Origin of the sequence: Streptomyces sp. NPDC019443 (assembly GCF_044389785.1) — a bacterium.
GTDB lineage: Bacteria > Actinomycetota > Actinomycetes > Streptomycetales > Streptomycetaceae > Streptomyces.
Genome location: NZ_JBIRYJ010000002.1, coordinates 281,078 through 394,496 on the forward strand (window position 1 = coordinate 281,078; position 113,419 = coordinate 394,496).

At 70.0% G+C, this 113,419-nt stretch carries 104 protein-coding genes, 2 tRNA genes, 3 pseudogenes and 1 riboswitch (2 of these 110 cut by a window edge); of the genes and pseudogenes, 64 read left to right on the forward strand and 45 right to left on the reverse strand.

Annotation, left to right across the window (positions count from 1 at the left end; translation table 11 throughout):
* From ACH492_RS07500 to ACH492_RS07510, 3 genes are all read right to left on the reverse strand, one after another.
* Positions 1-307 carry the 5' portion of an alpha/beta hydrolase gene (locus ACH492_RS07500; RefSeq protein ID WP_398983823.1) on the reverse strand. Its footprint begins 1,388 nt before the window's first position, so the window shows 307 of its 1,695 coding nt (coding positions 1-307); its start codon is at positions 305-307; its stop codon lies off the left edge, out of view.
* A gap of 48 nt (positions 308-355) precedes the next feature.
* A complete protein-coding gene (locus tag ACH492_RS07505; RefSeq protein WP_398984790.1) occupies positions 356-1,921 on the reverse strand; it encodes an alpha/beta hydrolase in 1,566 nt (521 codons plus the stop codon).
* A 250-nt stretch (positions 1,922-2,171) separates the two neighbouring features.
* On the reverse strand, positions 2,172-5,057 hold the full coding sequence (locus tag ACH492_RS07510; RefSeq protein ID WP_398983825.1) for a lysylphosphatidylglycerol synthase domain-containing protein: 2,886 nt from the start codon (positions 5,055-5,057) through the stop codon (positions 2,172-2,174).
* Between the two features lie 197 nt (positions 5,058-5,254).
* Here ACH492_RS07510 and ACH492_RS07515 point away from each other — a divergent pair, with 197 nt between their 5' ends.
* From ACH492_RS07515 to nudC, 6 genes are all read left to right on the forward strand, one after another.
* Positions 5,255-5,608 carry an MGMT family protein gene (locus tag ACH492_RS07515; RefSeq protein ID WP_398983827.1) on the forward strand — a complete coding sequence of 118 codons (354 nt, stop codon included), beginning with the start codon at positions 5,255-5,257 and terminating at the stop codon, positions 5,606-5,608.
* A gap of 158 nt (positions 5,609-5,766) precedes the next feature.
* Positions 5,767-9,315: a UvrD-helicase domain-containing protein gene (locus ACH492_RS07520; protein ID WP_398983830.1), complete on the forward strand. Its 3,549-nt coding sequence runs from the start codon at positions 5,767-5,769 to the stop codon at positions 9,313-9,315.
* An 84-nt stretch (positions 9,316-9,399) separates the two neighbouring features.
* Positions 9,400-10,362 (forward strand): hypothetical protein, encoded by a 963-nt coding sequence (locus tag ACH492_RS07525; protein WP_398983832.1) that lies wholly within the window; start codon positions 9,400-9,402, stop codon positions 10,360-10,362.
* Positions 10,363-10,471: 109 nt separating this feature from the next.
* Positions 10,472-13,897 (forward strand): UvrD-helicase domain-containing protein, encoded by a 3,426-nt coding sequence (locus tag ACH492_RS07530; protein WP_398983834.1) that lies wholly within the window; start codon positions 10,472-10,474, stop codon positions 13,895-13,897.
* Positions 13,898-13,907: 10 nt separating this feature from the next.
* The gene (locus ACH492_RS07535; protein ID WP_398983836.1) at positions 13,908-15,305 is read left to right on the forward strand and encodes a dipeptidase; all 1,398 of its coding nucleotides are present in this window, start codon (positions 13,908-13,910) and stop codon (positions 15,303-15,305) included.
* A gap of 38 nt (positions 15,306-15,343) precedes the next feature.
* Positions 15,344-16,327, forward strand: a complete 984-nt coding sequence (gene nudC / locus ACH492_RS07540) for an NAD(+) diphosphatase (protein ID WP_398983838.1) — start codon at positions 15,344-15,346, stop codon at positions 16,325-16,327.
* Positions 16,328-16,339: 12 nt separating this feature from the next.
* Here nudC and ACH492_RS07545 read toward each other — a convergent pair whose 3' ends face one another.
* Positions 16,340-16,582 carry a mycoredoxin gene (locus ACH492_RS07545; RefSeq protein ID WP_307661262.1) on the reverse strand — a complete coding sequence of 81 codons (243 nt, stop codon included), beginning with the start codon at positions 16,580-16,582 and terminating at the stop codon, positions 16,340-16,342.
* Positions 16,583-16,796: 214 nt separating this feature from the next.
* Between ACH492_RS07545 and ACH492_RS07550 the strand changes: the two genes are divergently transcribed.
* From ACH492_RS07550 to ACH492_RS07570, 5 genes are all read left to right on the forward strand, one after another.
* Positions 16,797-18,971 (forward strand): ATP-dependent DNA helicase UvrD2, encoded by a 2,175-nt coding sequence (locus ACH492_RS07550; RefSeq protein WP_398983840.1) that lies wholly within the window; start codon positions 16,797-16,799, stop codon positions 18,969-18,971.
* A 164-nt stretch (positions 18,972-19,135) separates the two neighbouring features.
* Positions 19,136-19,462, forward strand: a complete 327-nt coding sequence (locus tag ACH492_RS07555) for a hypothetical protein (protein WP_398983843.1) — start codon at positions 19,136-19,138, stop codon at positions 19,460-19,462.
* Between the two features lie 173 nt (positions 19,463-19,635).
* Positions 19,636-20,004 carry a WhiB family transcriptional regulator gene (locus tag ACH492_RS07560; RefSeq protein ID WP_356221594.1) on the forward strand — a complete coding sequence of 123 codons (369 nt, stop codon included), beginning with the start codon at positions 19,636-19,638 and terminating at the stop codon, positions 20,002-20,004.
* Entirely contained in the window at positions 20,001-20,324 is a 324-nt protein-coding gene (locus ACH492_RS07565; RefSeq protein WP_398983845.1) for a hypothetical protein, read from the forward strand. The genes ACH492_RS07560 and ACH492_RS07565 overlap by 4 nt, the downstream gene beginning before the upstream one ends.
* Before the next feature lie 111 nt (positions 20,325-20,435).
* Positions 20,436-20,636 (forward strand): hypothetical protein, encoded by a 201-nt coding sequence (locus ACH492_RS07570; RefSeq protein ID WP_307661257.1) that lies wholly within the window; start codon positions 20,436-20,438, stop codon positions 20,634-20,636.
* A 57-nt stretch (positions 20,637-20,693) separates the two neighbouring features.
* Here the strand turns inward: ACH492_RS07570 and ACH492_RS07575 are convergent, their stop codons facing one another.
* Positions 20,694-22,058 (reverse strand): ABC1 kinase family protein, encoded by a 1,365-nt coding sequence (locus tag ACH492_RS07575; protein WP_398983847.1) that lies wholly within the window; start codon positions 22,056-22,058, stop codon positions 20,694-20,696.
* 65 nt (positions 22,059-22,123) lie between these two features.
* Positions 22,124-23,269: a ThiF family adenylyltransferase gene (locus tag ACH492_RS07580; protein ID WP_398983849.1), complete on the reverse strand. Its 1,146-nt coding sequence runs from the start codon at positions 23,267-23,269 to the stop codon at positions 22,124-22,126.
* 211 nt (positions 23,270-23,480) lie between these two features.
* Between ACH492_RS07580 and ACH492_RS07585 the strand changes: the two genes are divergently transcribed.
* The 4 genes from ACH492_RS07585 (at position 23,481) to ACH492_RS07600 (ending at position 27,314) form a co-directional block, all read left to right on the forward strand.
* Positions 23,481-24,131 (forward strand): M48 family metallopeptidase, encoded by a 651-nt coding sequence (locus ACH492_RS07585; protein WP_398983851.1) that lies wholly within the window; start codon positions 23,481-23,483, stop codon positions 24,129-24,131.
* Positions 24,132-24,239: 108 nt separating this feature from the next.
* A complete protein-coding gene (locus ACH492_RS07590; protein WP_398983853.1) occupies positions 24,240-25,844 on the forward strand; it encodes a TerD family protein in 1,605 nt (534 codons plus the stop codon).
* Between the two features lie 14 nt (positions 25,845-25,858).
* Positions 25,859-26,539 carry an AIM24 family protein gene (locus ACH492_RS07595; RefSeq protein ID WP_398983855.1) on the forward strand — a complete coding sequence of 227 codons (681 nt, stop codon included), beginning with the start codon at positions 25,859-25,861 and terminating at the stop codon, positions 26,537-26,539.
* Between the two features lie 19 nt (positions 26,540-26,558).
* Positions 26,559-27,314, forward strand: coding sequence for an AIM24 family protein (locus tag ACH492_RS07600; protein WP_398983858.1), 756 nt, complete (start codon positions 26,559-26,561; stop codon positions 27,312-27,314).
* A gap of 71 nt (positions 27,315-27,385) precedes the next feature.
* On the opposite strand, the gene ACH492_RS07605 is transcribed toward ACH492_RS07600, so the two are convergent.
* Both ACH492_RS07605 and ACH492_RS07610 read right to left on the reverse strand, forming a co-directional pair.
* Entirely contained in the window at positions 27,386-27,907 is a 522-nt protein-coding gene (locus ACH492_RS07605) for an NUDIX hydrolase (RefSeq protein ID WP_398983859.1), read from the reverse strand.
* Positions 27,904-29,340, reverse strand: coding sequence for a zinc-dependent metalloprotease (locus ACH492_RS07610; protein WP_398983861.1), 1,437 nt, complete (start codon positions 29,338-29,340; stop codon positions 27,904-27,906). Before ACH492_RS07610 ends, ACH492_RS07605 begins: the two co-directional genes overlap by 4 nt.
* A 192-nt stretch (positions 29,341-29,532) precedes the next feature.
* On the opposite strand from ACH492_RS07610, the gene ACH492_RS07615 reads away from it, so the two are divergent.
* The 4 genes from ACH492_RS07615 (at position 29,533) to ACH492_RS07630 (ending at position 32,712) form a co-directional block, all read left to right on the forward strand.
* Complete coding sequence (locus ACH492_RS07615; protein WP_398983863.1) at positions 29,533-30,660, forward strand: SDR family oxidoreductase; 1,128 nt, start codon at positions 29,533-29,535, stop codon at positions 30,658-30,660.
* A 79-nt stretch (positions 30,661-30,739) separates the two neighbouring features.
* Entirely contained in the window at positions 30,740-31,201 is a 462-nt protein-coding gene (locus tag ACH492_RS07620) for a molybdenum cofactor biosynthesis protein MoaE (RefSeq protein ID WP_398983865.1), read from the forward strand.
* Between the two features lie 150 nt (positions 31,202-31,351).
* Positions 31,352-31,522, forward strand: a complete 171-nt coding sequence (locus ACH492_RS07625; protein WP_398983867.1) for a hypothetical protein — start codon at positions 31,352-31,354, stop codon at positions 31,520-31,522.
* A gap of 101 nt (positions 31,523-31,623) precedes the next feature.
* Positions 31,624-32,712: a PDZ domain-containing protein gene (locus tag ACH492_RS07630; protein ID WP_398983869.1), complete on the forward strand. Its 1,089-nt coding sequence runs from the start codon at positions 31,624-31,626 to the stop codon at positions 32,710-32,712.
* A gap of 246 nt (positions 32,713-32,958) precedes the next feature.
* Here the strand turns inward: ACH492_RS07630 and ACH492_RS07635 are convergent, their stop codons facing one another.
* Complete coding sequence (locus ACH492_RS07635) at positions 32,959-33,543, reverse strand: PPA1309 family protein (protein WP_398983871.1); 585 nt, start codon at positions 33,541-33,543, stop codon at positions 32,959-32,961.
* A 136-nt stretch (positions 33,544-33,679) separates the two neighbouring features.
* On the opposite strand from ACH492_RS07635, the gene ACH492_RS07640 reads away from it, so the two are divergent.
* From ACH492_RS07640 to ACH492_RS07655, 4 genes are all read left to right on the forward strand, one after another.
* The gene (locus ACH492_RS07640; protein WP_398984792.1) at positions 33,680-36,583 is read left to right on the forward strand and encodes a UPF0182 family protein; all 2,904 of its coding nucleotides are present in this window, start codon (positions 33,680-33,682) and stop codon (positions 36,581-36,583) included.
* 51 nt (positions 36,584-36,634) lie between these two features.
* Positions 36,635-36,708 (forward strand) — tRNA-Met (locus tag ACH492_RS07645).
* 203 nt (positions 36,709-36,911) lie between these two features.
* Positions 36,912-38,915: a tetratricopeptide repeat protein gene (locus ACH492_RS07650; RefSeq protein ID WP_398983873.1), complete on the forward strand. Its 2,004-nt coding sequence runs from the start codon at positions 36,912-36,914 to the stop codon at positions 38,913-38,915.
* Positions 38,916-38,970: 55 nt separating this feature from the next.
* Positions 38,971-39,044: transfer RNA gene (locus ACH492_RS07655), tRNA-Met, on the forward strand.
* 170 nt (positions 39,045-39,214) lie between these two features.
* On the opposite strand, the gene ACH492_RS07660 is transcribed toward ACH492_RS07655, so the two are convergent.
* Complete coding sequence (locus ACH492_RS07660; RefSeq protein ID WP_398983876.1) at positions 39,215-39,631, reverse strand: Fur family transcriptional regulator; 417 nt, start codon at positions 39,629-39,631, stop codon at positions 39,215-39,217.
* Between the two features lie 144 nt (positions 39,632-39,775).
* Here ACH492_RS07660 and ACH492_RS07665 point away from each other — a divergent pair, with 144 nt between their 5' ends.
* Positions 39,776-41,227 (forward strand): catalase, encoded by a 1,452-nt coding sequence (locus ACH492_RS07665; protein WP_398983878.1) that lies wholly within the window; start codon positions 39,776-39,778, stop codon positions 41,225-41,227.
* A 143-nt stretch (positions 41,228-41,370) separates the two neighbouring features.
* Here ACH492_RS07665 and ACH492_RS07670 read toward each other — a convergent pair whose 3' ends face one another.
* Positions 41,371-41,772 (reverse strand): cyclic nucleotide-binding/CBS domain-containing protein, encoded by a 402-nt coding sequence (locus tag ACH492_RS07670; RefSeq protein ID WP_398983880.1) that lies wholly within the window; start codon positions 41,770-41,772, stop codon positions 41,371-41,373.
* 171 nt (positions 41,773-41,943) lie between these two features.
* The gene (hisN, locus tag ACH492_RS07675) at positions 41,944-42,744 is read right to left on the reverse strand and encodes a histidinol-phosphatase (RefSeq protein ID WP_398983882.1); all 801 of its coding nucleotides are present in this window, start codon (positions 42,742-42,744) and stop codon (positions 41,944-41,946) included.
* 151 nt (positions 42,745-42,895) lie between these two features.
* On the opposite strand from hisN, the gene ACH492_RS07680 reads away from it, so the two are divergent.
* Positions 42,896-43,537 (forward strand): TetR/AcrR family transcriptional regulator, encoded by a 642-nt coding sequence (locus ACH492_RS07680; RefSeq protein ID WP_398983884.1) that lies wholly within the window; start codon positions 42,896-42,898, stop codon positions 43,535-43,537.
* Here the strand turns inward: ACH492_RS07680 and ACH492_RS07685 are convergent.
* The 4 genes from ACH492_RS07685 to ACH492_RS07700 all read right to left on the reverse strand — a co-directional run bounded on the left by ACH492_RS07685 (position 43,503) and on the right by ACH492_RS07700 (position 47,076).
* A complete protein-coding gene (locus ACH492_RS07685; RefSeq protein WP_307665830.1) occupies positions 43,503-43,826 on the reverse strand; it encodes a multidrug efflux SMR transporter in 324 nt (107 codons plus the stop codon). The genes ACH492_RS07680 and ACH492_RS07685 overlap by 35 nt on opposite strands.
* A 93-nt stretch (positions 43,827-43,919) precedes the next feature.
* Positions 43,920-44,933, reverse strand: coding sequence for a ribosome small subunit-dependent GTPase A (gene rsgA, locus ACH492_RS07690; protein WP_398983886.1), 1,014 nt, complete (start codon positions 44,931-44,933; stop codon positions 43,920-43,922).
* 4 nt (positions 44,934-44,937) lie between these two features.
* Positions 44,938-46,254 (reverse strand): 3-phosphoshikimate 1-carboxyvinyltransferase, encoded by a 1,317-nt coding sequence (aroA, locus tag ACH492_RS07695; protein WP_398983888.1) that lies wholly within the window; start codon positions 46,252-46,254, stop codon positions 44,938-44,940.
* A gap of 105 nt (positions 46,255-46,359) precedes the next feature.
* Positions 46,360-47,076 carry a M50 family metallopeptidase gene (locus tag ACH492_RS07700; RefSeq protein ID WP_398983890.1) on the reverse strand — a complete coding sequence of 239 codons (717 nt, stop codon included), beginning with the start codon at positions 47,074-47,076 and terminating at the stop codon, positions 46,360-46,362.
* Between the two features lie 49 nt (positions 47,077-47,125).
* Between ACH492_RS07700 and ACH492_RS07705 the strand changes: the two genes are divergently transcribed.
* From ACH492_RS07705 to def, 8 genes are all read left to right on the forward strand, one after another.
* The gene (locus tag ACH492_RS07705; protein WP_398983892.1) at positions 47,126-47,941 is read left to right on the forward strand and encodes an SOS response-associated peptidase; all 816 of its coding nucleotides are present in this window, start codon (positions 47,126-47,128) and stop codon (positions 47,939-47,941) included.
* A 78-nt stretch (positions 47,942-48,019) separates the two neighbouring features.
* On the forward strand, positions 48,020-48,655 hold the full coding sequence (locus ACH492_RS07710) for an alpha/beta family hydrolase (protein ID WP_398983894.1): 636 nt from the start codon (positions 48,020-48,022) through the stop codon (positions 48,653-48,655).
* A gap of 237 nt (positions 48,656-48,892) precedes the next feature.
* Positions 48,893-49,558: a sigma-70 family RNA polymerase sigma factor gene (locus tag ACH492_RS07715; RefSeq protein ID WP_307665828.1), complete on the forward strand. Its 666-nt coding sequence runs from the start codon at positions 48,893-48,895 to the stop codon at positions 49,556-49,558.
* A complete protein-coding gene (gene rsrA / locus ACH492_RS07720) occupies positions 49,555-49,878 on the forward strand; it encodes a mycothiol system anti-sigma-R factor (RefSeq protein WP_307661233.1) in 324 nt (107 codons plus the stop codon). The genes ACH492_RS07715 and rsrA overlap by 4 nt, the downstream gene beginning before the upstream one ends.
* A gap of 214 nt (positions 49,879-50,092) precedes the next feature.
* Positions 50,093-51,514 carry an HD-GYP domain-containing protein gene (locus ACH492_RS07725; protein WP_398983896.1) on the forward strand — a complete coding sequence of 474 codons (1,422 nt, stop codon included), beginning with the start codon at positions 50,093-50,095 and terminating at the stop codon, positions 51,512-51,514.
* Positions 51,511-52,770 carry an HD-GYP domain-containing protein gene (locus ACH492_RS07730; protein ID WP_398983898.1) on the forward strand — a complete coding sequence of 420 codons (1,260 nt, stop codon included), beginning with the start codon at positions 51,511-51,513 and terminating at the stop codon, positions 52,768-52,770. Before ACH492_RS07725 ends, ACH492_RS07730 begins: the two co-directional genes overlap by 4 nt.
* Positions 52,771-52,876: 106 nt before the next feature.
* Positions 52,877-53,857, forward strand: a complete 981-nt coding sequence (locus ACH492_RS07735) for a tetratricopeptide repeat protein (RefSeq protein WP_398984794.1) — start codon at positions 52,877-52,879, stop codon at positions 53,855-53,857.
* Between the two features lie 60 nt (positions 53,858-53,917).
* The gene (gene def, locus ACH492_RS07740) at positions 53,918-54,547 is read left to right on the forward strand and encodes a peptide deformylase (RefSeq protein ID WP_398983900.1); all 630 of its coding nucleotides are present in this window, start codon (positions 53,918-53,920) and stop codon (positions 54,545-54,547) included.
* A gap of 162 nt (positions 54,548-54,709) precedes the next feature.
* Here the strand turns inward: def and ACH492_RS07745 are convergent, their stop codons facing one another.
* The 4 genes from ACH492_RS07745 to ACH492_RS07760 form a co-directional block, all read right to left on the reverse strand.
* On the reverse strand, positions 54,710-55,684 hold the full coding sequence (locus ACH492_RS07745; RefSeq protein ID WP_398983902.1) for a helix-turn-helix domain-containing protein: 975 nt from the start codon (positions 55,682-55,684) through the stop codon (positions 54,710-54,712).
* A gap of 204 nt (positions 55,685-55,888) precedes the next feature.
* Positions 55,889-56,086 (reverse strand): hypothetical protein, encoded by a 198-nt coding sequence (locus ACH492_RS07750; RefSeq protein WP_398983904.1) that lies wholly within the window; start codon positions 56,084-56,086, stop codon positions 55,889-55,891.
* A gap of 210 nt (positions 56,087-56,296) precedes the next feature.
* The gene (locus ACH492_RS07755; RefSeq protein WP_398984796.1) at positions 56,297-57,253 is read right to left on the reverse strand and encodes a ribonucleotide-diphosphate reductase subunit beta; all 957 of its coding nucleotides are present in this window, start codon (positions 57,251-57,253) and stop codon (positions 56,297-56,299) included.
* 122 nt (positions 57,254-57,375) lie between these two features.
* The gene (locus ACH492_RS07760; RefSeq protein WP_398983906.1) at positions 57,376-59,766 is read right to left on the reverse strand and encodes a ribonucleoside-diphosphate reductase subunit alpha; all 2,391 of its coding nucleotides are present in this window, start codon (positions 59,764-59,766) and stop codon (positions 57,376-57,378) included.
* A 127-nt stretch (positions 59,767-59,893) separates the two neighbouring features.
* A riboswitch (cobalamin riboswitch) is annotated at positions 59,894-60,027 on the reverse strand.
* 269 nt (positions 60,028-60,296) lie between these two features.
* Between ACH492_RS07760 and ACH492_RS07765 the strand changes: the two genes are divergently transcribed.
* From ACH492_RS07765 to ACH492_RS07780, 4 genes are all read left to right on the forward strand, one after another.
* Entirely contained in the window at positions 60,297-61,565 is a 1,269-nt protein-coding gene (locus tag ACH492_RS07765; protein ID WP_398983908.1) for a sensor histidine kinase, read from the forward strand.
* 78 nt (positions 61,566-61,643) lie between these two features.
* Positions 61,644-62,519 (forward strand): LytR/AlgR family response regulator transcription factor, encoded by an 876-nt coding sequence (locus ACH492_RS07770; protein ID WP_398983909.1) that lies wholly within the window; start codon positions 61,644-61,646, stop codon positions 62,517-62,519.
* A complete protein-coding gene (locus ACH492_RS07775; RefSeq protein WP_398983911.1) occupies positions 62,516-62,950 on the forward strand; it encodes a hypothetical protein in 435 nt (144 codons plus the stop codon). The genes ACH492_RS07770 and ACH492_RS07775 overlap by 4 nt, the downstream gene beginning before the upstream one ends.
* A 40-nt stretch (positions 62,951-62,990) precedes the next feature.
* Positions 62,991-64,796 (forward strand): cation acetate symporter, encoded by a 1,806-nt coding sequence (locus ACH492_RS07780; RefSeq protein ID WP_398983914.1) that lies wholly within the window; start codon positions 62,991-62,993, stop codon positions 64,794-64,796.
* Positions 64,797-64,856: 60 nt separating this feature from the next.
* Here the strand turns inward: ACH492_RS07780 and ACH492_RS07785 are convergent, their stop codons facing one another.
* From ACH492_RS07785 to ACH492_RS07815, 7 genes and pseudogenes are all read right to left on the reverse strand, one after another.
* On the reverse strand, positions 64,857-65,411 hold the full coding sequence (locus ACH492_RS07785) for an ATP-binding protein (protein ID WP_398983916.1): 555 nt from the start codon (positions 65,409-65,411) through the stop codon (positions 64,857-64,859).
* Between the two features lie 393 nt (positions 65,412-65,804).
* A pseudogene (locus ACH492_RS07790) lies at positions 65,805-66,045 on the reverse strand (pilus assembly protein CpaF); the annotation flags it as partial.
* 182 nt (positions 66,046-66,227) lie between these two features.
* Positions 66,228-67,853, reverse strand: a complete 1,626-nt coding sequence (gene mctP / locus ACH492_RS07795) for a monocarboxylate uptake permease MctP (protein WP_398983918.1) — start codon at positions 67,851-67,853, stop codon at positions 66,228-66,230.
* Entirely contained in the window at positions 67,850-68,122 is a 273-nt protein-coding gene (locus ACH492_RS07800) for a DUF3311 domain-containing protein (RefSeq protein WP_398983920.1), read from the reverse strand. Before ACH492_RS07800 ends, mctP begins: the two co-directional genes overlap by 4 nt.
* 133 nt (positions 68,123-68,255) lie before the next feature.
* A complete protein-coding gene (locus ACH492_RS07805) occupies positions 68,256-68,459 on the reverse strand; it encodes a YbdD/YjiX family protein (RefSeq protein WP_398983922.1) in 204 nt (67 codons plus the stop codon).
* Positions 68,428-70,572, reverse strand: coding sequence for a carbon starvation CstA family protein (locus ACH492_RS07810; RefSeq protein ID WP_398984798.1), 2,145 nt, complete (start codon positions 70,570-70,572; stop codon positions 68,428-68,430). The genes ACH492_RS07805 and ACH492_RS07810 overlap by 32 nt, the downstream gene beginning before the upstream one ends.
* 130 nt (positions 70,573-70,702) lie before the next feature.
* On the reverse strand, positions 70,703-71,467 hold the full coding sequence (locus tag ACH492_RS07815) for a GntR family transcriptional regulator (RefSeq protein ID WP_356221643.1): 765 nt from the start codon (positions 71,465-71,467) through the stop codon (positions 70,703-70,705).
* A gap of 308 nt (positions 71,468-71,775) precedes the next feature.
* Between ACH492_RS07815 and ACH492_RS07820 the strand changes: the two genes are divergently transcribed.
* The 6 genes from ACH492_RS07820 (at position 71,776) to ACH492_RS07845 (ending at position 79,718) form a co-directional block, all read left to right on the forward strand.
* The gene (locus ACH492_RS07820) at positions 71,776-73,074 is read left to right on the forward strand and encodes a sugar ABC transporter substrate-binding protein (RefSeq protein WP_398983924.1); all 1,299 of its coding nucleotides are present in this window, start codon (positions 71,776-71,778) and stop codon (positions 73,072-73,074) included.
* 97 nt (positions 73,075-73,171) lie between these two features.
* Entirely contained in the window at positions 73,172-74,164 is a 993-nt protein-coding gene (locus ACH492_RS07825) for a carbohydrate ABC transporter permease (RefSeq protein ID WP_398983926.1), read from the forward strand.
* Positions 74,161-75,051, forward strand: coding sequence for a carbohydrate ABC transporter permease (locus tag ACH492_RS07830; RefSeq protein ID WP_398983928.1), 891 nt, complete (start codon positions 74,161-74,163; stop codon positions 75,049-75,051). Before ACH492_RS07825 ends, ACH492_RS07830 begins: the two co-directional genes overlap by 4 nt.
* Positions 75,052-75,060: 9 nt before the next feature.
* Positions 75,061-76,629, forward strand: coding sequence for a glycoside hydrolase family 3 protein (locus ACH492_RS07835; RefSeq protein WP_398983930.1), 1,569 nt, complete (start codon positions 75,061-75,063; stop codon positions 76,627-76,629).
* Positions 76,630-76,674: 45 nt separating this feature from the next.
* Entirely contained in the window at positions 76,675-77,721 is a 1,047-nt protein-coding gene (locus tag ACH492_RS07840; protein WP_398983932.1) for an SIS domain-containing protein, read from the forward strand.
* Positions 77,722-78,239: 518 nt separating this feature from the next.
* Positions 78,240-79,718 (forward strand): sensor histidine kinase, encoded by a 1,479-nt coding sequence (locus ACH492_RS07845; protein WP_398983934.1) that lies wholly within the window; start codon positions 78,240-78,242, stop codon positions 79,716-79,718.
* Positions 79,719-79,880: 162 nt separating this feature from the next.
* Here ACH492_RS07845 and ACH492_RS07850 read toward each other — a convergent pair whose 3' ends face one another.
* On the reverse strand, positions 79,881-80,138 hold the full coding sequence (locus ACH492_RS07850) for a WhiB family transcriptional regulator (RefSeq protein ID WP_003953983.1): 258 nt from the start codon (positions 80,136-80,138) through the stop codon (positions 79,881-79,883).
* A 318-nt stretch (positions 80,139-80,456) separates the two neighbouring features.
* Complete coding sequence (locus ACH492_RS07855) at positions 80,457-81,425, reverse strand: diacylglycerol/lipid kinase family protein (protein WP_398983936.1); 969 nt, start codon at positions 81,423-81,425, stop codon at positions 80,457-80,459.
* A 70-nt stretch (positions 81,426-81,495) separates the two neighbouring features.
* Here ACH492_RS07855 and ACH492_RS07860 point away from each other — a divergent pair, with 70 nt between their 5' ends.
* Positions 81,496-81,909, forward strand: coding sequence for a hypothetical protein (locus ACH492_RS07860; protein WP_398983938.1), 414 nt, complete (start codon positions 81,496-81,498; stop codon positions 81,907-81,909).
* Positions 81,910-81,984: 75 nt separating this feature from the next.
* Here the strand turns inward: ACH492_RS07860 and ACH492_RS07865 are convergent.
* The 3 genes and pseudogenes from ACH492_RS07865 to ACH492_RS07875 all read right to left on the reverse strand — a co-directional run.
* Positions 81,985-82,971 (reverse strand): annotated as a pseudogene (locus ACH492_RS07865) (RNA polymerase sigma factor SigF); the annotation flags it as partial.
* Positions 82,920-83,333: an anti-sigma regulatory factor gene (locus ACH492_RS07870; RefSeq protein ID WP_018845530.1), complete on the reverse strand. Its 414-nt coding sequence runs from the start codon at positions 83,331-83,333 to the stop codon at positions 82,920-82,922. The gene ACH492_RS07870 and the pseudogene ACH492_RS07865, both read right to left, overlap by 52 nt.
* 251 nt (positions 83,334-83,584) lie before the next feature.
* A complete protein-coding gene (locus ACH492_RS07875; RefSeq protein ID WP_398983940.1) occupies positions 83,585-83,845 on the reverse strand; it encodes a UBP-type zinc finger domain-containing protein in 261 nt (86 codons plus the stop codon).
* A gap of 57 nt (positions 83,846-83,902) precedes the next feature.
* Here ACH492_RS07875 and ACH492_RS07880 point away from each other — a divergent pair, with 57 nt between their 5' ends.
* Positions 83,903-85,498: a Na+/H+ antiporter gene (locus ACH492_RS07880; RefSeq protein WP_398983942.1), complete on the forward strand. Its 1,596-nt coding sequence runs from the start codon at positions 83,903-83,905 to the stop codon at positions 85,496-85,498.
* Here ACH492_RS07880 and ACH492_RS07885 read toward each other — a convergent pair.
* Positions 85,480-86,388, reverse strand: a complete 909-nt coding sequence (locus ACH492_RS07885; protein WP_398983944.1) for a 1-aminocyclopropane-1-carboxylate deaminase/D-cysteine desulfhydrase — start codon at positions 86,386-86,388, stop codon at positions 85,480-85,482. The genes ACH492_RS07880 and ACH492_RS07885 overlap by 19 nt on opposite strands.
* A gap of 41 nt (positions 86,389-86,429) precedes the next feature.
* Positions 86,430-87,020, reverse strand: coding sequence for an N-acetylmuramoyl-L-alanine amidase (locus tag ACH492_RS07890; RefSeq protein WP_398983946.1), 591 nt, complete (start codon positions 87,018-87,020; stop codon positions 86,430-86,432).
* 268 nt (positions 87,021-87,288) lie between these two features.
* On the opposite strand from ACH492_RS07890, the gene ACH492_RS07895 reads away from it, so the two are divergent.
* The 5 genes from ACH492_RS07895 to ACH492_RS07915 all read left to right on the forward strand — a co-directional run bounded on the left by ACH492_RS07895 (position 87,289) and on the right by ACH492_RS07915 (position 91,430).
* Positions 87,289-88,713 (forward strand): family 2B encapsulin nanocompartment shell protein, encoded by a 1,425-nt coding sequence (locus ACH492_RS07895; RefSeq protein ID WP_398983948.1) that lies wholly within the window; start codon positions 87,289-87,291, stop codon positions 88,711-88,713.
* 105 nt (positions 88,714-88,818) lie between these two features.
* Complete coding sequence (locus ACH492_RS07900; protein WP_398983950.1) at positions 88,819-89,856, forward strand: family 2 encapsulin nanocompartment cargo protein polyprenyl transferase; 1,038 nt, start codon at positions 88,819-88,821, stop codon at positions 89,854-89,856.
* Positions 89,857-90,005: 149 nt separating this feature from the next.
* Positions 90,006-90,587, forward strand: coding sequence for a dihydrofolate reductase family protein (locus ACH492_RS07905; RefSeq protein WP_398983952.1), 582 nt, complete (start codon positions 90,006-90,008; stop codon positions 90,585-90,587).
* A gap of 44 nt (positions 90,588-90,631) precedes the next feature.
* On the forward strand, positions 90,632-90,940 hold the full coding sequence (locus ACH492_RS07910; RefSeq protein ID WP_398983954.1) for a hypothetical protein: 309 nt from the start codon (positions 90,632-90,634) through the stop codon (positions 90,938-90,940).
* Positions 90,941-90,989: 49 nt separating this feature from the next.
* On the forward strand, positions 90,990-91,430 hold the full coding sequence (locus ACH492_RS07915; RefSeq protein WP_398983956.1) for a DUF6304 family protein: 441 nt from the start codon (positions 90,990-90,992) through the stop codon (positions 91,428-91,430).
* Between the two features lie 26 nt (positions 91,431-91,456).
* Here ACH492_RS07915 and ACH492_RS07920 read toward each other — a convergent pair whose 3' ends face one another.
* Entirely contained in the window at positions 91,457-91,921 is a 465-nt protein-coding gene (locus tag ACH492_RS07920) for a group II truncated hemoglobin (protein WP_398983958.1), read from the reverse strand.
* Between the two features lie 87 nt (positions 91,922-92,008).
* Complete coding sequence (gene snpA, locus ACH492_RS07925) at positions 92,009-92,662, reverse strand: snapalysin (protein ID WP_398984800.1); 654 nt, start codon at positions 92,660-92,662, stop codon at positions 92,009-92,011.
* Positions 92,663-92,864: 202 nt separating this feature from the next.
* Between snpA and ACH492_RS07930 the strand changes: the two genes are divergently transcribed.
* The 3 genes from ACH492_RS07930 (at position 92,865) to ACH492_RS07940 (ending at position 95,724) form a co-directional block, all read left to right on the forward strand.
* Entirely contained in the window at positions 92,865-93,848 is a 984-nt protein-coding gene (locus ACH492_RS07930; RefSeq protein WP_398983960.1) for a LysR substrate-binding domain-containing protein, read from the forward strand.
* A gap of 124 nt (positions 93,849-93,972) precedes the next feature.
* Complete coding sequence (locus ACH492_RS07935) at positions 93,973-95,157, forward strand: low temperature requirement protein A (RefSeq protein ID WP_398983962.1); 1,185 nt, start codon at positions 93,973-93,975, stop codon at positions 95,155-95,157.
* Between the two features lie 78 nt (positions 95,158-95,235).
* A complete protein-coding gene (locus ACH492_RS07940) occupies positions 95,236-95,724 on the forward strand; it encodes a hypothetical protein (RefSeq protein WP_398983964.1) in 489 nt (162 codons plus the stop codon).
* A gap of 187 nt (positions 95,725-95,911) precedes the next feature.
* On the opposite strand, the gene sodN is transcribed toward ACH492_RS07940, so the two are convergent.
* Entirely contained in the window at positions 95,912-96,307 is a 396-nt protein-coding gene (gene sodN, locus ACH492_RS07945) for a superoxide dismutase, Ni (protein ID WP_215095254.1), read from the reverse strand.
* Positions 96,308-96,456: 149 nt separating this feature from the next.
* Between sodN and sodX the strand changes: the two genes are divergently transcribed.
* Positions 96,457-96,876: a nickel-type superoxide dismutase maturation protease gene (gene sodX, locus ACH492_RS07950; RefSeq protein WP_398983966.1), complete on the forward strand. Its 420-nt coding sequence runs from the start codon at positions 96,457-96,459 to the stop codon at positions 96,874-96,876.
* Here sodX and ACH492_RS07955 read toward each other — a convergent pair.
* Positions 96,780-97,409 (reverse strand): CGNR zinc finger domain-containing protein, encoded by a 630-nt coding sequence (locus ACH492_RS07955; protein ID WP_398983968.1) that lies wholly within the window; start codon positions 97,407-97,409, stop codon positions 96,780-96,782. The two genes, sodX and ACH492_RS07955, sit on opposite strands and share 97 nt — an antisense overlap.
* A 182-nt stretch (positions 97,410-97,591) precedes the next feature.
* On the opposite strand from ACH492_RS07955, the gene ACH492_RS07960 reads away from it, so the two are divergent.
* Positions 97,592-98,281, forward strand: coding sequence for a class I SAM-dependent methyltransferase (locus ACH492_RS07960; RefSeq protein WP_398984802.1), 690 nt, complete (start codon positions 97,592-97,594; stop codon positions 98,279-98,281).
* 71 nt (positions 98,282-98,352) lie between these two features.
* Here ACH492_RS07960 and ACH492_RS07965 read toward each other — a convergent pair whose 3' ends face one another.
* From ACH492_RS07965 to ACH492_RS07975, 3 genes are read right to left on the reverse strand one after another with little or no spacing between them, the layout of a single operon-like run.
* Positions 98,353-99,114, reverse strand: a complete 762-nt coding sequence (locus ACH492_RS07965; protein ID WP_307661197.1) for an amino acid ABC transporter ATP-binding protein — start codon at positions 99,112-99,114, stop codon at positions 98,353-98,355.
* Positions 99,111-100,067, reverse strand: a complete 957-nt coding sequence (locus tag ACH492_RS07970) for an amino acid ABC transporter permease (protein WP_398983971.1) — start codon at positions 100,065-100,067, stop codon at positions 99,111-99,113. Before ACH492_RS07970 ends, ACH492_RS07965 begins: the two co-directional genes overlap by 4 nt.
* A 42-nt stretch (positions 100,068-100,109) precedes the next feature.
* On the reverse strand, positions 100,110-101,075 hold the full coding sequence (locus ACH492_RS07975; protein WP_398983973.1) for an ABC transporter substrate-binding protein: 966 nt from the start codon (positions 101,073-101,075) through the stop codon (positions 100,110-100,112).
* Positions 101,076-101,596: 521 nt separating this feature from the next.
* Here ACH492_RS07975 and ACH492_RS07980 point away from each other — a divergent pair.
* The 3 genes from ACH492_RS07980 to ACH492_RS07990 all read left to right on the forward strand — a co-directional run bounded on the left by ACH492_RS07980 (position 101,597) and on the right by ACH492_RS07990 (position 105,549).
* Complete coding sequence (locus ACH492_RS07980) at positions 101,597-102,814, forward strand: NADP-dependent malic enzyme (RefSeq protein ID WP_398983974.1); 1,218 nt, start codon at positions 101,597-101,599, stop codon at positions 102,812-102,814.
* Positions 102,815-103,086: 272 nt separating this feature from the next.
* Complete coding sequence (locus ACH492_RS07985) at positions 103,087-104,052, forward strand: zinc-binding dehydrogenase (protein WP_398983975.1); 966 nt, start codon at positions 103,087-103,089, stop codon at positions 104,050-104,052.
* Between the two features lie 33 nt (positions 104,053-104,085).
* Positions 104,086-105,549: a glycoside hydrolase family 5 protein gene (locus tag ACH492_RS07990; RefSeq protein ID WP_398983976.1), complete on the forward strand. Its 1,464-nt coding sequence runs from the start codon at positions 104,086-104,088 to the stop codon at positions 105,547-105,549.
* Here the strand turns inward: ACH492_RS07990 and ACH492_RS07995 are convergent.
* Entirely contained in the window at positions 105,527-106,372 is an 846-nt protein-coding gene (locus ACH492_RS07995; protein WP_398983979.1) for an MBL fold metallo-hydrolase, read from the reverse strand. The two genes, ACH492_RS07990 and ACH492_RS07995, sit on opposite strands and share 23 nt — an antisense overlap.
* 71 nt (positions 106,373-106,443) lie before the next feature.
* On the opposite strand from ACH492_RS07995, the gene ACH492_RS08000 reads away from it, so the two are divergent.
* Positions 106,444-106,653, forward strand: a complete 210-nt coding sequence (locus ACH492_RS08000) for a helix-turn-helix domain-containing protein (RefSeq protein ID WP_018571396.1) — start codon at positions 106,444-106,446, stop codon at positions 106,651-106,653.
* Positions 106,653-107,216 carry a Clp protease N-terminal domain-containing protein gene (locus ACH492_RS08005; protein WP_398983981.1) on the forward strand — a complete coding sequence of 188 codons (564 nt, stop codon included), beginning with the start codon at positions 106,653-106,655 and terminating at the stop codon, positions 107,214-107,216. The genes ACH492_RS08000 and ACH492_RS08005 overlap by 1 nt, the downstream gene beginning before the upstream one ends.
* 431 nt (positions 107,217-107,647) lie before the next feature.
* On the opposite strand, the gene ACH492_RS08010 is transcribed toward ACH492_RS08005, so the two are convergent.
* Together ACH492_RS08010 and ACH492_RS08015 are read right to left on the reverse strand one after the other, a co-directional pair.
* Positions 107,648-108,574, reverse strand: coding sequence for a helix-turn-helix transcriptional regulator (locus ACH492_RS08010; RefSeq protein WP_398983983.1), 927 nt, complete (start codon positions 108,572-108,574; stop codon positions 107,648-107,650).
* A 1-nt stretch (position 108,575) separates the two neighbouring features.
* The gene (locus ACH492_RS08015) at positions 108,576-109,433 is read right to left on the reverse strand and encodes a DUF4097 family beta strand repeat-containing protein (RefSeq protein ID WP_398983985.1); all 858 of its coding nucleotides are present in this window, start codon (positions 109,431-109,433) and stop codon (positions 108,576-108,578) included.
* 150 nt (positions 109,434-109,583) lie between these two features.
* Here ACH492_RS08015 and ACH492_RS08020 point away from each other — a divergent pair.
* Positions 109,584-110,066, forward strand: a pseudogene (locus ACH492_RS08020) (hypothetical protein).
* A gap of 74 nt (positions 110,067-110,140) precedes the next feature.
* On the opposite strand, the gene ACH492_RS08025 reads toward ACH492_RS08020, so the two are convergent.
* Positions 110,141-110,323, reverse strand: a complete 183-nt coding sequence (locus tag ACH492_RS08025; protein WP_307661186.1) for a DUF6104 family protein — start codon at positions 110,321-110,323, stop codon at positions 110,141-110,143.
* Positions 110,324-110,478: 155 nt separating this feature from the next.
* On the opposite strand from ACH492_RS08025, the gene ACH492_RS08030 reads away from it, so the two are divergent.
* The 3 genes from ACH492_RS08030 to ACH492_RS08040 all read left to right on the forward strand — a co-directional run.
* Entirely contained in the window at positions 110,479-110,835 is a 357-nt protein-coding gene (locus tag ACH492_RS08030) for a CU044_2847 family protein (protein WP_398983987.1), read from the forward strand.
* Complete coding sequence (locus ACH492_RS08035) at positions 110,832-112,850, forward strand: trypsin-like peptidase domain-containing protein (RefSeq protein ID WP_398983989.1); 2,019 nt, start codon at positions 110,832-110,834, stop codon at positions 112,848-112,850. Before ACH492_RS08030 ends, ACH492_RS08035 begins: the two co-directional genes overlap by 4 nt.
* 97 nt (positions 112,851-112,947) lie before the next feature.
* Positions 112,948-113,419, forward strand: the 5' portion of a protein-coding gene (locus tag ACH492_RS08040; protein ID WP_398983991.1) for an AAA family ATPase. 542 nt of this gene lie beyond the right edge of the window; the window shows 472 of its 1,014 coding nt (coding positions 1-472); its start codon is at positions 112,948-112,950; the stop codon falls past the right edge of the window.

The window sequence follows — 113,419 nt, forward strand, 5'->3', positions numbered from 1 at the left end:
CGAGCGGGGCCCTGAGCAGGGCGCACTGCCATTCCTTGCCCGGCGTCTGTGCGTAGCTGCCCCGGGCCTTCACGGGGGCCTTGCAGCGCTTCCAGTCCAGCTGCTGGCCGGTGAGCGCGGCGGGCAGCGCCGGCTCGCCGGGCTTGCTCGGCGCGGCCTTGCCGGGGGCGGCCTCGGACGCCGAGGGCCTGGCGGTGTTCTTGCCGTCGGTACCCGCCCTGTCCGTACCGCTGTCACAGCCGACGGCCGCCCCTGCCAGCAGCAGCGCGGCCGCGGCCAGGACCCCCGCCCGTACCCGCATGGTCATCCCGTGCCCCCCACGGCTTCGAAGATTCTTTCGGCATCCTATGCGGGCCTACTGACAGACCGTCCCGGCGGCAGGCGTCTTGCCCTGAAGGAGGTAGGCGTCCACGGCCCGCTGCACGCACTTGTTGCCGCCGTTGTACGCGCCATGGCCCTCGCCCCGGTACGTGAGCTCCACGCCGACGCCCTTGCCGAGGGCGTTGACCATCGCCCTCGCGCCTTCGTACGGGGTCGCCGGATCGCCGGTGGTGCCGACGACGAGGATGGGCGGCGCGCCGGGCGCGGACACGTCGGGTGTGTTCCAGGCGCCGGGCACCGGCCATTCGCTGCAGCCCATCAGGCCCCAGCCGAGGTAGTCACCGAAGACCGGCGACACCTTGCGGAACTCCGGCAGCTTCGCCTTCGTCTGCGCCAGGGACCAGCGCTCCTTGGAGTCGACGCAGTTGATGGCTGCGTTGGCCGCCGAGATGTTGCTGTAGTGGCCGTTCTCGCTGCGCCCGTTCATCGCGTCGGAGAGCGCGAGCAGCAGTGCGCCGTTGCCGCCGTCGGCCTCGTCGAGACCCTGTTCCAGCAACTCCCAGTACTCCTTGGAATACAGAGCCTGCGCGATCCCGTTGGTGGCCTGGCTCTGGGTCAGCTTCCGGTCGCCGACGCCGGCGATCGGCTCCTTGTCGAGCTTCGCGAGCAGCGCGATGATCCAGTCCTGGATCTCCTGCGCTGTGGTGCCGGGCAGCAGGCACTGATCGCCCCGGTCCACGCAGTCCTGCGCGAAGTTGGTGAGAGCCAGCTGGAAGCCCTTCGCCTGGCCGAGCGAGCTCTGTTCGTAGTCCTTGGTCGGGTCGACGACGGCGTCGAAGACGGCCCGGCCGACCTTGGTCGGGAACAAGTGGGCGTAGACGCCGCCCAGTTCGGTGCCGTACGAAATGCCGAAGTAGTAGAGCTTGTCGTCGCCGAGTACCTGGCGCATCAGGTCCATGTCGCGGGCGGCGTTGGTGGTGCCGACGTACGGCAGATGCTCGCCGGAGTTCTTCTCGCAGGCATCGGCGAAGTTCTTCAGGTCGTCCGTGTACGTCTCTTCCTCGGCGGTGTCGTCGGGTGTGAAGTCCTGGGCGAAGTACGCGTCGAGCTGCTTGTCGTCCTCGCACTCCACCGCCGCACTGCGGCCGACCCCGCGTGGGTCGAAGCTGACCAGGTCGTAGCGGGTGTGCAGCGTGGCGTAGTCCGCGGCGGCGGCGGGCAGGTTGGCGACCCCGGAGCCGCCGGGGCCGCCGAAGTTGAAGATCAGGGAGCCGATCCGCCGGCTCGTGTCACGGGCCTTCGCCCGGATGAGGGCCAGCTCGATGGTCTCGCCGTCCGGCTTGGCGTAGTCGAGCGGGGCGTCCATGAAGGCGCACTCCCAGGGGATGCCGTCGGGCAGCGGCGAGGGAGCGGTCCCACCGCCCTCCGCCTCTGAGGGCGCCGGGCACTTCTGCCAGTCGAGCGTCTGCGAGGCGAGATCCTTCGCCCGCTCCTCGTCCGCGCCTTCGCCCTTGTCGCCGCTGTCGGAACAGCCGGCGGCCGTGAGCAGCACGGCGACGGAGACAGCGAGTACGGCGGTGCGCGGGGCGGTGGTGCGCAGGGCGGTGGTGCGCACGGCCGCGGAAGAGGTCGGCATGCCGCCATGGTGCGCCGCGGGAGCGCGCGGCGCGCGGGCGGCGGTCCATGCGGGTGGCGCGGGGCGCGGGACGAGGCGGGCGGCCGGGGCGAGCGCGCCCTCCGGGCGCGCTGTCCTCAAGCACCGCCAGACTTCGTCCGGGGGGACCCCCACGCGCTTGAATCCAAGCCCGTCCGGCACCTGAGGACAAAGCGGTCGCCGGACGACCCCGGCGCTACAGCGCGCCCTTGCGCGTGAGGTGGTTGAAGGCGAACCACCCCGGCAGCACCGGCAGCCACAGCGTCATCATGCGGTACAGCAGCACCGCCGGCGCCGCGACCTCCTTCGGCACCCCGGCCACGATCAGACCGAAGGTCAGCGCACCCTCGACCGCGCCCACACCGCCCGGCGTCGGCGCCGCCGAGCCCAGCGCGTTGCCCGCCAGGAAGACCACGGCGATGCTCGCGTAGCTCAGCGGTTGGTTGCCGTTGTCGAAGGCCCGGACCGAGGCGTCCAGGCACATCACGAACACACCGGTCAGCAGCAGCATCCCGCCGATGCCGGTGAGCAGCTTCATCGGCCGCTGCAGTACGTCGAGCATGCGCGGCACCACCCCGGCGAACAGCGAGCGCAACCGCGTCGAGACGAACTTCCGCAGGAACGGGATCGCGGTCACGACCAGCACCAGCACGGCGACCGTCAGCAGACCCGCGATCACCGTCCTGGACGGGGTGAACGACGTCGTCCGCTCCGTACCGGTCAGATAGCCGAAGGCGAGCAGCAGCAGGATGTGCGCGCCGAGCCCGAAGAGCTGGGACGCGCCGACACTGGCCACCGCGAGGCCGGGACGTACTCCCGAACGCTGCAGGAAGCGGGTGTTCAGCGCGACGCCGCCGACCGCCGCCGGGGCGACGATCTTGACGAAGGACCCGGCGACCTGCGCGACGACGGTCCGCAGGAACGACACCCGCTCGGGCACGAAGCCCAGCAGGCTCATCGCCGCCGCGAAGTAGCTGAGCACGGAGAAGGCGACCGCGGCTGCCACCCAGCCCCAGTGGGCCCGGGCGAAGACCGTGCCGAAGTCGATGCCGGCGAGCTGCGAGAGCAGGAAGTACGCGGCGACGGCGCCGGCGATGAAGCTGACGAGCGTACGCGGCCTGATCCGCTCCAGGCGGACCGGCTCGACCGGCGCCTGCGGCCTGATCAGGAGCATCTGCCGGCGGATCTGGGAGAGCAGATCCTCCTCGCGCACCTCGTCCATGGCCTCGTCCATGGCCTTCTTGTCGGCCTGCTTCTCCGCCCGTTCGGACTTGCGGACGGCCTTGCGGTCGTCGATCGTCGTCTCTGCCGTCTCTGCCGTACGGGCCCGCTTGGCGGCCGCGGACGCCTCCAGCACCGCCTCCCGCTCGCGGTGCGACCGCTCGCGGGCGAGTTTGCGCAGCGTCGCCCGGGTCGAGCGGCTCAGGGCGATCGGCTGGAGCAGCGGCAGACAGTCGGCGACCTTGTCGGGGCCGAGTATCTCGACGGCGGTGGCCACCGCACGCTCGGCGCCGACCCGCAGGCCGGTCGTGGTGAGCAGCTGCGCGATGTCCATGCGCAGCACCACATCGCCCGCCGCGATCTCGCCACCGCGCAGATCGGTCAGGATCACCTTGCCGGAACGATCCACCAGAATCGCGTCGCCGGTCAGCCGCCGGTGCGCGATACGCCTCGACTGGAGCGCCTTCACCTGCCGCCAGGCCCCGCGCAACACGTCGTCGGTGATCTCGTCGTCCGGCATGGAGTCGAGGGACCGGCCGCCCAGGTGCTCGTACACCAGCATCACGGCGTCCGGGCCGAGCTCCGACGTCGCGATGAGCTTGGGCGCGTTGGCACCCGCGGCGATCGCCGCGTACGCGAGCAGCGCCTCCTGCTCCAGGGCCTGGCGCAGCGACGGGATGGAGCGGCGGGTGGTGATGGAGCGCAGCGTCAGCCGGCGCCACACCCGGTAGAAGAAGCCCTGTGCCTGCTGTTCACGGTCGACGACGGTGACATCGAGCGGTGCGCCCTCCTCCAGCGTGACCTGGTAGCGGCGGCCGCGGTCGCCCGGCTCGGCGGAGTCGGGGACTTCCTCGGCGCGCATGGCGGTGACCGGGCGGAAGCCGACGTGGCGCAGACCGGCCAGCAGTGTCTGGCCGGTGGGCCGTACGTTCGGCGAGCCGACGGCGTACAGCGTGCCGTAGGCGACGGTCCAGCCGAGCAGCACGGTGAGGATGATCGAGAACGGGGTGGTGTAGCCGGCGACCAGCATCGCGAAGGCGTCGAGCAGCAGGACCACCCACAGGACCACGCGCCAGCGGGGTCTGCGGGACATGCCGACGGCCGTCATGTACGCGATGACGGGCGCGAGATAGCCGTGGACGGGGTCGGTCAGCCCGCCGCCGCTCTGCGCCTGGGTCAGCGCCTCCTGGAGGGGGCCGGGCGCGGCCCTGGCGACCCAGAGGTCGGTGGCGAGGGTGGCGCCGTGCGCGAGCACGGCGGCGAGGACGCCGTCCGCGATCCGCAGTCCGTCCCGCTTGATCAGCCGCTCGATCGCGAAGGCGACCGGGACGAGCAGCACGGCGATGCTGGAGACCAGACCGGCGATCTTGACGAAGAGGTCGGGTGCCTGTCCGGTGCCCTTGTTGATGTCCTGCTCGAGGCCGGATGTGGTGCCGTGGGCGAAGGCGGCGATGGCGAGTACGACGGCGATCGCGAGGATGCCGATGAGCAGGCGCAGCAGGTCGGAGGGGCGGTGGACGCGCGCGGCGAGCAGCGGCTCGTCTCCCGAGACCCGGTCGACGCCGGGGGCGCCGGGGGCGTCTGCCGCTTTGTCCGCAGCTTCGGCGGTCTTGCCGGCGGCTTTGCCTGCGGTTGTGTCCGCGCTTTTGTCCGCGCTTTTGTCCGCGCTTTTGTCGGTGGTCTTGTCGGCGGCTTTGGCCGCGGTGTCTGCTGCTAGGTCCGCGGATGTGTCCACGGCCTGGTCAGTGGCTTCGTCCGCCGCCTCCTTTTTTCCCTTGGGGCCGTCGGCACCCTCACGCGGAACGGGTGCGTCCGGGTACGACTCGGGCCCAGGGGTGCTCGCCGCCTGAGGAGGCTGCACGCCCTGCTCCTTCGCCGTCTCGGTCTCTTCTTGATCTCGTATCACCAGTCACCGCCCGCATGATGGTGGCACGGCCCGCCGACAGAGGGGGGCATCAGGGTGCATTGCGGGGGCGCGAGGCGGGAAGGATACGCTCCTTTGCCCCTCGGGTCCTGCTGTCCGGGTCGTTGTCGGTGGCGTACGGCAGGATGGACCGGATGGAAGAGCTGCCGGAGTTCGCGGAGCGGGTGCTCGAAGTCGCCGAGCTGATTCCGCCGGGACGGGTGATGACGTACGGCGATGTCGCAGAGTGGCTCGGGGACGGCGGGCCGCGCCAGGTCGGCCGTGCGATGTCCCTCTACGGCGGCGGCGTGCCCTGGTGGCGTGTCGTGCGCGCGGACGGCGCGCTGCTGCCCGGCCATGAACTGCGTGCCCTGGAGCACTACCGCACGGAGGGGACGCCCCTGCGCGAGGCCGCGCGCAGCGCCGAGGGCCACGTGCCGCGCCTCGACATGAAGCGCGCGCGGTGGGACGGCGGCGGCGGTGGTGCCGGCGACAGCGCTCACATATGACAGCTTCCGCCATTCGGCGGTCGCGCGGGCGCTCTGCGGACCGTACGGAGTACGCGCCGGACTCACTGCGTCGCGGTAGCGCGCTGGCGTAGCGTCGTCAGCGCGCGGCACGAACCGCTCCATCATCACCAGCACACCCACCAGGACCGGCGATCCACGTGAGCTCCTCCTCCACCACAGGGCGTACGACGTACCAGCAACAGGTACGCCAGGGGGTCCCCCCACGCCCGCAGGGGCGTAGGGGGAGGACCCCGGGCGCGTACCGACTGGTGCGTACCCCGCCGAGCCCCGTGGATCCCCTTCTGCTGGACGCAAGTCAGCGCGCGGTGGTTGACCACGATCACGGTCCGCTGCTCGTTCTGGCAGGTCCGGGCACCGGCAAGACCACCACGCTGGTGGAGGCGGTCGCCGCGCGGGTGGCCAAGGGGACGGATCCGGAGCGGATCCTGGTGCTCACCTTCAGTCGCAGGGCGGCGGTGGAACTGCGTGACCGGATGGCGCTGCGGCTCGGCGGCGCGCAGGGGCCGCAGGCGACGACCTTCCACTCCTTCTGCTACGCGCTGGTCCGCGCGCACCAGGACGCAGAACTGTTCTCCGAGCCGCTGAGGCTGCTGTCGGGTCCCGAGCAGGACGTCGCCGTACGCGAGCTGCTGACGGGCCAGCTCGACCTGGAGGCGGAGGGGCTGGCGCGCAACCACTGGCCGGACGAACTGCGGGCGTGCCTGACGACGCGTGGCTTCGCCGACGAGGTACGCGCGGTGCTCGCCCGGAGCCGTGAGCTTGGTCTGGGCCCAGACTCCCTTGCCCGTTTCGCGGCCCGTACCGGCCGCCCCGACTGGGGGGCGGCCGCGTCGTTCCTCGCGGAGTATCTGGACGTCCTGGACCTGCAGGGGGTGCTCGACTATGCGGAACTGGTGCACCGGGCGGTGCTGCTTGCCCAGCGGGTCGCCTCGCCTTACGACTTCCCCTACGACGCGGTGTTCGTGGACGAGTACCAGGACACCGACCCGGCCCAGGTACAGCTGCTCCAGGCGCTGGCCGGGCAGGGCCGCACGCTGGTCGCGTTCGGCGATCCGGACCAGTCGATCTACGCCTTCCGCGGCGCGGACGTGAACGGCATCCTCGACTTCCCCGATGCCTTCCGGCACGCGAACGGCAGCCCGGCGGACGTGGCGGTCCTGACGACGTCCCGGCGCAGTGGCGAGCACCTGCTGGCGGCGACCCGGCTGCTGACCCGCCGGATGCCGCTGCCCCGCCTCCCGTCCGAGAAGGTACGGGCGCACCGGGAGCTGGGCGCGGTCCGGGAGGGCGGCCGGGTCGAGACGTACACCTACCCGACGGCCTCGACGGAACTGGACAACATCGCGGACATCCTGCGCCGGGCCCATCTGGAGGACGGCGTCCCCTGGCACGACATGGCAGTCCTGGTCCGCGCGGGCGGCCGCACAATCCCCTCGGTGCGCCGCGCCCTGGCGTCGGCGGGCGTCCCCCTGGAAATCGACGGCGACGACGTCCCTCTGCGCCACGAACCGGCGGTGTCCCCGCTGCTGACGGCACTGCGAGCGGTGGCTACGGCGGCGACGCAGCCGCAGAGGGCGCAATCAGCCGACACTGCGGAACGGGGCGGCGACACTACGGGGGCGGCGCCGGACACCGCGGGGGAGGCGGCGGACATTGCGGGGGAGGCGGCGGACATTGCGGGGGAGGCGGCGGACATTGCGGGGGAGGCGGCGGACACTGCGGGGGAGGCGCCGGACACTGCGGGGGAGGCGGCGGACACTGCGGGGGAGGCGCCGGACACTGCGGGGGAGGCGGCGGACGACCCCACCACCCCCTGGCTCAGCACCGAGACCGCCCTCACCCTCCTCACCTCCCCCCTCGGCGGCATGGACGCCGCCGAGGTCCGGCGCCTCGGCCGTGCCCTCCGTGACGAGGAGCGCGCCGGCGGCAATCGGGTACCCCCACCGTCCGACCAGCTCCTCGCCCGCGCCCTCGCGGAGCCCGAGCGCCTCGTCGCACACGACCCCGCGTACGCCCGCGGCGCGCAGCGGCTTGGCGCGCTCCTGCGTAAGGCGCGCGAGCTCCTCGAAGGCGGCGGCACCGCCGAAGAGGCGCTATGGGAGCTGTGGGCCGGCACCCCGTGGCCGCAGCGCCTCGAACGCGCCGCCCTCCGCGGCGGCGCGGCCGGCCGCAATGCCGACCGCGACCTCGATGCCGTCTGCGCCCTCTTCGAGACCGCCGCCCGTGCCGAAGAGCGCACCGGCGGCCGCGGCGCCCTCAACTTCCTCGAGGAGATCGAGGCCCAGGACATCGCCGCCGACACCCTGGCCAGGAGAGCCACCCGCCCCGACGCCGTACGCCTGATGACCGCCCACCGCTCCAAGGGCCTCGAATGGAGCCTCGTCGTCGTCGCCGGTGTACAGGAAGGCCTATGGCCCGATCTGCGACGGCGGGGCTCGCTCCTGGAGGCGGACAGGATCGGGCGCGACGGGCTCGCCGAGCCCCTCACCCCCGGTGCCCTCCTCGCGGAGGAACGCCGGCTCTTCTACGTCGCCGCCACCCGCGCCCGCGACCGCCTCGTCGTCACCGCCGTCAAGGCACCGGCCGACGACGGCGACCAGCCCTCCCGCTTCCTCACCGAACTCGGCGTCGAACCCAAGGACATCACCGGCCGCCCCCGCCGCCCCCTCGCTGTTGCCGCGCTCGTCGCCGAGCTGCGCGCCACCACCGTGGACCCGCAGGCGACACCCGCGCTGCGCGACGCCGCCGCCCGCCGCCTCGCGCGCCTCGCCGCGCTCGCCGACGACGAGGGCCAGCCGCTCGTGCCCGCCGCACACCCCTACCGCTGGTGGGGCCTGTACGAGCCGACCCACAGCCGGCTCCCCCTGCGGGACCGGAACCAGCCCGTCACCCTCTCCGGCAGCGCACTGGACCAGCTGGCCAACACCTGTGCGCTCCAGTGGTTCCTGGGGCGCGAGGTGAAGGCGGACGCCCCCGCAACGGCCGCCCAGGGGTTCGGCAACGTCGTTCACGTACTCGCGGACGAGGTCGCCTCCGGACAGACCCCCGCCGATCTGGCCGTTCTGATGGAGCGCCTCGACTCCGTCTGGAGCGCGCTCGTTTTCGACGCGCCATGGAAGTCGCAGCAGGAGAAGGAGCACGCGCGCGTGGCGCTCGAACGCTTCCTGCGCTGGCACGTCATGGACCGCGGCGGCCGAGCCCCCGCCGCGACCGAGCACGACTTCGACGTGACCCTGGAGGCCGGCGAGTACGAGGTACGCATCCGAGGCTCCATGGACCGCGTAGAGCAGGACACCGAAGGACGCGCGTACGTCGTGGACTTCAAGACCGGCAAGCAGACGCCGACCCGGGACGAGGTCGCCCGGCACCCTCAACTCGCCGTCTACCAGCTTGCCGTGCGCGAAGGCGCCGTGGACGGGGCCTTCGACGGCCGCCGCCCCGAACCCGGCGGCGCCGAGCTCGTACAACTGCGCCAGGCCGCCGCCAGGAAGGAGGGCGGTGACGCCCTCCCGAGGATCCAGGCGCAGGAGCCGCTCGCGGGGGAGTGGGTCGGCGAGCTGCTGGCCACCGCCGCCGGCCGCGTACTCGATGAGCGCTTCACCCCGAGCGCGGGGCAGCACTGCACCCACTGCACTTTCCGCTCGTCGTGCAGCGCCCAGCCGGAAGGCCGCCAAATAGTGGAATGAGCCGTGTTTTGTCGCGCATTGCCGCATTTGCTTGCATCCAATGAATGACGACAAGGCGACACGCGGACCTGCAAGGGGAGACACATGGCGGCCAAACGGAAGTCCTTGGTTACGGCGGTGGTCTTCTCGACCGCGACCGCGACCGCTGCGCTGGCGGGCTGCTCCAACGATGGCGACATCAAGGTCAAGAGCGCCTCCGAGGAGAAGAAGGAGCAGCAGAGGCAGGAGAAGAAGCCGGAGGGGGAGCAGGAACCGGCGGCCGTCACCAGCACTGCACCCGCCGACCTCACCGGCCTGACCGCCGATCAGATCGCGGCCAGGGCCGTCGCGGCCACACAGGCGGCCCGGTCCATGAGGATGGCGGGCCAGGTCACCAGCGAGGGCGAGCAGGCGTCCGTCGACCTTGCGGTGGACAACAAGGGCGCATGTACGGGCAAGCTGGGCTTCGGCGGCGGCAGCGCCGAGCTGCGCCAGGTCAGCAAGGTCCTGTACATGAAGGGCAACGAGAAATTCTGGCGCGCGTCGCTCAGCGAGAGCAGCACGCCCGGCACAGACGGCGAAGGCGTCGTCGAGCTGGTGAAGGACCGCTGGATCAAGATGCCGGCGGGCAGCGCGAAGGCCATGGGCGGCGTCTGCGACCTCAAGGCCATGCTCGCCGAGAGGGACAAGGACACGTCGGAGCGTCAGGGCATGACCAAGGGACCCGACGCCAAGGTCAACTCTGTGCCCACAACGACCCTCGTGAAGAAGAAGCCCGACGGCGAAACGATCACCATGTACGTGGCCAAGAAGGGTGAGCCGTACCTCATCAGGGTCGTCAGGGTCGGCGGTGACGGGCCCGGCACGATGACCTTCTCCGACTACAACAAGCCGGTCAAGACCGTGGCCCCGCCGACCGACCAGGTCGTCGACCTGGAGAAGCTGGGCACGGGCTTGAGCGCGGGCCCTGGGTCTGGCGCCGGCACCGGCTCCCGCTTCGGCCTCGGTTTCGGTTTCGGCTTCGGGGCAGGGTACGGGGCCGGGTCCGGGTCCGGCAACGGAGCCTGACCCCCTCACGAGGCCAAGGCCGAGGCCGAGGCCGCGCCCGACGCCCGCCCGAGGCGGCTGAGACCGACGGGGACCATCGCTGTCAGTGGTCCCCATTAGCCTCTCTGAGGTGACCGCACGCATCACCGACCCCGAGCAGCTCAAAGAGCTCCTCGGCATCCCCTTCACCCCGGAGCAGACGGCCTGCATCACCGCGCCGCCCGCCCCGCAGGTGATCGTGGCCGGAGCCGGCTCGGGGAAGACGACGGTGATGGCCGCGCGGGTGGTGTGGCTCGTGGGGACCGGCCAGGTCGCCCCCGAGCAGGTCCTCGGCCTCACCTTCACCAACAAGGCGGCGGGCGAGCTCGCCGAGCGCGTCCGCAAAGCGCTCGTGCGCGCGGGGGTGACGGACCCCGACGTCATCGACCCGGACAACCCTCCTGGCGAGCCGCGCATCTCCACGTACCACGCCTTCGCCGGGCAGCTCCTCACCGACCACGGGCTGCGGCTAGGCCTGGAGCCGACCGCGCGCCTGCTCGCGGACGCCACCCGCTACCAGCTCGCCGCGCGTGTGCTGCGCGAGGCGCCGGGCCCGTATCCCTCGCTGACCAGGTCCTTTCCGTCCTTGGTCAGCGATCTGCTGGCGCTCGACGCGGAGCTCGCGGAGCATCTCGTACGTCCCGAGCAGCTTGGCGCGTACGACTCCCTGCTGTTGCGCACCCTGGAGAGCTCCCGGCTGAGCAACGCCGAACTGCGCAAGGTGCCCGAGGCGGCCGCGGCCCGCCGTGAGCTGCTCGATCTGACCGTCCGTTACCGCGAGGCCAAGCGCGCCCGCGACCTCCTCGACTTCGGCGACCAGATCGCGCTCTCCGCCGAACTCGCGCGCACCAGGCCCGAGGTCGGATCCATCCTGCGGGACGAGTTCCGGGTTGTGCTGCTCGACGAGTACCAGGACACGTCGGTGGCCCAACGGCTGCTGCTGTCCGGTTTGTTCGGCCAGGGCACCGGCCATGCCGTGACCGCGGTTGGCGACCCCTGCCAGGCCATCTACGGCTGGCGCGGGGCCTCCGTCGCCAACCTCGACGACTTCCCGGCGCACTTCGCGTACCCCGACGGCCGACCCGCGACCCGCTTCTCCCTCAGCGAGAACCGCCGCAGCGGCGGTCGCCTGCTACACCTCGCCAACGGCCTGGCGGCCCCGCTGCGCGCCATGCACGAGGGCGTCGAGGCGCTGCGGCCCGCCCCGGGCGCCGAGCGCGACGGGTCCGTCCGCATCGCTCTCCTCCCCACCCACGCGGAGGAGATCGAGTGGCTCGCCGACTCGATCGCCCACCTGGTGCGTACGGGCAAGGAGCCGGGCGAGATCGCGGTCCTGTGCCGCACGGCGGGCGACTTCCCCGAGATCCAGGGCGCGCTCGTCGCCAGGGACGTCCCGGTCGAGGTCGTCGGCCTGTCCGGGCTGCTCCACCTGCCGGAGGTCGCCGACCTGGTCGCGATGTGCGAGGTCCTGCAGGACCCGGGGGCCAACGCCTCTCTCGTACGTCTGCTCACCGGGCCGCGCTGGCGGATCGGCCCGCGCGACCTGGCCCTGCTGGGCCGCCGGGCCCGGCTGCTGGTCCACCGCGCCTCGTCCGACGGGAGGGATCCCGACGAGCGGCTGGCCGCGGCCGTCGAAGGCACCGACCCGGCCGAGGTCATCTCGCTCGCCGACGCGCTGGACACGTTCCTGGAGTCGGCGGACGGGGAGGACGTCGACCTCCCCTTCTCCGCGGAGGCCCGGGTCCGCTTCGCCCGCCTCGCCGCCGAACTGCGCGACCTGCGCCGCTCCCTGGCCGACCCGCTGATGGACGTCCTGCACCGCGTCCTGTCCACCACCGGCCTCGAGGTCGAACTCTCCGCGTCCCCAAGCGCCCTGGCCGCCCGCCGCCGCGAGACCCTCGCCAACTTCCTTGACAGGGCGGCCGGTTTCGCGGCACTGGACGGGGAGGCCACCCTGCTGGCCTTCCTCGCCTTCCTGCGCACGGCCGCGCAGTACGAGAAGGGCCTGGACAACGCCCTTCCGGGCGGCGAGAACACCGTCAAGGTCCTGACGGCCCACAAGTCCAAGGGCCTGGAATGGGACGTGGTCGCGGTCCCGGGCCTGGTCGCCAAGCACTTCCCGAACGATCAGGCGCGCGAGGCGTGGACCTCCCAGTCCAAGGTCCTGCCGCACGCCCTGCGAGGCGACGCAGCCACCCTTCCCTCCGTCGAGTCCTGGGACGCCAAGGGCCTCAAGTCCTTCAAGGACGCGATGAAGGACCACCAGCACACGGAGGAACTGCGCCTCGGCTACGTCACCTTCACCCGCCCCCGCTCCCTGCTCCTGGGCTCGGCCCACTGGTGGGGCCCGACCCAGAAGCGCCGCCGCGGCCCCTCGCTGTTCCTGCAGGCGCTGTACGACCACTGCGCGGACGGCTTCGGCGAGATCGAGATCTGGGCGGACGAACCGGAGGAGGACGCGGAGAACCCGACCCTGCACGAAACGACGGCGGACCAGGCCTGGCCCCTGCCGCTGGACGCTACTTCTCTGATGCGCCGCCGCGCCGCGGCGGACACGGTGCTGGCGTATCTGGACGAGCCGGAGGAGCTCCTGTCCGAGCCGGACCAACCCCAGTCGGAGCCGGACGAGTTCCTGTCCGAGCCGGACGAGCCCCTGTCCGAGCCGGACGAGCCGGACTGGCACGACCCCTGGGACGAGCCGGATCTCCCGGACGTCGCTGCGGCCGAGCTGCCACACCCGCGCCGCGAAGCCGACGCTCTTGAGGCGGCGGCCCCCACCCCGGAAGACGCCCGCACCATCGCCTCCTGGGACCGCGACCTCGACGCCCTCGCCGGTGAGCTCCGCCGTAGCCGCGCGACCGTCCGCGACGTTGCCCTGCCCCCCTCCCTCTCCGCCTCCCAGCTCATGCGCCTCGCCGCCGACCCCGACGGCTTCGCCCAGGAGCTGGCCCGCCCCATGCCGCACCCCCCGCACCCCGCGGCCCGCAGAGGCACGCGGTTCCACGCCTGGGTGGAGTCGCGGTTCGAGGAGCTCCCGCTTCCGATGCTCGGCCCGGACGAACTCCCCGGCGGTGACGCCGACGACCCCGAGATCGCGGACGAGCGCGACCTGGCCGCGCTCAAGGAGGCGTTCGAGCGCACTCCGTACGCCCGCCGCACGCCCTACCGCGTGGAGTCCCCGTTCCAGCTCACCCTCGCGGGCCGCGTGATCCGCGGCCGTATCGACGCCGTCTATCGCCACGAGCCGGCAGAGGGGACGGCAGACGAGGCGACGGGGACGTACGAAATCGTCGACTGGAAGACCAGCCGCACAAACACCGCCGATCCCCTCCAGCTAGCCATCTACCGGCTCGCCTGGGCCGAGCAGCACGACCTCCCCCTCGAAGCCGTCGACGCCGCGTTCGTTTACGTACGCACCGGAGAGATCGTCCGCCCCGACCCTCTCCCCGCCCGCGCCGAGCTGGAGCGCATCCTGCTGGGCGAGACGGCCGGCGAGACAGTCACCCCCGCCCGTTAGGCTCAGGTGCATGAGCGACACCCCGGACAGCGCCGTCCGTACGTACATCGAGCAACACCGCGCCGCCTTCCTGGACGACCTCGCCGACTGGCTGCGCATCCCGTCCGTGTCGGCCCAGCCCGACCACGCCGCGGACGTCCGGCGCAGTGCCGACTGGCTCGCGGCCAAGCTCAAGGAGACCGGCTTCCCGGTCACCGAGGTCTGGCCCACTCCCGGTGCCCCCGCGGTCTTCGCCGAGTGGCCTTCCGGCGACCCGGATGCGCCCACCGTCCTGGTCTACGGCCACCATGACGTCCAGCCCGCCACCCGTGAGGACGGCTGGCACACGGACCCCTTCGAGCCGCAGATCGTCGACGGCCGGATGTACGGGCGCGGCGCGGCTGACGACAAGGGGCAGGTCTTCTTCCACACCCTGGGCGTACGGGCCCACCTCGCCGCCACCGGACGCACCGCCCCCGCGGTCAATCTCAAGCTGCTGATCGAGGGCGAGGAGGAGTCGGGATCGCCGAACTTCCGAGCCCTGGTCGAGGCCAACTCCACCCGCCTCGCCGCCGACGCCGTGATCGTGTCCGACACCGGCATGTGGTCCGAGACGACCCCCACCGTCTGCACCGGCATGCGCGGCCTTGCCGACTGCGGGATCGAGCTGTACGGCCCCGACCAGGACATCCACTCCGGTTCGTTCGGCGGCGCGGTACCCAACCCGGCCACCGTCGCCGCCCGTCTCGTCGCGGCGCTGCACGACTGCGACGAGCACGTCACCATCCCCGGCTTCTACGACGGCGTCGAGCCGCTCACGGACGCCGAGCGCGAGCTGTTCGCCGAGCTCCCCTTCGACGAGGCGTCCTGGCTGAACACCGCCAAGTCGCACGCCACGCTCGGCGAGGCCGGCTACTCCACGCTGGAGCGCATCTGGGCCCGCCCGACGGCCGAGCTCAACGGCATCGGCGGCGGCTACCAGGGCCCCGGCGGCAAGACGATCATCCCGTCGTCCGCCCAGCTGAAGCTCACGTTCCGTCTTGTCGCGGGCCAGGACCCGGAGAAGATCGAGCAGGCGGTCGGCGACTGGGTCGCGGCCCAGGTGCCGGCCGGTATCCGCCACGAGATCACCTTCGGTGCCTCGACCCGCCCCTGTCTGACGCCGCTGGACCACCCGGCCCTGCAGTCGGTCGTACGGGCGATGAGCCGCGCCTTCGACGGGCGGAAGATCCGCTTCACCCGCGAGGGCGGATCCGGCCCCGCCGCGGATCTTCAGGACGTGCTCGCGGCCCCCGTGCTTTTCCTGGGCATCTCCGTACCGTCCGACGGCTGGCACGCGCCCAACGAGAAGGTCGAACTGGACCTGCTCATCAAGGGTGTGGAGACGACTGCCCACCTGTGGGGCGACCTCGCCGCCGCCCTCCGCTGAACTGCCATCCAATCCACCCGGGGGAGTTGGAAGTACCTGTGAGCACCACCAGCAACGGCACCACACACCGCCCGATCGATCTCACCGCGCCGATCGATCTCACCGCGCCGATCGGTCTCACCGCGCCGAGCGGTATCGACCGCGAGGCGCACCACCGCCTCGACGAGGCCTGGCTGTCGGCGGCGTGGAGCCACCCGACGACCCGGGTCTTCGTGGTCTCGGGCGGCCAGGTGCTGGTCGACGACACCCCCGACGGGCGCACCGAACTGGTCATGACCCCGGCCTTCGAGGCCCCCCTCACCGAGACCCACCGCTACTTCCTCGGCACCGACGAGGACGGCGTGCGCTACTTCGCGCTGCAGAAGGACGCCCTGCCCGGCCGCATGGACCAGTCGGCCCGCCCCGCAGGCCTGCGCGAGGCCGGACTGCTGCTCTCCCCGCGCGACGCGGGACTCCTGGTGCACGCCGTCGCACTGGAGAACTGGCAGCGGCTGCACCGCTTCTGCTCACGCTGCGGCGAGCGCACGGTCATCGCGGCCGCGGGCCACATCCGCCGCTGCCAGGCATGTGGGGCCGAGCACTACCCCCGTACCGACCCCGCCGTGATCATGCTGGTCACCGACGAGGAGGACCGCGCGCTGCTGGGCCGCCAGGTGCACTGGCCGGAAGGGCGCTTCTCCACGCTGGCGGGCTTCGTCGAGCCGGGGGAGTCGATCGAGCAGTCGGTGCGTCGCGAGGTCTTCGAGGAGGCGGGCGTCACGGTCGGCGAGGTCGAGTACATCGCCAGCCAGCCCTGGCCCTTCCCGTCCAGCCTGATGCTCGGCTTCATGGCGCGGGCGACATCCTCCGAGATCGACGTCGACGGTGAAGAGATCCACGAGGCACGCTGGTTCTCCCGGGAAGACCTGCGGGCCGCATTCGAGTCCGGGGAGGTGCTGCCTCCCTTCGGGATCTCGATTGCGGCCCGCCTGATCGAGCTCTGGTACGGCAAGCCGTTGCCGAAGCCCGGAGCTGTGGCCTGAGCGGTCCCCCGCTCAGACGCCGATCTTCTGCTTGACCTGGGCCAGCGAGGGGTTGGTCAGCGTCGAACCGTCCGCGAAGAGCACGGTCGGGACGGTCTGATTGCCCCCGTTGGCCTTCTCGACGAAGGCCGCGGAATGCGGGTCCTGCTCGATGTTGATCTCGTTGTACGTGATGCCTTCGCGGTCCATCTGGCTCTTCAGCCGACGGCAGTAGCCGCACCACGTGGTGCTGTACATCGTCACAGTCCCCTGCATGGTTTCTCGCGCTCCTCTGTCTCGTCCGTCTCGTTCGTCTCGGTCCTGCGAGTTCGCTCCTGCGCGCTCGATGCGTGGTCGATGCGTGCTCCTGCGTGTTCGCACGGCGTAGAACGTACGTGATCTGGCGGCCATTCCCGCATTAGTACGACCGCCACCGGCCCCCTGTGGACAACGGCCGCACCCACCTCCGCCGACCTGGCAGCATGGCGGTGTGACAGCAGCAACGCACTCCTCTCTTTTCCCGCAGGTCCCCGAGTCGGCGGACGCGGTGCTCGACGGGCTCGACCCCGAGCAACGCGAAGTGGCGACGGCCCTGCACGGTCCGGTGTGCGTGCTGGCAGGCGCCGGCACGGGCAAGACGCGCGCGATCACCCACCGCATCGCCTACGGAGTGCGCGCGGGCATACTCCAGCCCGCCAGTGTGCTGGCCGTCACCTTCACCAACCGCGCCGCGGGCGAGATGCGCGGCCGGCTGCGCCAGCTCGGCGCGGGCGGCGTCCAGGCGCGTACGTTCCACTCAGCCGCGCTGCGCCAGCTCCAGTTCTTCTGGCCGAAGGCGGTCGGCGGCGATATGCCCCGCCTCCTCGAGCGCAAGATCCAGCTGGTCGCCGAGGCATCGGCCCGCTGCCGCATCCGGCTCGACCGCAATGAGCTGCGGGACGTCACGAGCGAGATCGAGTGGGCCAAGGTCACCCAGACCGTGCCCGCCGACTACCCGGCCGCGGTCGCCAAATCGCACCGCGACGCCCCGCGCGACCCGGCCGAGATCAGCCAGATCTACGGGATGTACGAGCAGCTCAAGCGCGACCGCTCGGTGATCGACTTCGAGGATGTCCTGCTCCTCACGGTCGGCATCCTCCAGGACCGCCACGACATCGCCGACCAGATCCGCCGCCAGTACCAGCACTTCGTGGTGGACGAGTACCAGGACGTCAGCCCGCTCCAGCAGCGGATGCTCGACCTGTGGCTCGGCGACCGCGACAGCCTCTGCGTCGTCGGCGACGCCAGCCAGACGATCTACTCCTTCACCGGCGCCACCCCCGACCACCTGCTGAACTTCCGCACCCGCCACCCCAGTGCGACCGTCGTCAAGCTGGTCCGTGACTACCGCTCCACCCCTCAGGTGGTCCATCTCGCCAACGGCCTGCTGAGCCAGGCCCACGGCCGCGCCGCCGAGCACCGCCTCGAACTGATCTCACAGCGCGCAGCCGGCCCCGACCCCGCCTACACCGAGTACGCGGACGAACCGGCCGAGGCCGAGGGCACCGCCCGTCGTATCCGCGACCTGATCGCCGCGGGCGTCCCGGCCGGCGAGATCGCCGTGCTCTACCGGATCAACGCCCAGTCGGAGGTCTACGAGCAGGCGCTCGCCGATGCCGGAGTCCCGTACCAACTGCGCGGCGCCGAGCGCTTCTTCGAACGCCAGGAAGTACGGGAGGCGGGCGTCGCCCTGCGCGGCGCGGCCCGCGCAGGTGGCAACGACTCCCTGCTCGACGACGCCGGGGACCTCCCGTCCCAGGTCCGCGCTGTGCTCTCCACCAAGGGCTGGACCACCGAGCCGCCCGCCGGATCGGGAGCGGTGCGCGACCGCTGGGAGTCCCTGGCCGCGCTGGTCCGCCTCGCCGAGGACTATGTACGGGTCAAGCCGGACGCGAGCCTCGGCGATCTGGTGGCCGAGCTGGACGAGCGCGCCGCGGCCCAGCACGCCCCCACCGTTCAGGGCGTCACCCTCGCCTCGCTCCACTCGGCGAAGGGCCTGGAGTGGGACGCCGTGTTCCTGGTCGGCCTCACCGAGGGCATGATGCCGATCACCTACGCCAAGACCGACGAGCAGGTCGAGGAGGAGCGTCGGCTGCTCTATGTCGGCGTCACCCGCGCCCGGCTCCATCTCTGCCTCTCCTGGGCGCTGTCCCGCTCACCCGGCGGCCGCGCCTCCCGCCGGCCCACCCGCTTCCTGAACGGGATGCGGCCGGGCTCCGTGGCACCCGGCGCACGCGGCGCGGGCGGTGCCGGTGGCATCGAGCGCGGCAGCGGCGGCCGCCGCAAGCGGCGAGGTCCTGTGTTGTGCCGGGTCTGCGGCAAGACGCTCACCGACGCTGGTGAGATGAAACTGATGCGCTGTGAGGACTGCCCCTCCGACATGGACGAGGCGCTGTACGAACGCCTGCGCGACTGGCGCGCGGACCAGGCGAAGGAGCTGGGCCAGCCCGCGTACTGCGTCTTCACCGACAAGACACTGATGGCGATCGCCGAGGCCGTGCCGGGCAGCGAGGGGGAGTTGGCTCAGATCGCCGGTGTCGGTGGACGCAAGCTCGAGCGTTTCGGAGCCGATGTGCTGACCATCTGTGCAGGTCAGGAGGTTGTGGGGGACGGCGAAGACGACTGATACAAACTCGTCGAAAAAATAGTTTGCGCCCGCCCCAGCAAGCCCCATAGGTTCTTAACCACGGGAACAGCGACTTCTCTGAAGCCCTGTCCTCGTGCTGTACTTATCCGAATACGCGTGACTGGCCCAGGCCGGTCCTTAGACGCCGAGAGGAGGCGATTCCAGTGATCAGCATCAACACCAGCTTCATCAGCACCGCCAAAATGACCGATCGCTCGGTCGTCTCCGCCTGCTCGCTCGGCTTCTCCGCGGCGTTCAACGGCACCGGTGTGTCCGGCGTCTCTGCCGCGCTTCCGGTCTCCGGTCTGGGCGGACTGCCCGTCATGGAGCGCAATGAGCGACCGACCAAGGCACTGGAAGCAGCAGTAGCAGCGGCAAAGGCTCGGGCCTATGCCTTTGCGGCGGCCAGTGCCGGCACCAAGAAGCGGCAGACGCAGCACCACACGATGTGGGCCTTCCGTGGGCTCGAACCCTGGAGTGATCCAGCCTGATCCAGATCAGGCCGGCGCCTTCAGGGCCGCGGAACCCCACCCGGGATCCGCGGCCCTTCTGTTTTCCCCGAACGGGGCGGACAGAGCGAAGGGGCCTCGGGACAAGAAGCACCCGGTACCAAGCCGACACCCGGCCAACAGGCCGGACCGACCAGACGAGGAACGACACCACCGTGCAACTCGAAGCGCACGCCCCGTCCGTACCGCCTTCCGAGACGATCCCCCCGCCCGCCCTCACGGAGGACTCCACCTTGACTCCGCTCACTGCGCTCACCGCGCTCGACGACGCCATCGAGAACCTCGGCGTACCCGTCCCCTGCCGTTCCTATGACCCGGAGGTCTTCTTCGCCGAGTCGCCGGCCGATGTCGAGTACGCCAAGTCCCTCTGCCGTACCTGCCCGCTGATGGAGGCCTGCCTTGCGGGCGCCAAGGAGCGGCGTGAGCCGTGGGGCGTCTGGGGCGGAGAGCTCTTCATCCAGGGCGTGGTCGTCGCCCGCAAGCGGCCGCGTGGTCGCCCGCGCAAGAACCCGGTCGCGGCATGACCGTCATCGGAACCATCGACCGACCCATCACGCACGATCCCCAGAAGCTGGCCCCAATGACCTCTTCCACGAGCGAGCCGTCCGGCTCCGCCACCCCAGACGTCACCACCATCGGCGCGAACGCCTCGCGTCAGAACAGGACCCGTGAGATGCAACTCATCCCAGAAGCCATGGCTCGTGCGCATATGCACGAGCGCCTGCGGGAAGCCGACGCGGAACGCCAGGCCGTGCGCCTGGTCGCCGCCCGGCGGATGCAGCGCCGTGCCGAGCGCGTGTCGTTGCGTGCCCGCCGCGCACTGGCCATGGCCGTCATGCACTGACCGCAATCAAGGCACTGACAGCACACACTGACCCGGGGGCCGGTCCGAACGGACCGGCCCCCGCGGTGCGTTGTCCCTGCGACTGGTCCCCGACGGGGCTATCGTCACGACGTGGACCAGCAGCAGACTCCTCACCCTGCGCAGCCGGGTGCCGAGAGCATCGTGTGTTCCCACTGCGGCGCCGTCGCCGAGGGACCACCGCCCACCTGGACCTGCTCCGTGGAGAACGGCACCCGTCACTACTTCTGCGACGACTGCGCACGCGCCAACATCAGGGCAATCGAGGGCAGGCTCGACTCGGCCTGGTGGTGACCGCCTCCCGCTGACCGCCGCCGGCTGTTGTGGCGCTCGGCCCGCGGCGGCGAACACTCAGGCCTGCACCTCGACCGCCGTGACTTCCTCCTCTTCCTCCAGCAGGAAACCGGGCACCCACGACTCGAGTTCGTCCCGCAGCCGCACCGTCGCGTTCAGCTGGCACAGCACGCCTATCGTGCTCAGCGTCACCCGGTGGATCAGCAGATACGAGGGCGGCAGATTGAGCTGCTTTCCCAGCTGATGGGCGGGGGAGCGGATATCCGCGATCCGGGCCGCCTGGGTGCGCATCCAGCTCCGGGTGAAGGTGAACGCCTCCGCCTCCGCCGGCTCGATGATCGGCACCAGATACTCGAGCACCGAGTCCGGGTCGAGCTCTATGGCCTCCTTGACGAAGCCTTCTTGGCGCAGCAGCTCGTAGACCCCTTCGGCCTCGCCCTCCAGCGTCATCCGCAGACATTCGCCGATGGTTGGCGGCAGTCCGCCGGGCAGTCGGTCCACCGTGCCGAAGTCCAGCACGCCGAGCCGCCAGCCTTCGCCGTCCTCCTCCGGGAGCAGCCGGAAGTTTCCCGGGTGTGGATCCGCGTGCAGCAGCCCCGTGCGGGCCGGGCCCGAGAAGAGGAAGCGGGCCAGCAGCTGGCCCGCCCGGTCCCGCTGCTCGTCCGTGCCGTCGGCGATCACCTCGGCCAGCGGGACCCCGTCGATCCACTCGGTCACCAGCACCTGGTCGCACTGGTGCACCACATCCGGCACCAGCACATCCGGATCGTCCGCGAACTCCGCCGCATGCTCCCGCTGTGCCTGTGCCTCCAGCTCATAGTCCAGCTCCTCCGACACCCGGTCACGGAGCTCGGCGATCAGCGGCTTGATGTCCATGCCCGGGATCAGCGGACCCAGCAGCCGGGCGAAGCGGCTGAGCTGCGTCAGATCGGACAGCAACGCCTCCCCCGCCCCCGGGTACTGCACCTTCACCGCGACCTCACGCCCGTCGTGCCACACCGCCCGGTGCACCTGGCCGATGGAGGCGGCGGCCGACGGTTTGTCCTCGAAATTGAGGAACAGCTCGCGCCACTCCGCACCCAGGCGCTCCTCCAGGACCGCGTGGACCGTACGCGTCGGCATCGGGGGTGCCGCGTCCTGGAGCTTGGTGAGGGCCGCGCGGTAGGGGCCCGCGACCTCCTCGGGGAGCGCCGACTCGAAGACGGACATGGCCTGCCCGAATTTCATGGCACCGCCCTTGAGCTCGCCGAGCACCTTGAACAGCTGCTCTGCCGTGCGCTGTTGCAGTTCCCTGGCCACGATCTCCGCGGACTTCCCGCCGATCCGCTTGCCCAGACCCCAAGTGGCACGCCCGGCGAAGCCCAGTGGCAGTGCGGCCAACTTGGCGGTCCGGGTGACCGCCTTCCGGGGAAGATCAGACATGCGCCCCTCCAAATCCCAGACAGCCGTGCCGCGTGTGCCTGGCGGCATTACTTCATTGACGGCGGTTACCCGGCCATTGTCTCGTGTAGCGGCCCGAACTCTGAGGTGTGCTCCCTCTCACTCTTCCCATACGCGCTGCAGACACAGTCGAGGTGCGGCGTGATGCTGTCCGACTGCCACTCCAGCAGCGGCAGTGACGCCTCCCATCGCGCTCCCGTACTCGCGGGCAGCTCCCCGTCGAGGAACGACAGCGCATGCGCCGCGGTCAACCCCGCCACAGCCGTGGCCAGGGCGACATCGCAGGCCGGCACCGCGCTGCGACGGCGGCCCGAGCGCCACTGCGCGAGCAGCCTGGGCCTGCCCGGGTCGCGGTCCACCCGGCCCAGCTCCAGACAGCCGGCGCAGGCCGTGCCCCCGGGCAGCACCAGCGGGCCCACCACTCCGGTCCCTTCCACAACTCCCGCGTACAGATGGGGTGTCCCGGTGGCGATCCAGCCCTCGGCCGCTGCCTGGTCGGGCGCATAGGCCGCCAGACCGTCCCGCGGCGCCACCACGACCAGGGAAAGGCCGGGCTCGCCCGCACCAGAACCCGCCGACTCGGTCGCGCGCGGCGGGCGGTCGGGCGCCCACCGCCGCACCAGCTGCCTGGCCGCCGCATCGCGCCGCTCACCGACCGCCTCCGGCGGCAGCCCACCGGGCGCCACGTCCCACGGCTCCGTACACCCGCCGTCCAGCACCTCGACCCCGCCCACCCCGGAGGCGGACAGCGCCGCGGCGACCGTCGCGCCCACCCGGCCGGCGCCCCGGACCTGAACGCGCATCGCCCGCCGGGCCGTCAGGCGCGCTGTCCCGCCGCCCGGTTCCGGATGGACGACGGAGAGCGACGCCAGATCGGGGCGCAGCCGGTCGAGAGCGCCTGCCCGATTCCGTAACGCATCGGCCGCAGGACCGCCCGCCGTCGGATCGTCGAGCAGACCGGCCGACGTCAACCGCTTCACCAGAGCGTCCACTTGTCCGTCCGGCATCCCTATCGCCCGCGCCTCCTCGCGCAGCAGCGGCAGCCCCCTGGTCCCGTCCAGCAGCTCGAGCAGGGCGCCTGTCGCCGTGTCCACCGGGCCGACCATTACCGCATGCGCGGGAGTCACCCCGAACTGTACGGTCTGCCGCTCCCGCCATGCCCGCCTGAGGGCAGGCTTCACCATCGGATGCATATCCACTTCCCCCGTCCACTTCCTCCGTTGAAGTGTTGTCGGATCTCTCCGCCGATCTGTTGTCAGAATGCACGGTCGCGACGATGGGTGTGAAAAGTTATCCACAGGCACCGGGTATTAGTCGTTCAAATGGTGCGCGCCATGGAGTGGATCAAGCTCGAACCGTCCCGGAGGCGGGACTTCCTCCACTGACAGCGGGTAACGTCGGGGCGTGTCCGTCGACCCGTCCCCTCGCTTCGCTGGGGAGACCCCACCCCCTCGCCTTGTCGGAGAGGGCCCACCGCACAGCGCCGTAAGTCAACAGCGCAGCGCGACAAACCGACCGCCCCGCGGATCGGCGACGAGTGCGGTCGAGGTCCGCAGGAGTGCCCGGCGCAGCAGAACGGTCTCGGCCTACCGGGAGGGTGACCGGACCATCGTGCTCATCCCCGCCCGGATGTCGGAGGCGGAGGAGCAGCGCTGGGTCAGCGTGATGCTCGACAAACTCGCCGCCCAGGAGAGCAAGCGCATCCTCGGCGACACCGAACTGGCCGAGCGCGCCGAGCGCTTGTCCGCCCAGTACTTCGACGGACGCGCAAGACCGACATCCGTGAGATGGGTGACGAATCAGAACACCCGCTGGGGCTCGTGCACCCCGGCCGAGGGCAGTATCCGCCTCTCGCACCGCCTGCAGGGGATGCCCGAATACGTCGTTGACTATGTGCTCGTTCATGAGCTCGCCCATCTCCTCGTGCCGGGGCACGGGCCGCGGTTCTGGCGGCTCCTCGAGGCGTATCCCCGCACCGAGCGGGCGCGGGGCTATCTCGAGGGCGTCGTCGCCGCCGACCGGCTGCCGCATTTGCCCGCAGCGCGCGGAGAGTAACTGTCGACGGTCCTGTACCGAATGTGTACCGGCTTGGCTCAATGTCGCACTCAGCCGTTAGCCTGACGCGACGCATTAACATTTCGGGATGGGGGACGGTCGTTACGCATGGCCAGGGAATTTCAACGCGGCCACAAGGCCAAGATCAGTGATCTCACGCCGGGAACGGATCTGTACGTAGGTGTGCAGATCGCCGCTCCTGGGCTGACCTTCGACATCAGCTGTTTCGGACTCGACGCCAACGAGCAGCTCTCGGACGACCGGTACTTCATCTTCTTCAACCAGCCGAAGTCGCCCGAGGAGTCCATTCAGCTGCTCGGCGCGCAGGCCGGTGACACCGAGTCCTTCCGCGTCACTCTCGACCGCATTCCGGCGAACATCCACAGGCTCTCGTTCACCGCGACGATCGACGGCGCGGGGCAGATGTCGAACGTCGGCCCCGGCTACATCCGCATCGTCGCGGGCGGCGAAGAGGTCGTCCGGTACGCCTTCAGCGGCTCGGAGTTCACCACCGAGCGTGCCGTGATGCTCGGCGACTTCTACCTGAAGGACGTGTGGCGCTTCACCGCCGTCGGCCAGGGCTTCGACGGCGGACTCGACGCGCTGCTCAAGAACTTCGGCGGCGAGGTCGCCGAGGAGCAGCCGGCCGCGCAGCAGCCGCAGGGCGCCGTGCCGTCGTTCGCACCTCCCGCGCAGGCCAGCGCGCCCCCGGCGTTCGGGGCACCGGCCGCACCGCAGGCGCCTCAAGTGCCGCAGCCCGCGCCCTCCTTCGGCGCACCGGCCGCCCAGGCCCCGGCACCGGCCCCCGCCCCTCAGCAGCCGAACCCGCAGATGCACGCTGCGCCCACCATCGCGGCTCCCATGACCCCGTACGGACAGCCGCCTCAGCACGGCCAGGTGCCGGGCCAAGCCCCTGGTCAGATGCCTGGCCAGGTCCCTGGTCAGGTCCCGCCGGGTGCGCCTTCGCCGTATGGACAGCCGGCACCGTCCCCGTACGGACAGCAGCCTCCGGGCGTCCCGCAGGGCGTTCCCCAGGGAGCCCCGTCGACCGGCGCCGGTCTCCAGGCCGCCCTGCAGCCCTACCGGGAGACCTCCACCGGCCAACGCTGGACCCCGCAGAACCAGCAGCTCATGCGGGTCGACCTGACCATGGGCGGCACGCCCGTCCTCGCCCGCCAGGGCAGCATGGTGATGTACCAGGGCAAAGTCGACTTCGGCTACAAGGGCGCCGGCTTCGCCGGGCGCATCGTCGGCAATGCGACCGGCCAGGAGATGCAGCTGATGCGCTGCAGCGGCCGCGGCCAGGTCTTCCTCGCCGAGAACGGCGCGCATCTGCACTCCATCGAGCTGCAGGGTGACGGCATCTGCGTCTCCGCGGAGAACGTCCTCGCCTTCGACGAGTCCTTGCAGCACGAGGTCCGCAGGATCGAGGGCCACGGCATTCCGGGCGGCGCCCTGTTCACCATGCAGTTCCAGGGCACCGGCACGGTCGTCGTGAAGACCCACGGCGTCCCCGTGGTCCTCCCGGTCACGCCGACCACCTTCGCCGACTGCAATGCCGTCGTCGCCTGGTCGTCCGCGTCCCAGGTGATCCTCTCCAGCCAGGTCCGGCTGCGGCGCAACGCGTACCCGGGGCACAGCGGAGAGACCGTCAACCTCCAGTTCCGGGGCGCCCCCGGCAACTTCATCGTCGTCCAGCCGTACGAGGTCTGAGGGAGCCCGAAAAAATGAACCAGCAACTCGCGGGCTTCGCCCCGACCCCGATCGCGGCCCGGATGGAGAACCACGGCCGCACCATGCTCAAGGTCGCCATGGCCAGTGGCCAGGACCTGTACGCACGCACCGGCTCGATGGTCGCCTACGAAGGCTTCGTGCAGTACGAGCCCAACCCGCCCGCCGTCCGCCAGGTCGCCTCCCAGTGGGTGACCGGCGAAGGCGCGCCCATCATGAAGTGCTCCGGTGACGGACTGCTCTACCTCGCCGACTATGGCGCGGACGTGGTCGTCATCAACCTCAACAACGACTCGATCTCGGTCAACGGCACCAATGTGCTGGCCTTCGACGCGCACCTCCAGTGGGGTGTCGAGCGGGTCAAGGGGCTGGCCAAGCTGGCCGGCCAGGGCCTGTGGAACGTGTCGATCGCGGGCACCGGCTGGGTGGCCCTCACCTCGCGCGGCACCCCGATCGTCGTCGACTGCGGCCGTGGCGAGGACGAGACTTACGTCGACCCGGACGCCCTTGTCGCCTGGTCCCCGAACCTCAAGGTGAAGGGCAAGCGCAGCTTCAAGGCATCCTCGCTGGTCGGGCGAGGCAGCGGTGAGGCGTACCAGATGGCCTTCTCGGGCCAGGGCATCGTCGTCGTACAGCCGAGCGAGGACAGTACCGACCGCCTGCGGATCCGGAACTGAGGGGGAGCGAGAACACACCATGCAGAGTCCGCTTTTCAGCTACACGGAACAGCAGTCCCAGGACCGGTACGTCGTGCAGAACCCGCAGCTGCTGCGGGTCGCGCTGACGGGCCACGACGACGTCCTCGCCCGCAAGGGCGCCATGGTCGCGTACCAAGGGCTTGTCGACTTCGACGGCGAGTACCAGACGAACAATCAGCGGCGGGCCCGCGCCAACACCGGTGAGGGCCTGGACCTGATGCGCTGCTCCGGGCAGGGCACCGTCTACTTCGCCAACCTCGCCCAGTACATCCATGTGGTGGACGTCGACAATGAGGGCATGACGGTCGACAGCGCCTACGTCCTGGCGCTCGACTCCACGCTGCACACCGAGGTCATCGCGGTGGACAGCCAGTACGGAATCTCCGGCTCCGGGAAGTACCAGCTCAATATCTCCGGCCGGGGCAAGGTCGCGCTGATGACCTCGGGCCAGCCGCTGATGATGCAGGTCACGCCGGACAAGTACGTCAATGTCGACGCCGACGCGATTGTCGCCTGGTCCTCCGCACTGCGGGTCCAGATGCAGGCGCAGACGCATTCCTCCGGCGTACGGCGAAGGCGCGGCAACACCGGCGAGGGCTGGGAGTTGAGCTTCCTCGGCCAGGGTTTCGCCCTTGTGCAGCCCAGCGAGGTCATGCCGCCGCAGGGCGCGGAGATCGGGCAGGGTCTGCGTGCGCAGTACGGCGTGGGCCAGCAAGGCGCCCACGCCCAGAACCAGAACAACGCCTGGAACTGACGAGCAAGGACGGGTAAGGACGCACAGGTAAGGGGCGGTCTCCCAGGAGACCGCCCCTTACCCGCGTTCATTCACAGTGCAGCGCGCGTATGCTCCAGCAGCCGTACGACCGACTCGTCGGCCACGTCCGCCACCTCGTCGTACGCGAACCAGCGCAGATCCAGCGACTCCTCGCTGATCTCTTCGACCGCCCCGGCCGGCGCCATCGCCGCGTACTGCACATCGAGATGCCAGTGGCAGGGCGCCGGAATCGCATGCCGGTCCAGCCGCACGGGACCGCCGGGCAGCAGTGTCAGTCCGCGGATCCCGGACTCCTCCGTGGCCTCGCGCATCGCGGCCTCCGCGAGCGTCGCGTCACCCGGCTCGCAGTGGCCGCCCATCTGCAGCCACATGCCGAGCTTTTTGTGCAGCGTCAGCAGTACCCGCCCGTGCTCCGGTTCGACGACCAGCGCGCTTGCCGTGACGTGCCCGGTCTCGCAGGCCTTCCACATCCCGTCCGGGTGCGCTGCCAGGTGGTCCAGATAGAGCTGTCGCAGCTCCTCCTGATGCTCGTAGCTCTTCAGTACGAGAACGGCGTCGTCATGCAGGCTCACTGGTCCTTGTCGCCCTCGTCGTCCTTGTCGGCCTTGCCGAGGTCCGTGTCCTTGTCGAGCTTCGGCTTCCCGCTGCCCGCCGCCTCGCCGAGCATCTTGTCCAGCTCCGAGAAGTCGAGCTGCTCACGGTGGACAAAGCCGTCCGGGTCGTCCAGGTCGGTGGCCGTCGGAAGCATGTCCGGATGCCCCCACAGGCCGTCGCGGCCGTCCACACCCCGCGCGTCGGTGAGCGAGGCCCACAGCCTTGAGGCGTCCCGCAGCCGGCGCGGACGCAGCTGAAGGCCGATCAGGGTCGCGAAGGTCTGCTCGGCGGGACCACCGGAAGCGCGCCGCCTGCGCAGCGTCTCGCGCAGGGCGTCCGCCGAGGTCAGCCGCCTCGACGCGGCCTCGTGCACCACCGCGTCCACCCAGCCCTCGACCAGCGCGAGCGCGGTCTCCAGACGGGCCAGCGACGCCTTCTGCTCCGCGGTGTCCTCCGGCTGGAACATGCCCTGCTGGAGGGCCTCCTGCAACTGTTCGGGGTGTGAGGGGTCGAACTGGCCGACGACGTCCTCCAGCTTGGTCGTGTCGACCTTGATCCCGCGGGCGTACGCCTCGACCGCACCGAACAGATGCGACCGCAGCCACGGCACATGGGCGAAGAGCCGCTGGTGGGCGGCCTCGCGCAGGGCGAGGTACAGCCGCACCTCCTCCTTCGGCACGCCGAGGTCCTTGCCGAACGTCTCGATGTTCAGCGGCAGCAGCGCGGCCTTGCCGACCGGGCCGAGCGGCAGGCCGATGTCGGTCGAGCCGACCACCTCGCCCGCCAGCACCCCCACGGCCTGCCCGATCTGCTGGCCGAACATCGCGCCGCCCATGGAGCGCATCATGCCGATCAGCGGGCCCGCCATGGCCTGCATCTCCTCCGGCAGCACATCGCCCATGGCCAGGCCGACGCGCTCGGCGACCGGATCGACAAGCTGCTGCCACGCGGGCAGCGTCGCCTCGACCCACTCCGCGCGGCTCCACGCCACGGCGGTGTTCGCCCCGGAGGGCAGGGACGTCACGCTGTCCAGCCACAGATCGGCGAGGCGCACGGCCTCCTCGACCGCGGTCCGCTCGGCCGGGCCCACGCTCTGGTCCTTGGTGCCGTCCTGTGTGCCCTGGGAGACCGTCTGGCGCGCGATCTGCTTGGCCATGTCCCAGTTCACGGGACCGCCCTCGTAGCTCAGCATCTGGCCGAGCTGCTGGAACGCCGCGCCCAGGTCATTGGGGTTCAGGGAGCCGAACATCGCGGCGAACGGATTGTCCGCGCCTTCCCCGAAACCGAAAGGATTTGCCGGGGACGGCCCGCCGGAGCCCTGTCCACCTCCGGCGGGATCCTTCTTCTTGCCCTCGTCGCCGTTCTCCGGCTCCTCCGGCGGAAGGCCGAATCCGAATGGGGTGTCACTCACGGGGTTCCTCGGCTCGTAGGGCCGCCGGCTTCCTGCCGACGGCGAATGCCCGACAACACCACCCAGCGTAGACATCCGGGCCGCATATGGGCTCGGGTGCTCCGCCGACTCTTGGCCTGCGGCAGGATGGACGCCACCTGGTGCGCACGCGTCATTCGCGTTCGTACTGAAGACAACCGCTGGAGACGCCTGGTGAGTTCCCCAGATCCGCAGGTTCGCGCAGCGCGAAACCCCTCAACCCAGACCTCAGGTCGCGGGTCGGCCGGCCGTGGTCCCGTCGTCGCGGTCACCGGTGCCGCCTCGGGCGTCGGCGACCTGCTCACCCGGCGTCTCGCCGCGTCCGACGAGATCAAGCAGGTCATCGCCATCGACGAGCGCCGGGGCGAGGTGTTCGAGGCGCAGTGGCACATTCTCGACGTGCGCGATCCGGCCATCGCCGAGAAACTGCGCGGCGCGGACGTGGTGGTGCACCTGGCGCTCGACCTCGACCTGGAGACCGACTCCGCCGCCCGCACCGCGTACAACGTGCGCGGTACACAGACCGTGCTGACCGCCGCGGCGGCGGCCGGTGTCCACCGGGTCGTCCTGTGCACATCGGCGATGGTTTACGGCGCGCTGCCGGACAACGACATCCCTCTCTCGGAGGACGCGGAACTGCGCGCCACCGCCGAGGCCACGGGTGTCGGCGACCTGCTGGAGATCGAACGCCTGAGCCGCCGCGCGCCGCGCGCCCACCCCGGGCTCAACGTCACGGTGGTAAGGCCCGCCGTCCTGGTGGGCGGTACTGACACCGCGCTGACCCGCTACTTCGAGTCGCCGCGGCTCCTCGTGGTCGCCGGATCCCGTCCCACCTGGCAGTTCTGCCATGTCGAGGACCTGGTGAGCGCACTGGAGTATGCCGCGCTGGAGAAGGTGGACGGCGAGCTGGCGGTCGGCTGCGACGGCTGGCTGGAGCAGGAGGAGGTCGAGGAGCTCAGCGGCATCCGCCGGATGGAGCTGCCCTCGGCGGTCGCCCTGGGCGCGGCGGCCCGGCTGCACCGGATCGGCCTCACCCCGTCCCCGGCCGGGGACCTGGCGTACACCATGCACCCCTGGGTGGTCAGTGTGAGCCGCCTCCACGACGCGGGATGGCGTCCCCAGTGGACGAACGAGGAGGTCCTCGCCGCGCTGCTGGAGGAGGTGGAGGGCCGCCACACGGTCGCCGGCCGCCGCCTCGGCCGCAAGGACGCGACCGCAGCGGGTGCCGCGGGAGCGACGGTCGCGCTGCTCGGTACGGCCGCGCTGGTGCGGCGCGCGCGCAAGGCGCGGCGCCGTCTGTAGGAGGCTCCAAGGAGGCGTGTTCCCGGCCGGTCGAATGGGCTATTCCGCGATGTCAGTGGCGTACGGCACGATGGACGGCATGGCAAGCAGGTACGACCACCCCGGCGAGCAAGCGGCGAACGACCCCATCCGCCTGCTCGCGATCCGTGACACCCCGCTCTCCGTCAATGAGGTCTTCGCTGCCGTCGGCGACGACGCGGCGGGCGGCACCGCGCTCTTCGTCGGCACAGTGCGTAATCACGACGGCGGCGCCGATGTCGACACGCTGGGGTATTCCTGCCACCCCACGGCCGAGGCGGAGATGCGCCGTATCGCCGAGAAGGTGACGGCGGAATTCCCCGTTCGGGCGCTCGCCGCCGTCCACCGTGTGGGTGACTTGGCAGTCGGCGATCTGGCGGTTGTCGTCGCCGTGTCGTGCCCCCACCGCGGGGAGGCCTTCGAGGCGTGCCGGAAGCTGATCGACGACCTCAAGCACGAGGTGCCCATCTGGAAGCACCAGAAATTCTCCGACGGCACTGAGGAGTGGGTCGGCGCCTGCTGAGGCGGTGGGCTGATCGGAGCATGTTGAAACCCGGTCGGCTCCCATGCGCCCCGATTTGCGTAACCGCCCCCCTGGCCTGAGCGTTGAACCGGCAGATGACTAGTCTGCTGATCATCCGGTTTCGTTCGCTCACAGGGTAGGGAGGTCGCGATGGCAGCACTCGCCTGGTTGCTGATTCCGCTTTTCGCTGCCGTCGGGGCTGCGATATGGGGAGGCTGGGCTTCACGGAACCGGACGACCGGGGATGTCGCCGAGCTTGCCGGTTATGCGCGGTTCCGCGATGCGATGGAGAAAACCGACTCCGGTCCTGACGCCGCTTGACCCGGGTGTGACCCCGCCGCCGACCGTACGCAGTTGCCAAGTCGCCCCGTACGCAGCGGCCCCGACGGTGGTCTGACAGACCCGTCCCGTACTGTCGTTCCATGCCACGCCGCACCGCGACGATGCTCGCCTCCACCCTGACTTTCATCGCGCTTCTCTGCGCAGGGGTGTTCATCACCGTGCCGTACTCGGAGATGTCGCCCGGACCGACGGTCAACACGCTCGGCGCGGCTGGTGGCGAACCCGTCCTGCAGATCTCCGGCCGCAAGACATACCCGACGACCGGCCATCTCAATATGACGACGGTCAGGGTCACCGGCGCGGACTACAAGATGAACCTCGTCGAGGCGGTGTACGGCTGGCTGGCCCACGACAACGTGGTGGTGCCGCACGACACGCTCTACCCGGACGGGAAGACCGAGGAGCAGTCGACTCAGGAGAACGCCGAGGAGTTCAGCCAGTCGCAGGAGAGCGCCAAGGTCGCCGCGCTGAAGCAGCTGAAGATCCCGGTGAAGTCGCGGGTCGTGGTCTCCACGGTCCTCAAGGACTCGCCCTCGGAGAACCGGCTGCACGCGGGCGACGTCATCCGTGCCGTCGACGGTACGGCGGTGAAGGAGCCCGGCGACGTGGCCAAGCTGGTCGTGAAGCACAAGCCCGGCGAGGACGTGGTCTTCACGATCGTCCCCGCGAAGGAGGCGGCCGCGGCGGAGAAGGCGGGCAAGGAGCCCAAGGGCACCGAGAAGATCACCGTCACCACGGTGAAGGCGGACAAGGGCGACCGTGCGATCGTCGGCATCCATGCCGGGACCGACCACACGTTCCCGTTCGGCATCGACATCAATCTGGCGGATGTGGGGGGTCCCAGCGCGGGCCTGATGTTCGCGCTCGGGATCGTCGACAAGCTGACGCCGGGGGACCTCACGGGCGGGAAGTTCGTGGCGGGCACCGGCACGATCGACGACCAGGGGAAGGTCGGTCCGATCGGCGGGATCGAGATGAAGCTGGTCGGGGCGCGCAATGCGGGCGCGAAGTATTTCCTGACGCCGAGTGAGAACTGCGCGACGGCGGCGTCGGACATTCCCGACGGGCTGACGCTGGTGAAGGTGAACACGATCGACGACGCGGCGAAGTCGCTGGAGAAGATCAAGTCGGGGGACACAGAGGGCCTGGTGGGCTGCTCGGCGAGCTGACGCCGGGGGTTCTCGGCGGGTCACTGCGGCGGACGCCGCCCGGCGGGGCTCCTCCGCCCCGCGAGGCGCCTCTCGGCCGCCCCGCGCCTGCTGGGCCGCCCGCGCCGCTGCCCGTGGCTCGGCTCCGAGCGCGCCCCGCGCCCGGCCACCGCGCCGGCCCCGGCCGCACCGCCCCGCACACGGCAAACCGCCGTACCCGGTCCCTCCCGACCCGGTACGGCGGTTTCTTCGTGCCGTCAGGACTGGCTACGCCTCGAACGTCGCCGCAAGCGCCTCCGCGAGGCCCGGGACCAGGGCCGAGCCCGTCAGGACCTCCTTCGGGGAGTCCTTCTCGCGCAGGCGCAGCGCCGACTCGCGGGCGCCGTCGCGTAGAACCGCCACGGTCATCCGGACCTCCTGGCGGTCCGGATGGGCCGCGACCCACTTGGTCAGGGCCTTGTCGTCGAGGCCGTCCGGGACGGAGGCCTCCGCCGACGGCGGGAGCATCTGGCGCTCCACCGTGAGCGCGCAGCCGGCCACGGCGTCCGGCCAGGCGATGGTGGCCAGGAACTCGTCCAGCGGGGTGCCGGCCGGAATCTCGTCCTGCTCGATCGGGGTCAGTGGCGCGGCCGCCTCATCGCCGTCGAGGCCGAGCTGGGCCGCGAGCTCCGGCTCCTGGGAGCGCAGTTGCGCGGTGTCGACGAGCGCGAAGAGCCTGGCCGGCTGGTCCCAGCCGAGCCCGGATGCGTACTCGTCGATCTCAAGCACTGCGCGGGTCAGCGGGCTCGCGGCGATCGGGCCCGACGCCGGAGGCGGCTGATCGGATGGGGTGGAAGGGGAAACGTTGGACATGCCTAATATCCTGCCCCCTTCCGACCCCAAGACGGGAACTAGGTAAAGCCTCAGTAAGTTGCAGTAGTGGGCTCTACGATCGCGGGGCCCGTTTCACACGACCGCGAACTTCGAGGTGCGCACGTTGGCTTTCCAGATGCCGGACCGCGGCGGAGGCCCGACCGGGCCACGGATCAGAGTGGGCCGGCCGTCCCGGCGTGTCCGCACCCTGCTCATGACACTGGGCGTCCTGGCCGTGCTGGCCATGGTGTTCGTCATGTTCGCCGGGTTCTGGACGGACTGGCTCTGGTACCGATCGGTTCACTACTCGTCCGTCTTCACCACCACCCTGTGGACCAAGGTCGGACTGTTCGCCGTCTTCGGCCTGCTGATGGCCACGGCTGTCGGCCTGAACATCTGGCTCGCACACCGGCTGCGCCCGCCGCTGAGCGCGATGTCGCTGGAGCAGCAGAGTCTCGACCGGTACCGCATGGGCATCGCCCCGTACAAGAAGTGGGTGCTCCTCGCGATCACCGCTCTCGTCGGGCTGATCGCCGGAGCCTCCGCCACCGGTCAGTGGCGGACCTGGCTGATGTGGGTCAACGGCGTCTCCTTCGGCCAGAAGGACCCGCAGTTCCAGATGGACGTGTCGTTCTACGCGTTCGACCTGCCCTGGTACCGGTTCCTGCTCGGCTTCGGCTTCGCGGCCGCGGTGCTCTCGCTGATCGCCGCCGCCCTCACGCACTATCTGTACGGCGGACTGCGCATCACCAGCCCCGGCGCCCGGGCGACCGGCGCGGCCACCGGCCATCTCTCGGTGCTCCTCGGCGTCTTCGTCTCGCTGAAGGCCGTGGCGTACTGGCTCGACCGGTACGGTCTCGCGGTGAAGTCCAGTGACTTCAAGGCGGCCGGCAACTGGACGGGCCTGCGGTACGTCGACGCCAACGCCTACCTCCCGGCGAAGACGATCCTTTTCTGCATCGCCGTCATCTGCGCCGTGCTCTTCTTCGCGACGCTCTGGCGCCGCACCTGGCAGCTGCCGGTGATCGGCTTCGGCCTGATGGTCCTGTCCGCGATCCTCATCGGCGGCCTCTACCCGGCGATCGTGCAGAAGTTCCAGGTCCAGCCGAACGAGCAGGCCAAGGAAAGCCCGTACATCAAGAAGAACATCGAGGCCACGCGGCACGCGTACGGCATCGACAGCGCCAAGCCGGAGGACTACTCCGGCAAGGGAGACCCCAAGCGGAAGGCCCAGCAGCGTGCCGCGGCTCCGACTGCGGCCAGCTACCGCCTGGTCGACTCGAACGTCGTCTCGCCCGCCTTCCAGCAGCTCCAGCAGGAGCGCAAGTACTACCAGTTCCCCGCGACTCTGGACGTCGACCGGTACAACGGCCCCGACGGCAAGCCGCAGGACACGGTCATCGGTCTGCGCGAGCTCAACATCAAGGGCATCCAGAAGCGCAACTGGATCAATGACCACTTCACGTACACCCATGGCTACGGCGCGATCGCGGCCAAGGGCACGAACACCATCACGGACCCGGACAAGGGCACTGTCGGTTCGCCCGACTTCACCGAGTCCGGGCTGCCGACGAGAGGCCAGCTCGGCAAGTACGAGCAGCGGATCTACTACGGCGAGAAGACCGAGCAGTACTCCATCGTCGGCGGTCCGCAGAAGGAGCTCGACTACGAGAAGAACGGCGAGGAGACCACCAGCTACAAGGGCAAGAGCGGGGTCAACCTTTCCAATCCGCTGAACCGCGCGGCGTACGCCGTCGCCTTCAGCGAGCCGCAGATCCTCTACTCGGGAGCTGTCGGCGAGGGCTCGCGGATTCTGTACAACCGCACGCCCAAGGAGCGCGTCGAGGCCGTCGCCCCCTGGCTGACCATCGACGGTGACGCCTACCCGGCGGTCGTCGACGGCCGCATCCAGTGGATCGTCGACGCGTACACCACGACCAACGGCTACCCCTACGCCTCTCGTACGACGCTGGGGGACACCACCGCCGATTCGCTGACCACCAATCAGCGCGCGGTCGTCGCCCAGCAGAACCAGGTCAACTACATCCGCAACTCGGTGAAGGCCACCGTCGACGCCTACGACGGCACGGTCAACCTGTATCAGTGGGACACCAAGGACCCGGTGCTGAAGACCTGGATGAAGGCGTTCCCGGGCACGGTGAAGGCGAAGGACACGATCTCGCCGGAGCTCAAGGCCCATCTGCGGTACCCGCAGGACATGTTCAAGGTGCAGCGCGAGCTGCTCACCCGGTACCACGTCACCGAGCCGGAGCAGTTCTACAGCGGCAGTGACGCCTGGCAGGTGCCGGACGACCCGACGAACAAGGACACCAGCGCCGTCCCGCCGTACTACCTGAGCCTGAAAATGCCCGGGGACACGGCGCAGAAGTTCTCGCTGACGACGACGTTCACACCGGCCGGACGCCCCAACCTGGGTGCGTTCATGGCGGTCGACGCCGACGCCAACAGCGACAAGTACGGCACGATAAGGCTGTTGAGAGTCACCGAGACGGTCCAGGGACCGCAACAGGTGCAGAGTGAGCTCAACGGTGTGCCGGAGGTCGCGACCTTCGTCCGGGACCTCAGAGGCACCGACTCGGACATCGAGTACGGCAACCTGCTGACGGTGCCCCTCGACGGCGGGTTCCTCTACATCGAGCCGGTGTACGCACGGGGCGGAAGCGCGAACTATCCGCTGCTGAAGAAGGTCGCCGTCGCGTACGGCGGAGGCAAACCGGTCTTCAAGGACAGCCTCACGGACGCGCTCAACGCGGTCTTCGAACAGAGCGGCGCGCAGCAGCCACCTCCGACGACGACACCACCGCCGGGCGACACCACCAAGCCGCCGCCGGCGACCGGTGACGCGGCGCTGAAGGCTGCGATCGCGGACGCCCAGAAGGCGTACGACGATGCCGAGGCCGCGCTGGAGAAGAAGCCGACGGACTGGGAGGCGTACGGCAGGGCGCAGACTGCCTTGCAGGACGCGCTGGAGCGGGCCGCGGCGGCGCAGTCCAACCCCGCGCCGAAGACCACCCCATAGGGCCGCTGAGCAGGCACCATCCCGCGTCGTGGTACGGTTGCAACACAACGACGCGGGGTGGAGCAGCTCGGTAGCTCGCTGGGCTCATAACCCAGAGGTCGCAGGTTCAAATCCTGTCCCCGCTACTGAAATGAAAGAGGGCCCGGATCCTTTGAGGATCCGGGCCCTCTTCGCGCGTATGTGCTGCCGGTGAGAACTGTGTGCCGCGTGGGGCGAGTTGGGGTCGAGCGTGTTTGACTTATCTCTCTGTGGGCATGTCGACAAAACGCTGAAGTGACCTCACTGGCTGCGGTATACCAGGTGTACGCGGGTTGCAGGTGGTGCGACGATGGAATTTATGGGGGACAGGGCAACTCTGTTGGAGACAGGGCGGTTTGTGCAGCGGCACGCCGGAAAGGTGGCGGACGCGACCAGTCCTGCCGATGCCGTTGACAACGTTGAAGGTGCCGGCAGCGGTGCGAGCGTCGACCCGGTGGAGACCGCCGGGGCCGAGGCACGGCACCGGCGTGCGGCCGACGGCGGCGACACCGCGTCGATGAGCGTGCTCGGCGCGCTGATGCTTCGGCGCGGCGACCTCGACGGCGCCGAGCCCTATCTGCGTGCCGCGACCGCCGAGGGTGACCGTGCCGCGGCCAACAATCTGGGTGTCCTGCTCCACCAGCGGGGATACGCCGACGAGGCGGCCGGGTGGTGGCGTATCGCCGCCGTCGCCGGTTCCGCGGCCGCGGCGCACGCGCTGGGGCGGCACTTCCGCGAGCGCGGTGACGAGCCCGCCGCGGAGTACTGGCTGCGCCAGTCCGCCGAGCAGGGGCACGCGCTGGGCGCGTACGCCCTCGCCGATCTGCTGGAGCACCGCAGCGATGTGGGCGCGGAGGGCTGGCTGCGCGCGGCGGCGGAGCAGGGACACCGCGAGGCGGCGTACCGGCTCGCCCGCGCACTGGAGCGCCAGGCGGCACAGGAGGCCCGCGCGGGCGGCGCTGTGGGCCTGGTGATGGGACGCGCGGGGTCCTCGGTGAGGGACGCCGACGGCGTCGCCCCGGGGGCCGTCGGCAAGGGCGGCGAGGACGGCGAGAGCGGTGAGAGCGGCGAGAGCGCTGAGCTCGGCGATCGCGCTGAGCTGTCCGTACTCGACGAGGCCGCGCAGTGGTACCGGCAGGCCGCCGCCCGTGGGCATCGGCGGGCCGCGCTGCACCTCGGCGCGATCCTCGAGAAGCGCGGCGAGCTGAAGGAGGCCGGCCGCTGGTACCTCACCGCCGCCAAGGACGGCGAGGCCCGTGCCGCCTGCGCGCTCGGGTTTCTGCTGCGGGACGCCGGTGACGAGGAGAGCGCCGCCGTCTGGTGGCTGCGTGCTGCCCAGGACGGCGACGGCAATGCCGCCAACGCCCTCGGCGCGCTGCATGCCGCCCGCGGCGAGCAGCAGACCGCCGAGCGCTGGTACCGCGCCGCCATGGACGCCGGTGACGTCAACGGCGCGTACAACCTGGGGCTGCTCTGCGCTGCCCAGGACCGTACGCCGCAGGCCGAGCAGTGGTACCGCCGCGCCGCCTACGCCGGGCACCGTGAGGCCGCCAACGCGCTCGCCGTACTGCTCCTGCAGGCCGGTGACGCGACCGGTGCCGAGCCCTGGTTCTCCAAGGCCGCCGAGGCCGGAAGCGTCGACGCTGCCTTCAACCTGGGCATCCTCTACGTCGGCCGTGACGACGACCGTACGGCCCTGACCTGGTACGAGCGGGCAGCGGCGGCCGGTCACACCGAGGCCGCCCTCCAGGTCGGCATCGCGCTACTCAGGGACGGCGACGAGCAGGCCGCCGAGCGTCATCTGCGCTGCGCGGCGGGCGGCGGCAGTGCCGAGGCCGCCTTCCGGCTCGCCACCGTGCTGGACTCGCGCCAGCCGCCGCCCGGGCCGCCCGCGCTCGGCGAGCCGATGGCTGAGAAGAGTGAGTGCGAGGAGTGGTACGAGCGCGCCGCCGAGCTGGGGCACCGCCGTGCCCAGGTACGGGTCGGGATGCTCGCCAGCGCCCGCGGCGACATGGCCGACGCCGCCCGCTGGTACCGGGAGGCCGCCGAGGCGGGCAGCCGCAACGGCGCGTTCAACCTGGGGCTGCTTCTCGCCCGCGAGGGCAACGAGCGCGAGGCTGCCCTGTGGTGGTCCCGCGCCGCCCGCGCGGGGCACGGCCGGGCCGCGCTGCGCCTGGCGCTCCTCGCGGCCCGCAGAGGTGAGCTGACCGAGGGCCAGCGGTGGTGCGCGCGCGCCGTCGAGCTGGGGCCCGCCGAGGTGGCGGAGCGGGCAGCGCGGCTGCGCGAGGCGCTGCACCAGGAGCTCACGGCGTAGCGACGAATATCGATTTGCGCTGGTCGGCGGGGTGACGTAAGGTCGTGTTCACCGACGCGGGGTGGAGCAGCTCGGTAGCTCGCTGGGCTCATAACCCAGAGGTCGCAGGTTCAAATCCTGTCCCCGCTACTGACAGACGAAGGCCCGGATCCTTGAGGATCCGGGCCTTCGTCGTATGCCCGCGAGCGGTACGCCGTGGAGCGGTACGCCCGTGGAGCCGTACGCCGTGGAGCCGTACGCCGCTGAAACGCGAAGGGCCCGGCACCTCATCGGTGCCGGGCCCTTCGGATGCGTACGTCTCAGGCCGACGCGCAGTTCGGGCACGTGCCGCGGTAGGTGACCTCCACGTCGGAGATCGTGAAGCCGAAGCGCTCCGTGTCCGGCAGGTCCGCCATCGGGTTGCCCGAGGGGTGGACGTCCCGGATGGCGCCGCACTGGGCGCAGACCAGGTGCTGGTGGGGCTGGTGGGCGTTCGGGTCGTAGCGCTTGGCGCGGCGGTCCGTCGAGACTTCCAGGACTTCGCCCAGGCTGACCAGCTCGCCCAGCGTGTTGTACACCGTCGCCCGGGAGATCTCGGGGAGCCTCTTCACGGCACGCGCGTGCACCTCGTCGGCCGTCAGGTGGACATGGTCGCCGTCGAGGACCTCTGCCACGACACGCCGCTGGGCCGTCATGCGCCAGCCGCGTCCGCGAAGTCGTTCCAACAGGTCACTCATAAGGGCCAGCCTAACAGTGGTGGGACCCAGGTCCCGAACGGGTGTGAGTTTGGACGTTCACTTGACTTAGACAATGTCCATTGTAGGATCGGGACCGGCAAACGCCAAGGGACAGGACTCGCAGTTATGACGCAGGAGGCGCACGTGACGCAGGGACCGCTCACTACGGAGGCCGGCGCGCCGGTCGCCGACAATCAGAACAGCGAGACCGCGGGCGTCGGCGGTCCTGTTCTCGTTCAGGACCAGGCTCTTCTCGAGAAGCTCGCGCACTTCAACCGTGAGCGGATCCCGGAGCGCATCGTGCACGCCCGCGGCGCCGGCGCGTACGGCACCTTCACGCTGACCCGCGACGTATCGCAGTGGACGCGTGCGAAGTTCCTGTCCGAGGTGGGGAAGCAGACGGAGACCTTCCTCCGGTTCTCCACCGTCGCCGGCAATCTCGGCTCCGCCGACGCCGTGCGCGACCCCCGCGGCTTTGCCTTGAAGTTCTACACCGAAGAGGGCAACTACGACCTCGTCGGCAACAACACCCCGGTGTTCTTCATCAAGGACGCCATCAAGTTCCCCGACTTCATCCACACGCAGAAGCGCGACCCGTACACCGGCTCGCAGGAAGCCGACAACGTGTGGGACTTCTGGGGCCTCAGCCCCGAGTCGACGCACCAGGTGACGTGGCTCTTCGGCGACCGCGGCATCCCGGCGACGCTGCGCCACATGAATGGCTACGGCTCGCACACGTACCAGTGGAACAACGAGGCCGGCGAGGTCTTCTGGGTCAAGTACCACTTCAAGACCGACCAGGGGATCAAGAACCTCACCACCGACGAGGCCAACCGCCTCGCCGGTGTGGACCCGGACTCGCACCAGCGTGACCTGCGTGAGGCCATCGAGCGCGGTGACTTCCCGTCGTGGACCGTGCAGGTGCAGATCATGCCGGCGGCCGAGGCGGCCACGTACCGCTTCAACCCGTTCGACCTGACCAAGATCTGGCCGCACGAGGACTACCCGCCGATCGAGATCGGCAAGCTGGAGCTCAACCGCAACCCGGAGAACATCTTCGCCGAGGTCGAGCAGTCGATCTTCAGCCCCGCGCACTTCGTGCCGGGCATCGGCCCGTCGCCCGACAAGATGCTCCAGGGCCGTCTCTTCGCGTACGGCGACGCCCACCGCTACCGCGTCGGCATCAACGCCGATCACCTGCCGGTGAACCGCCCGCACGCCACCGAGGCGCGCACCAACAGCCGTGACGGCTTCCTGTACGACGGCCGCCACAAGGGCACCAAGAACTACGAGCCCAACAGCTTCGGCGGCCCGTTCCAGACGGACAGGCCGCTGTGGGTGTCGACCTCCGTCGCCGGTGCCACCGGCAACCACGAGGCCCCGTCGCACGCCGAGGACGACAACTTCGTGCAGGCGGGCAACCTCTACCGGCTGATGTCGGAGGACGAGAAGGGCCGCCTCATCGAGAACCTCGCAGGGTTTATCTCGAAGGTGTCGCGCGACGACATCGCCGAGCGCGCGGTCAACAACTTCCGTCAGGCCGACGGCGACTTCGGCAAGCGGCTGGAGGCCGCGGTCCAGGCCCTGCGCGGCTGACTCGAGCTTGCCGTAGAAGAGAGGGCCGGATCCCTGTCCAGGGGGGTCCGGCCCTCTTGTGCGCGCTGACTGGTGGATGCGCGCTGATCGGCGAATGCGGGCGCTGATCAGCGAATGTGCGCGCTGACTGGTGAGTGCGAGTGCTAACCGGCGAGCGTCGCCGGGTGCCGCCTGGCCGGGGCCCAGCAGCGGATGATGTCGCGTACGGAGACGATGCCGACAGGCCCGTCGCCGTCGAGCACGATCAGATGCCGGAAGCCGCCGTGCGTCATGGCCTCCGCGGCCTCCTCCAGGGTCCAGGACGGCGCGGCGAAGACGACGTCGGTGGTGGTGTGGGTGCCGGCGGTTTCCAGATCGGGGTCCTGCCCCGCGCCCACCGAGTTCAGGATGTCGCGCTCGGTCAGAATGCCGAGCCCGCCGGCGTCGGTGTCGAAGACGACGGCTGCGCCGATACGACGGGCGGCCATCAGGCGGGCTGCCTGGCGGAGTGTGTGTGCGGGTCCAATGGTGAGGACCACCGTGCTCATGGCGTCACGGACGAGCATGGATGGAGCCACCTCCTTGGTGGATCGGTCGTTCGGGAACCGATTCACAAATTCACAAGTGGGGGGACTCTCAGAGTCTCAGTCCCGCGGGGTGGCAGCAAGAGGGCGGGCGCAGCCGGTTGGAAGGGTGTATATGCCCGGCAAATAGGCCCGCGGTGGGGCCGGATCCCGTCAGTAGCGCTGGTTGAGATAGCCCAGCAGTTCCTCGTGGAGCAGACCGTTGGACGCGGCCGCGTTTCCGCTGTGCGGGCCCCGGCGTCCGTCCAGGCCGGTGAAGGATCCGCCCGCCTCCTGTACGACGATCGCGGTAGCCGCCATGTCCCACAGCGAGAGCTCCGGCTCCGCGCAGATGTCCACCGAACCCTCGGCGACCATCATGTACGGCCAGAAGTCGCCATAGCCGCGGGTGCGCCAGCAGGCCCGGGTCAGGTCCAGGAACCCGTCGAGCCGCCCCTGCTCCTCCCAGCCGCTCAGCGAGGAGTACGCGAACGACGCGTCCTGGATCCGGCCGACCTTGGAGACCCGCAGCCGACTCGCGGAGCTCAGGCTGCGCCCGGTGTACGCGCCGCCGCCCTGTGCGGCCCACCAGCGGCGGCCCAGCGCCGGGGCCGACACCACGCCCACGACGGGCTGGTAGCCGCCCTCGCCCTGCACCATCAGAGAGATCAGCGTCGCCCAGACCGGCACCCCGCGCACATAGTTCTTCGTGCCGTCGATCGGGTCGATGACCCAGCGGCGCGGGCCCGTGCCCTCGATGCCGTACTCCTCGCCGAGGATCGCGTCGCGCGGCCGTGCCCGCTGGAGCTGTCCGCGGATCAGCTCCTCCGCCGCCTTGTCGGCCTCGCTCACCGGCGTCATGTCCGGCTTGGTCTCGACCTTCAGGTCCAGAGCCTTGAACCGGTCCATTGTGGCGGCGTCGGCGGCGTCCGCGAGAACATGGGCGAGACGCAGATCGTCGTGGTAATCGGGCATGGTCGTCACTCTATCGGGGCTCACGGGGTCCATCCCTGGGCGCTGTCCGCCATGGCTATTGACAGTGGATGGCGTCCCGTCAACCCTGAGCGCAGTGCCGCACGGCCGGGGAGGCACACGGCCGGAGAGCCGCATGGCCCGGGAGGCGTCGATGCCTACAGCTCGAGAGTCCTTGCTGAACGCCGCTCTCACGGCGCTCGCCCAGCTGCCCTGGTCAGGGGTGCGGATGGTCGATGTCGCCTCTGCCGCCGGGGTCTCGCGGCAGACCCTCTACAACGAGTTCGGCAGCAAGGACGGCCTCGCCCGAGGGCTGGTGCGCCGCGAGGCAGATACGTATCTGCACGGTGTCGAGCGGCTGCTCGCCGAGCGGACCGGCGCCGCCGACCGGCTGGTCTCGGTCGCCGAGTGGACCGTCGGCGAGGCGCGGGCCAGGCCGCTGCTGCGGGCCCTGCTCACCGGCTGCTGGAGCGAGCGGCTGCCCGTGCCGAGGCCCGCCCGCCGCGGCGCCGTGCTGTCCAAAGCGCCTGCCCAGCGCCGCGCCGACGCGGGGCTGCCGTCCCCGGCCGAGCTGGTCGCAGCCGTACGGGACCGCTCGGTGGCCGCGCTGGAGAAGGGGTCTGAGCACGGCCGCACGAAGGAGGAGTCGGCCGATCTCGCCCACCGCAGCGAACTCGCGGTTCGGCTCGCGCTCTCGTATGTGATCGCGCCTGTCGGTGAAGGGATCGGGCCGTTGGTGCGCGCGGCCGTCGGTGGAGCCGTCAGTGCGACGAGCCCGACAGCTGCAGACCGATGACCCCGACGATCACCAGCGTGATCGAGACGATCTTCAGGGTGGAGACCAGGTCGCCCAGGAAGACCATTCCGTAGACCGCGGTGCCCGCCGCGCCGATGCCCGTCCACACCGCGTACGCGGGCCCCACGTCGAGCTTCCTCAGTGCGAGCGTCAGCAGACCGAAGCTGCCCAGCGCGAAGGCGGCGAACGCGATCGTCGGCCAGAGCCGGGTGAAACCGTGCGAGAGCTTGAGGCAGACGGCGAAGCCCGTCTCGAGGAATCCGGCGACCACCACCAGCAGCCACGCCATGGTCTGTGCCTCCCGCATCAGTCGGTGACTGCTTCGTCGCACTTGGTGCGAGTATGCACTTACCAAGAGCGGCGGGCCGCAAACGTGCGCGAGTCAGTCGCCTTCGCGTCGCTCCCTGGTAGCGAGCAGCCGCCGCAGCGAGTACAGCCGCGCCGGATCCGCATGCCCCTCAGTCACCCAGTCGTCGAGCGCGCAGTCCGGCTCGTCATGACTGCATGCTCGCGGACAGCCTTCCGTACCCGGTACGAGATCGGGGAAAGCGAGGATCACCCGGGACGGACTGACATGGTGCAGCCCGAAGGAGCGCACGCCCGGGGTGTCGATCACCCAGCCGCCCTCCTTGGCCGCCAACGGGAGCGCGAGCGCCGATGTGGTGGTGTGCCGGCCGCGGCCGGTGACCGCGTTGACGACGCCGGTGCTGCGTCGGCGCTCCTTCGGTACGAGGGCGTTGACCAGGGTCGTCTTGCCGACGCCGGAGTGGCCGACGAACACGGTGGTCCGGCCTTTGAGGTGCTCATGGACCCGCTCGGCGGCGACGCCGTCCACGAACTCGTCGCGGGTGGTGACGATATGGGGGACGCCCAGCGCGCCGTACTTCTCCAGCAGTTCGTCGGGCGAGGCCAGATCCGACTTGGTCAGTACGAGGAGTGGTGTGAGCCCGCCGTCGTACGCCGCGACGATGCAGCGGTCGATCAGCCGCGGCCGTGGTTCGGGGTCGGCGAGCGCCGTCACGATCGCCAGCTGATCGGCGTTGGCGACGACGACCCGCTCGTACGGATCGTCGTCGTCGGCCGTCCGCCGCAGCACGGATTTCCGCTCCTCGATGCGCACGATGCGGGCGAGGGTGTCCTTCTCGCCGGAGAGATCGCCGACGATCCCGACCCGGTCACCGACCACCGCGGCCTTGCGGCCCAGCTCGCGGGCCTTCATCGCCATGACGACGCGGTCGTCGACGAGGCAGGTGAGCCGGCCGCGGTCGACGGTCAGGACCATGCCCTCGACCGCGTCCTCGTGCTTGGGGCGGATATTGGTCCGGGGGCGGTTGCCCTTGCGGTTGGGGCGGACGCGGATGTCGTCCTCGTCGGGGTTCTTGCCGTAGCGGCGCATCTCGTCAGGCCCCGAGCATTCCGGCCCACATCCGCGGGAAGTCGGGCAGGGTCTTGGCGGTCGTTGCCACGTTCTCGATCTGTACGCCCTCGACGGCGAGGCCGATGACTGCGCCGGCCGTGGCCATCCGGTGGTCGTCGTACGTATGGAAGACGCCGCCGTGCAGCGGGCGCGGGCGGATGTGCAGGCCGTCCTCGGTCTCCGTGACATCGCCGCCGAGTTCGTTGATCTCCTTGGTCAGGGCCGCGAGGCGGTCCGTCTCATGGAGGCGCAGATGGGCGACGCCGCGCAGCGTGGAGGGGGAGTCGGCGAGCGCGGCGACGGCCGCGATGCCGGGGGTCAGTTCGCCGACCTCGCCGAGGTCGGTGTCGATGCCGTGGATTCGGCCGGTGCCGGTGAAGGTCAGACCCGCCTCGGTCAGCCGGCAGGAGCCGCCCATCTCGGTGAAGATCCGGCGCAGCGCGTCACCGGGCTGGGTGGTCCGCTCGGGCCAGTCGGGGATGGTGACCCGGCCGCCGGTGATCAGTGCGGCGGCGAGGAACGGCTGGGCGTTGGACAGGTCGGGCTCGACGGTCAGATCGCGGCCGAGCAGGGCGGACGGGGAGACCCGCCAGACGTTGGGCTCGCCCCCGGTCTCCGGCTCGTCGACCTGGGCGCCGACGGCGCGGAGCATGTCGACGGTCATCCGGATGTGTGGCATGGAGGGCAGGGTGCCGCCGATGTGCCGTACCTCCACGCCCTGGTTGAAGCGCGGGGCGGACAGCAGCAGGGCGGAGACGAACTGGGAGGACGAGGACGCGTCGATCCTGACCGACCCGCCGTCGAGCGCGCCGCTGCCGTGCACGGTCATCGGGAGCGAGCCGCGGCCGTCGTCGTCGATACGGGCGCCGAGGACACGCAGGGCGTCGATCACGCCGTTCAGCGGGCGCTCGTAGGAACGGGGGTCGCCGTCGAAGCGGACCGAACCGTCGGCGAGGGCGGCGACCGGGGGCAGGAAGCGCATGACGGTGCCGGCGTTGCCGACGTCGACCGTGGCCGGGCCGTGCAGGCCGGCCGGGATCACGCGCCAGGTTTCGCCCTCGCCGTCCGGGCCCACGCCTTCCTCGATACCGACGCCGAGGGCGCGCAGCGCCTCCGCCATCAGGAAGCTGTCGCGGGAGCGCAGCGGGCGGCGCAGCCAGCCCGGCTCGGCGGCGAGTGCGGCCAGCACCAGGGCACGGTTGGTGACCGATTTGGATCCGGGCACGGTGACCGTCGCTTCGACGGCCCCGGTCGCGTAGGGGGCGGGCCAGAGGGCGGGGTGGACGGAGCTTTCGGTCATGGCCATCACTTTAGTGGCTCGGCGGAGGCCCGGATCTTGATCAAATGCGGCGAAATAGGGGCGTAACCGAGGAGTGATAGAGGGCTGTGCGGGTCTTGCGGTCGGTCAGAGGCCCAGCAGCCAGCGGCCGCCGCCGATCAGCGAGCAGAGCGACACGGAGTGGAAGAGGAACAGCCACATCGCGGGCGGAACGTGCGTCAGCCGGGAGAGCTGATCGGCGTCCGAGTCGGGCGCTCCGCCGTGGCGGCGCTTGGACTGCAGCTCGAAGGCCGGTCGTACGCCGCCGAGCAGCAGGAACCAGACGGCGGCGTAGGCGAAGGCGGCCTGTACGCCGGGTTCTGTCAGCCAGGAGACCAGGAGGAAGGCGGCACCCGTGACGATCACGGTGAGCGCGCCGTACACATTGCGGATCATCACCAGCATGGCGATGAGCAGGGCGGTGGCCAGCCACAGGAGCAGCGTGATGTGGTGCGCGGCAAGCAGCCAGGCGCCGCCGAGGCCGAGGAGGGGCGGCGCGGTGTAGCCGGCCGCTGCGGTCAGGATCATGCCGAGGCCGGTCGGCTTGCCGGCGCTGACGGTGAGGCCGCTCGTATCGGAGTGCAGCCGGATGCCGTCCAGACGGCGGCCGGTGAGCAGGGCGACGAGGCCGTGGCCGCCTTCGTGGGCGATGGTGACGGCGTTGCGGGACAGGCGCCATATGGGGTGGGGGACGACGGCGGCGAGGGCGACGAGGCCGGTGGCGATGACCAGCCACTCCTCCGGGGCGGGCTGACTGCCGAAGACGCGGTCCCACAGGTCGGCGGCGGAGTGGGTTCTGGCCATTTGTCGGGCGGCTCCTCGGGCGGCGGGCGGGAGTGGCAGTGTGGCACTTATGTGCGGACGGTATGCAGCGAGTCGTAGACCCGAGGATCTCGCCGGTCTCTTCGAGGTCGAGAAGTGGGAGCCGGAGGAGACCTTGGCGCCCGACTGGAACGTGGCCCCCACGAAGGAGGTCTACGCGATCCTCGAACGCCCTGTGAAAGACGCGGATGATCCCCGCCCGGTTCGCCAGCTGCGGGCGCTGAAGTGGGGGCTTGTGCCCTCGTGGGCGAAGTCGCCGGAGGGCGGAGCGCGGATGATCAACGCTCGGGCGGAGACGGTGCACGAGAAGCCGTCCTTCCGCAGGCCCTTCCTGACGCGGCGCTGCATCCTGCCGGCGGACGGCTATTACGAGTGGGTGACCGGGGCGGGAGAGCGGGAACTGGAGGTCGAGGGCAAGAAGAAGCGCCCGCGGAAGCAGCCGTACTTCGTGACGCCTGCGGACGGGTCGGTGTTCGCGATGGCGGGGCTGTACGAGTTCTGGCGCGACCGGACGCTGCCGGACGAGCACCCGCAGGCGTGGTGGGTGACGTGCTCGGTGATCACGACGGAGGCGGAGAAGGGGCCGCTGGGGGTGGCGCCGGCGGATGGGCCGCGGTCGCTGTCGGACATCCACCCGCGGATGCCGCTGATGCTGACGCCGGACCGGTGGGACGCCTGGCTGGACCCGTCGCGTAGGCAGCCGGAGCAGGTACGGGCGCTGCTGGAGCCGCCGCCGGAGGGCTTGATGCGGGCGTACGCGGTGACGACGGCGGTGAGCAATGTGCAGAACAACGGGCCGGAGCTGTTGGAGGAGCTGTCGGGCCCGGAGGAGAGCACGCTGTTCTGACCCGCCGTTTCGTTCTTACCCGCCGTATCGCGATGCCGGGTCCCTGCTCGTCCCACCCCTGCGCGGCAGGATGGACGTGTGAGTGGCACTGAGATCGTAGAGACCGGCGCCGGCGACGCCCGCGTCACCTGGGTGTCCGCCGGGCGGCCTCGGCTCGTGGTGGCCGTCAGCCATGGGGCCGGGGGTGGGATCGAGGCGCGGGATGTGCAGGCCATTGCCCTGGCGCTGCCCGCGGACGGGGTGACCGTGGCGCTCGTCGAGCAGCCGTGGCGGGTGGCCGGGAAGAAAGTCGCTCCCGCGCCGAAGACGCTGGACGTCGGGTGGCGCGGGGTCTGGCCCGTGCTGGAGAAACGCGGGCTGCCCGTCGTCGCCGGAGGCCGCAGTGCCGGGGCGCGCGTCGCCTGCCGGACCGCGCGGGAGCTCGGGGCCATGGGCGTACTCGCGCTGAGTTTCCCGTTGCATCCGCCCGGCAGGCCGGAGAAGTCGCGAGCGGACGAGCTGCTCGGCGCGGGCGTGCCCACCCTCGTCGTACAAGGGGGCAACGATCCCTTCGGGCGGCCTGAGGAGTTCCCCGATGGGGACTACGAGCTCGTGGCAGTGCCGTACGGCGATCATGGGTTTGCCGTGCCCAAACGCGCCGGGATCAGCGAGGAGGAGACCCTCCGGACCATCACGGACGCCGTCCGGGCCTGGGCGCGCGGGCTCCGGGAATGATGCGGGTGCGCGCACTGTTGTGGCGGATGTCGGGACGTCAGTCAACAGAGCTTGCAGTAGGGAGTCCGTCGCATGGGTTCGACCATCTGCCCGAGCCGCTCGCACGCCGCTGACCTGGAGTGGACGGTGCTTTCCGCGGCCAAGACCGCCCCTGTTCAGGCGGCGGGCGGAGCGGATCGTCGTCTATCCTCCGATTCGAGCGGGTCCGCATTCGGCCTCGCCACATCGTTGGAGGAGGTGGGTCCGGTCACTGGGACCGACGCAGGGACCGACGACGGCCAGGCGGAGCAGTCCGAGGAGACGACCGTCGAGCGCAATGCCCGGTTCGAGCGGGATGCCCTCGGCTACCTCGACCAGATGTATTCGGCTGCGCTGCGCATGACGCGCAATCCGGCCGATGCCGAGGATCTTGTGCAGGAGATGTACGCCAAGGCGTACGGATCCTTCCACCAGTTCCGCGAGGGCACGAACCTCAAGGCGTGGCTGTACCGGATCCTCACGAACACTTTTATCAACTCGTACCGCAAGAAGCAGCGCGAGCCCCAGCGCAGCGCCGCCGAGGAGATCGAGGACTGGCAGCTCGCCCGCGCCGAGTCGCACATGTCGACCGGGCTGCGCTCCGCCGAGTCGCAGGCCCTCGACCACCTGCCCGACTCGGACGTCAAGGCAGCACTGCAGGCCATCCCCGAAGAGTTCCGCATCGCGGTCTATCTCGCGGACGTGGAGGGCTTTGCGTACAAGGAGATCGCGGACATCATGGGTACACCCATCGGGACGGTGATGTCCCGCCTGCACCGCGGCCGCCGTCAACTGCGCGGAATGCTGGAGGACTACGCCCGTGAGCGCGGGCTCGTCCCTGCCGGTGCGGGGGAGTCGAACGACGCGAAAGGCTCGGGCTCATGAGCTGCGGAGAGCCGCACGAGACGGACTGCTCAGAGGTCCTGGACCATCTCTATGAGTTTCTCGACCATGAGATGCCCGACGCCGACTGCACCAAGTTCGAGGTGCACTTCGAGGAGTGCTCGCCATGCCTGGAGAAGTACGGTCTTGAGCAGGCCGTGAAGAAGCTGGTCAAGCGTTGCTGCGGCCATGACGACGTGCCCAGCGATCTGCGGGCCAAGGTCATGGGGCGCATCGACCTGATCCGGTCCGGTCAGGCCGTGCCCGACCACGACGTGACGGTCGCCGACGTGGAGCTGCCGGGAGTCGCTGCCCAGGAGTAGGCACCGGCACAGTACGTACGCACGGTGCGCCGCGGTTGTTGTGGCGCACCTTTCGCGTATGCCCGCTTCACATGTGCCTGCTTCACATATGCGCGTTTTCGTATACCCCGGCATGTCACCCGTAGGTGCGAAAAGCTGACTACTCGCCGCCGCGGCACCACCAACTCGCTAACCTGGCGCTCCATTTGAGAGAGGGCGAGGAGAGGGCGGGGCAGTGAGGGCCATACCGGCGGCGGCACGCGCCTACATTTTCGGCGCAGTGCTGTGCGCTGCGGTATGCGCGCTGCCCGCGGTGCGGCACGCAGCCGCGGTCCCCTGGAGCGCCGTGCTGCTGCTCGCCGGGCTCTACGCCGTGTGCGAGATGCCCGCCCGCTGCCGCTACATCGGGAAGTCCGTGCCGGTGGGCGCCGGGTCGTTCTTCCCCGTACTGCTCGCCGGGGCGTTCTTGCTGCCGCCGGCCGCGGCCGCGCTCGTCGCCGTGCCCGGCGCTCTGCTGGGGCGGGTCGACCAGCGGCCCGCGGGCGTACGGCGGATCTGGCGGGCGGCGCAGCTCGCGCTCGCGACATGGGGCGCGGCGCAAACGTATCTGCTGCTCGCCGGGGAGCCCACGCTACGGGCGCCGGACTTCCCGTACGCGCTGCTGCCCGCCGCGGCCGGGGCGCTCGTCTTCTGTCTGGTGCTGACGGCGCTCGACGGCGGCATCCTCGCCACCGCGGAACAACTGCCGGTACGGACCGCCTGGCGCGGGCTGCTGCTGCGATCGCTGGCGCCGCACTGTGTGCACGGCCTTGCCGGGCTGATGATGGCCGTGCTGTGGCGCAGTCCGTACGGGCCGCTGTCCGCGCTTCTCGTGCTGCTGCCGATGTACATCTCCTGCTGGATCTTCGCGCAGTACCACCGGGAGCGTGCCGCGCACCAAGCCACAATCCGGGCGCTGGTGCAGGCCGTCGACATCAAGGACAAGTACACCCGGGGGCACAGCGAGAGGGTCGGGCGCGCGTCCGTGCTGATCGCGCGCGAACTGAGCATGGACGAGGCACGGCTCGAGCTGCTCCGGTTCGCCGGGATCCTGCACGACGTGGGGAAGCTCGGGGTGCCGACGCGGGTGCTGCGCAAGGACGGGCCGCTGACGCCTCAGGAGCGGCGGGTGATCGAGCTGCATCCGGAGTACGGGCACGACATGGTGCGCGGCATCGGATTTCTGGGGGAGGCGCGGGCGGCGATCCTGCACCACCACGAGCGGCTGGACGGGAGCGGATATCCGTACGGTCTCGTGGGGCGCCAGATCCCGGAGTTCGCGCGGGTGGTTGCGGTGGCGGACGCGTTCGACGCGATGACGTCGACCAGGTCGTACCGGCGGGCGCGGCCGGTGGCGGTGGCTCTGGAGGAGCTGAAGCGGTGCGCGGGGACCCAGTTCGACCCGCAGATGGTGCGGGCGCTGGTGCGGGCGCTGGAGCGGCACGGGTGGGAGACGGCGGTGACGTCGGACGAGGCGGGGGTGGGCGCGGGAGCGGGTGCCGGGTCCGGCGCAGGGGCCGCCGCGCGGGGCGTACGCGGAAACGTCCCTCCGCAGCCCGACCAGGGACGGGCGACGGTGCCGGGGCGTGACACCGGCACGGCGGGCAGACCCGGGTGACCCCCTCGTCGGGGAACCTCGTCCGCGTCGTATACGCCGCCGCCGCGTTGCTCACCGGCGCTGCGCTGGCCGCGACCCTGTGGCAGGGAGTGGACCAGCCCGGGAACGCCCTTGCCTTCGGGGCGTTCATCGCGGTCGGGGAGCTCGCCCGGTGGGGTGCTCTGCCCGGGGAGCGGGAGCCTGCGCCTCTGGGGGCCGCGGGTGCGCTCGCCTACGCGCTGCTCGGAGAGTGCGCGGGACGGCCCACCACGCACGGGGTGCTTCAGGTCGTCGCCGTCGTGGTCGCGGCCGCGCTCGCGGGGGCCGTACCGCATGTGGCGCGGGAGAGCGGGCCAGCGCTCGGCCATGTGGCCCGGCGGGTGCTGACCGTCGGGTTTGCCGCCGTCTGCTTCCAGCCGCTGTACAACTCCGGTGAGCTGGAGCGCTGGGTCGGGCACGGTGCCGGTTACGCGCTGTTCCTTCTCCTGCTGCTCGTGCTGACCGCCCTGTGCGACGCCGTCCTCGCCGCCGCGATGCTGCGCGCCCGCACCAGCTATCCGTACGGCCCCCTCCTGCGCGACGAGCTCCGAGCCCTGCTCGGCATAGGCTCCACGGTCTGCGCCACCGGAGCCGTGATGGCCCTCGCCGTCGCCGTCGCCGGACTCTGGGCGCTGCCCGTGTTCTGCGTGCCCCTCCTCCTCGCCCAGCTCTCCTTCCGGCGGTACGCCGCGGTCAGGACCACCTACCGGCAGACCATCGCGTCCCTCGCCCGCGCCACCGAGATCGCCGGATACACCCAGCCGGGCCACGCCCGCAGAGTCGCCGCGCTGAGCACTGCCGTGGGGCGGGAGCTGGGCCTGACCGGGCCCGATCTGACCGTCCTGGAGTACGCGGCGCTGATGCACGACATCGGCCAGCTGTCGCTCGTCGATCCCGTACCGGAGGGGGCCACCGCCACCCTGCCCGTCGCCGAGCAGCGGCGGATAGCGCTGCTCGGCGGGGCCGTCGTCCGCCAGACCGGCGTCCCCGCGGCCGTCGCCGTCGTGGTGGAGATGCAGGCCGACCCGTACCGCGAACAGCCGCTGCCCGCCCGGATCGTCCGGGCCGTCAACGCATACGACGATCTGGCCGGGGGAAGCGGAGGAACAGCGGGCGGGGCGCTCAGCGCACTCGAGCAGCTGCGGCTCGGCACCGGGCGCGACTACCAGCCGGAGGTGGTCGAATCCCTCGCCAGAGTCCTCGCACGAGGCGGTCTGGCCCCCGTCCCACCTGGGTAACCCATGGGTAATGAGCGAGCCTCCGACTAGGCATGGTTGGATGCGAAAGAAGGCATACAAGCATGCGTCCGGGGGCAGTGACCCGAGCGACCGGCAGGCGGGAATCGTGAGGATCTTCGGGAAGGTACGGCATCGGCCATCCGCCTCTTGGCGGCAGGCCACCGACCGCGCGTTCACGCTGATCGGCGACGGCCGGTACGAGGACGCGGGCGCGCTGCTGACACGGGCGGCGGACCTCGAGCCCTGGCTCTCCGAGTCCTGGTTCAACCTGGCGCTGCTGCACAAGTTCCGGCACGACTGGGAGCAGGCGCGCGCCGCCGGCCTGCGGGCCGTCGCGCTGCTGGACAAGGAGACCGGCGCCCCCGACTGGTGGAACGTCGGGATCGCCGCCACAGCCCTGCAGGACTGGCCGCTGGCCCGTCGCTCCTGGCAGGCGTACGGACTGAAGGTGCCGGGCGCGGCCGCCGCCAATGGCGAGCCGGTCGGCATGGAGCTGGGCAGCGCCGCAGTCCGTCTGTCACCCGAGGGCGAGGCCGAGGTGGTGTGGGGCCGCAGGCTCGACCCGGCCCGGATAGAAGTGCTCTCCATCCCGCTGCCGTCCTCCGGACGCCGCTGGGGTGAGGTCGTCCTGCACGACGGTGTGCCCCATGGGGAGCGGACCACCTCCGCAGGGCCTTCGTACCCCGTCTTCGACGAGATCGAGCTCTGGGCGCCCTCGCCCGTGCCCACCTGGGTGGTGCTGCTGGAGGCCGCGACCGAGGCCGACCGGGACGGCCTGGAGCAGCTCGCCTCGGACGCCGGATTCGCCGCCGAGGACTGGTCCTCGTCGGTGCGGCTGCTGTGCCGGTCCTGTTCCGAGAGCCGGATGCCGAGTGCCGAGGGCGAGGGCGAGCACCTCGACCCGCACGACCACAGCGAGCCGGGCCATCCGGGGCCCCTCGGCCACCGCACTGCGGGCGATCTGTGGTCGCCGGAGCGCGAGTGCGGCATCGCGGCGCCCGCCGGGCTTGTGCGGGGGCTGCTGGACAGCTGGGTCGCCGACAGCCCGGACTCCCGTGAGTGGCGGGATCTCGAGGAAGTCTGCTGATCCCTGGCCGTAGGCTGTACGGGGTCGGATTCGGGATTTCAGGAAGGCGCAGAAGCGGACATGGCGCAGCAGCGGACGGACGAGCAGGTGAACGACGGCTTCGTCGTCGACACGGAGGACTGCGAGGAGCGTGAGCTGGCGCACCGCGAGCGCGGTACCGCACGGCCGATCACGGTCGTCGGCAACCCGGTGCTCCACAAGGAGTGCAAGGACGTCACCGAGTTCGACGGCAAGCTCGCGGCGCTGATCGACGACATGTTCGCCAGCCAGAAGGCGGCGGAGGGCGTGGGCCTGGCCGCCAACCAGATCGGCGTGGACCTCAAGGTCTTCGTGTACGACTGCCCGGACGACGACGGTGTACGTCACACCGGTGTCGTCTGCAACCCGGTCCTGGAGGAGCTGCCGCCGGAGCTGCGCGTCCTCGACGACTCCAACGAGGGCTGCCTCTCGGTGCCGACGGCGTACGCCTCGCTGCCCCGCCCCGACTACGCGGTGGTGCGCGGGCAGGACGCCGAGGGCAAGCCGATCCGGGTGCGCGGCACGGGGTACTTCGCCCGCTGCCTGCAGCACGAGACGGATCATCTGTACGGCTACCTGTACATCGACCGGCTCTCCAAGAGGGACCGCAAGGACGCGCTGCGGCAGATGGCAGAGGGCACGCCGCGCTACGAGACCGTGCCGAACGACTGAGTTCCGAGTCTGCGAAGGGTCCGCTCACGCCGAGCGGGCCCTTCGGCGTGTTCGCCGTCATTGGGCGGACAAATGACGCCGGACGAGACCCTGTTGACGCACGTCGACCGTCCCGCCAGTCGCTTCTGGTCGGCGTCGAGCTGCGGCATCTGAGCGCTCGGGTCAGGCAGCCGTGCTGGGGGCGACGGGTCCGCGGAAGGTCCTGCGGTAGGCGTTCGGGGTGGTGCCGAGCGTACGGAGGAAGTGGTGGCGAAGTCCGGCCGCGTTGCCGAATCCGGCGCTGCCGGCGATCGCGTCCACCGTCTCGTCCGTCGTTTCCAGCAACTCCTGTGACAGCAGCACCCGTTGGCGCAACAGCCAGCGGTAGGGCGTGGTCCCGGTCTCCTGCTGGAAGCGGCGGGCGAAGGTCCGCGGCGACATATGGGCCCGGGCGGCGAGCTGCTCGACGGTCATCTCGCGGTCCAGATGCCGCTCCATCCAGGACAGGACGTCACCGACCGTGTCGCCGGGGGTGCGCGGCAGCGGGCGCTGGATGTACTGCGCCTGACCGCCGTCACGGTGCGGCGGCACCACCATCCGGCGGGCGATCTGGTTGGCGACCTCGGGGCCGTGCTCCTGGCGTACGACATGGAGGCAGGCGTCGATCGCCGCGGCGGTGCCGGCCGAGGTGATCACCGCCCCCTCGTCCACGTACAGCACATCGGGGTCGACAAAGGCCCGCGGATGGCGCTGGGCCAGCGCCTGCGCGTGCCGCCAGTGGGTGGTGCAGCGGCGGCCGTCGAGCAGTCCGGCGGCGCCGAGGACGAACGCGCCGGTGCAGACGCTCAGCACCCGGGCGCCGCGATCGACGGCGCTGCGCAGTGCGGCGAGCAGCTCCTCGGGGTATTCGCGGGCGGTGTACGAGCCGCTGGCGGGGATGGCGATGAGATCAGCGTCCGCGAGCCGTTCGAGGCCGTACGGAGTGCTGATGGTGAACCCGGCGTGGGTGGGCAGGGCGGGGCCCTCGGCGGAGACCGCCGCGAAGTCGTAGACCGGCAGGCCGTCGTCGCTGCGGTCGTAGCCGAAAACCTCGCTGAGGACGCCGAGTTCGAAGGGATGTACATCGTTCAGGAGGACGGCAGCCACATTTTTCAGCATGGAACCAGTGTGGCAGTAATTCGATGATTTATGACAGTCCTGCCACTGACTTCTTCGACGCGAAGCGACGACAGTGGAGGACATGAACACATTCCTGGGGTACCTCTTCGTACTGGCCCTTTTTGGGCTTTTCGCCCTTCCCTCGCTGATCGGGCACGCCAGGGACCGTGCCATCGACCGCCAGCTGCGTCAGGCGGAGCTGCGTCAAGCGGAGCTGCGTGAGGCGGAGCTGCGTGAGGCGGAGCGCCGCTCCTCGACGCGGGCCGCGATCCCGTCGAGGATGCCCGCCAGCCCGAACTCCAGCCCACGGTCCCGCCCGGCGAAGGCCGAGGTGGAGGCCCCGTGCAGGGTGGGATAGCGGTCTGTGTCCGGGCTCGGCAGCTCGTCCAGGAAGGCCCCCATCAGCTCCTCGGGGGGCCTTCGTCCGTTCCCCGGACTCGGTGGTCATCTGCTGGGCGGCATTGCGGACATGGCCGCTGACGGTGAAGACCGCGTCCAGTTTCAGGAACGCGCCGTTCGGTCCTGGCCTGATTGAGGTCACGCTGAAGGGTGAACGCTGACAGCAGCGGGCCGTCCCCGGCGTGCACCGGGGCAGCCCGCGTGAATGTAAGGCTAGAAGTCGTCGTCGAAGCCGACCGAGCCCTCGACCGCCACCTGATAGGCGGAGGGGCGGCGCTCGAAGAAGTTCGTCAGCTCCTGGACGCCCTGCAGCTCCATGAAGGAGAACGGATTCTCCGAGCCGTACACCGGGGCGAAGCCCAGCCGGGTCAGCCGCTGGTCGGCGACGCACTGCAGATACTCGCGCATCGACTCGGTGTTCATACCCGGCAGACCGTCGCCGCACAGATCGCGGCCGAACTGCAGCTCCGCCTCGACGGCCTCCTTCAGCATGTCCGTGACCTGCTGCTGGAGCGCGTCGTCGAAGAGCTCAGGCTCCTCCTTGCGGACCGTGTCCACGACCTCGAAGGCGAAGTTCATGTGCATGGTCTCGTCCCGGAACACCCAGTTGGTGCCGGTGGCCAGGCCGTGCAGCAGGCCGCGGGAGCGGAACCAGTACACGTACGCGAACGCGCCGTAGAAGAACAGCCCCTCGATGCAGGCCGCGAAGCAGATCAGGTTCAGCAGGAACCGGCGGCGGTCGGCCTTCGACTCCAGCCGGTCGATCTTCTCGACAGAGTCCATCCACTTGAAGCAGAACTGGGCCTTCTCCCGGATCGACGGGATCTCCTCGACCGCGTCGAAGGCGGCCGCGCGGTCGTCCGGGTCGGGGAGGTAGGTGTCCAGTAGCGTCAGATAGAACTGGACGTGCACAGCCTCCTCGAAGAGCTGGCGGCTCAAGTACAGCCGCGCCTCGGGGGAGTTGATGTGCTTGTAGAGGGTGAGCACCAGGTTGTTGGAGACGATCGAGTCGCCCGTCGCGAAGAACGCGACCAGCCGGCCGATCATGTGCTGCTCGCCCGGCGAGAGCTTGGCCAGGTCGGCCACGTCGGAGTGGAGATCGACCTCCTCGACGGTCCAGGTGTTCTTGATCGCGTCGCGGTAGCGCTCGTAGAAGTCCGGGTAGCGCATGGGGCGGAGAGTCAGCTCGAAGCCGGGGTCGAGCAGGTTTTTGTTTGGCACGGTCTTCTCGGGGGCGGCCGTCGGCGCGGAGCGCCGTCCATCGGGGGTGGTGACCGGGTGACGGGTGGGCATTACTGGCAGGCCTCGCAGGACTCGGGGTTTTCCAGGGAGCAGGCGACGGCGTCGGGGTCGGCCGCCTGCTGTACTGGGGGTGCCCCCGCCGAAGGCAGGGGGAGGATGGGGGTGGCGGACTGAGCCGCGCGGGCGATCCGCGTCGCCGGGCGGGAGCGCAGGTAGTACGTCGTCTTCAGGCCCTGCTTCCACGCGTACGCGTACATCGAGCTGAGCTTCCCGATGGTCGGCGTCTCCAGGAACAGGTTCAGCGACTGCGACTGGTCCAGGAAGGGGGTGCGGGCGGCGGCCATGTCGATCAGGCCGCGCTGCGGGATCTCCCACGCCGTGCGGTACAGCGCGCGGACGTCGGCCGGGATCCAGCTGAAGCCCTGCACCGAGCCGCTGGACTCGCGCAGCGCCTCACGGGTCTGCGCGTCCCACACGCCAAGCTGCTTCAGCTCCTCCACCAGGTAGGCGTTGACCTGGAGGAACTCACCGCTCAGCGTCTCGCGCTTGAAGAGGTTGGAGACCTGCGGCTCGATGCACTCGTACACGCCCGCGATCGAGGCGATGGTCGCCGTCGGCGCGATGGCGAGGAGGAGGGAGTTGCGCATGCCGCTCTCGGCGACGCGGGTGCGCAACGCGTCCCAGCGCTCCGGCCAGTTGAGAGCCACGTCGTAGTGGTCGGGGTGCAGCACGCCACGGGCCGCGCGGGTCTGGGACCAGGCGGGCAGCGGGCCGTTGCGCTCGGCAAGGTCGCAGGACGCCTCGTAGGCGGCGAGCATGATCCGCTCGGCGATCTTCGTGGAGAGTGCCTTCGCCCCGGGCGAGTCGAAGGGGAGGCGGAGCTTGAAGAAGACGTCCTGCAGGCCCATCGCGCCCAGGCCCACCGGACGCCACTTGGCGTTGGAGCGGCCGGCCTGCTCGGTCGGGTAGAAGTTGATGTCGACGACCCGGTCGAGGAAGGTCACGGCGGTACGGACGGTCTCGTCCAGCCGCTCCCAGTCGATGTCTCCCGACGCGAGCACGAACGAACCGAGGTTGACCGAGCCGAGGTTGCAGACGGCCGTCTCCCCGTCGTCCGTCACCTCCAGGATCTCGGTGCACAGGTTCGAGGAGTGGACGACCTTGCCCGGCTCTGCGGTCTGGTTCGCCGTGCGGTTGGAAGCGTCCTTGAAGGTCATCCAGCCGTTGCCGGTCTGGGCGAGCGTACGCATCATCCTGCCGTACAACTCCCGCGCGGGGATGGTCTTGCGCGCGAGCCCCCCGGCCTCCGCCTTGCGGTACGCCGCGTCGAACTCGTCGCCCCACAGGTCGACCAGGTCCGGCACATCGGCGGGTGAGAACAGCGACCACTCGGCGTCGGCCTCGACGCGCCGCATGAACTCGTCCGGGATCCAGTGCGCGAGGTTGAGGTTGTGCGTACGCCGCGCGTCCTCACCCGTGTTGTCGCGCAGCTCCAGGAACTCCTCGATGTCCGCGTGCCAGGTCTCCAGGTAGATGGCCGCTGCGCCCTTGCGCCGACCGCCCTGGTTCACGGCGGCGACCGAGGCGTCGAGGGTCTTGAGGAACGGCACGATGCCGTTGGAGTGGCCGTTGGTGCCGCGGATCAGTGAACCGCGGGCGCGGATGCGGGAGTACGAGAGACCGATGCCGCCCGCGTGCTTGGAGAGGCGCGCGACCTGGTGGTAACGGTCGTAGATCGAGTCGAGCTCGTCCAGCGGGGAGTCCAGCAGATAGCAGGAGGACATCTGCGGGTGGCGGGTGCCGGAGTTGAAGAGCGTCGGCGACGACGGGAGGTAGTCGAGGCGGCTCATCAGCCCGTACAACGCGGCGACTTCGTCCAGGGCGCGCGCGGAGGTGTCCTCGGCCAGCCCGGAGGCGACGCGCAGCATGAAGTGCTGCGGGGTCTCGATCACCTGGCGGGTGAGGGGGTGGCGGAGCAGATAGCGGCTGTAGAGGGTGCGCAGCCCGAAGTAGCCGAAGCGGTCGTCGGCGTCCTGGTCGATCAGCGCGTCGAGACGGACGGCGTGCAGCGTGACGAACTCGGCCGTGCGGTCGGCGATCAGACCCTCGCGGTGGCCGACCGCGACCGACGCGGAGAAGGACACCGCGCCCTGTCCGGCGGCCTCGTCCGCGATGTGACGGGTCAGCAGGCGGGCGGCGAGCCGGGAGTAGGCCGGGTCCTCGGAGATCAGCCCCGCGGCGGCGTCGGTGGCGAGGCTGCGCAACTCGGCCGCGTCCGAACGGGCGTTGCGGCCGCGCAGCGCGGCGGCGGCGACACGTCCCGGGTCGGTGTCCGGCAGATCGGCGGTGAGGTCGGTCAGAGTCCGCAGAAGCGCGGTCCCGGGGCCGTCGGCAGCCTGCTCTGCGATGCCTGAAGCCGGATCGGCTGGCGCGATGGTCACGTGGTGCTCTCCCTCGCTCGGCTCTGGGCCGGCGGGGGCAGGGGGCACGGGCGCACGCCACGGGGCATGGTTCACCGCGTCCACCGGCCCAACCGCGAGGCCCGGACGTCTCGGCACCCGGTTCGGTCGAGCCGGATGCACCGTCGGCAGGTCTTCGGACTGGCCGGGTGCGGCAAAGCGCACCACATCACACCGTTGCGGGACAGTTCCGGATTCGCACCGGATTCCCCTGCGGCGACAGCGAGCATGAGCATACATGTGGGGGCGGGGAGTTGCCGCACCCCCCACATGTTGTGTCGTGGCCGGCTAGAGCTCCAAGTCGTATCGAAGGCCACTCGGTGCGGGCTTGTGGGTCCGTTGGCAGGTTGGAGATCCAGTAGCCGGTCGGGGCCTGCTCGTCGTCAGGTCATTCCACGGGATTGCGGCTCGGTGCGACAGAGGAGGTCTTCGCGTGGGCCATGCGGTCTGGATGGGCCACGCACCCCGGTCGAGGCCGCGTATCACGCGTGATGCGGGTGTAGCGTCCCAGCATGCCGTGGTTTTCGACCGTTGCGGCCGCTGTACTTCTGGCAGCAGCGCTGGTGTTCTTCATCGCTGCCGGGCTCCTGATGCTGCGCACCGTCGGCAAGCGGCAGTTCCTCGGCACGGCCCAGGAGCAGGCGACGTACGAGACACTGCACACCGCCTCGCTCGCCGCACCCCCGCTGCGGGCCACGTTGAACGCGGACAGCGCGCGACGGGCCGGGCGGCATCTGCGGGCGCTGCTCGATGTACCCGCGCTGGCCATGACGGACGCCTCCGGCACCGTGCTGGCCTGGGACGGGTCCGCGCCGGAGCCGGGGCACGACCACAGGGCAGCCGTGCCCGAGCACGCCGGTCGGGCCCTCGCCGCCGGACGCACCGAGGTCATCGGCCCTGGCGATCCACCCTGCAACAGGGCCGACTGTCCGCTGCGGCAGGGCGTGGTCGTGCCGCTGATCGTCGCCGGCCGGCCGGAGGGTGCGCTCGCGGTGTACGCGACCAATGCCTCCACCGGCCTGGTCCGAGCCACCACTGAAGTCGCGCGCTGGGTGTCGACCCAGCTGGAGCTTGCCGAGCTCGACCGCTCGCGCGCGGCCGTCGCGGAGGCGGAGGTGCGCGCGCTGCGGGCCCAGATCTCGCCTCACTTCATCTACAACTCGCTGTCGGCCATCGCCTCCTTCGTCCGAACCGATCCGGCACGGGCCAGGGAGCTGCTGGTGGAGTTCGCGGAGTTCACCCGGTACTCGTTCCGCCAGCACGGTGACTTCACCTCCCTTGCCGAGGAGCTGCGGTGCATCGACCGTTACCTGCTGCTGGAGCGCGCTCGGTTCGGCAGCCGCCTTCAGGTCTCACTGCGCGTGGCACCCGAGGTGCTCTCCGTGGTGGTGCCCTTCCTGTGCCTGCAGCCCCTCGTCGAGAACGCGGTCCGCCACGGCCTGGAGCGCCGTGCGGGCCCCGGCCACCTGGTGATCACGGCGGAGGACGTCGGCAGCGAGGCGTGGATCAGCGTGGAGGACGACGGCACGGGGATGGATCCCGAGCAGTTGGCCGAGACCCTGAAGGGCGAGACGCGGGAGTCCGCGGCGGAGCCGCCCGGTTCCGAGCCTCGGCGTGAGCCGGGGATCGGGCTGCGCAACATCGACGCGCGATTGCGTCAGATCTATGGGGACGCGTACGGGTTGATCGTGGAGACCGCGCCCGGTGCTGGAACAAAGGTGCGGGTGCGGGTGCCGAAGTTTCACCCGCAGGCCGTCCAGAGCGGGCCCGGTCAGGGCTGACAGCGATCGTGCACATCCGGTGCGTGTCGGGCGGGAGGAAGGCTCCACCGCATGTTGGGGGAGCGTTAGCCTGGCCATATGCTCCACGTTCTCGCGGTGGACGACGAGGTACCGGCTCTGGAGGAGTTGGCGTACTTGCTTCGCCGCGACCCTCGCGTGGGCGAGGTCCGGACCGCAAACGACGGCGCACAGGCGCTTCGCGACATCGACCGGGCGCTGGAGGGGGGACGACCGCTCGACGCCGTCTTCCTCGACATCGGCATGCCCGGCCTGGACGGGGTGGCCATCGCCCGCGTGGTCTCCCGTTTCGCCCACCCGCCGGCGGTGGTGTTCGTGACCGCGCACGACGAATACGCGGTGGACGCATTCTCGTTGCATGCCGCCGACTACGTGCTCAAGCCGGTGCATCCGGAGCGGCTGGCTGAGGCGGTGCGCCGCGTCGCCGCCGCGTCGCACGGTGCAGGAGACACGGCGGAGCGGGCCGCCGCGAGCCCGCCCGAGGAAGCGGCGCAGGCCGAATCCGGCCCTCCTGACGAGGTCATCTGCGTGGAGCTGGCGGGGGTGACGCGCTTCGTCCGGCGAAGTGAGGTCCTCTACGCCGAGGCACATGGCGACTACGCGCGCCTGCACACCCCTTCGGCCACCCACCTGGTGCGGACATCCCTGGCGGCTTTGGAGGAGCGCTGGGGCGATGCCGGATTCGTCCGCATCCATCGCACCTATCTCGTCGCCCTGCGCCAGGTCCAGGAGCTGCGTATGGGGGCCGGACAAGCGTGTGTGCGCGTTGGGGATGAGCTGCTGCCGGTCAGTCGGCGCCACATCCGTCAGGTCCGGGGCCTTCTGGTGCGGCGGGCGGGGACCCGCCAGTCCGAGGGGCTGCGCCCCGGCGCAGTGCCCGCCACCGCGGCCCCGTCGCCTCCTCGTACCTTCCCCGACCACCGAGGTGCGAGGTGACCGACGGCCCGGAACAGTCGCGCGGAGATCCGGGTGCGGACAGTGCTCCCATTCGCCGCATCATCGTGGCCCATCCTCGGACGCTGGCCGCCCTCGCAGGCAGGCAGCTACCGGCCAACGGGCGCGAACCGGTCGCCGACGACCTCGGTCGGCAGACACCACTCGGCGACATCTATCTCCGCTCTCTCATGCGTGCCCAGCTCCGGCTTGGGCTCGCTGTCGTAGGGGTCCTCGTCGCCGTGCTCGGCGGCCTGCCGTTCCTGTTCCTGGCCGCGCCCGCCCTGCGGAACGCGGTTGCGGCGGGAGTCCCCGCCCCATGGCTGATCATCGGCGTGGCCGTGCACCCGGTGATCCTCACACTCGCCTTCGTCTGCCTGCGCCACGCCAGGCAGAACGAGCACGACTTCACGGACCTTGTCGAGCGGTCATGAGGGGCATCTGCCGAAAGCACCTCGTGGAGGTAGGAACCCCATGAGCAACGCAGCGCCCGTGGCAGCCGTGGCCGTGGTGTGCGTCGCTACCGCCCTGTTCAGCGTCTACGGCCTGCGCCCGGGCCGTGCCACATCGGACTTCTACGTCGCCTCGCGTGCCGTCTCCCCGCTGCGCAACGCTTCCGCGATCGGCGGCGAGTACCTTTCCGCGGCCTCGTTCCTCGGTATCGCGGGGCTCGTGCTGGCCTTCGGCGCCGACATGCTGTGGTACGGCGTCGGCTACACCGCCGGGTACCTGGTGCTCCTGGCGTTCGTCGCGGCCCCACTGCGCCGCTCCGGGGCGTACACCGTGCCGGACTTCGCCGAGGCGCGCCTGGAGTCCACCCGGGTGCGCCGCCTGACCGCCCTGCTGGTGGTGTTCACCGGCTGGCTGTATCTGCTGCCGCAACTGCAGGGCGCGGGCCTGACGCTGCGTACCGTGACCACAGCCCCCCTGTGGGTGGGGCCGGTCGTCGTCACCGCCGTCGTGATGGTCACGGTTGCCTCCGGCGGAATGCGCAGCGTCACCTTCGTCCAGGCCTTCCAGTACTGGCTGAAGTTGACGGCACTCGCCGTGCCCGTGATCTTCCTGCTGTTGGCCTGGCGCGCGGACGGTGCGCCCTGGCCGAGTGGCGACACCCCGCCGCGGTTTCGCGAGGCGACGACCGTCTCCGTGCAGCAGAGCATGCGGGTACGGGTCGAGGAGCCCGTGACCGTCGCGGTGAGCGGCAGTCTCGACGGGCATCGCGTGGACGGCACACGGGTACGCCTCGAGCCGGGCGAGCACCGGATTGGCGAGGGCACACGCGTGGTGTTCCCGGCCGGGGCCGACGTTCCGCACCCGCAGGGGCAGCCCCCGCTCGACGGCCGGGACTGGTCACGCCCGCTGTCGGGCACCGACCACCCGGTGTACGGGACGTACTCGCTGCTCGTCGCCACCCTGCTGGGCACCATGGGGCTGCCTCATGTGATCGTGCGCTTCTACACCAACCCCGACGGAGTGGCCGCCCGCCGCACCACGTGGGCCGTGCTGTGGTTGCTCGCCGCGTTCTACGTGCTACCCCCGGTGTACGGGGCGCTCAGCCGCCTGTACACCCCCGAACTGCTCATGACCGGCCGTACCGATGCGGCCGTACTGCTGCTACCCGACCGGCTGGTGGGCGGTACGGGCGGAGTACTGCTGGGCACGCTGCTGACCGCGGGCGCGTTCGCGGCGTTCCTGTCGACGGCATGCGGACTGACCGTCTCGGTGGCTGGAGTGCTCGGGCAGGAACTGGAGCGCATGTGGACGGCGGCCAGGGCACGAGTGATACGGCGGCGCGGGCTGGTTAGCAGGCCGCGCCGCGCCAGGTCGGAGCTGCGGATCGAGGCCCGCGACGTGCTGCGCCTGCGTTTCGCGGGCGTGGCTGCGGCCAGCGTGCCCTGCGTGCTGTCTCTCGTCGTCGTGCACCGGGCAGCAGCGGACGTCGTCGGGCTGGCGTTCGCGGTTGCCGCGTCATCATTCTCCCCGTTGCTGCTCCTGGGCATTTGGTGGCGGCGACTCACCCCGCAGGGCGCGATGGCGGGCCTGCTGGTCGGCGGGGGTGCGACCATCGGCGCAGTGGTCGTGACCATCGCCGGAGACCCGCCAGGAGGGTGGACCGGGACGCTGCTGAGCCGACCGGCGGCCTGGAGCGTGCCCTTGGCGTTCGCGGTGATGATCGGGACCTCTTGGCTGACCCGTCGCAGCATCCCTCCCGGAACCGCACGTGCGCTGGCCCGCCTTCATGCCCCGGAGTCACTGGCCCCGTCGCGCCGACCGGGCTGAGCGGCCGTGCACCGCCGCCTACGGGCCCCAGGCAGCTCCGGGCGTCAGCGGCTATGGGCGTCAGGCAAGGGCCAGTGCCCATTGCGAGCCGGCGCAGCACGGCGATGGTGACGGCCCGGTTTCGTGCCCGTGATCAGGGGTTTTGACGGCGAGGGTGGCCCAGACGAGTTTTCCGCCGCGAGGCTTGGCCACGGCACCCCAGCAGCTGGCCACGCACTGGAGGATGAGCAGGCCGCGGCCGTGTTCTTCCACAGCTGCCGGGGAACAGGGGGCGGGCACGGCGGCAGGGGACTGGTCGGTGACGGCGATCAGCAGCTGCGGCTCCGCCGACGTGCCGCACTTGGCCAGGTGCACCGTGACGGTCTCGGTACGGCCGTAGAGCACCGCATTGGTCACCAGCTCAGAGGTGATCAGGGCTGCGTCCGCTGCCAGGTGGCCCAGGTTCCAGCTCCGCAGATGGGCGGTGACCTCCCGGCGTGCGGTGGCGATGTGCGCCGTGTCGGCGGCCAGGGCCAGGTCGACGCGGTTGGGGTGGGGGTTGGACGGCTCGCACCTGGAACTCGGAGCCCGGGCGGCCAGGCCCGAGACCGGAGCGCGGGCGGCGGTGGTGATCATGACCGGGTGCTTCCCTTCGGGAGGCACTGGACCGGGAGAAGTCCGTCGCGCCTCTGTTGGTGTCGCGGCCCTGCAAGGTCGGAGCCGCTGTCGCCCGTGTGGACGACGGTTCCTGCTGGTAGCGGCAGTCCCCGCATTTCCTGTGTACGCCGTCCGAGGCAGGCCGTGTACCCATCCGGACTCCAGGCATGCCGAACGGGCGGCCTGTTGCGACGGGTGGAACGGTGAGCGCGGTGAGCGGCCGTGATGGCACGATGAACGGCACAGGGCACGGCCCGCACGGGCCGTTCGCGCTGAGCAGGGGCCCGTGACACCGCCGTCCGCGGACTAGTGCTGGATTCCGCTTTTGCTGGGTATATGTACTGGTGGCGGGGTAGTTCGGGTGCCCGCAAGGCGGCCCTCGGTCCACCCTTACGCGGTCGGGCGCGGACACCAGCACATCCGTCACGGACGGATCGACCAGCAGTGGCTCCAGCGGCCCCGTCCCGACCAGTTCGCACCGCAACTTCTCGGTGCCGCCCAGCTCTTCGGCGTCGCCCAGCAGTCGTCCCTGGGCCCGCAGCGCGGCCGCGACCCCTGCCGGTGTGGGCTCGGCTCCGCTCTCCGCGAGCCTCTGTCGTACGGCGTCCAGCATTCCGGTGCTCACGAGACCACGCACCCTCCCGGCGATTGAGACGCGGGGCCCGGGGCGGAGTCCCCGCCCGGTCGGCAACCGCACCGCACCGCACCCGCCCGGTCGGCAACCGCACCGCCCAACAGGCAAGGGCCGCCGCGCCCCCGGCTGGGGAGACGCGACGGCCCTCCGGTAGCGCCGGGTCAGTGACCCGCCCCCACCGTCGCCGACGGCAGTTCCACCTTCACGCCCGGATCCCCCGAATCCGCCGTGTAGTCCGACGGGCTCGTCTCGTCGACGCCCTCCGGCGCCTTCGCCGCCCGCAGTACGAACGTCAGGACCACGGTGACCACCACGTTCAGCACGAACGCCGTCAGGCCGATGTAGCCGATCTCGCCGATGCCCGGGATCTCCGCCGACGAGCCGCCGAAGTGCTTCTGCGTCGGGCTCGCCACTCCGTACGCAGCCGCCGTGCCGTAGATCATGCCGACCGCCCAGCCCGCCAGCAGCGCCCAGCGGTGGAACCAGCGCGTGAACAGGCCGCCCACCAGCGCCGGCAGTGTCTGGAGGATCCAGATGCCGCCAAGAAGCTGGAAGTTGATCGCCACCGTCTTGTCCATCGTCAGGACGAAGACCAGCGCGCCCACCTTCACCAGCAGCGAGACCAGCTTGGAGACCTTCGTCTCCTGCGCGGGCGTCGCGTCCGGCTTGATGAAGTCCTTGTAGATGTTCCGCGTGAACAGATTCGCCGCCGCGATCGACATGATCGCCGCCGGCACCAGCGCGCCGATGCCGATCGCCGCGAAGGCGACACCCGCGAACCAGTCCGGGAACATGGTCTCGAACAGTTGCGGAATCGCCAGTTGCCCGTTCTGCACCTTGATGCCCGCCGCGATCGCCATGAAGCCGAGCAGCGCCAGCAGACCCAGCATCAGCGAATACAGCGGCAGGATCGTGGTGTTGCGGCGGATCACGTCACGGCTGCGTGAAGAGAGCGTCGCCGTGATCGAGTGCGGATACATGAAGAGTGCGAGCGCCGAGCCCAGCGCCAGCGTGGCGTAGCCCCATTGCCCCATCTCGGCCGGCACCAGCGCGCCCCGCGGCTTGTCCGTCACCGGGTTGATCTGCGCGAACGCGTCGCCCGCCTTCGCGAAGATGTCGTCGAAGCCGCCCAGCTTGATCGGGATGTAGATGATCGCCACCGCGATGACGAGGTAGATCAGCGTGTCCTTGACGAAGGCGATCAGCGCCGGCGCCCGCAGCCCGGAGGAGTACGTGTACGCCGCCAGCACGCCGAAGGCGATCAGCAGCGGCAGGTCCTTGATGAACCAGTTGGTGTTCTCGCCGCCGCCGACACCCATCACGTCGAGCACCGCCTGGATGCCCACCAGTTGCAGCGCGATGTACGGCATCGTCGCCAGGATGCCGGTGACCGCGACCGCCAGCGAAAGGCCCTTCGAGCCGAAGCGTCCGCGGACGAAGTCCGAGGTGGTCACGTACCCGTGCTTGTGCGACACCGACCACAGCCGCGGCAGGAAGGTGAAGATCAGCGGGTAGACCAGGATCGTGTACGGGACGGCGAAGAAGCCCGCCGCGCCCGCCGCGTAGATCGCCGCCGGGACGGCCACGAAGGTGTAAGCGGTGTACAGGTCGCCGCCGAGCAGGAACCAGGTGACCCACGTGCCGAACGACCTGCCGCCCAGACCCCATTCGTCGAGGCTTTCGCTCTCGGCCCGGCGCCAGCGTGAGGCCAGGAAGCCCATGACCGTTACGGCCAGGAAGAAGAAGATGAAGACGGCGAGTGCGACGCCGTTCACGCCGTCCTTCACTGCGACGCACCCCCCTTGCGGGCGCGCTGGTCGCGCTGCCACAGCATGTAAGCGATCATGGTTAGCGCGGTGGAGATCAGCACCCAGAGCATCTGGTACCAGTAGAAGAACGGAATGCCGATGAAGGCCGGCTCGACCTTCGCGTACGAACCGACCCACAGCATCGCCACGAACGGCGCGAAGAGGCAGAGGGCGACGACCACGCGCACCGGCGTGATCAGCGGTTGTTTCTCGTCAGGCACTTCCGTCACTTCTGTCACTTCGGACATACGGCGGCTCCGATTCCTCACGCATCACCTATGCAACGCGCAGGAAATCTAGGCCAGGGTTTCGCGTAGCGTCACCCCCCGTCCGCATATCGGTACGGCAACGACTTCGGGTTCACCCGCCCTGAACAGCACCTCAACAGCAGCGGAACCCTGCACTGGGGTCCGACTCCTGACGGTCCGTACGCATTCGCTCGAATTCCCGCCGGGACGGTACGGACACAGACGGATCGTGCGAACGCGCATGCGCGACATACCTCTCGTACGCCGACTCGTCCATCAATTCCCGTACGTACCAACGCACCGCGCTAGCGGCCCGCAGCAGCCCGCTCCGAAGCATCCCGCACCTCCGCCTTCTCCTCCTTGGTCGCCCACAGCCCGGCCGGAGCGGTCAACTTCGACTCCACGAACGGCGCTTCGTCCAGCGTCGCCGACGCCGGATTGCGTACGGCCTTCACGCACACCCGGGCCGCGTCCACGACCACCACCACGATCAGCAGCGCCAGTACCGCCGAGAGAACGCCGTCCACTGTGGAGTTGGTGACGATGGTGTGCATGTCGTCCATGGACTTGGCGGGCGGCAGCAGCTTGTCCGCGTCAATGGCGTCCTGGTAGCGCTCGCGCTGGGTGAAGAAGCCGACGCGCGGATCGCCGGAGAACACCTTCTGCCAACTCGCCGTCAGCGTCACCGTGACGTCCCAGGCGAGCGGAATCCCGGTGATCCAGGCCCACTTGAGCCGTCCCGACTTCACCAGCAGCGTGGTGCAGACGGTGAGTGCGACCGCCGCGAGCAGCTGGTTGGAGATGCCGAAGATCGGGAAGAGCTGGTTGATCCCGCCAAGCGGCTCATGCACGCCGACCCAGAGGAAGTACCCCCACAGCGCCACCACGACCGCGCTGGTGATGACGATGCCCGGCTTCCAGCTGACGTTGCGGAAGGGTTTGTAGACGTTGCCCAGCATGTCCTGGAGCATGAACCGGCCCACCCGGGTGCCCGCGTCCAGCGCGGTCAGGATGAACAGCGCCTCGAACATGATCGCGAAGTGGTACCAGAAGGCCTTCATCCCATTGCCGCCCACGACCTGGGAGAAGATCTCCGAGACTCCGACGGCGAGGGTGGGCGCACCGCCCGTCCGCGACAGCAGTGACTGCTCCCCCACCGCCTCGGCAGCCTTCGCCAAATCGCTCGGAGAGATCGTGTATCCGAGGTTCGCGACCGCCTGCGACGCCGACTGGACGCTGTCGCCGATGACACCGGCCGGCGCGTTCATCGCGAAGTAGAGCCCCGGATCGATGATGCAGGCCGCCACCAGCGCCATGACCGCCACGAACGACTCCATCAGCATGGAGCCGTAGCCGATCATCCGGACCTGCGTCTCCTTCTGGATCATCTTCGGGGTGGTGCCAGAGGCGATCAGCGAATGGAATCCGGAGAGCGCGCCGCACGCGATGGTGATGAAGACGAACGGGAACAGCGAGCCCGCGAACACCGGCCCGTCGCCCCGGCTCGCGAAGTCAGTCACCGCGTCCATCCGCATGTCGGGCATGGCGATGACGACGCCGAGCGCCAGCAGCCCGATCGTCCCGATCTTCATGAAGGTGGAGAGGTAGTCGCGTGGCGCGAGCAGCATCCACACCGGGAGTACGGAGGCGATGAATCCGTACGCCACCATCCACAGCACCAGCGTCGAGGGCGCAAGCGTGAACGTCTCGGCGAGCGAGGACTCGGCCACCCAGCGGCCCGCCACGATCGAGAGCAGCAGCAGCGCGACGCCGATCAGGGTGATTTCGCTGACCCTGCCGGGCCGCAGAACGCGCAGATAGAAGCCCATCAACAGCGCGATGGGGATGGTCATGCCGATGGAGAAGGTGCCCCAGGGGGAGCGGGCCAGCGCGTTGACGATGACCAGCGCCAGCACGCCCAGCAGGATGATCATGATCATGAACGCGGCGAGCAGGGCCGCTGCCCCGCCGAACGGACCGATCTCGTCCCGCGCCATCTGGCCCAGCGACTTGCCGTTGCGCCGGGTGGAGAAGAAGAGCACCACCATGTCCTGCACGGCGCCCGCGAAGATGACGCCGACGATGATCCAGATGGTGCCGGGCAAGTACCCCATCTGCGCCGCCAGTACGGGTCCCACCAGCGGGCCTGCTCCCGCGATGGCCGCGAAGTGGTGCCCGAGCAGGACCCGCCGGTCGGTGGGGTGGAAGTCGATGCCGTTGTCGAGCCGTTCGGCCGGGGTGGCTCTGGTCCTGTCGACCTTCAGCACCCGGTTGACAATGAAGCGCGAGTAGAAGCGGTAGCCGATCGCGTACGAGCCGAGGGCGGCGGCGACCATCCAGGCGGCCGACACCTCTTCGCCGCGCGAGAGGGCCAGTACGGTCCAGCCGGCCGCGCCCACCAGCGCGACGAGGGTCCAGATGACGATGGTTCGTGGATTCGTGGTGCGCACCGGGTCGTCCTCCCGTCCCATGAGATGACGGGAGGACGGTAGAGCAGGAATGTGACCTGCGCTACACCATGTGCGGTACGAGATGTCAGCCGAGCCGCGTCAGTCCTGCGGCCCTCGGCTCGGCGTCGAATCAGTCCTGCGGCCGCTGCAGCCTCGCGACGAACTTGTACCGGTCGCCCCGGTACACCGAACGCACCCACTCCACCGGCTCGCCCTGCGCGTCCAGTGAATGGCGCGAAAGCATCAGCATCGGCAGGCCCACGTCCGTCCCCAGCAGCCCGGCCTCGCGTGGGTTCGCCAGCGAAGTCTCGATCGTCTCCTCGGCCTCGGCCAGATGGACGTCGTACACCTCCGCCAGCGCGGTGTAGAGCGAGGTGTACTTGACCAGGCTGCGGCGCAGCGCCGGGAAGCGCTTCGCCGACAGATGCGTCGTCTCGATCGCCATCGGCTCACCGCTCGCCAGCCGCAGCCGCTCGATCCGCAGCACCCGCCCGCCGGTCGAGATGTCCAGCAGCCCGGCCAGCGTGTCGTCGGCCGTGACGTACCCGATGTCCAGCAACTGCGAGGTGGGCTCCAGGCCCTGCGCCCGCATGTCCTCGGTGTACGAGGTGAGCTGGAGGGCCTGCGAGACCTTGGGCTTGGCGACGAACGTGCCCTTGCCCTGGATGCGTTCGAGGCGGCCCTCGACGACCAGCTCCTGCAGCGCCTGCCGCACCGTCGTACGCGAGGTGTCGAACTCCGCGGCGAGCGTGCGCTCGGGCGGTACGGGCGTGCCGGGCGGCAGCGTCTCCGTCATATCGAGCAAATGGCGCTTGAGCCGGTAGTACTTGGGCACGCGCGCCGTACGGGTCTGTGCTCCGCCCTCGGTCTCCGTACCGGCCCCGTCCGTGGTCATGGCCCGCCTTCCCGACTCCTGTGCTGCTGCCGTCACCGGCTCCTCCGTCTGTTGCGGCTCACATGGTGGCACGGTCCGGTCACGGGTCGTCGCCCTGCCTCAGGTGTCGGTCCGATAACGGACGCGACAGCCCTTCTTATACACCCTTGACACCCCTAAAGGTCTAGGCCAAGCTCCGGGGTACTGGTCTAAACCATTAAAGACCAGTTCCCAGCCCCACGGGCAGACCCCGAAGCGCTGTCTCTGCGTATTGCGCGACTCCCGGGTGGTGGTGGGGGGTAACTCTTGCATCCCTTGAGGAGGGTGGCGTGAAGCGTAAGCTCATAGCCGCGGTAGGTGTGGCAGCGATGGCGGCTTCGGTCGCGGCGTGCGGCTCCAGCGACAACAAGGCCGCGAAGGACCCGAAGGACCGCAATGAGACGCTGACCGTCTGGCTGATGACGGACGCTCAGTCCACCTGGCCGGAACTGGTCAAGGACGTCAACAGCCAGTTCAACGCGAAGTACCCGGGTGTCAAGGTCAATGTCCAGTACCAGCAGTGGGCGGACAAGACCAAGAAGCTGGACGCCGCGCTCGCCGGTGACAAGTTCCCGGACGTGGTCGAGCTCGGCAATACCGAGACGATGACGTACATCCTCAACGGCGCTCTCGGCGAGATCGACCCGAAGAAGTACGAGAACTCGGACACCTGGATCAAGGGCCTCAAGGACACCTGCGCATACGAGGGCAAGCAGTACTGCGTGCCCTACTACGCGGGTGCCCGTGTCGCGATCTACAACAAGGACATGTTCAAGGCGGGCACCGGCTCCGACGCCCTGCCGACCACCGAGGCCGAGCTCACCGCCGCCCTCGACAAGGTCCAGGCGAAGAACACCAAGGACAAGGCGTTCTCGCCGCTCTACCTGCCGGGCCGCTACTGGTACGCCGCCATGTCCTACGTTGCCGCGTACGGCGGCGAGATCGCCAAGTACGACGAGGGCAAGAAGGAGTGGAAGTCCTCGCTCTCCACGCCGGAGGCGCAGAAGGGCATCACGCACTTCGTCGACCTGGTCAAGAAGTACAACCACGGCGACAAGACCAAGGACGAACAGGACCACGCCAACGTCATGGCCAACGAGAAGACCGCTCTTCTCTACGGCAACGGCTGGGAAGCCGGCAGCGTCATCGACCCCAAGGCCAACGGCAACGCCAAGCTGAAGGACAAGATCGGCACCGCCGGTATGCCGGGCCCCGACGGCAAGGCCCTGCCCTCCTTCATCGGCGGCTCCGACCTCGCCACCATCTCCAAGTCCAAGGTCCAGGACCTGGGCGAGGAGTGGATCTCGCTGTTCACCAGTGAGAAGTCCGAGGCGGTTCTCGCCGCCAAGAACATCCTTCCCAACAACACCAAGCAGCTCGAGCCGCTGAAGGCGAAGCCGGAGACCGCTCCGATCGCCAACGCCGTGCCGGACGCCTGGTTCACCCCGATCGCCCCCGGCTGGTCCGCGATCGAGAAGAAGGAAGTTCTCGAGCTGATGCTCCTGGACATCATCAAGGGCAAGTCCGTCGAGGAAGCCACCAAGACGGCCGACGCGGAGATCGACAAGCTGATCAACGAGAGCTCCTGACTCTCCTGATCGCACAGCGGGGGTGGCCGGTCCGTGCCTCAGCACGGGCCCGCCACCCCGCCCTCCGGTGACCAGTCCGAACGGAAGGCCACGCACCATGAGTGCCGCCGAAACGAAAGCAGTCGAACCGGCGGTGCCCGTCCAGCGGCACCCCGACGTCCTTCGCCCACAGCCGGCCAAGAGCGGTCGCGCGCCGCGGAAGGCCGGCGCACTGCTGCCCTATCTGCTGATCGGCCCCACGATCGTCGCGATCGCCGCCGTCTTCGTATGGCCGCTGATCAAGACGACGATCATGTCCTTCCAGGACGTCGGCCGCCGCGAGCTGTGGACCGGCGAGGCCGCACCGTGGGTGGGCTTCGAGCAGTTCTCCAGCATCTTCGGTGACCCGGCCTTCTGGGACTCCGTCGTGCTGACCGTCGTCTTCATGGCCGCCTGTGTGGTCGTCACCCTCGCCTTCGGCCTGGCGATCTCGCTGATGATGCAGCGGATGTCCACGTGGGTCCGGCTGCTCGTGACCGCCGGGCTGATCGCGGCCTGGTCCATCCCGCTGATGGTCGCCGCCTCGATCTTCCGCTGGTTCGCCGACTCCGACTACGGCGTCGCGAACATGGTCCTCACGAAGTACCTCGGACTGGACTTCCAGGGCCACAACTGGTTCCTCGACGCCAAGCAGGGCTTCCTGGTCATCGGCGCCGTCGTCGTCTGGGGCGCCATTCCGTTCGTCGCCATCACGCTCTACGCGGCCCTCACCCAGGTGCCCAAGGAGCTGGAGGAGGCCGCGGCCATCGACGGCGTCGGGGCGTTCGGCAACTTCCGCTACGTCGTCTTCCCGGTCATCAAGCCGGTCTTCCAGATGGTCGCCACCCTCTCGGTGATCTGGGACTTCAACGTCCTGGGCCAGGTCTGGCTGATGCGCGGCACCAAGCCCGAGCCCGAGTACGAGGTGCTCGGTCTCTACGCCTTCAACAAGGCCTTCGAGTCCAACTCTTTCAGCCAGGGCGCCGCCATCTCGCTGATCACGGTGCTGCTGCTGTCCGGCGTCGCCGTGTACTACCTGCGCCAGCTGCTCAAGATCGGAGAGGTCGAGTGAGCGCCACCACCTCCGCCCTGAAGGCCCCTGCCCCCAAGGCTGCCCAGATCCTCAAGCCCGACCGCAAGAAAAGGAGCCGGATCGTCTACAACGTCATCGGGCTGCTGACCTTCGTGGTCATGATCTTCCCGGTGTACTGGCTCGTCATCAGCGCCCTGCGGCCCAACGCCGAGATCCGCAGCTATGACCAGACGCTGTGGCCGTCGTCGGTCACCTTCGACAACTTCAGCCGCGCGATGGACTACGCCAACTTCGGTACGGCGGTCAAATCCAGCCTGATCATCTGCGTCACCGCGGTGGTCGGCGCCATGCTCATGGCCACCATCGCCGCGTACGCGATAGGCCGCTTCAGGTTCTTCGGCCGCAGAGGCTTCATGATCGTCCTCATCCTGGTCCAGCTGCTGCCGCCGACCGCGATGCTGATCCCCATCTACCTCCAGCTCAACGACCTCGGCGCGCTGAACGAGTACTGGGGCGTCATCATCATCTACCTCGTCTCCACACTGCCCTTCGCGACCTGGATGATCCGCGGTTTCGTGATCAACATCCCGAAGGAGCTGGAGGAGTCCGCGATGGTGGACGGCTGCAGCCAGATGGGCGCCTTCTGGCGGATCGTCTTCCCGCTGCTCGCCCCCGGCCTCGCCGCGGCGTCCATCTACTCGCTGATCAACGCCTGGAACGAGTACCTCCTCGCGTACGTCGTTCTCCAGGACAACGACAAGTACACGCTGAACGTGTGGCTGGCGAACTTCACCACCTCTCGTGGTGTGGACTACGGCGCCCTGATGGCCGCCTCGACGCTCATCGCCATCCCTGTCGTGGCCTTCTTCATGTTCATCCAGAAGAAGATGGCGGCGGGTCTCACCTCCGGTGCAGTGAAGGGATAACGCCGCCTCATGACCACTCTCGTACGTGGATCCTCGGACACCCTGACCCGCGACGCCCTCGCCGTCCTCCAGCCGGGTTTCATCGGCACCACCGCGCCCGAGTGGCTGCTGCGCCGGATCGGCGAAGGCCTCTCGGCCGTCGGCCTGTTCGGCCGCAACATCGCCTCGCCCGGCCAACTGGCCGCGCTCACCGCCCAGCTGCGGGCCGAACGGGACGATGTGCTCGTCGCGATCGACGAGGAGGGCGGGGACGTCACGCGCCTTGAGGTGCGTAACGGTTCTTCCTTCCCCGGGAACTACGCGCTGGGGGTGGTGGACGATACGGAGCTCACCCGGGCCGTCGCGCATGAACTGGGCCGCCGGCTCGCCGAATGCGGGGTCGACCTCAACTGGGCACCCTCCGCGGACGTCAACTCCAACCCGAACAACCCGGTCATCGGCGTACGGTCGTTCGGTGCCGACACCACGCTCGCCGCCCGGCACACCGCCGCGTACATCGAAGGACTCCAGGCGGCCGGAGTCGCCGCCTGCACCAAGCACTTCCCCGGGCACGGCGACACCAATGTGGACTCGCACCACGCGCTGCCCCGCATCGGTGTGGATCTTGACACTCTGCACGCCCGTGAGCTGGTGCCTTTCCGCGCGGCGATCGCGGCGGGTTCCAAAGCGGTAATGAGCGCGCACATCCTGGTTCCCGCGCTCGACCCGAACCGCCCGGCGACGCTGAGCCCGCAGATCCTCACCGGTCTGCTGCGCGAGGAGTTGGGCTACGAAGGCCTGATCGTCACCGACGGTATGGAGATGCAGGCCATCTCGGCGGTGTACGGCATCGAGCACGGCTCCGTCCTCGCCATCGCCGCGGGAGCCGACGCGATTTGCGTCGGCGGCGGCCTGGCCGACGAGGAGACCGTACTGCGACTGCGCGACGCGCTGGTCACTGCGGTACGGGACGGCGAACTGCCCGAGGAGCGGCTGGCCGACGCGGCGGCACGGGTACGCGCGCTCGCCGACTGGACGCGGGGGGCCAGGGTGGCCGCAGTGGAGCCGGGCCCGGCCTCGGAGACGGGGGTCACCGCGGCGCAGCCAGGGGCCGGGGCCGCGCCCCGCACCGACATCGGGCTGATCGCGGCACGCCGCGCGGTACGGGTGACGGTGGGACAGCTGCCGTACGAGCCGGTGGATCTCGCCCCCTATGTTGCCGCCTTCGCCCCGGTCGCGAACATCGCGGTGGGGGACGAGACCCCGTGGGGGGTGGCGGCGGAGCTGACGGCGATCCTGCCCGGCACCGAGACCGGCACCTACGACAGCGCAACCGAGACCTCCGGCTTGGTCGGAAATGTGCTGGCTGCTGCGGCGGACCGTAGGATCATCGCTGTAGTACGCGACGTTCACCGCCACCCCTGGATGGCGGACGCTCTGGACGCCCTGATCGCAGCCCGGCCCGGCACGGTCGTGGTCGAGATGGGGGTGGACCGGGCGGAGCCGAGGGGTGCCCTGCACATCGCGACCCATGGCGCCGCTCGCGTCTGCGGACGGGCCGCCGCGGAGGTCATCACCGGCAAGGGCGCCGGGGCCTGACCGACGCGGACTGTGCACAAGGAATGCCACATGGAGGCACCCCGCATGTCCGAAAAGCCGGGCCGGATCATGGCCGGTGAGATGGCAGAGCAGCCCGCGGTGCTGCGGCGCATCCTTCAGGAGGGCGCGCCGAGGATCCGCGAGGTGGCGACGGCGATCGCGGCGCGGAGCCCGCGGTTCGTGCTGCTGACCGCGCGCGGCACGTCCGACAACGCCGCGCTGTACGCGAAGTACCTGCTGGAGATCCAGCTGGGTCTGCCGTGCGGGCTGACCTCCATGTCCACGACGACGGCGTACGGCGCGCGGCCGGACCTGACCGACGTCCTGGTCATCACGGTCAGCCAGTCCGGCGGCTCACCGGACCTGGTGGCCTCGACGAAGGCGGCGCGTGAGGGGGGCGCGATCACGCTGGCGGTCACGAACAACCCGGACTCCCCGCTGGCTGCGGTCTCCGAATTTCACATCGACATCCTGGCAGGGCCGGAGAAGGCGCTCCCGGCGACGAAGACGTACACGGCGTCGCTGCTGGCGCTCTATCTCTTCGTGGAAGGGCTGCGGGGCGGCGACGGCGCGGCGGCGAAGGTGCTGCCGGACCTGGCGTCGCAGGTCCTGTCCCGTCAGGACGAGGTACGGCAGCTGGCGTCCCGCTATCGCTTCGCCGAGCGGATGGTCATCACGTCGCGGGGCTACGGCTACCCCACGGCGAAGGAGGCCGCGCTGAAGCTGATGGAGACGAGCTACATCCCGGCGCTCTCGTACTCCGGCGCGGACCTGCTGCACGGCCCGCTGGCGATGGTGGACAACATCTCCCCGGTCATCGCGGTGGTCACGGGCGGCAAGGGCGGCGAGGCCCTCCAACCGGTCCTCGACCGCCTCCGCGGCCGCGGCGCGGACCTGGTGGTGGTGGGCCCGGCCCCCCAGGTCGAGGCGGCATCGGCGGGCTTCGTCCTCCCGACGGACGGGGTTGCGGAGGAGCTCCAGCCGATCCTGGAGATTCTCCCGCTGCAACTCCTGGCGTACGAGGTGACGATCGCCCGCGGCCAGGACCCGGACGCGCCGAGGGCGCTCGCAAAGGTCACGGAAACGCGCTGAGGGGGGCGGCGCCGGGGGCTTGCCCACCCGCCCGCACCAGATGTGGGGGAACGGGGTTCCCCCACACCCCCTGCTGCGCGACGCTCCGCGCGCGAACGGTGCCGCGCCCTCCGGCGCGCTTCGGGCCACCACGCCGCGCAATTGGCGCGTGTGTGGGGGCGGGGCGCCAGGACGTGCCGCGGCGCTTCGCGCGCGCCGCAAGTAGAAGTAGCCGCACACACCCGCGGGCCGCGGCGCCTGACGGGACCCTCAACCCGTCCGGCACCGCAGCCCGGAGTTGCTCCGGCCGGCAGGTGTGCGGTCCGCGCGGCCGTATCGGAGGTCTCGGCGCAGTCAGGGCAGAGAGCGCCGGGTACCTCGTTCCACCCTCCTGTGCGGGGAGGATGGAGGTTTTGACACAATCATTGTGGACTAGACCATTCTCCGCTGTCCATCCATCTGCAGAGCTTACTTCTCGGCCCGTCCTCCGGCACGGCCGGGCAACTCACCCGGTTCACCTCGCAGGTACGCTCGCAGATGTGCCCTCCATGAACGACCTCGTACACCAGCACACAGCCCTGAGTGAATCCGACCTCGAGTGGCTGCATCTGCTGGTCTCGGAGTGGCAGCTGCTCTCCGACCTCTCCTTCGCCGACCTCGTCCTGTGGGTCCCCACCCGCGACGGCACCCGCTTCGTCTCCGTTGCCCAGATGCGCCCCAACACCGGCCCCACCTCCTACCAGGACGACATGGTCGGCCATCTCGTTCCCCGTGGCCGGCGCCCGCTGCTCGACGCCGCGCTCGACGAGGGGCGGATCGTGCGCGAGGGCGACCCGGAGTGGCGCGAGGAGGTTCCGGTACGGGTCGAGTCCATCCCCGTACGCCGCGAGGGCCGCGTCCTCGGCGTCATCGCCCGGAACACCAACCTCCTCACCGTCCGTACGCCCAGCCGACTGGAGCTCACCTACCTCCAGAGCGCCTCCGACCTCGCCCAGATGATCGCCGCCGGCTCCTTCCCCTTCCCCGGGCAACAAGTCGACATGGACGCTTCCCCGCGCGTCGGCGACGGGCTGATCCGGCTCGACGCGGACGGCGTCGTGCAGTACGCCAGCCCCAACGGCCTCTCCGCGTACCACCGCCTCGGCCTCGCCTCCGACCTCGTCGGACACCACCTCGGCCAGATCACCGCCGAACTCGCCCCGTCCCGCGGCCCCGTCGACGAGGCCCTGGTCAAACTCGCCAGCGGCTACGCGCCCCGTGAGACCGAGGTCGAGGGCAATGGCGGTGTCATCCAGCTGCGCGCCATCCCGCTCAAGCCCAAGGGCACCCGGATCGGTTCCCTCGTACTCTGCCGCGACGTCACCGAACTCCGCCGCCGCGAGCGTGAGTTGATCACCAAAGACGCGACCATCCGGGAGATCCACCACCGGGTGAAGAACAACCTCCAGACAGTCGCGGCCCTGTTGCGGCTGCAGGCGCGCCGGATGGATTCCGTACGTGGCCGTGAGGCGCTCAATGAGGCGGTGCGGCGCGTCGGTTCGATCGCGATCGTGCACGAGACCCTCTCCCAGAACCTGGACGAGCGCGTCGAGTTCGACGAGATCGCCGACCGGGTCATCGCGATGGTCTCCGAGATCTCCCCGGGCAAGGTCGAGTGCCGCCGTACGGGCCGCTTCGGCATCCTCGACGCCGAGGTGGCCACCCCGCTCGCGATGGTCCTGACCGAGGTGCTGCAGAACGCCCTGGAGCACGCCTTCGCACAGGGGGAGCACGGCTCTGTCGAGGTCGCGGCCGTACGAGGCGATCAACGCACGGACAGCCGGCTGCTGATCACCGTCCAGGACGACGGGCGCGGACTGCCCGAGGGCTTCGACCCCCAGCAGACCGGCAATCTGGGTCTGCAGATTGTACGGACCCTGGTGGAGGGGGAATTGGGCGGAACCTTCGACATGGTCCCGGCCCCGGTGCGGGGCACCAGGGTCGTCCTCGACGTACCCGTACAGGCGCAGAAGCAGTAGCCGTAGCGGCCGGAAACAGCAGCGAGCCCCGGACCGTATGTACACGGTCCGGGGCTCAGAGCTTTGTGCGCTTCGGGGGTACTGCGCGCTGCGGCTCGGGAGGCGGTGAGTGCGTACTCTCTGTACGCGCCGCCAAGCTCAGGCTCGTAGCAGGGGCTGGCGTCAGGCGCTGGCGTTACGCGCCCGGTTGCGAGCGGCACGACGCTTCATAGCGCGGCGCTCGTCCTCGCTGAGGCCACCCCAGACGCCCGAGTCCTGGCCGGACTCGAGCGCCCACTGCAGGCACTGCTCCATGACGGGGCAGCGACGGCAGACGGCCTTGGCTTCCTCGATCTGCAGCAGCGCAGGACCAGTGTTGCCGATGGGGAAGAAGAGCTCGGGGTCTTCCTCGCGGCAAACGGCGTTGTGACGCCAGTCCATGGCTGCTACCTCTCCTTGGTATTACATGCGGGTTGCTTGTGAATGTGAACGCTTTCACGAATCCCCCCGCAAGGGAAGGGCCGACTGCCAGCTGCACTGGCGTGGTCCTGAGGTTTGAGGAGGGGTTCTGGCGGTCTGTGGGGCCGATGTTGCGGGCCGTCCCGATCGCCATGTAGAGATTCGCAAACCTCGGCGGCGGATACAACCCCTTCCGGAAAGTTTTTTTTGATTCCTCGGTGTCGGCTAGGTCACAGCCGTACTTCTATGGGGTGGAGCCCAGCCCATACGTTCGAGTTAAAGGCCTTTCGGCCCTTCCACTCACACAATCACACGCAGTGCACGGCGTACGCCTGTGAACGTCACGCTCGTACGGAGCCCAAGGTGGTCACCGTCCATCTGGAACGGGAGGGGAACCTTCGAATTCAAGGTGAAGTCGGTGAGGTCGTGGAGAGTGACCGCGTGCTTGCCGTGCGGTCCGCGCTCGGGGGTGGAAGTGAGCAGCTGGGTCGCATAACGAGCCACGGCCGAGGTCGACATCTTGGACAGTGCGACGACGTCCAGGGCGGTGTCGAAGGACGCCTCCGGGGACGCATACACCGGGCGATTGCCCAGGTAGGTCCAGGGGGAGGTGTTGCAGATTATGGAGAGCACAAGATCGGTGACCGGGTCCTGGCCGGGACGGTCCAGGGTGATCGGGCCGTTCCGGCGGTGGGGCTCGTCCAGGAACTGGCGTACCACCTGGCGCATATAGAGGGCGTGCGTGGACCGCTTGCCGCGCTCCCGCTGCTGTTCGACCCGGCCGATGACGCTCGCGTCGAAGCCGAGTCCGGCGCAGAAGGTGAACCAGCGCGCGGGGACCGCCTCGTCGTCGGTGCCCGGGGTGCCGGCGGCGAGACCGAGGCCGATCGTCCGCTCGGTCCGGTCGCGCAGTGCGTCCAGGATGGCGCCGGTCGCCTCGACGGCGTCGTTCGGGAGGCCGAGGGCACGGGCGAATACGTTCGTCGAGCCGCCGGGGACGACGGCGAGGCGGGGGAGGCGGTCGGGGTCGGGGCCGTGGTGGAGCAGACCGTTGACGACCTCGTTCACGGTGCCGTCGCCGCCCAGGGCGACGACGAGATCCATGTCGTCGGACTCCGCTGCCCGGCGGCCGACGTCGCGTGCGTGTCCGCGGTACTCCGTGTTCACGACCTCCAGCTTCATCTCGCTGGCGAGGGCGTGGATGAGTACGTCGCGAGTGCGGGCACTGGTGGTGGTTGCTGCCGGATTGACCACGAGGAGTGCGCGCATGCGCAGCAGCGTACCTAGTGGGATTTACCTGGCCCAGCCCAGGGCCGCGCACGACGGCTACCCTGCTGGGATGAGCGCTGACCAGACCCCCCGCCCTGCCCGCCTGACTGCCGCGGCCGCGGTGTCCGGCCTGGAAGGCCTGGCACTGGTCGCGTGCGGCGTCTACATGCTCGTGATGGGCCTGCTCGGCCGCCCGGACAGTCCGTCGCAGGCGGAGACGGGCGGAGTGACGCTGATCGCACTCGGCGCGATCCCGCTGGCCGCGGCGCGGGGCCTGCTGCGACGCCGCAGCTGGAGCCGCGGACCGGCGATCATCACGCATCTGATGGCACTGATTCCGGCGTGGACGCTGCTGCGCGCCTCCGGGGCGCTGATCCCGCTGGGCATCGCACTGGCGGTGGTCGCGGTGACGGGCCTGGTTCTACTGGTGAACCCGACGACGACTGAGGCCCTGGGCATCCGCGGCCCCGCGCGCGACGCGTAGCCGCTCGCGCGGGGGCGGTACGTCCCCCCGGTGGCTCCCGGTGGGGAGGGGCCGCCCCCACGCCCCGCGGGCCGGTTACTCCTCGACCAGGAGCTTCTCGCGGAGCTGTGCCAGCGTGCGGGCCAGCAAGCGGGAGACGTGCATCTGAGAGATGCCCACCTCCTGTGCGATCTGCGACTGCGTCATGTTGCCGAAGAACCTCAGCAGCAGGATCCGCTTCTCGCGCGGTGGCAGGTCCTCCAGCAGTGGCTTCAGCGACTCGCGGTATTCGACGCCCTCCAGGGCCTCGTCCTCCGCGCCCAGTGTGTCCGCCACCGCCGGGGACTCGTCGTCCGTGTCGGGAACGTCCAGGGACAGAGTGGAGTACGCGTTCGCGGACTCCAGGCCCTCCAGGACCTCCTCCTCCGAGATGCCCAGGCGTTCCGCCAGCTCGTGGACCGTCGGCGAGCGGCCGTGCTGCTGGGACAGTTCCGCCGTCGCCGTGGTCAGGGCGAGCCGCAGTTCCTGGAGGCGGCGCGGGACCCGGACCGCCCAGCCCTTGTCGCGGAAGTGGCGCTTGATCTCGCCGACCACCGTCGGCGTCGCGTACGTCGAGAACTCGACGCCCCGATCCGGATCGAACCGGTCCACCGACTTGATCAGGCCGATCGTCGCGACCTGCGTCAGATCGTCCAGCGGCTCGCCGCGGTTGCGGAAGCGCCGCGCCAGATGCTCGACCAGCGGCAGATGCATACGCACCAGCTGGTTGCGCAGCTCCGCCCGCTGCGACGAGCCGTCGGGCAGCTTGCGCAGCTCGATGAACATCGCCCGCGCCCCGCTGCGGTCATGTGGATCGTGGTGCTGCTTCTCGTGCACGTGCTCGCTCATACGGTCCGCCCGCTCTGCCTGCTCCGCCGCGGCCGTCCGGCCGTCAAGTCCGTCCAGTCCGTCCACCGGGTGCGGCCGCGCCTGCTGTTCCGGGATGCCCGTCACCGCGGGTGGCTCGTTCCGCACCGGACCGTCCCCGTTCCTCACGCCGGCCCGGGTCCCGCGCCGCGCTGTTTGTACAGGCTGATGGAGACCGTACGGTCATCGGCGACCGACGAGTCGACCTTGCCGGCCAGCGCCGAGAGCACCGTCCAGGCGAAGGTGTCACGCTCCGGCGCCCGGCCGTCTGTCGTCGGCGCCGAGACCGTGACCTCGAGCGAGTCGTCGACGAGTCGGAAGACGCAGCTGAGAACGGAACCGGGGACGGCCTGCTGCAGCAGGATCGCGCACGCCTCGTCGACCGCGATCCGCAGATCCTCGATCTCGTCGAGGGTGAAGTCCAAGCGCGCTGCGAGGCCGGCCGTGGCCGTACGCAGCACGGACAGGTAGGCACCCGCAGCGGGCAGCCGGACTTCCACGAAGTCCTGAGTCCCGGGCTCGCCTGCGATCTGGGACACCCTCACCTCCAAGGTGGCACAAGCTCTTTCGGGGCTACGGGAGGGGAGATCCCGAAGCCGTCGCTACGTAGTCAGTCGGTCTGTACGTAGCCGGTACTGGCCCGGCGACGCTATCGCGATCCATGGTGCCCTGTCGCCGGGACCCCCAGTCGGTGGCTGTCACTCATGGTAAGCATACGAGCACACACAGTGGCTAGAGGTCTGCGTCACCCAATTACGAGGAACCGGCGGAGGGTTGACGTACCCACGCGTCAGACGATCGAACCGTCGACAAAGCACCAACGCCACCTCTCACCCGGCTCGAAGCTTCGCATCACAGGGTGCCCGGTCTGCGTGAAGTGCGCGGTGGCGTGCCGCAGGGGCGAGGAGTCGCAGCAGCCCACGAGGCCGCAGATCAGGCAGAGTCGCAGCTGTACGGGATTGCTGCCGACCGCCAGACACTCCAGGCAGGTCTCGCTCAGCGGGACCGGCTCGGGGTTGGGCAGTTCTGCTGCATGCGGGCACTCGCTCATGATTGCCAGATTACGACGTGGGTGACGGATGTACGGACGGACGTGAGGGACGGCGAAATGGACGCATTGCCACTGGTCGCGCTGATCGCGGCGAGCGCCGCGATCGCCGGGGCGGCCCGCAGGACACCGGTGCCGGCGCCGCTGCTGCTGGTGACCGTGGGGCTGATCGGCGCGTATGTGCCGGGGGTGCCGGACTACACGCTCGACCCGCACATCGTGCTGCCCCTGGTGCTGCCGCCGCTGCTGCACACGGCCGCGCTCGACAGCTCGTACCTCGATCTGCGGGCCAATCTGCGGCCCGTCGCACTGCTCTCGGTCGGCTACACCCTCTTCGCGACCGTCGCTGTGGGTTACCTCGCCTATCTGCTGGTGCCGGATCTGCCGCTGACCGCCGCGCTGGTGCTGGGCGCGGTCGTCGCGCCGCCGGACGCGGTCGCCGCGACCGCGATCGCCCGGCGGCTGGGGCTGCCGAACCGGATCACGACGATCCTGCAGGGCGAGTCCCTGGTGAACGACGCGACCGCGATCACCGCGTACAGGGTGGCGCTGGCCGCGGCGGTCGGGGAGGGTGCGAGCTGGGCCGGCGGCATCGGGGAGTTCGCGCTGGCGTCGCTCGGCGGGATCGGCGTCGGCCTGGTGCTGATGGTGCCGATCCACTGGCTGCGTACGCATCTGAGGGAAGCACTCCTGCAGAACACCCTTTCGCTGCTGATTCCCTTCGTCGCCTATGCGGCCGCCGAGCGCGTCGGGGCGTCCGGCGTGCTCGCCGTGGTCGTCGTCGCGCTCTATCTGGGGCACCACTCCTGGCAGGTCGACTTCGAGACCCGGCTGCAGGAGGGGGCGGTCTGGAAGATGGTCGCGTTCATCCTGGAGTCGTCGGTCTTCGCGCTGATCGGGCTGCAGCTGCCGTACGTGGTGCAGGGCCTCGGCGGCTACTCGGTGGGCGAGACGCTCTGGTACGCGGTCGGGGTCTTCGTCGCCGTGGTGGTGGTGCGGTTCGTCTGGGTCTTCCCGGCCACCTTCCTGCCGCGCGCACTTTCGCCGCGGATCAGGAAGCGCGAGCCGGACACCAACTGGACCGCGCCGGTGATCGTGGGCTGGGCCGGGATGCGCGGGGTCGTCTCGCTGGCGATCGCCTTCTCGATTCCGCTGGCCACGGCGGGCGGCGAGCCGTTCCCGGCGCGGAACCTGGTGCTGTTCCTGACCTTCACGACAGTGATCGGGACGTTGGTGATCCAGGGGCTCACGCTGCCGGCGCTGATCCGGGCGCTGAAGGTGCCGGGGCGCGACCCGCAAGCCGAGACGCTCGCCGAGGCGCAGGCGCAGAGCCAGGCCTCAAGGGCGGCGGAGCAGCGGCTGGACGAACTGCTGGCGGACGAGGGCAACGCGCTTCCGCAGCCTCTGGCGGACCGGCTGCGGACGGTGCTGGAGCGGCGGCGGAACGCCGTGTGGGAGCGGCTCGGGGCGGTGAACCCGGTGACCGGGGAGTCGGCGGACGACACTTACCGGCGGCTGGCGCGGGAAATGATCGAGGCCGAGCGCGAGGTCTTCGTACAGCTGCGGGACCAGCGGCGGATCGACGACGAGATGATGCGTACACTGCTGCGCCGTCTCGATCTGGAGGAGGCGGCGGCCTACCGCGAGGAGCCCTGACCGGTGATCACGGCGGCGACGGCGGTGCCGGGCGGGAGGGCGCCGTCGGCGGCGAGGGTGGTCAGGCCGTAGAGCATCTTGGCGACGTAGACACGCTCGACGGGGAGCTGGTGGCGGGCCTCGAAGTCGTCGGCGAAGGCGTCGAGTGCGGGGGTGGTACGGGCGTATCCGCCGAAGTGGAAACGGTCGTCGAGCGACCAGTCGCCGGCCTGCCCGCCGAAGGCCTCGTCCTGGAGGCCGCGTATCTGTGTGGCGAGAAAGCCGCCCTTGAGGACGGGGAATCCGATGGCGTGCTGCCCGGGCGCGAGTCCGGCGGCGAGTCCGGCGAGGGTCCCGCCGGTGCCGCAGGCGACGGCGACGACGTCGGCGAGGTGGCGGAGTTCGCGGCCGAGGGCGGCGCAGCTCTGTGCGGCGCGGGCGTTGCTGCCGCCTTCGGGGACGACGTAGACGTCGCCCGGGACCGACCGCAGGATCTCGGCCAGGACCTCCGGGTCGTCCTTCGTGCGGTACGTCGCCCGGTCGACGAAGAGCAGGTGCATACCGTCCGCCGCGCACTGGGTCAGGGACGGGTTCAGGGGGCGGGAGGCCAGTTCGTCGCCGCGGACCACGCCGATCGTTTCGAAGCCCAGCAGGCGGCCCGCGGCGGCCGTCGCGCGCAGGTGGTTGGAGTACGCACCGCCGAACGTCAGCAGCGGGCGGCCCGCCGCCGCGTGGAGGTTCGGGGCGAGTTTGCGCCACTTGTTGCCCGGGAGGTCCGGGTGTATCAGGTCGTCGCGCTTGAGCAGAAGACGTATGCCGTGCCGGCTGAAGCGCTCGTCCTCGACCGGCCGCAGCGGCGAAGGCAGTCGCGGCCGCAGGGCCGTGGTGAGGTCGAGCGCTTTCCGGGTCACGCACCCATTGTCACGTCAGGCGGTCTTGTCACGTCTGGCGGTCACTGCAGACGTTCGTGGATGCGTGCGCGCATGGAGTTCATCGTGAAGCCCCGGGGATCGACCTTTCCCGGCTGCCATTCGAGGTGGCCGATGACGGAGCGCGCGGTCCAGCCGTGGCGGCGGCAGATCGCCGCGGCCGCTCTCTCGATCGCCTCCAGTTGGACGGCAGGCCATGGATCCTTGCCGTCGCCGAGGTTCTCGCACTCGAAGCCGTAGAAATGGCGGTTTCCGTCGGTGTTCGCCTCGTTGTCCGCGGGGAGTGCCTTCTCCGCGATGACGGCGCGCAGTACATCGTCGTCGCCGAGCCCTGCGTGGTTGGCGCGGCCGTAGCCGACGAGATGGACCTTGCCGTCCTTGGCGATGACGCCGAGGCACAGCGGCCCCGGCAGGCTCGCGTAGCCGTCCCGGCAGATGCGGACGGTTGTCGCGGTGCCCTTGGTGACGGTGTGGTGGATCATCACGCCGTGGACCGGGCCCCAAGGGCCCTTGTGGTTGCGGTTGTGCGTACGCCAGTCGCCGACTTGGACGACCGTCAGCCCTTCGTCGCGCAGGGCGTCGAGGAAGCTGTTCGCGGACATGGGTGGGGACATGGCCGGGTCTCCTTGTGAATGCGGGGGAAAGTGCGCGGAATGCTCCGTACTGCGCCTTTACCCCGAACTCCCTTGAAAGGACCGTCTGTTCGCACTACGTGCGAGCGATCCGGTCAGCCGCCGGTCGCTACAGGGCACCGGCACGCGGAGCCGTGCAACGTGCCCCGCCCGCGCTGAACTAGTCCCATCCATTTGTGTAATGGCGTACGTACTCTCCGTGATGGAAGCTTTCGAGTGCAGGTCAGACCCGTGATCGAGAGGGAGTCACATGTCGGTTGGTTCGGTTGGTTCTGTCGGCGACGAGGTCAGTGAGCAGCAGACGTCGAAGCAGCAGAGTCTTGGTACGGCCGCCGCGCGGAATCTTGCGACAACCACCAAGTCCGCCCCGCAGATGCAGGAGATCACCTCACGGTGGCTGCTGCGCATGCTGCCGTGGGTGCAGGTGCAGGGCGGCACCTACCGGGTGAACCGCCGCCTCAGCTACTCCGTCGGCGACGGTCGAGTGACATTCGTGCAGACCGGCGACCGGGTGGCGGTCATCCCCGCCGAGCTCGGCGAGTTGCCCGCCCTGCGGGAGTACGGCGACGAGGCCGTGCTCGCCGAGCTGGCGACCCGTTGCGATCAGCGGGAGTTCAGGGCCGGTGAGGTGCTTGCCGCCGCGGGCACCGCTGCGGACCGCGTCTATCTGCTGGCGCACGGCCGGGTCGAGCAGATCGGCACCGGTCCGTACGGCGACGAGGCGGAGCTCGGCGTCCTCGCCGACGGGGCGTACTTCGGCGATCAGGCGCTGCTGGACCGCGAGGCCTCCTGGCAGTACACCGCGCGTGCCGCGACCGCATGCACGGTGCTCGTGCTGACCAGGGACGATGTGCTGAACCTCGCGGAGCGCGCCGACTCGCTCCGCGTGCATCTGGCCGGTCTTTCGTCCCAGCCGCAGCAGCGGACCAACAAGTACGGCGAGGCGGCGATCGACCTGTCCGCGGGCCATGTCGGCGAAGCCGTCGTCCCGCACACCTACGTCGACTACGACGCGGCGCCGCGAGAGTACGAACTGAGCGTGGCCCAGACCGTGCTGAAGGTCCACAGCCGTGTCGCCGACCTCTACAACCAGCCGATGAACCAGACCGAGCAGCAGTTGCGGCTCACGGTCGAGGCGCTGCGGGAGCGCCAGGAGCACGAGCTGATCAACAACCGCGAGTTCGGACTGCTGAACAACTGCGACTACGGGCAGCGGTTGCAGCCGCACGACGGCGTGCCCAGCCCCGACGACATGGACGAACTTCTCTCGCGGCGGCGCGGGTCGAAGCTGTTTCTGGCCCATCCGCGGGCCATCGCCGCCTTCGGGCGCGAGTGCAACAGGCGCGGTCTGGTGCCCGACAGTGTGGAGGTGGCCGGCCACCATGTGCCCGCCTGGCGCGGTGTGCCGATCTTCCCGTGCAACAAGATCCCGGTCACCGAGGCCAGGACCACCTCGATCATCTGCATGCGTACGGGCGAGGCCGACCAGGGCGTCATCGGACTGCAGCAGAGCGGCATCCCGGACGAGATCGAGCCCAGCCTGTCCGTGCGCTTCATGAGCATCGACGAGCAGGCGATCATCTCGTACCTGGTCACGGCCTACTACTCGGCGGCGGTGCTGGTGCCGGACGCCCTCGGGGTCCTGGAGAACGTCGAGGTGAGCCGCTGGCGGTGATCCGGCCCGCCCGTGGCGCGATATCGCGCCACGCTCCCGGCCGCACGGCTCGGCCCCTGCCCCGTCGGCCCCCGGAGTGCCCAACACCTGGAAAGGCCTGCCCAGATGACCATGTCGGAGACCGTCGAGGCCCGCGAGGCCGTCGACCTCCTGGAACGCACCCGCAGCGCCGTGAATCCCCAACTGCGCGCCACCATCGAATCGTTGCCCGGATCCATACGCCGCGTCGCGATGTACCACTTCGGCTGGGAGCACGCGGATGGCACCCCGGCGGCCGGCTCTGCGGGCAAGGCCATCAGGCCCGCGCTCGTACTGGCCGCGGCCCGGGCGCTCGGCGGGGACCCGCGGCAGGCGGTGCGGGCGGCGGCCGCGGTGGAGCTGGCTCACAACTTCACGCTCCTCCACGACGACGTCATCGACGAGGACTCCACCCGCAGGCACCGACCCACCGCCTGGACCGTCTTCGGCACCCCGGACGCCATCATCGCGGGCGACGCCCTGCTCGCCCTCGCGCTGCGGCTGCTCGCCGAGGACCGGCACCCCGCGTCTGCCGCCGCGTCGGAGCGGCTCGCGGCGTGTGTGATCGAGCTGTGTGCGGGACAGCAGGCGGACTGCGCCTTCGAGGAGCGCGCGCCGCAGGAGGTCTCCCTCGACGAGTGCCTCGCCATGGCGATGGCCAAGACCGGCGCGCTGCTGGGCTGCGCCTGCGCGCTCGGCGCGCTGTACGCGGGCGGGGGCGAGGAGGAGGCCGCGGCCATGGACGCCTTCGGGAGGGAAGCGGGGCTTGCTTTCCAGCTCATCGACGATCTGATCGGGATCTGGGGTGATCCGGCGCGTACGGGCAAACCGGCCGGCGCCGATCTGGCGTCCCACAAGAAGTCCCTGCCGGTGGTCGCCGCCCTGACCTCCGGCACCCCGGCGGGCGCCGACCTGGCCGAGCTCTATCGCGGCCCGATGAGCCCCAGGGCCGTGCGCCTCGCCGCCGAGGCCGTCGACCGGGCGGGCGGCCGCGACTGGGCACAGCTCCAGGCGGCGGACCGGATGGCCCGGGCCGTCCATGAGCTCGCCCGCGCGGTTCCGGACCTGACGGCGGCGGGCGATCTGCTGGCTCTGGCGGAATTCGTCACCCGCCGCACCCGCTGATGCGGCCAAATGGCGCGGGCCGCAAGCGGGTTGTGACGCTCGCCGGAGAAAGGGCCTTGCATAACCACTACGCCTGAAGCACTATGGGTGGAGTGGTTGCGCTGGGTTGTCAGCGGCCACGCTCGTATCCCCTGACGAAGAGGACCGGTTTGCGAAAGCTCAGCTACTTCATCGCCGCGTCGATCGACGGCTTCATCGGGGCCCCGGACGGCAAGGCGGACTTCTTCACCCCGTTCGCGGTCGGGGACTTCCTCGACTACCTCAGGACCGAGTGTTCGGACACCCTGCCGACCCCGGCCCGGCAGGCCTTGGGCGTAGACGACGCGCCCAACACCGAGTTCGACACGATCATCCAGGGCCGGGCCAGCTACGACCTCGCGCTGGACATCAAGGTCACCAGCCCGTACGCCCATCTGCGGGAGTACGTCGCATCCCGCAGTATCAAGGAGTCGCCCGACCCGAACGTGGAGATCGTCTCCGGCGACGTGGCGGCCAAGATCAGGGAGCTCAAGCAGGAGGACGGGCTCGGCATCTATCTCTGCGGGGGCGCGAGCCTCGCCGGCCAGCTGCTGGACGAGGTCGACGAGCTCGTCATCAAGACTTATCCGGTGATCCTCGGCTGGGGAATGCCCATGTTCGCGGCGGAGTTCCGCATCGCGGACTTCACGCTCGATTCCGTCCGCACCTTCGACAATGGCGTCCTCGTCAGGAAGTACCACAGGAAGCACTGACCGCAGGACTGTCCGGCTTGCCCATACCGCCATATCCTGGGGGTATGGGCAGCGAAGGACGCGATACCGTCCGCAGCCCGCAGGTCGAGCACCGTTGCCCGGCGTGCGGAGAGCCTGTCGGCACGGTCATCAAACGACACAAGACGCTCGGCGCGTACGTCCCCGTCTGGGAACCCGGCCCGTGCCGTAATCCCGGGTGCCCACTGAGCGGCGTGAGCCAGAGTGAAAAGTCCCCTGAGAAGTCCGCCGAAAAGTCCGCCGAAAAGTCCGCCGAGAAGTCCGCCGAGAAGTCCGGCGGTGAGCCAGGCGGCGAGTCCGGCGGTGAGCCAGGTGGGGCGGTCGGGACGCCCTGAGGGATCCCGGCTGTTCAGCGGAACAAGTCGTACCGCTACAGTCCGCGCCATGTCATCGGAGTCGACGGAAGTCTGGGCGGGCTGGTACCGCGACCGCGCGGGCACGGAAGCGTTCACGATCGCGGCGAGCGGGCGCCAACTGCGCACGCGCATAAGGGATGTTGAGTACGAAGGGGCGACATTTGCCGCCCTTAGGGCAGTGGGCACGGCCGGGGTGCTGTCGTCCTGTGTACTGGAGTGGGACATACCGCTGCCCGTCCACGCGGACGGTGCGCTCCAACGGGCCACGCTCAGCTGCCTGTTGACGCTCGGCGAGCCGCGGCAGGACGGGTCGCTGGACCGGGCGGACCTCAATCTGACCCTGCACTACGGCGGGACCGCGTACGAATCCGGTGTCGCCGGGGGTGACTTCGGCGACGCTCTCGGCAGCATCCAGAAGCAGCTGCCGCCCGGCGCGGAGTTCTCACTGCGTACGCCGGTGGGCGCCTGAGTGGCCGCGCCGGGTGACCCCTCCGGTCAGCGCAGGCCGTCCCAGCCCCAGCGAGGGGTCGGACCCGGGTCCCCGAGGTCCGTGCCCGCCTGGTCTGCCGAGACCTCGCGGGCGATCTTCGTGCCCCAGTCGAAGTACTCCAGCACCCGGCGGCGCAGCAGCTCGTCGTCCGGGAGCTCCTTCGCCACCGCGGTGGTCATCAGTTCCATCCAGCGCAGCCGCTGCTCCTCGGTGATCGACAGCCCGAGGTGCGCGCGGAGCAGCGCCTGGTGGCCGCCCAGTTCGGCGGTGAAACGGGCCGGGCCTTCGAAGATCTCGGCGAGCCAGACGGCGACATGCTCGATATGGGTGGGTGTGAAGTCGGCGAAGACGGGGGCGAGCAGCGGATCGGCGAGGACGGCTTCGTAGAAGGTGTTGCTCAGCCGCCGCAGCGCGTCGTTGCCGCCGACGGCCTCGTACAGAGTCTCGGGACGCTCACTCGGTCTCGTCATGGCACCACACTATGCGCGACCATGAAGGGGCGTCCCGCCATTGGCGGCGGGACGCCCCTCTTGTGCCAGGGCAGGTAGGGCGCAGGGTCAGGAGACGCGGGCGATCGCCGCCGCCAGGCCGCCCGCCCACAGGGCGTTCACGCGGGCGCGCTCCCGTGCGTCCGGGTAGGCGTTCTGACAGGACGTGCCCGGGCCGCCGCCCGACATCAGCTCGCTGCACGGACCCTGGTAGTGGTCGGGCAGCCCCAGCACGTGCCCGGTCTCGTGGGCGGTGACCCGGGTGGAGTTGTACTGCTGGTTCTGCCGGTAGTCGAGGAAGATGTAGCCGCGGCCGTGGCCGTCGGTGCTCGCGTACGAGCCGCGTGGGTCATTGCCCTCGTGGTACGAGAAGTCCGCGCCCGAGCCCTCCTGCAACTTCACATTGCTGACTGAGCTGTTCCAGATCTGGGTGCTCTGGGATATCTGGCTGCGGAAGCTGGGCGCGTTGGCGGTGCTGTAGACGACGGTCACGGCTTTGGCGCCGGGGTTCGCGGCGCGCTTGTCGGCGACCGACTTCACGACGGCGTCGAAGAAGGCCTTGGTCGCCTTGGCGTCCTCGCTGGATCCTTCGTAGGCGGCGTACGACGAAGGGGCTGCGGCCGCAGGGAGGTTGGACGCGGTCGCGGGTCCGGCGCCCAGCACGGCGGCGAGGCCGAGACCGAGGCCGAGTGAGGCGGAGAGTAACGTCCGGGGATGACGCATGGGATTGCGCATGTGGGGGGCTCCTGCTCGTCCGATGAATCCGATGAACGGGTTCGGGTACCGCAGAGTGTCGGGGAGCCCGCCCCCGTCGCGGATGATGTCAACTGCCGATAACGCGAGCGCATCACCGTGTTTCGGACCGTCCGCTGTGCCCCAACTACAGTGTCTGGTGTGACAGTTGGGGCGGCTCTACCCTCGGCTCATGGAGCTCGAGGTGAGGCACCTCCGTGCGCTGTGCGCCATCGCCGACACCGGCAGCCTGCACAAAGCCGCCCGGCAACTGGGCGTCAGCCAGCCGTCCCTGACCACCCAGCTGCGGCGGATCGAGAACTCCCTCGGCGCGGAGCTCTTCTCGCGTGAACGCACCGGCTGCCGGCCGACCCCGCTGGGCCGTTCCGTACTGAGCCGGGCCCGCCCGCTCGTGGCCGAAATGACCTCCCTCGTCGTCGAGGCCAAGGCGGCCGCCGCCCGGGCCGACGGCCCCCGGCTGCGCGTCGGCTCCACCGCCAGCCGGGCGCTCGCGGGCTGGCTGCGCAGGCTTCGGCAGCGGCTGCCCGGCACCGACATCTCGCTGCACATGGACGTCTCGGCCAGCGCGCTGCTGCGGATGGTCGCCGCGGGCCAGCTCGACGTCGCCTTTGTGCACGAGGTGGAGGGCTGTCCGCTGCTCGTGCCGGACGGTCTGTCCGCTCGCGTACTGGTCAAGCGCGAGCCGCAGTTCATCTCCATGGCCCGCGACCACCCTGCCGCCGCCGCGGCCGTCGTGGAACTCGCCGATCTGGCCGAGGACCGCTGGATGGTCGACCCGACGGTGGACGGCGAGTGGGACGGGCTGCGCCGGGTGCTGGGCGCGGCCGGCCTCAACCCGCCCGTCCTGCACGGGGATTACCTCACCGCCGCATCCCTGATAGCGGTCGGGGAGGCGGTCGCCCCCTGCCAGCCGACCACGGGCCCGCGCGACGACATGGCGATCCGGCCGCTGCGCGGCGACCCGCTCGCCGTACGGCTGCTCCTGTTCTGCAGACCCGGTGAGTGCCAGGAGCTGTACGACGCGGTGTATGCGGAGCTGGCGGACGCGTACCAGGAGGCGGCGCTGCGTGCGGCGGCGTACCGGCAGTGGCTGCGCAGACACAAGAGCCCGCTGCTGCACGCGCCCGCGGCCTGGCCCCCGTCACGGCGGAGGTAACTTGCTGCCACTGGAGCAGCGGGAACTCTGCAATTTCGTCAAGCCCCGAATCCGGCCATGATTTGGCCGTATCCTTCCGCGCGGAGTCGGCCGAGCCGAGTGCCGCCTCCAGAGGGGAAACGCCGTGCCGACAGGTAGAGACCGGTCCCGGATGATCGCCACGGAGAGCGGTCATCGGGTGACGCCTGCCGAGCTGTTCTTCGACTTGGTATTCGTCTACGCGATCACCCAGGTCACCGCTCTGATGGCGGCCGACCCGACGCCACTGCGGCTGGTCGGCGCCATGGTGGTGCTCGCCCTGCTGTGGTGGTGCTGGTGTTGCTTCGCCTGGCTGGGCAATGTGGTGCGGGCCGACTCCGGAGCGATGTTCACCGTGCTGGTCGCGGTGATGGCGGTGGTGCTGGTCGTCTCACTGACCGTGCCGGAGGTCTACGCCGACGCGCCTGGCGGCCTGTCGGCGCCGCTGGTGTTCGTGCTCTGCTACGGCGCGGTCCGGATCCTGCATCTGGTCTCGTACTGGATCGCCAGCCCCGGCGACGAGGCGCTCCATGTCACGCTGCGCCGGACCGCACTGCTGTCGGTGGCCCCGCCGTTCGTGCTGCTCCTGGTCGGCAGCGCCCTCAGTGGCGTCGCACAAGTACTGGTGTGGCTCGGCGCGGTGGTGATCGACTACGGCGGGATCTACGTCACCGGATCCTCGGGCTGGCGGGTGGCCTCGCCGGGGCACTTCGCCGAACGGCACGGTCTGATCGTGATCATCGCGCTGGGCGAGTCGATCGTCGCGATCGGTGTTGGCGTGTCCGGCCTGCCCATCTCCACCCCGGTACTGGCCGGGGCCGCCGCGGGCCTGTTGGTTGTCGCCGGGCTGTGGCGCCTGTACTTCCGGCAGATCAGCGAGACCGCCGAGCATCGGCTGAGCGCTCTGGACGGCGATGACCGCACCCGGCTGGCGCGCGACACCTACACGTTCTTGCACCTGCCGCTCGTCGCGGGAGTCGTGCTCACCGCGCTCGGCATGAAGAAGGTGCTCCAACAGGTCGCCGACGACGAGCACTACGACCTGACCGAACCGCTGCACGGGGTGGTGGCCTGGGCGCTCCCAGGCGGCGTCGGCGTATTCCTGCTCGCGGCGTCGGCGATTTTGCTGCGCACCGGTGGGCGAAAGCCTGTGGCACTCGTCGTCGGAGGACTCGGCTGCCTGGGGGCGGGCGCGCTGGTTGCCCTGATTCCCGCGCTGCTCGCGCTGCTCCTGTTGGCTGCGGCCGTAACGGGACTCGTGGTCCTGCACAGCCGGAAGGCCGGAGCATAGAGCGGGTGCGCTTCGAGGGCTGTGCGCGAGGCCCGCGATAGGATCCGCGACCTGCCGTCGAGCTGACCGGGGAGAGCCATGACGACCATCGCAGTGACCGGACACATGGACCTGACCGAGGCGAGCACTTCCCTCGTCCGCACCGCGCTCGACGAGCTGCTCAAGCCATACGCGGACGGTGGACTCGTCGGTGTCTCCTGCATCGCCAAGGGCTCCGACTCCCTCTTTGCGGAGGCCGTGCTGGCGGTCAGCGGGCGTCTGGTCGTCGTGATCCCCTCGCAGGACTACCGGCAGAGCAAGGTCAAATCCGACCATGCCGAGTTGTTCGATCGGCTTGTCGAGGCCGCCGACGAGGTGCTCGTCATGCCGCACGAGGCGGCGAACCGCCAGGCGTACGAGGCCGCGAATGCGGTGTTGCTGGAGCGCTCCGATCGGCTCGTCGCTGTGTGGAACGGCGAGTCGCCCAGCGGGAAGGGAGGCGGCACGGCAGACGTGGTGGCCGAGGCCCGCGAGGCGGGTCTGCCGGTGGATGTGGTGTGGCCGGAGGGTGCCGCGCGCCGGGGCTGAACACCGGCGCCACACTCTGTCGAGTTGCCGCTGGCGGTGCGTCCACGCCTTCTTGGCGCTGCGTCTGTCCGGTGGAGTTGAGGGCTCCGTCACGGGAGCGAAAACGCCGACAGCACCCGGCTCCGCGCGGATGCCGGGTGCTGTCGTAAGTAAGCGAACGTGCGCAAAAAAGACGTGACCGGAAAGGTCAGGCCTTCTTCGTCTCCCAGAAGATCTTGTCGATCTGGGCGATGTAGTCCAGCGCCTTCTGGCCGGTCGCCGGGTCCGTCGACGCCTTCGCGGCCGACAGCGCCTTCAGGGCGTCGTTGACCAACTGGTGCAGCTCCGGGTACTTCTCGAAGTGCGGCGGCTTGAAGTAGTCGCTCCACAGCACCGAGACGTGGTGCTTGGCGAGTTCCGCACGCTGCTCCTTGATGACCGTGGCGCGGGCCCGGAAGTGCGGGTCCTCGTTGGCCTGGAACTTCTCCTGGACGGCCTTGACCGACTCGGCCTCGATACGGGCCTGGGCCGGGTCGTAGACACCGCAGGGCAGGTCGCAGTGGGCGCTGACCTTCACCTTGGGGGCAAACAGGCGGGAGAGCATTGAGCTGTCCTTCCTCGTGATCGTCTTCTCAGGTGGGACATTACTCCGTGAGTGACGTGTTTTCGCGAGTGCCCCTAGGGCTTAGGACAAAAGTCCAGGGTCAGTATGGGACTGGTGGCCGAACGTACCGTGGGACTCGGAGGTGGCGGATGACTGAGCAGGGGCGGGAGCCGAAAGCGCCGTTCGGAGTCGCCGAAGTGACAGGTCCTTCCATGTACCCGACGCTCAGACACGGCGATCAACTGCTGGTCCATTACGGCGCGGAGGTGAAGGCCGGCGACGTCGCCGTGCTGCGCCATCCGCTCCAGCAGGATCTGCTCATCGTCAAGCGGCTCGTCGAGCGGCGCGAGGACGGCTGGTGGGTACTGGGCGACAACCCGGGGGCGGAGGGGGACAGCCGGCTGTTCGGCACCGTTCCCCACGAGCTGCTGCTGGGGCGGGTACGCGGCAGATACCGGCCGCTCGCGGAGGGTCAGCGCTCCGTGCGCGCGGTCGCCTCCTGGGCGTTCTCGGCAGTGCGGCCCGTGCTCTGCGACCGTTCCGTCTCCAGGCGTTTGCGGGCGCGGTAGGCGGCCACATTGGCGCGGGTCGCGCAGCGGTCCGAGCAGTAGCGGCGGGAGCGGTTGGTCGAGGTGTCGAGGTAGGCGTTGCGGCACGGCGTCGCCTGGCACAGGCCGAGCCGGTCCACTCCGTACTCCGTGAGATGGAACGCGAGCCCCATCGCGGCGATCGCGGCGTACCCCGCCGTCGCGTTGGAGGGGTGGTCGGCCAGGTGCATGTGCCACTTCGGACGGCCGTCCTCGTCCCGGTAGTCGTGCCCCGAGATCTGCGGATTGACCGGGAACTCCAGCAGCAGCGAGTTGAGCAGGTCGACCGCCTGGGTCTCGTCGCCCGCGTCGGCGGCGGTGAAGACCGCGCGCAGCCGTCCTCGTACCGACCGGAAGCGTGTGACGTCCGCCTCGGTGGCACGGCGCGCTGCCTGGGCGGACGGGCCGAAGAGCTCCCGAACTGCCTCGACCGAGGTGAGGGAGTCCTTGCTGCGGGCCGGCTCCTCGGTGTTGACCAGGCGCACTGCGTAGTCCGAGTAATGGGCCAGTTCCACTTGTAGTCCTTACCGCGGCGTTCTAATGTCGACGTAACGGCTGCTATAGCTTCGAGGGTATTACGGACGGGAGGGTTCCGGTGTCGGAGACGGTGACGGGGGCGGGGACGGATACGCGTACGGGAGCAGGAGCCGACTGGCGGGCCTGGCAGGAGAGCTGGGACCGGCAGCAGGAGTGGTACATGCCCGATCGCGAGGAGCGGTTCCGGGTGATGCTGGACATGGTCGAGGCCCTGGTGGGCCCCGAGCCACGGGTGCTGGATCTCGCGTGCGGTACGGGAAGTATTACGGACCGGCTGTTCCGGCGGTTCCCGAAGTCCACCAGCACGGGGGTCGATCTGGATCCCGCCCTGTTGACCATCGCCCGGGGCTATTTCGAGGGCGACGTGCGGGTCACCTTCGTCACGGCCGACCTGAAGGACCCCGACTGGGTGACGAAGCTGCCTTACGACTCGTACGACGCCGTGCTCACCGCCACCGCGCTGCACTGGCTGCGCAGCGGACCGCTGACCGCGCTGTACGGGCAGATCGCCGGGGTCGTGCGGGAAGGCGGCGTCTTCATGAACGCCGACCACATGATCGACCGCACCACCCCGCGCATCAACGCCGCCGAGCGCGCCCACCGGCACGCGCAGATGGACCGCGCCAAGGCCGCCGGCGCGCGCGACTGGGCCGACTGGTGGGCGCTGGCCGCCAAGGACCCCGTACTCGCCGAGCCGACGGCGAAGCGCTACGAGATCTACGGCGAGCACGCGGACGGGGACATGCCGTCCGTGCACTGGCACGCGGAGGCGCTGCGCACGGCCGGGTTCGGGGAGGCCCGGGCCGTGTGGGCATCGCCCTCCGACACCCTGCTGCTCGCCCTCAAGTAAACGCGGGGAACGAAAAGGGCGGTACGGACCACTGGGTCCGTACCGCCCTCTTCTGTACCGCTCTGTACCGCTTAAAGCACCTTCGAGAGGAACGACTTCGTACGGTCGTGCTGCGGGTTCGTCAGAACGTCGCGCGGGTGGCCCGACTCGACAACCACGCCGTCGTCCATGAAGACCAGCGCGTCGCCGACCTCACGCGCGAAGCCCATCTCGTGCGTGACGACGATCATCGTCATGCCGTCCTCGGCCAGGCCGCGCATGACGTCGAGGACGTCACCCACCAGCTCGGGGTCGAGGGCGGAGGTGGGCTCGTCGAAGAGCATCAGCTTCGGCTCCATCGCCAGCGCGCGGGCGATGGCGACGCGCTGTTGCTGGCCGCCGGAGAGCTGGGCGGGGTAGTTCCTGGCCTTGTCGGACAGGCCCACCCGGTCCAGCAGCTGCTCCGCACGGGCACGGGCCACCGCCTTGGCCTCGCCGCGCACCTGGATCGGCGCTTCCATGACGTTCTCGATGGCCGTCATGTGCGGGAAGAGGTTGAAGCGCTGGAAGACCATGCCGATGTCGCGGCGCTTGAGGGCGACTTCGCTGTCCTTGAGCTCGTACAGCTTGTCGCCCTTCTGGCGATATCCGACGAGTTCGCCGTCGACGGACAGCCGGCCGGCGCTGATCTTCTCCAGGTGGTTGATGCACCGCAGGAAGGTCGACTTACCGGACCCGGAGGGGCCGATCAGACAGAACACCTCCTGTGGGGCGACCTCCAGATCGATGCCCTTGAGGATGTGCGCGGGGCCGTAGGACTTGTGGACGCCCTCCGCCTTCACCATGGCGCTCATGCGAGGCCTCCCTTCGGACGGCCGATCGCCAGATTGGCCTTGATCTTCTGCCACGGCGTTGGCGGCAGCTGCCGCAGCGACCCGCGAGCGTAGTACCGCTCGACGTAGAACTGGCCGACGCTGAAGACGCTGGTCAGAGCCAGGTACCAGACCGAGGCCACCAGCAGCATCTCCATGACCGCGAACGACGTGGAGCCGATGTTCGTCGCTGCGCGCAGCAATTCGGTGTACTGCACCGCGGACACCAGGGATGAGGTCTTCAGGAGGTTGATGAACTCATTCCCGGTCGGCGGCACGATCACCCGCATCGCCTGCGGGAGCACGATCCGCCGCATGGTCTTGCCACCGGGCATGCCCAGCGCGTGCGACGCCTCGGTCTGGCCCTCGTCGACCGACTGGATGCCGGCCCGGACGATCTCGGCCATATAGGCGCCCTCGTTCAGGCCCAGGCCCAGCAGGGCGACCACGAACGGGGTCATGACGTCGACCATCTCGTCCTTGTAGAACCCGAGGTTCAGGACGGGGAAGATCAGCGCGAGGTTGAACCACAGCAGCAGCTGCACGAACACCGGGGTGCCGCGGAAGAACCAGATGTACAGCCAGGACACCGCACCCGTCACCGGGTTCTTCGACAGCCGCATGACCGCGAAAACAACGCCCAGAATCAGGCCGATCAGCATCGACAGCACGCTGATCAGCACCGTGTTGACCATGCCCGCCAGGATCCGGTCGTCGAAGATGAAGTCCCCGACCGTGCCCCAGTTGACGTCGCCCTGAGAGAACGAGTACACGAGCAGGCCCAGCAACGCCACGACGACGACACCGCTGACCCAGCGGCCCCAGTGCCGTACCGGGATGGCCTTGATCTGCTCAGGGGGAACGAACGCCCCCTTGCTGACCGCCGCATCCGCCGGTGGCTCGTCGGCGGGCGTTTTGTCGAACTTGTCAGTCACAGTGACTGCCCTTCAGTGAACGCTTGAGGCGAGAACGCCGGATTACTTGCCGGCGTTGATGGTCGCCTCGGTCACGGCACTGTTCTTGACGTCCCACTTCTCCAGGACCTTCTCGTACTCACCGCTCTTGATGATCGCGTTGAGGGCGTCCTTGAGCGCGTCGCGGAGCTGGGTGTTGTCCTTGTCGACGGCGATGCCGAACGGACCGGCTTCGGTCTGGTCGCCCACGACCTCGAAGTCGTTGCCGCCGCCCGCGGTCTTCGCGATGTGCGCGGCGACCGGGTAGTCGTTGAGGTCGGCGACGGCGCCACCGGACTTCACGCGGGTCTGGGCCTCGGCGTCGGTGTCGAACGCCTCGATCGTGAGCGCGCCCTTGCCGTCCGTCTTGCACTTGGCGGCCTGGGTCTTGAAGGTGGCCTCGTAGGTCGTGCCGCGCTGGACGGCCACCTTCTTGCCGCACAGGTCGTCGAGCGACTTGATGTTCTCCGGGTTGCCCTTCTTGACCAGGAGCGAGACGCCGGAGGTGAAGTAGTCGACGAAGTCGACGCCCTCGCCGACCTTCTTGCCCTTGTCGTCCAGGCCCTGCTGGCGGGCCTTGGTGTCGGACATGGCGGACATGACGATGTCCTGGCGGCCACTGTTGAGCGACGAGATCAGGCCGTCGAAGGTGCCGCTGGTGAACTGGAACTTGACGCCGAGCTCCTTGCCGAGGGCCGCGGCGATGTCGGGGTCGATACCGACGATCTTGCCGCCCTCCTCGAACTCCATCGGCGCATAGGCGGCGTCCGTGCCGACCTTGATCACGCCGGCGTCCTGGTACTTCTTCGGCAGCTTGTCGAAGAGCGCGGCCTTGCCCGACGTGGCGCCGTTGGACTCCTTGGTGCTCGAGCCCGAGTCTGTCTGGTCACCACAGGCGGTGAGCAGCAGTGCGCCGGCGACCGCGATCGCGCCGACCGCGGCGATCCGGGACCTGGTTGCGGTCGTACGACAGGCGTTGCTTGCGGTCATGGTCGGGATCCTCCGGCGGGTGAGGGGGTGCGATTTGTCGGTCGTGCACTCATCTTCGAGTGTCGCGACCTTGAGTGTTTTCGGCATCTTGCCATTCGGACTAGCCCAATCAGGGGGCAGCGCATGTCAAAATCGGGTAACGGGACACCCCCGGACCCCCTCGGGCCGGTACATCAAGGCCGGACCTTTCGCGGGAATGCCTTCTTCCGACCGGAGGATCTGCGGCCCGTCAGGCACTTCGCGCGGATTTTCAGGCGCAAAGCTGACGTGTCCTGACATCAGGCCATGAGTCATGTCAGCAGGCGGATATCGACTCGTCGCCGGGGCCATCGGTCAGGTAAGAAGGACGTTTACACCCCTCATCCGGGGCTCAGGGCGCGTGTGCGGCGCGCCCGCGCGTACGTACCTCCCCCTGCCAGGCGGGCCAACCGCTGAGGCAGGGCACGGACGCGGTGCCCGCCCACCCCTCCTCAACCAGGAGTGGCCACCCTCAACTGATGAAGACTTAAGGGGTCAACCAAATGGCAGCGGAGATCGTCAATCCTCGCAGCGACAGCGAAGACGGTGCGGAGGGAGCTCCCGAGGAGCCCTTCGATCCGGCCTTCGCGCTGCACCGCGGCGGCAAGATGGCCATCCAGGCCACGGTGCCGGTGCGTGACAAGGACGACCTTTCCCTCGCGTACACACCCGGTGTCGCCAAGGTGTGCAGCGCGATCGCCGAGCAGCCGGAGCTCGTCCACGACTACACCTGGAAGTCCCAGGTCGTCGCTGTCGTGACGGACGGGACCGCGGTGCTCGGTCTTGGCGACATCGGACCGGAGGCGTCGCTTCCGGTGATGGAGGGGAAAGCCATCCTCTTCAAGCAGTTCGGCGGCGTGGACGCGGTTCCGATCGCGCTGGCCACGACGGACACGGACGAGATCATCGAGACCGTCGTGCGGCTCGCGCCGTCCTTCGGCGGGGTGAACCTCGAGGACATCTCGGCCCCCCGCTGCTTCGAGATCGAGCGCAGGCTCCAGGAGCGGGTCGACATCCCGGTCTTCCACGACGACCAGCACGGCACGGCCGTGGTGACCCTCGCCGCGCTGCGCAACGCCGCGAAGCTGACCGGGCGCGGTCTCGGTGATCTGCGCGCCGTCATCTCGGGCGCGGGCGCGGCGGGCGTGGCCATCGCGAAGTTCCTGCTGCAGGCGGGCATCGGCGATGTGGCCGTGGCCGACCGCAAGGGCATCGTCAGCCAGGACCGCGAGGACCTCACCCCGGTCAAGCGGGAGCTCGCGGAGATCACCAACCGGGCGGGGCTGAGCGGCTCGCTGGAGACGGCACTGGCGGGCGCGGACGTCTTCATCGGCGTCTCCGGCGGTACGGTCCCGGAGTCCGCGGTCGCGGCGATGGCGCCCGGCGCCTTCGTCTTCGCCATGGCCAACCCGAACCCGGAGGTGCACCCCGAAGTCGCGCACCGGTACGCGGCGGTGGTGGCGACGGGTCGCAGCGACTACCCCAACCAGATCAACAACGTGCTGGCCTTCCCGGGGATCTTCGCGGGCGCACTCCAGGTCCGGGCCTCCCGGATCACCGAGGGCATGAAGATCGCCGCGGCGAACGCGCTGGCGGACGTGGTGGGCGACGCGCTGGCGGCGGACTATGTGATCCCGTCGCCGTTCGACGAGCGGGTGGCTCCGGCGGTCACGGCGGCGGTGGCGGCGGCCGCACGTGCCGAGGGTGTCGCCAGGCGCTGACGCTGCCGGTATGTACGCGCACGGGCCGTGCCGTACCCCTTGAGGGGGGTCCGGCACGGCCCGTCGCGGTTGCTGGGCGCCGTTGCTGGGTGCTGCTGCCGGGCGTCCACATTTGTTCCGGAGGTTCCTCCGATCGGGCTGGGCGTTCCGCCGATCGGATGGATCCGGGGGCGGCCGCGAGGCATGCGCGGGACTCGGCGCAGGTCCGGCGGGACGCGTGTCACACCGGTGCGCGGTTCCGCCGCGCACCGGCCCGGCCTACCCTCAAGGTCATGTTCGCCGCCTACGCCGCACGCATCGACCGTGAAGCCCCGCTCAACGGCCTGGAGCTGGGCGAACGCCCGGCCCCCGAGTCCCGCCCCGGCTGGACCACCGTCACCGTCAAGGCCGCCTCCCTCAACCACCACGATCTCTGGTCGCTGCGCGGCGTCGGCCTCGCCGAGGACAAGCTGCCGATGATCCTCGGCTGCGACGCCGCGGGCATCGACGCGGACGGCAACGAGGTGGTGCTCCACTCCGTCATCGGCCAGAGCGGGCACGGCGTCGGCCCGGACGAGCCGCGCTCCATCCTCACCGAGCGCTACCAGGGCACCTTCGCCGAGCAGGTCGCAGTCCCGACCTGGAATCTGCTGCCCAAGCCGAAGGAGCTCAGCTTCGAGCAGGCCGCCTGCCTGCCGACCGCCTGGCTCACCGCGTACCGCATGCTCTTCACCAACGCCGGGGTACGGCCCGGCGATTCGGTCCTCGTCCAGGGCGCGGGCGGCGGCGTCGCGACCGCCGCGATCGTCCTCGGCAAGGCTGCCGGACTGCGGGTGTACGCCACCAGCCGCGACGAGGCCAAGCGCAAGCGGGCCGTCGAACTCGGCGCGGAGGAGGCGTACGAACCGGGCGCGCGGCTGCCCCGGCGGGTGGACGCTGTCATGGAGACCGTCGGCGCCGCGACCTGGTCGCACTCGATCAAGTCGCTGCGGCCCGGCGGCACGCTGGTGATCTCCGGCGCGACCAGCGGCGACCGCCCCTCGCACGCGGAACTCACCCGGATCTTCTTCCTGGAGCTGAAGGTCGTCGGCTCGACCATGGGCTCCAAGGACGAGCTGGAGGATCTCCTCTCCTTCTGCGCGGCCACCGGCGTGCGGCCGGTGATCGACGAGGTGCTGCCGCTGGACCGGGCCAGGGAAGGCTTCGAGCGGATGGCCGGCGGCGACCTCTTCGGGAAGATCGTGCTGACGCCCTCTTGATGGACCGTCAGGTGTGCTGATGGGATCCGCCCCATGCGTACGCGCCGAACGATCCGGGCACTTGCGGCGGTCTGCTGCACTCTTCTGCTGTCCACGGGCGCCGTCGGGGGCGCGGGGGCCGTCGGGGTCGTGGGGGCTCCGGCCGCCGCGGACCCGGGCGGCCCCGGCGGCATCCCACGCCTGACCGACGACCGCGGCCGCACCCCCACCCTGCGCGGCTGGAACGTCGAGGACAAGACGAACCGCGGCGAGCGGGCGCTTTCCGCCATCACCGAGAAGCACTTTCGTGACATGCGCGCCAAGGGCTTCAACTTCGCCCGCCTGCTGGTCTTCTGGGACGACCTCGAACCCCGGCGGGGCCACTACAGCGCGGCGTATCTGCGCAAGATCGAGCGGATCCTGGACTGGGCGCGGAAATACGACATCCAGGTGCTCATCGACGCCCACCAGGATGTCTTCGGCCCCGCCTTCGGGCATCGCGGTATCCCGGAGTGGGCGACGAGGACCGACGGACTGCCCTTCACCCCGCACCCGGACGACTGGTTCTCCGAGTACTTCGAACCGGCTGTACAACGTGCTTTCACCCACCTCTACGAGGACAAGGACCTGCGGCGGGCGCAGGCGCGGATGTGGCGGGTCATCGCCGACCGCTTCGAGCACCATCCGGCCGTCCTCGGCTACGACCTGATCAACGAGCCGATGGGTGAGCTGCGCGCGGGCGAGGATCTGCCCACCGCCGCCCGCCGGGTCGAACGCGATCAGCTCACGCCGATGTACAACCGCCTTGCGGACGCGGTCCGTTCGGCCGACGACGGCAGCTGGGTCTTCGTCGAGCCGACCCCGATCGTCGGCGAAGGCGTCCCCACGGGCCTCGGCAGGATCGAGGACCCGAAGGTCGTCTACGCCCCGCACTTCTACAACACGGCGATGGAGGCGGGCGCGGACTACGACCCGGCGGCGGGCTGGATCGAGTCGTACGAGGCGGCCGTCACCGCGTACCCGAAGGAGCAGCGGATCCCGGTCGTGGTGGGGGAGTGGGGTCCCCTCAACAACTCCCTTCCGAATATGTCCCGCTTCTACCGCGAGGCGCTGGCCTCCCTGAACCGCTACAGCTCGGGCTGGGCGGGCTACGTCTGGTGCTACGGCGGCGGCTACTGCGCGGTCGACGGCCGGGGGCTGTTCCGTACGAACAAGGAGCAGACCGCGGCGCCGTACGCGGCGGCCGTCGCGGGACGGGTCGCGTCCGATGCGTACGACCCGGAGACCGGGACGTACCGCCTGGTGTACCGGGCGTCCGAGCGGGCGGGCATGACAGAGGTATCCCTGCCTCCTGGCCCGACCGGCTGGCGTATCGCTGTGGACGGCCCGGCCTGGACGAGCACCCGGACGGTGCCGACGGGCAGACCGGGGACGGTGCGGGTCCTTGCCCGGCCCGGGGCGAGGATCGCGGTCACGGTCACGGCCAACGTCACCGTCACTCCTCGTACACCACGATGAAGTCGCCGCACTGGCTCGTGTGCGTGGCGAGGGCGTCTCGCAGCCGCAGCAGATGCGCCGTCGACAGCTGGAGCGGGGGTTCGTCCGGCTGATACGTGGTGCCGCGGGGGTAGTCCCGGTCCGGGGTGGTCGTCATCTCTATGTGGCAGCCGAGGATGTGGCTGACGGGGGTGGCCGCGCAGAAGGCGAGCAGCCGGTCGACGGTGGTGGCGAAGGCGGCGGTGTCCTGGACATACAGCCGGCCGGGGTAGAGGGAGTCGCCGGTCAGCAGCAGCCCGGTGTGCCGGTCGTGGAAGACGACCGCGGCCTCCTGGTGCCCGGGGCCCGGCAGCAGGTCGAGCACCCGCCCGCCGAGGTCCAGCTCGGCGCGGCCGTCCGGCCAGTCCTCGAAGCCGAAGAAGCCCCGCACCTCGTCGAGTGACGGCCCGACGACCTCGGTGCGCGGCCGGTCCGCGAACTGTGGGTCGCCCGCGATGTGGTCGCCGTGCCCATGGGTATGGGCCACCACCAGCCCGTACTCCGTGCGCGGATGGCGGGCCAGCCACCGCTCGATCAGGGCGTCGACGGTCGCGCGCAGCGGGAAGTGCGCGGGGTCGGCCGTCGCTCCGGTGTCCAGCAGCAGCGCCCGTTCGTTCCCGAAGAGCTGGAAGAGGAACGGGGCTTCGAAATGCACGGACTTGTTCTGCCGCAGGATCACGGTGTGCTCGTCGTAGGCATGCGTCTGTATCTCCGGGGCCGGGTCGTGCTTCGGAGAGGGCCAGCCTGCATGCCACTGGACGTCGAGGCTGCCGGGGAGGGACGCGGGCGTACGGAAATCGATCACGAGACCACGGTACGGCGGGGTGCTGTCAACAGGAGTTGACAGTGGATAACTGTCAATGTAGGTTGACAACTATGACCGAAGCAACCGATCTCGCCGAGCGGGCGGGCGATCGTGACCCGCGGGTGGGGCTGCGGGCGGTCGCCGCGCTGCGGCGACTTCTCGAGCAGCTCGAAGCCGTACAGGTGCGCAGTGCCCGCAATCAGGGCTGGTCGTGGCAGGAGATCGCGGCCGAGCTGGGCGTCAGCCGGCAGGCCGTGCACAAGAAGTACGGGAGGCAGTGATGTTCGAGCGCTTCACCAAGGATGCCCGTGATGTTGTGACGGGCTCGGTAGGACACTCGGAGCGGGCGGGCGCGGACTCCGTCACCGATGAGCACCTGCTGCTGGCGATGCTGGACCAGGAGGGGACGCGGACGGCGTTCGCGTTCACGGCGCTGGGGATCATGGACCGGCGCCGGTCGGTGGAGGACGCGCTGGCGGATGCGCGGCGGCGGGGCGGTCTGTCGAAGGCGGACACGGCTGCGCTGGCGGGGCTCGGGATCGATGTGGCCGAGATCGTCTCCAAGATCGAGGAGACGCATGGGGCGGGGGCGTTGCAGTTGGGCGGGGTGTCGAAGACGCGGTGGTCGCGTCGTCGCCCCTTCGGTGCGGAGGCGAAGGGCACGCTGGTGCAGTCGCTCCGCATCGCGGCGGGCCGCGGGGACCGCGAGATCGGCGGCGAGCATCTGCTGCTGGCGCTGACGGCGCGGCGGGGGGTGGTAGCGGAGGTTCTGGCGGACCACGGGGCGACGTACGAGGCGGTGGAGCGGGTGATGTACGGAGGCGGGGCGGCGCGGGCGGGGTGACCTTGCGGTCCGGGGTGGGGGGCTGTGTGGGGTGCGGGCGTACGCGGTGGGGGCTGTTTGTTCTCCACCCCGCCCCTTCCCGAAACTGGGGCGGGCCCCAGGCCCCTGGGGGAGGGATACGACGCGGGGGCTGACGCCCCCACACCCCCGGGAAGCGGCAGCTTCGCGCCGCCGGGTGCCCCGGATCGCTCCGGTGCAGAGGATGCGCAGGGGGCGTGCTCTGGACGTAAAGCGGCGCAACTCGCGCGAAGCGCGGTGACCACGCGGCGGGGTCGCAAATCAGATGCGGTGCAGTCCAGAACACGAGCCCCGGAGCGGCCCCAAGCCCGCGCCCCGCGGTCCAAGGCACCCCGGAACGGCCAAGCGCCCGCGGTCCCGCTCATCCCGGAACGCCCAGGATCCGCGCCCCGGGCAGTCCGCACCCCCCGCCCTCAGGGCGCCGGTTTCCGTAGTAGCGCTCCGATGTGGGCCGCGGCCGTGGACAAGTGGCGCCTCGCCTCGGCCAGTTGTTGGGGCGTAACGCCGTGGTCCCGTGCCGCGTCCCTGATGTCGTCGCGGAAGCGGTCCAGCAAGCGGTCCAGGTCGCGGGCCGGGTCGCCCGAGTCCGTCGTGTCCTTCGCCCAGCCCGGCTCCGGCTCCGGGGCCACGGTCGCGCCGCGCGCCAGGCCCCCCAACTGCGCGCTCAGTTCCGACAGGCCCTCCCGTACGCCCTTCGGCCAGTCGCCCCGCGCGAAGTGGTCCTGCACCTGGTCCTGGACCTGCTTGGCGATGCGCTGCATCTCCTGGCGGGCCGTCTCCTGCGCCTCTTTCGCCTGGCGGCGCGCCTGTTGCGCGTCCTCGCGGGCCCGGCGCGACTCGTCCTTCGCGCGGCGCGCCTGCTCCTTCCACTCCTGCTTGGCCTTGCGCAGCTCCTCCTTGGCCGCCCGCCACGACTCGTTGTCGCCCCAGTCCTTCTCCGTGCCGGACGTCGTCCGCGTCTGAGTCGCCGCCGCGCGCATCTCGCTGCGCAGCTTCCCCGCCGCGCCGCGCACGTCGTCGCGGATCTCCGCGGCCAGCTCGGAGACCGACTCGCGGATCTCCAGTTCCAGGTCGGCCAGCTCGCCGCTGCGCCCGGCCAGCTCCTCGCGGCCCGCGTCGGTGATCGAGTAGACCTTGCGGCCGCCCTCGGTGGCGTGCGTGACCAGACCCTCGGCCTCCAGCTTGGCCAGCCGCGGGTACACCGTTCCCGCCGATGGCGCGTACAGCCCCTGGAAGCGCTCCTCGAGCAGCCGGATCACCTCATAGCCGTGGCGCGGAGCCTCGTCCAGGAGCTTCAGCAGATACAGCCGCAGACGGCCATGGGCGAAGACGGGCGGCATGTCAGAGCACCTTTCCGGTGGGGGCTGCGTCGTACGGTTCGTCATCCGCGGGCGGCCGGCGGAGCAGCGCTATCGAACCGGACACGGTCGTCGCCTTGAGCGTGCCCGTGCCCGCGCCCAGCGTGCCGGTGATCTTCTTCGCGCCCCACTGGCCGCTGATCCGCAGGTCGTCGAAGGCGTTGGAGACCGAGCCGCTCGCTGTGTTCGCCTCGACCTGCGCGTCCGCGGGGTGCGGCAGCCGGATCGCGACCTCGCCGGAGACCGTGGTCAGCCGGATGTCGGTGGGCCTGCCCGCCGGGTCGAGGTCTATGACCATGTCGCCGCTGACGGACTCGGCCCGTACGGACGAGCCCGCCCCCTCGATCACCGTCAGATCGCCGGAGACGGAGTTGTATCGCAGATCGCCGGTGACGGACTGGGCCTCCAGATTCCCGGAGACGGTGTCGGCGCGGACCGCGCCGGAGAGCCCTACGAGCGTGGTGTCGCCGCTGATGCCGCGTACGGCCGTCGTCCCCCGGATCCCGGATACGACCGCTCCCGCGCCGACGACGCCGACCTCGACGGTCGAGCCGGCCGGAACGGCGAGGGAGACGACCGCGCTGCGGTGCCAGCCCTTGCGGTCGAGCCACTTGAGGAAGCCCTTCCAGGGCAGGTCCTCGTACGCGACGGTGAGCGTGGCGCCCTGCTGGGTTACGACCAGCGGGGGGCCCTCGATCTCGGAGATCTCGAGGCGGGCGGAACCTTCGTCGGTGCCCACGACGTTGACCGTTCCATTGACGATGCGCACATTGAGCGCCGTCACGGGGTCGTCGAAGGTGAGCTTCTTGGGCTCAGAGACTTCCCACGTCGACTCTGCCATGGTGCTGACCTCCCGGGGCGGCTGCGACGCAACATATCGCGTCTCCTGCTGAACACGATATATCGCGGTTGAGGGATGTCAAGCATGATGCCAGGCCGGTAGGCGAACATTGAGCGTCGTACCCGGACAAACTGTCCTAGCGTATGGGTCATGAATCCGACACCCGTGGGAGCGCTGCTGCTGTGCCGGGCCGAACCGGCTGCCGTACGGCCCCCGGCCCATCTGCTGCGCGAGCACCAGCTGCTGGCCCCGGCCGGGCAGCAGTGGAGCGTGCTCGTCCCGGAGGGGAAGCCCTGGCTGGACGGCGGCGAACCGGTCGACCGGGTGCTGGCCGGCTGGGCGGCCGCGCTCGCCGTGGGCGTGAACTGGCCGGTGCTCGCCCTGTGGTGAGGCCGGCTGGGCCCCTGGCTCCGCGGCCCGAAGGCCCGTCTGCTCGGGGCTGCCCAGCTGGCGGCGGGGGTGCCGCTGCTGGCCTGGGGCTTCGCCCGCCGCTCCGGCGGCTTGGGCTGGGCGGCGGCGGGCGTGGTGCTGGTCGCGAACGGGGCGCTCAGCCTGGTGTACGACCGGGTGCGGCGGGAGCCGGGCCGGTCCAACGGAGCCGGTCAGCCGGGCCGGCCGAACGCGGCCGGTTAGCCGGACCCGCCCCAGATCCCCCGGGGCAGCGGAACCGGGCCGACCCCCGACCCCGACCCTCGGCCCTACGCCCCCTACTCGTCCTCGTCCTCGTCGTCCAGCCGCGCCAGCCACGTGGCGAGGCGCTCCACCGGGACCTCGAAGTCCGGGTTGAGGTCGACGAAGGTGCGCAGCTGCTCGGCGAGCCACTCGAAAGTGATCTCCTCCTGGCCGCGTCGCTTCTCCAGCTCCTCGATGCCGCGATCGGTGAAGTACAAGACATGCTCCTGGTACGGACGGGGTCTACCTCTTTAGATTACGGCGACTTCCAACTCTCCCCTGCAACCGTGCAGGCCAGTAACGTCGTCGCCATTCGCACACCGCCCAAGTGCGTTAGCGCGGGGGTGAGTTGGCCGTGAAGACGGGGGGAACCGTGAACGCACGCGTCCAGCAGATCGAATTGCCCGGGGGAGCCGTCGTGCTCGCCCGGCTGTCCACCACGGGCGGCGGATACGGCGAGGACGACGAGGACGTCGGCTTCGTCGAGAACGCCACCGCCAAGGTCCAGCAGCTCCAGCAGCTGATCACCGAGGTCGGCGCCTCGGTGCTCGAGGCCGCGGCCGCCGCCAAGCCGGACGAGGCGAGCGTCAGCTTCGGCGTCGAGCTCACCGCCAAGTCCGGCGTCGCCCTCGCCGTGCTCGCCGCCGGGGAGGCCAAGGCGTCGGTCCAGGTCACGCTCACCTGGAAGCTGAAGGATCAACAGAACGACATGAGCGATGACACGGCATGAGCGATTCCGACTCCGTCATCGACGCCCTCACTCGCGCCGCCACCGTCCACTTCTCACCCGTACAGGACGAGCGGGACGAGCAGGACCAGCCCGCAGCCATGTGGGGCAGCGGCTTCTTCGTCGCGCCCGGCTGGGTCCTGACCTGCGCACACGTACTCGCCCCCCATCTCAAGGGCGACCAGGACCGGATCTTCCACCTCCGCGGCAGCGAGGTGAACGACGGCGAGCCGCTTCAGGCGCGGCTCGACTGCTGGCTGCTCGACGGCGAGCCGCGGGCCGAGCAGCGCGTGCCCGTCGAGCAGGATCTCGCCCTGGTCAGGCTCGTCGACCCGCACGTCGAGCACGAGTGCGTTTGGCTCACCGACCGCACCGACTACCCCGGCGGCCGCGGCATCGTCCAGGGCTACCGGCCCGAGCAGCAGGAGTACGGAGCCGAGAAACGCGCCGTGCGCTGGAAGGCCGCCGCGAGGATCAACGGCTTCGACGACGACTACGGGATGCGATTCAGGCCAGAAGCCGAGTTCCCCAAGGGCGGCTCGGGCTCGCCCGTGCTCGACGCCCACACCGGTGCCGTCGTCGGCATCCTCAAGTCCCGCCGGGTCGGGCGGGACGGCGGCATGGCGATCGCCGCCACCGCACTGCGCCGGTTCGGATCCACCTACCAGCTCCTGATGGCCGCGCACGACCGCTGGCACGGCCAGTCCCCGAAGGTCACCGGGCACAACTGGATCGAGCGCCAGCACCAGCTCCCGGGCGCCGGCGTGCACACCAGCGGCGACCAGTGGTGGAGCCCGCACGACCGGCGCGAGGCGCTTTTCCTGCTCGCGGGTGTGCACCCGCCGGGCGCCATCCGGCCCGTCGTGGAGCTCGCCAAAAAGGCCCGCGGCGGTGTCGCCTCCCCGCCCGGCCAGCTCCTGCCGCGCATCTGGCGCGACGGACACGGCCTGCTGTACGAGGCGGGGCAGCCCGTCGCCGCCATCGCCGCGCTGCACTACCTCCAGCTGGTGGTGGAGTACGAGCGCAGCCGCGGCGGCGACCCCGTGGCCCTTGCCGACTGGGTGGCCCGCCGGCTCCAGGAAGTTCCCCGCATCGTGCACACCGTGGTCACTCAGGCGACGCTGCCGCCCGGTCTCGTACACCCGCGCACGCCCGACGGCCAGGACCGGATCGTCGTCCGCTATCCGCGGCCCGGCGACGGATCCGCCGTCGTCATCGTCGAGCTGGAGCCGGTCTGCGACGCCCGGCCCACCCGCTTCTACTGGCGGATCCGGGTCGACGACGGCCAGGACGTGAACGAGCCGCTGCACGAGGAGCAGACCGGCGACGGCATCCCGCCCGAGCAGCTCATCCAGCGGCTGCGCGGCCCGTTGGACGAGGTCTTCGCGTCAGTCGACTCGCCCGGCGTCCCGGCACCGCTCGAAGTCGCCCTGCCCGTCGACCATTTCGACACCGCCGTACACCGCTGGCAGCTCACCGAGATGGCCCGGCTGCACTATCCGGCGTATGTCGGCGTACGGCGGATGGTGGTGCTGCGCGACCTCGCGAGACGAGGGAAACCGGACGCCGTCTGGCAGCGCCGCTGGGAGGGGATGGCGGCCGCCGATGCGCTCACCGCCTGCCGCACCCCGCCGCAGCGGCAGGTCCCCAGGCCCCGGCACTTCGAGGACATGCCGCCGTCGGCCGTGCCCGTGCTGTGCAGGCCCGCAGGCAGCGGGGTCGGCCGGAGAGCCATCGGCATGGCACTTCAAGCGGGGCACGGTATCGCCCTGTGGCACACCGACGGCCATGCCGACCACGGCTGTACGGAGTTCTGCGAGGACCTGCACCGGGGCGCGGCCCAGCTGCTCGGTCAGACCGCGGGCGCGACTGAACTTCCCGACCGGCTGCGCCGTATCAGGGACGACATCAGCGGATCGAGGAACAGCCGCCACTGGGCGGAGGGGGTGGCCATGCTCTACGACGACCCGAGCCGCCCTCTGCCCGCCGACGACACCGGACCGGTGGACTCCCCATGAGGAGCCGCACCCGAGCAATGGGAGGGCAGGGCGGTGGGTACAGGACAGACGTGGTCCGCCACGGGTCCGCCCACCGACCGCCTACGAGGAGCGAGCGATGGACGACTGGCTGATCTACCGAGGCGTCGGTGCGCCGGATCCGGACCGGATCCGCCGACTGCCACCGCCGCCCCCCTGGCGCGCCTTCTCCGGAGAGCCGCTGCCCGACCCCGCGCCGCCGATCGACAGTTCGTCGACGCGACGGCTCGGCGCGCGCGTGGCGGCCCCGCCCGCCCAGGACGCCGAAACCCTCGAACTCATCAACGCCGCCCTCTACTTACGGCGTCCGCTCCTCGTCACCGGCGAGCCGGGCTCCGGCAAGTCCACGCTCGCGCACTCCGTCGCGTACGAACTCGGGCTCGGCCGCGTCCTCCAGTGGCCCATTGTCAGCCGCACCGAGCTCAAGGACGGGCTGTACACCTACGACGCCATCGGCAGGCTCCAGGACGCCCAGCTCGCCGAGCGGGGATCCGAGCGTGGGTCCGACGACATCGGCCGGTACATCAGGCTCGGCCCGCTCGGAACCGCGC

Excerpts from the sequence above, each read along its gene's own strand:
- ACH492_RS07850 (WP_003953983.1), bottom strand. The coding sequence starts at position 80,138 with ATGGACTGGCGTCACAACGCCGTTTGCCGCGAGGAAGACCCCGAGCTC.
- def (WP_398983900.1), top strand. The coding sequence starts at position 53,918 with ATGGCGCAGCAGCGGACGGACGAGCAGGTGAACGACGGCTTCGTCGTC.
- ACH492_RS07910 (WP_398983954.1), top strand. The coding sequence starts at position 90,632 with ATGGGCAGCGAAGGACGCGATACCGTCCGCAGCCCGCAGGTCGAGCAC.
- ACH492_RS08010 (WP_398983983.1), bottom strand. The coding sequence starts at position 108,574 with ATGCCGCCCGTCTTCGCCCATGGCCGTCTGCGGCTGTATCTGCTGAAG.
- ACH492_RS08035 (WP_398983989.1), top strand. The coding sequence starts at position 110,832 with ATGAGCGATTCCGACTCCGTCATCGACGCCCTCACTCGCGCCGCCACC.
- ACH492_RS07900 (WP_398983950.1), top strand. The coding sequence starts at position 88,819 with ATGACCATGTCGGAGACCGTCGAGGCCCGCGAGGCCGTCGACCTCCTG.
- sodN (WP_215095254.1), bottom strand. The coding sequence starts at position 96,307 with ATGCTCTCCCGCCTGTTTGCCCCCAAGGTGAAGGTCAGCGCCCACTGC.
- ACH492_RS08000 (WP_018571396.1), top strand. The coding sequence starts at position 106,444 with ATGACCGAAGCAACCGATCTCGCCGAGCGGGCGGGCGATCGTGACCCG.
- ACH492_RS07580 (WP_398983849.1), bottom strand. The coding sequence starts at position 23,269 with ATGCATCCGATGGTGAAGCCTGCCCTCAGGCGGGCATGGCGGGAGCGG.
- ACH492_RS07875 (WP_398983940.1), bottom strand. The coding sequence starts at position 83,845 with ATGAGCGAGTGCCCGCATGCAGCAGAACTGCCCAACCCCGAGCCGGTC.
- snpA (WP_398984800.1), bottom strand. The coding sequence starts at position 92,662 with ATGCGTCATCCCCGGACGTTACTCTCCGCCTCACTCGGCCTCGGTCTC.
- aroA (WP_398983888.1), bottom strand. The coding sequence starts at position 46,254 with ATGACCGAAAGCTCCGTCCACCCCGCCCTCTGGCCCGCCCCCTACGCG.
- hisN (WP_398983882.1), bottom strand. The coding sequence starts at position 42,744 with ATGCCCGATTACCACGACGATCTGCGTCTCGCCCATGTTCTCGCGGAC.
- ACH492_RS07705 (WP_398983892.1), top strand. The coding sequence starts at position 47,126 with ATGTGCGGACGGTATGCAGCGAGTCGTAGACCCGAGGATCTCGCCGGT.
- sodX (WP_398983966.1), top strand. The coding sequence starts at position 96,457 with ATGACTGAGCAGGGGCGGGAGCCGAAAGCGCCGTTCGGAGTCGCCGAA.
- ACH492_RS07650 (WP_398983873.1), top strand. The coding sequence starts at position 36,912 with ATGGAATTTATGGGGGACAGGGCAACTCTGTTGGAGACAGGGCGGTTT.
- ACH492_RS07965 (WP_307661197.1), bottom strand. The coding sequence starts at position 99,114 with ATGAGCGCCATGGTGAAGGCGGAGGGCGTCCACAAGTCCTACGGCCCC.
- ACH492_RS07755 (WP_398984796.1), bottom strand. The coding sequence starts at position 57,253 with ATGCGCTACCCGGACTTCTACGAGCGCTACCGCGACGCGATCAAGAAC.
- ACH492_RS07750 (WP_398983904.1), bottom strand. The coding sequence starts at position 56,086 with ATGGGGGCCTTCCTGGACGAGCTGCCGAGCCCGGACACAGACCGCTAT.
- ACH492_RS07635 (WP_398983871.1), bottom strand. The coding sequence starts at position 33,543 with ATGTCCAACGTTTCCCCTTCCACCCCATCCGATCAGCCGCCTCCGGCG.
- ACH492_RS07985 (WP_398983975.1), top strand. The coding sequence starts at position 103,087 with ATGTTCGCCGCCTACGCCGCACGCATCGACCGTGAAGCCCCGCTCAAC.
- ACH492_RS07680 (WP_398983884.1), top strand. The coding sequence starts at position 42,896 with ATGCCTACAGCTCGAGAGTCCTTGCTGAACGCCGCTCTCACGGCGCTC.
- ACH492_RS07525 (WP_398983832.1), top strand. The coding sequence starts at position 9,400 with ATGGCGGCCAAACGGAAGTCCTTGGTTACGGCGGTGGTCTTCTCGACC.
- ACH492_RS08005 (WP_398983981.1), top strand. The coding sequence starts at position 106,653 with ATGTTCGAGCGCTTCACCAAGGATGCCCGTGATGTTGTGACGGGCTCG.
- ACH492_RS07785 (WP_398983916.1), bottom strand. The coding sequence starts at position 65,411 with ATGATCACCACCGCCGCCCGCGCTCCGGTCTCGGGCCTGGCCGCCCGG.
- ACH492_RS07765 (WP_398983908.1), top strand. The coding sequence starts at position 60,297 with ATGCCGTGGTTTTCGACCGTTGCGGCCGCTGTACTTCTGGCAGCAGCG.
- ACH492_RS07975 (WP_398983973.1), bottom strand. The coding sequence starts at position 101,075 with ATGACCGCAAGCAACGCCTGTCGTACGACCGCAACCAGGTCCCGGATC.
- ACH492_RS07835 (WP_398983930.1), top strand. The coding sequence starts at position 75,061 with ATGACCACTCTCGTACGTGGATCCTCGGACACCCTGACCCGCGACGCC.
- ACH492_RS07840 (WP_398983932.1), top strand. The coding sequence starts at position 76,675 with ATGTCCGAAAAGCCGGGCCGGATCATGGCCGGTGAGATGGCAGAGCAG.
- ACH492_RS07565 (WP_398983845.1), top strand. The coding sequence starts at position 20,001 with ATGACCGTCATCGGAACCATCGACCGACCCATCACGCACGATCCCCAG.
- ACH492_RS07920 (WP_398983958.1), bottom strand. The coding sequence starts at position 91,921 with ATGACGAGACCGAGTGAGCGTCCCGAGACTCTGTACGAGGCCGTCGGC.
- ACH492_RS07805 (WP_398983922.1), bottom strand. The coding sequence starts at position 68,459 with ATGCTTCGGAGCGGGCTGCTGCGGGCCGCTAGCGCGGTGCGTTGGTAC.
- rsgA (WP_398983886.1), bottom strand. The coding sequence starts at position 44,933 with ATGCGCCGCTACGGCAAGAACCCCGACGAGGACGACATCCGCGTCCGC.
- ACH492_RS07915 (WP_398983956.1), top strand. The coding sequence starts at position 90,990 with ATGTCATCGGAGTCGACGGAAGTCTGGGCGGGCTGGTACCGCGACCGC.
- ACH492_RS07630 (WP_398983869.1), top strand. The coding sequence starts at position 31,624 with ATGCCACGCCGCACCGCGACGATGCTCGCCTCCACCCTGACTTTCATC.
- ACH492_RS07620 (WP_398983865.1), top strand. The coding sequence starts at position 30,740 with ATGGCAAGCAGGTACGACCACCCCGGCGAGCAAGCGGCGAACGACCCC.
- ACH492_RS07980 (WP_398983974.1), top strand. The coding sequence starts at position 101,597 with ATGGCAGCGGAGATCGTCAATCCTCGCAGCGACAGCGAAGACGGTGCG.
- ACH492_RS08015 (WP_398983985.1), bottom strand. The coding sequence starts at position 109,433 with ATGGCAGAGTCGACGTGGGAAGTCTCTGAGCCCAAGAAGCTCACCTTC.
- ACH492_RS07780 (WP_398983914.1), top strand. The coding sequence starts at position 62,991 with ATGAGCAACGCAGCGCCCGTGGCAGCCGTGGCCGTGGTGTGCGTCGCT.
- ACH492_RS07815 (WP_356221643.1), bottom strand. The coding sequence starts at position 71,467 with ATGACCACGGACGGGGCCGGTACGGAGACCGAGGGCGGAGCACAGACC.
- ACH492_RS07660 (WP_398983876.1), bottom strand. The coding sequence starts at position 39,631 with ATGAGTGACCTGTTGGAACGACTTCGCGGACGCGGCTGGCGCATGACG.
- ACH492_RS07930 (WP_398983960.1), top strand. The coding sequence starts at position 92,865 with ATGGAGCTCGAGGTGAGGCACCTCCGTGCGCTGTGCGCCATCGCCGAC.
- rsrA (WP_307661233.1), top strand. The coding sequence starts at position 49,555 with ATGAGCTGCGGAGAGCCGCACGAGACGGACTGCTCAGAGGTCCTGGAC.
- ACH492_RS07770 (WP_398983909.1), top strand. The coding sequence starts at position 61,644 with ATGCTCCACGTTCTCGCGGTGGACGACGAGGTACCGGCTCTGGAGGAG.
- ACH492_RS07685 (WP_307665830.1), bottom strand. The coding sequence starts at position 43,826 with ATGGCGTGGCTGCTGGTGGTGGTCGCCGGATTCCTCGAGACGGGCTTC.
- ACH492_RS07700 (WP_398983890.1), bottom strand. The coding sequence starts at position 47,076 with ATGGCCAGAACCCACTCCGCCGCCGACCTGTGGGACCGCGTCTTCGGC.
- ACH492_RS07600 (WP_398983858.1), top strand. The coding sequence starts at position 26,559 with ATGCAGAGTCCGCTTTTCAGCTACACGGAACAGCAGTCCCAGGACCGG.
- ACH492_RS07595 (WP_398983855.1), top strand. The coding sequence starts at position 25,859 with ATGAACCAGCAACTCGCGGGCTTCGCCCCGACCCCGATCGCGGCCCGG.
- ACH492_RS07670 (WP_398983880.1), bottom strand. The coding sequence starts at position 41,772 with ATGCTCGTCCGTGACGCCATGAGCACGGTGGTCCTCACCATTGGACCC.
- ACH492_RS07800 (WP_398983920.1), bottom strand. The coding sequence starts at position 68,122 with ATGTCCGAAGTGACAGAAGTGACGGAAGTGCCTGACGAGAAACAACCG.
- ACH492_RS07940 (WP_398983964.1), top strand. The coding sequence starts at position 95,236 with ATGACGACCATCGCAGTGACCGGACACATGGACCTGACCGAGGCGAGC.
- ACH492_RS07880 (WP_398983942.1), top strand. The coding sequence starts at position 83,903 with ATGGACGCATTGCCACTGGTCGCGCTGATCGCGGCGAGCGCCGCGATC.
- ACH492_RS07625 (WP_398983867.1), top strand. The coding sequence starts at position 31,352 with ATGGCAGCACTCGCCTGGTTGCTGATTCCGCTTTTCGCTGCCGTCGGG.
- ACH492_RS07640 (WP_398984792.1), top strand. The coding sequence starts at position 33,680 with ATGCCGGACCGCGGCGGAGGCCCGACCGGGCCACGGATCAGAGTGGGC.
- ACH492_RS07895 (WP_398983948.1), top strand. The coding sequence starts at position 87,289 with ATGTCGGTTGGTTCGGTTGGTTCTGTCGGCGACGAGGTCAGTGAGCAG.
- ACH492_RS07990 (WP_398983976.1), top strand. The coding sequence starts at position 104,086 with ATGCGTACGCGCCGAACGATCCGGGCACTTGCGGCGGTCTGCTGCACT.
- ACH492_RS07860 (WP_398983938.1), top strand. The coding sequence starts at position 81,496 with ATGAGCGCTGACCAGACCCCCCGCCCTGCCCGCCTGACTGCCGCGGCC.
- ACH492_RS07515 (WP_398983827.1), top strand. The coding sequence starts at position 5,255 with ATGGAAGAGCTGCCGGAGTTCGCGGAGCGGGTGCTCGAAGTCGCCGAG.
- ACH492_RS07545 (WP_307661262.1), bottom strand. The coding sequence starts at position 16,582 with ATGCAGGGGACTGTGACGATGTACAGCACCACGTGGTGCGGCTACTGC.
- ACH492_RS07825 (WP_398983926.1), top strand. The coding sequence starts at position 73,172 with ATGAGTGCCGCCGAAACGAAAGCAGTCGAACCGGCGGTGCCCGTCCAG.
- ACH492_RS07575 (WP_398983847.1), bottom strand. The coding sequence starts at position 22,058 with ATGTCTGATCTTCCCCGGAAGGCGGTCACCCGGACCGCCAAGTTGGCC.
- ACH492_RS07960 (WP_398984802.1), top strand. The coding sequence starts at position 97,592 with ATGCCCGATCGCGAGGAGCGGTTCCGGGTGATGCTGGACATGGTCGAG.
- ACH492_RS07890 (WP_398983946.1), bottom strand. The coding sequence starts at position 87,020 with ATGTCCCCACCCATGTCCGCGAACAGCTTCCTCGACGCCCTGCGCGAC.
- ACH492_RS07535 (WP_398983836.1), top strand. The coding sequence starts at position 13,908 with ATGAGCGACACCCCGGACAGCGCCGTCCGTACGTACATCGAGCAACAC.
- ACH492_RS07590 (WP_398983853.1), top strand. The coding sequence starts at position 24,240 with ATGGCCAGGGAATTTCAACGCGGCCACAAGGCCAAGATCAGTGATCTC.
- ACH492_RS07855 (WP_398983936.1), bottom strand. The coding sequence starts at position 81,425 with ATGCGCGCACTCCTCGTGGTCAATCCGGCAGCAACCACCACCAGTGCC.
- ACH492_RS07745 (WP_398983902.1), bottom strand. The coding sequence starts at position 55,684 with ATGCTGAAAAATGTGGCTGCCGTCCTCCTGAACGATGTACATCCCTTC.